Origin of the sequence: Plantactinospora sp. KLBMP9567 (genome assembly GCF_033446045.1) — a bacterium.
Lineage (GTDB): Bacteria > Actinomycetota > Actinomycetes > Mycobacteriales > Micromonosporaceae > Plantactinospora.
Genome location: NZ_JAWQRR010000006.1, coordinates 457,596 through 563,518, shown reverse-complemented (window position 1 = coordinate 563,518; position 105,923 = coordinate 457,596). Strand labels below are relative to the sequence as shown.

The window sequence follows — 105,923 nt, the reverse complement described above, 5'->3', positions numbered from 1 at the left end:
GTTGCCCCGGCCCGTCCCGGCACCCCGTGACCGCGATCCGCGTCCACCGGGTGGTGCCGGCCGGCCGCCCCAGCCCGCCGGCGCCACCCGGTCACCCCCCGACCCCCCCGCCACCGCACTGTCAGCCCTGGACCGTCGAGGCGAGTCGGCGGCGTACGCCCAGCAGGACGAGGCCGCCGAAGATCATCCCGAAGCCCACCGTGCCCACCAGTGCGAACGACTCGCCCGGCAGCAGCCCGCCAACCGACCGGGCCAGGATGCCGAGCACCATGTAGAGCCCGGCCCAGAGCACCGCGCCGACCGCCGCGAAGCTCAGGAACCGCCGGTACGACATCCGCAGCCCGCCCGCGGCGAGCGGCAGCAGCGCGTTCAGTACCGGCAGGAAGGGTGCCACCATCACCATCCGGCCCCCGCCACTGCTGAGAATCCGCTCGGCCGCCGACCAGCGCGCCTCCCCGATCCACGCCCCGGTACGGCTGCGCCGTAGCCGGGCGCCGAACCGCCGACCGGCGAAGAAGGTGAGCGACCAGCCGCCGAGGCAGCCGCCGATCACCGCCAGGAACGCCCCCACACTGGCCGGCCGACCGACCCCCACCGCGGCCAGTACCGCGACGTCGCCGGGCACGAGTACGCCGAGCAGTGGAATCGCGTCCAGCATCATGACACCGCCGAGCACCGCCAGAAAGACTCCCGACGGCAGTTCCCCCACCTGAACCAGCCAGTCCGCCACGTCAGGAACGTTACGGACGGAACGGCATCCGGACATCCGGGTCGAGCCCTGGTAACCGAGGCGGGCAACCCTGACTCGATCTAGGGGTGACTCCGCCGTCCGGCCTACGCCGAGGTTTGTACGACTCCCGACTTCCGCCCGCACCAAGTACGCAGGGAGGCTACTGTCGGTGACGTACAGGGCACGCCACGCACCGGGCGCGCCGCTAAGGAGACACCCATGGCAACCGGAACCGTCAAGTGGTTCAACTCGGAAAAGGGCTTCGGCTTCATCGAGCAGGACGGCGGAGGGCCGGACGTGTTCGTCCACTACTCCGCGATCGCCTCGTCCGGCTACCGCGAGCTCAACGAGGGGCAGAAGGTCGAGTTCGACGTCACCCAGGGCGAGAAGGGCCCGCAGGCGGCTAACGTGCAGCCGCGCTGACCAGTTCGCTACCCGCCGGGCGGGCCGGTGCCGCCGGCTCCGTGTCGTGCCGCGGTTCGGGTAGGTCGCGGCGCTTCCGCAGCGGGCCGATCAGCAGGATCAGCCCGCTCAGCGCCAGCCCGGCGGTGATCACCCACATCGCCGGGCGGAGGCCGAGCGCCATACCGAGCGCGCCGCCGAGCACGGCACCCAGCGGCATGGTGCCGAGGTTGACCACCTGCATGGTCACGCGGACCCGGCCGAGCAGCCGGTGCGGCACGTACGCCTGGCGGAAGCCTGCCTTGATCACGTTGCCGGCGACCACTCCGGCGCCGATCACCGTGCCGGCCAGCACCAGCAGGCCGAGCCGGGCGCCGGGAGCGGTCAGCGGGGATCAGCAACCCGAACGGTTCGGCGCCGAGGGCGCAGAGCAGCAGCGCGCGGGCGCTGCCGAGGTGCCGGGACAGCCTGGTGGCGATGGCAGCGCCGAGGCTCATCACGGCGACCAGGCCGCCGACCGTACCCGGACCGACCCCGACCTCGCGGACCAGGAAGACGACCAGGATCGCCTGGTAGCCGACCAGGCCGAGGTTGCTGACCGCGCCCCAGACGGTGAGCACCCGCAGGCAGGGATCGCGGGCGGTGAACCGTACCCCCTCGGCGATCTGCCGGCCGAGACCCGCCGCCGGATCGGCGGTGCGGCGTGGCTCCTGGCGACGGATCGACAGCAGGCAGGCGGCCGAGCCGAGGAAGCCGAGCACGTCCGCCAACAGCGCTGTCGCGGCGCCGACCAGGCTGGCCAGCAGGCCGGCCGCGCCCGGGCCGGCCACCTGGCCACCGCCTCGGTGCCCTGGAGCTTCGCGTTTCCCTCGGCCAGGTCGGCCCGGTCCAGCAGGGTGGGCAGGTAGACCTGGTACGCGGTCTTGAAGAAGACGCTCACGGTGCCGCCGCCCAGCGCAACGGCCAGCAGGTGCCCGATGGTGAGTACGCCGAGCCAGCCGGCGACCGGCACGCTGGCGAAGAGCAGCGCGGCGACCAGGTCGCAGGTCACCATCACCGGCCGGCAGCGCAGCCGATCCACCAGGGCGCCGGCCGGCAGACCGACCAGCAGCCAGGGCAGCCATGCGGCGGCGGTCAGCAGCGCCACCTGGAAGGTGCTGGCGTCGAGGGTGGCAACCGCCACCAGCGGCAGCGCCACGCTGGTGCCGAAGGTGCTGCTGGCCTGGCCGATCCAGAGCAGCCGGAAGTCCCGTTGCCGGAGCAGGCTCATTTCGTCTCCTCCCGCTCGCCGGCCTCGCGGCGGGGAGACCCGCGCCGTCCGACGCCGACGCCTCGGCGCGGGCACGTCCCACCAGTGGCGACGTTGTTCGGTCGGCATCGACGGGCGGCGGGTTCGGCTGAGAGCCGAAGGGCTCGCCAGCCTCCGCGCGGAGATCTAGCGTGACGCTATGGAGAAGCTCGCTCTGGTCGTCGGCGCCACCGGCCAGGTCGGCCGGGCCGCGGTCCGCGCCCTGGTCGCCGACGGCTGGCACGTCCGGGCCGCCGCCCGGGGCCTGCGGGCCGGGGCACCCTGGCCGCCGCACTGGAACGTCGAGCTGGTGCCGCTGGACCGCGAGGACGACGCCGGGCTGGCGGTCGCGGTCGGCGACGGCTGCGACGTACTGGTCGACACCGTCGCGTACGACGCCCGGCACGCCCGCCAACTGCTCCGGCTCGCCGACCGGATCGGTTCGGCCGTGATCGTCTCCACCGCCGGGGTCTACCTGGACGACGCCGGCCGGGGGTTCGGCGCCGAAGGGGTCCGGTTCCCGGTGCCGATCGCCGAGACCCAGCAGACCGTCGTACCGCTCGACCCGGACGCGGCGCCGGACGCGGAGACGTACGCGGCCGGCAAGGCGGCCCTGGAACGCGAACTGCTCGCCGCCGGGGCGGTCCTGCCGACCACGCTATTGCGGGCCGGTGCGATCCACGGGCCGCACACCGTGCACCCGCGCGAGTGGCACTTCGTCAAACGCGCCCTGGACCACCGGCCGGTACGGGTGCTGGCGTACGCCGGACAGAGCCGGTTCCATCCGGTCTCCACGGCCAACCTCGCCGAGCTGATCCGGCTCTCCGCCGCCGAGCCCGGGGCCCGGGTGCTCAACGCCGGCGACCCGGAGCCACCGACCGTACGCGAGATCGGCGCCGCCGTGCACGCGGTGCTGGACCACGGTGCGGAGGACGTGCTGATCGACGGCCCCTCGCCGGCACCACCGGTCGGCGAGACACCGTGGTCCACGCCGTGCCCGGTGGTGCTGGACATGAGCCTGGCGGAACGCCAGCTCGGCTACCGCCCGGTGACCAACTATCTCGACTCGCTGCCGGAGACCGTACGGTGGCTGGTGGACGCCGCGCACGGCCGGGACTGGCGGACCGTCTTCCCCGATCTCGCGCAGAACTACCGCACCGACTACTTCGACTACCTCGCCGAGGACGCCTGGCTGCGCCGCCGCACGACCGGCTGACTGACCAGGCCACACGACCGGCTGACCCGGCCGCCGAGCCGCCGGGTGCTCAGGTCGCAGCAGTGAGTTTGGCGGCCAGCTCCCCGATCCGGTCGCCGAACGCCGCCCGCAGCGCGGCCGCCGCGTCGTCGAGGTCCTTCGAGCCCAGCCCGTTGAGCACGCCGTCGATGATCTGCTGCTCGTTGACCCAGTCCTTGCCGAGCATGTTCATCTGGTTGGCCTTGACCTCGGTCAGCATCCCCTCGATGGTGTAGAAGTGCTGCCGGATATCGGTACGGCCGCTTCCGTCAGGCTTCTGCGCGCCCTGCCACAGAAGGTAGTTGTTGTCCTTGGCGAACTTGAGCAGTTGTTCCTGCTCCTGATCGGACAGTGCCGGCATGATGTTCTCCCCTCCGGACGATGCGGCGACGTCGCGCCGGAACTGGTTCATGTTGAAACTCGGGTCCGTCTTGACACTCGGGTGTCCGTAGCCGGCCGGTTGGTGCTCCTTGTGGCCGGCGATCCCCCAGCCGGTACGGTCGCGCAGCGCCCGTACGCCGCGCACGTAGGAGTCGTACTGCCGGTCGGTCCACGGCTCGCCGAGGGCGTGCTGCGCCTCGATGCCGATCAGGCCGGAGTTGCCGACCCCCTTGAACGGCCCGGCCCAGCCGACCCGGACGTGGTTGCACCGGCCGGAGGCGATCACGTGCCAGTGCCCGGTGCGCGAAAGGTAGAGCTGGGCTATCGGCGGTGGCGCCGTCGCGGAACCGTTGAGCAGGACGTAGATCTCGCCGGCGTCGGTGGAGCGCAGCGAACCGCGGGTCTCGTGGCACATGATCCCGTGTGGATCGAAGGATGTGGACCCGCGACTCCGCCAACCGCCGACCTCGTGCACGGTGAGACCGGCGGACCGGAGCACGTCGGCGAGCCAGAGCAGTCGCATCGATCAGCCCTCCTTACTCGGAGGTAGGGGTTCACTACTGACCGTATCTGCGACGATGGCCCGAGTCCAGTCGTCCAAGCTGCCAATATGAGCAAAAGCAATGGTCAACCGACCCGAGGTCGGGATAGGACGACTAGCCGGCCACCGGCCTCAGAAGGCCAGGCACTCACACTCCGTCATCAGCGCGCGGACGTTACGCACGTACTGCGGGTTGGGGATCTTCAGCCCGTCGTCGGTCACCACCGCCCCCGGCCCGAAGTTGTACGCCGAGATCACCGCGTTCAGCAGACAGGAGTTGAGTTCGGTGCCGCAGTCCTCGGCGGACACCCCGTAGTCGCTCTCGAAGAAGGCGTCACCGATGTACTTGATCAGCCAGGCCAGGTAGTTCGCCCCGAGCGTGGCGTTGTCCCGGTAGGCGTCGATGTCGTACGACTGGTCGAAGCGCTGGTTGACGAAGGCCGCAGTGTCCGGCATGACCTGCATCAGCCCGACCCCGCCGTCGCAGGCGATGATGTTCGACTGCCAGCCGCTCTCCTGCCAGGCGGTGGCCTTGACCAGGTCGACCGGCACCCGGATGCTCGGCGCCGAACTCGGCCAGTAGGTCCGGCCGGCCGCCTCGGTCAGCGCCTGCTTGACCTGGGCCCGGCTGGCCTGGGTGCCCTCGTAGCGCGGCTTGGTGCAGCCGGTCTCGGGCTTGGGCGGCGGCGGGGGCAGCTTCGTCTCGGTCGGCGGCTTGGGGACCTTGCGCGGACCCGGCTTCTTGCTGGCGGTGCGGCTCGGGGTCGCCGACGGGGTCGGCCGGGCGCCGAGCCCCGCCACGGCCGGCGGCTCGGTCGTCGGCTCGCCGGCCGCGACCGGGTCGGCGGCGACGGAGGGGGCGGAGGGGTCGGTCTCCGCCGCGACCGTGGTCGTGCCACCCTCGCCCCCCGGCTCGCCGTTGGCGCAGGCGACCACGCTGGCGAGCGCCAGGACCACCGCCCCCGACACCAGCCCGGTCCTGCGTAGCCACTCAGTCATTCGAGTCCCCCCAGATCTCCCGGCGCACCATAACAGGCACGCCGACAGCTCAGGGTGCCTCGACCCTCCGGCTGGCCGGGGCCGTCTCCTCGACGGCCGGGGTGCCGGCCCGCTCCGCCGACGGCCGCTCCTCACCTGCGGGCGGTCGGGCCTCACCTGCGGGCGGCACGGCCTCGCTTTCCGACGGCTGCCGGGCCTCGGCTGCCGAAGGCCGTGGCGGGTTCGCCGTGGACGGCGCGGCCGAAGCCCCGGCCGCGCGTACCGCGCGGTCCCGGGTCGCCCAGGCGACCATGAAGACCGCGGTCCAGAGCACCCCGAGCAGCATGGAGGTGACCGTCTCGCTGGCCGAACTCCAGCCGACGTAGAGCCGGGCCGCGCCGATCATCACCACCCCGACCGCCGCCACCGTCCAGGCCGCCACCGCCATCGGCCAGCGGCTCTGCCGGGCCAGCAGCCAGGCCAGCGTGCAGAGGCTGGCCGCGACCACGGCGTTCTGGGCCGGCAGCAGCCGTACCGGTGTGCCGCTGGTCGGCCCGGTGACGTCGGTCACCAGGACCAGCACCAGCAGCGGTACGAAGGCGCCGACCGTGCCGAGCACGCTGAGCAGGTCGACCCGCCACGGTCGGGTACGCCAGCCGACCACCGCGGCGACCAGCGCCACCACCAGGATCAGCACCGGACCGCGCAGCGCACCGATCGCGCCGTGCGCCAACTCGGCCACCCCCTCGGTACGCCGGGAGGCGAACCACTCCGCTATCGCGCTGTCGACCACCGACAGCCCGCTGTGCGTGACCACCAGGTCGAGCAGCCAGGCCAGGGTGAGCCCGGTCACGAAGAGCAGCGCCAACCCGGCGACCAGATTGGCCAGCAGCGTCCAGCCCGGCCCGATGTGCATCGACAGCACGAAGAACAGCACCCCGTACCGCCGGGCGAGCCAGCGCAACGGCGGCCGGGCGACGGCCCGGGTCAGCAGCGACCGCACCGGGTCGGGGTTCCGGCCGAGCCAGCGGCCGACCAGCACGATGGCCACGATGAAGACGATCAGCAGCAGTACGGCACCGGTCGCCTTGCCGAGGTAGTGGGAGACCGTCTCGTACGACTCCCCGGCCAGATAGCCGGCCAGCACCGAACCGCCGACCCAGGTCACCACCCCGGCCAGGTTCCACGGCGCGAACCGCCGGTACGGCATCCCGGCGCTGCCGGCCAGCCGGGGCACCAGGGTCCGGGCGAAGGCCACCCAGCGGGCCGCGAAGACCCCGCGCCCGCCCAGCCGGGCCAGCATCGCGTCGGCCTTCGCCCAGCGCTGCGCCCCGACGCGGCTCCCCCAGCGGCCGGCCCGCAGCCGGGTGCCGTGCCGCCGGCCGCTGCGGAAGGCCAGCGCGTCGCCGAGCACCGCTGCGACAATCATCACCACCAGCGCCGGCCCGAGCCGCAGCATCCCGGTGTAGGCGAGGAAGCCGACCAGCAGCAGGGTCGCCTCCGCCGGCATCACCAGGCCGACGATCACCGCCGTCTCGGTGGCCACCAGCAGCGCGGCGACCAGGTAGACCAGCACCGGTGGCAACTCCCGCACCACCGTCAACACATCCTGCACGGCGACCCCCCGAACACCCCGGCCAGCATGCCAGCCGTGTGGTGTGATGGCACAGCGATTCCCGCCGAGAGCGGGGTTACCTCAGGGGGAACCCGGACGCCGGCCCGGATCGCGCAGGCGAGAGGATGGAGGGCATGCAGACCCGCGGGGACCTTCGTAACGTCGCAATCATCGCCCACGTCGACCACGGCAAGACCACCCTGGTCGACGCCATGCTGCGGCAGTCCGGAGCGTTCTCCGCCCGGGCCGAGCCGGCTGACCGGGTGATGGACTCCATGGACCTGGAGCGGGAGAAGGGCATCACCATCCTGGCCAAGAACACCGCCGTGCGCTACCTGCCGGCGGACGGTTCCGACCCGGTCACCATCAACATCATCGACACCCCTGGGCACGCGGACTTCGGCGGCGAGGTGGAACGCGGGCTGACCATGGTCGACGGGGTACTGCTGCTGGTGGACGCCAGCGAGGGCCCGCTGCCGCAGACCCGGTTCGTGCTCCGCAAGGCGCTGCAGGCCCGGCTGCCGATCATCCTCGTGATCAACAAGGTGGACCGGCCGGACGCCCGGATCAAGGAGGTGGTCGACGACACGTACGAACTCTTCCTGGACCTGGACGCGGACGCCGAGCAGATCGACTTCCCGATCATCTACGCCTGCGCCCGGGACGGCATCGCCTCGCTGACCCAACCCCCCGGCGGCACCGTGCCGGCCGACAGCAGCTCGCTGGAGCCGCTCTTCCGCAGCCTGCTCGACACCATCCCGCCGCCGGCCTACGACGAGGCCGCGCCGTTGCAGGCGCACGTGACCAACCTGGACGCCTCGCCGTTCCTCGGCCGGCTGGCGCTGTGCCGGGTCCGCCAGGGCACCGTCACCAAGGGCGAGACGGTGGCCTGGTGCCGCACCGACGGCACCGTGGAGCGGGTCCGGGTCTCCGAACTGCTGATCACCGAGGGCCTGGAGCGCAAGTCGGCCACCTCGGCCGGGCCGGGCGACATCATCGCGGTCGCCGGCATCCCGGAGATCATGATCGGCGAGACCCTGGCCGACCTGGAGGACCCCCGGCCGCTGCCGCTGATCACCGTCGACGAGCCGGCGATCTCGATGACCATCGGCACCAACACCTCGCCGCTGGTCGGCCGGGTCAAGGGCGCCAAGGTCACCGCCCGGATGGTCAAGGACCGGCTGGACCGGGAGCTGATCGGCAACGTCTCGCTCCGGGTGCTCCCCACCGACCGGCCGGACGCCTGGGAGGTGCAGGGCCGGGGCGAGCTGGCGCTGGCCATCCTGGTCGAGCAGATGCGCCGCGAGTCGTACGAGCTGACCGTCGGCAAGCCGCAGGTGGTGACCCGGGAGATCGACGGCAAGACGTGTGAGCCGGTCGAGCGGCTCACCATCGACGCCCCGGAGGAATACCTCGGCGCCATCACCCAGTTGCTGGCCACCCGCAAGGGCCGGATGGAGCAGCTCGTCAACCACGGCACCGGCTGGATCCGGATGGAGTGGCTGGTGCCGGCCCGGGGACTGATCGGCTTCCGGACCGAGTTCCTCACCGACACCCGGGGTACCGGCATCCTGCACCACGTCTTCGAGTCGTACGAGCCGTGGTTCGGCGAGCTGCGGACCAGGAACACCGGATCGCTGGTCGCCGACCGGTCCGGGGTGGCGACCGCGTTCGCGATGCTCAACCTCCAGGAGCGCGGCACCCTCTTCGTCGAGCCGTCCACCGAGGTCTACGAGGGCATGCTGGTCGGCGAGAACTCCCGCTCCGACGACATGGACGTCAACATCACCAAGGAGAAGAAGCTCACCAACATGCGCTCCTCGACCAGCGAGGAGACCGAGAAGCTGATCCCGCCGCGCAAGCTCTCCCTGGAACAGGCCCTGGAGTTCTGCCGCGAGGACGAGTGCGTCGAGGTCACCCCGGTGGCGATCCGGCTGCGCAAGGTCATGCTGGACGCACCGTCCCGGGCCCGGGCCACCGCCCGGCGCAAGCACGCCGGCTGAGTCCGGTCGTACGCTGCGCAGATGCCCTGGGACGCACTCGAGGTCGAACTGGCGGCGGTACCCGGAACAGTCTCGGTCTACGTGGGTCGGCTCGGCCGCCGGCCCGCGTACACCCGGCTGCCGGACACCCCGCACTACGCGGCCAGCACCATGAAGGTGGCGGTGCTGGCCGCCCTGCACCGGGCCGCCGAGGCCGGTGAGCTGGAGCTGGCCGCGCCGGTGCCGGTGCTCAACGAGTTCGACTCGGCCCGGCCGGGCGCGGGCCGGTTCTGCTGCGCGGCCGACTACGACAACGACGAGGCGGTCTGGGCCCGGCTCGGCGGCACCGCACCGCTGGGCTGGCTCGCCGAACGGATGATCGTCCGGTCCAGCAACCTCGCCACCAACCTGGTGCTCGGGCACGTCGGGCTGCCCGCCGTCGCCCAGGTGTGGGCCGACAGTGGTGCCCGGCACAGCCGTACCCAGCGGGGCATCGAGGACTTCGCCGCCCGGGACGCCGGACTCGACAACCAGGTCACCGCCGCCGACCTGGCCGGGCTGCTCGGCGCGATCGCCCGATCCCGACTGGCCTCCCCCGGCACCTGTGCCGCGATGTTGGACGTGCTGTTCGCGCAGGAGCGCGGCGAGGACCTGGCCGCCGGGCTGCCGCCGGGCACCCGGATCGCACACAAGAACGGCTGGGTACGCGGCGTCCGGCACGGTGCCGGCGTGGTCTTCCCGGACGACGCGCCCCCGTACGCCGTGGTGGTCTGCACCAGCGTGCCGCCGGACGGCGACGCCGACCACTCCGGCGACGACCGGGACGAGTGGGCCCGTCGGCTCATCGCCCGGGTCTCGGCGCTGCTCTGGGCCGCCCGGCACCGTCTGGGGACCGTCGGCTGACCCGACGGTCGATATGGTGCCTGCATGTCGATCGCCTCGGTTCGCACCCACCGGCTCTCCGCTCCGCTGCACACCCCGTTCGTGACCGCACTGCGCCGTACCTCCACAGTAGAGACCCTGGTGGTGGAGGTGGTCGACGCCGACGGGCGGTCCGGATTCGGCGAGGCACCCCAGGTGTGGCGGGTGACCGGGGCGTCGATCGGCGGCGCACAGGCCTGTGTCGAGGAGGTGTTCGCCCCGCTGCTGGTCCGACGTGACCCGGACGACCTGGTGGCCCGGTGCGCGGAGGTACGGCGCGCGGTGGTCGGCAACGAGGCGGCGAAGGCTGCGGTGGACGTGGCACTGCACGACCTGGCGGCCCGGCGGCTCGGCGTACCGCTGGTGCGGCTGCTCGGCGGGACGTCCCGGCGGGTCGCCACCGACGTCACACTGTCGGCCGGGGACGCGGTCGAGTTGGCCGGGGCGGCGAAGCAGCGGGTCGCCGACGGTTTCGACGTACTCAAGGTGAAGGTCGGCACGGACGCGGCCGGTGACCTGGCCCGGATCCGGGCGGTACGCGCCGCCGCCGGCCCGCAGGCCCGGATCCGGCTCGACGCCAACCAGGGCTGGACGCCCCGGGAGGCGGTCCGGGTGATCCGCGGTGTCGAGGACGCCGGCCTCGACGTGGAACTGGTGGAGCAGCCGGTGCACGCCCGGGACATCGCCGGGCTGGCCTGGGTGGCCGAGCGGGTGGACGTGCCGATCCTGGCCGACGAGTCGGTCTACGGACTGCGCGACCTGGTCGAGGTGATCCAGCGGCGGGCCGCGGACATGGTGAACGTGAAACTGGCCAAGTGCGGTGGGCTGGGCCCGGCCCGGACGCTGCTGGAGCTGGCCGCCGAGCACGGCCTCGGCACCCTGGTCGGCTCGATGATGGAGAGTCAGATCGGGCTCGGCGCGGCTGCCAGCCTGGTGGCCGCGTACGGCACCAGCGCCGTGTCGGACCTGGACGCCGCCTGGTGGCTGGCCTGGTCGCCGGTGCAGGGCGGCATCCGGTACGAGAACGCCACCGTCGTGTTGCCCGACGCTCCCGGTCTCGGCATCGCCGGCCTGCACCGGACGCCGCCGCCGACGCCCTGACGCCGCCCCGCCGGTCCCGGCCGCGCTGCAGCCCATGAAGGCAACATTCAGTCGCATGTTGCAGTGCGGCGCTAATTTTCATAGGGTTTCGGGCGAGAGCGGGCGAGGACGGGTGGTACTGACATGGTGCTGCGCTCGGGGCGCGAAGCCGTTGTCCGGGTCGGCGTCGCCACCCTGTGGGCCGGTCCCGAGGCCGTCCGCCCGGTGGACGCACCGGCCCTGTCCCGCCGGACCGACATCGCCGGCTGGATCTCCGGGATGACCGTCGACCAGCGGGACGGCGACTGCGTGCTCAGTCAGCTCCTGCTCGGCGAGCGGGTGCTGGTCGAGGAGGTCCGCCCGGACGGCTGGGTCCGGGTCGTCGCGGTGGAACAGCCGGCGGCCAGACTCGACCCCCGGGGCTATCCGGGCTGGCTCCCGCGCGAACAGCTCGTCGAGCCCGCCGATCCGGTACCGGCCCCGCCGGATCTGGTCGTCGCGGCGACGGTCACCCGGTTGCACGACGCCCCGTCCGGCGCGGTGGTGCTGCCCGGCGTCATCCTGGGCACCCGGCTGACCGGCGCGGGTCCGACCCACGCCGGCTGGCGCCCGGTCCGGGTCCCCGACCACAGGCTGCCGCTCTGGGCACCCGACAGCCATCTCGCCCCGGCACCGACCCGGCCGCCCAGCCCGACCGAGGTACTCGCGGTGGCCAGCCGGCTGCGGGACGTGGTCTATCTCTGGGGCGGCGTCTCGGCGTACGGCATCGACTGCTCCGGCCTGGTGCACCTGGCCTGGCGGCGCTTCGGCATACGCCTGCCCAGGGACGCCGACGACCAGGCGGCGGCGACGGTCCCGGTGCCGCTCGGCGCGGAACGACCCGGCGACCTCTACTTCTTCGCCCGGCCGGGCCGGCCGGTCCACCACATCGGTATCGTCACCGCGCCCCCCGGGCCGGACGGCGACCGGCGGATGCTGCACGCCTGCTACACCAAGCGGCGGGTCCTGGAGGAACCGATGCCCGCCGACCGGGCCGCGACCCTGGTCGGCGCGCACCGGGTCACCGAACCCTTTCCTGGCTGAGACACCTCAGCCCCGCCCTTCGTCCGGGCCACCCCGGACGGTAAGGGGAGGTGGAGAAGATTCGCTCCCTGACCCGCCGCTCCGGCGCTTATTTCAGGCGACCGGCACCTTCTCGGCTGACCGGCGGTCCCGGCTGGACTTGATCAGGCTGGCCACGGTGGCGATCGCCAGCGTGCCCAGGATGATGGTGAGGGAGAGCCAGATCGGGATGTGCGGCGCCCAAGCGACCGGCGCGCCACCGTTGAGGAACGGCAGGTTGTTGCCGGCCAGCGCCTCCAGCACCAGCTTGACGCCGATGAAGCCGAGCACCACGGCGAGCCCGATGTTGAGGTAGACCAGCCGGTCGAGCAGCCCGCCGAGCAGGAAGTAGAGCTGCCGCAGCCCCATCAGCGCGAAGACGTTGGCGGTGAAGACGAGGTAGGGCTCCTGGGTGATCCCGAAGATCGCCGGGATGGAGTCGAGCGCGAAGACCAGGTCGGTGGTGCCGATCGCGATCAGCACGATCAGCATCGGGGTGAAGAGCCGGCGGCCGTTCTCCTGGATGGTGATCCGGGCGCCGGAGAAGTCCCGGGATACCGGCAGGGCCCGCCGGCTCCATCGGATCAGGATGTTCTCCTTGAAGTCGTCCTCGGTCGGCTCACCCTGGCGGAAGAAGTTGATCGCCGTGTAGATGAGGAAGGCGCCGAAGATGTAGAAGACCCAGGAGAACTGGTTGATCAGCGCCGCGCCGGCCGCGATGAAGCCGCCGCGCATCACCAGCGCCAGCACGATGCCGATCAGCAGTACCTTCTGCTGGTACTGCCGGGGCACGCCGAATCTGGACATAATGATCACGAACACGAAGAGGTTGTCCACCGAGAGGCTGTACTCGGTGAGCCAGCCGGTGAAGAACTCCCCGGCCACGGTGGCGTCGGTGGTCAGGAACAGGCCGACCCCGAAGACGATCGCGAGGCCGACGTAGAAGCTGACCCAGAGGCCAGACTCCCTCAGACTCGGCTCGTGCGGTCGTCGACCGATGATCACGAGATCAAGTAGCAGGATCGCCGTCAGCACAACTAGCGAGACGACCCACACCCAGGTGGACACGTTCAAGGCACTCCTCCGGCAGGCACGCGGCACCGCCGTCAGCACGCGGATGACGCGCGTCAGGCGGTGTAGACGGTGGTGACTGTCGGAGGTCTCTTCCGCCATCGCCACGCGGAGACGCCGCGGCGACAACCTACGGTGCCGGGTCCTCGTACCGGTCTACCGGCCGACGACCGTGTTGACGACACCGTCGCGAAGGAATACTCCCCTCCTACAGCGCCATTGTTCACCATTCCCCGCCCGTCGCGCATCTCCCCCTGTGGGGGCGCCTGACTCACCACCGGTAAATCATCCTAGGAACCTAGGTGCACTACCGAGGTAACAACGGGTCGGCGAGGGACCAACCCGCCGCCAGCATCGCGTCGCAGGCCAGGATCGCCGCGCCCAACCGGTCCGGAAGCGGACCGGTGAGTTCGATCACGGGTACCCCGGATTCGGCCAACACCACCCGAAACCGCTCGGTCATCCAGCCGCGCAGGTGCGCACCGTCCCGCAGGCCGTCGTCGGTGAACGGCACCCCGTGGTGGTCGGTCAGCAGATAGAGATCGGGTCGACGGGCGGCGGCCCGGACCCGGGGTGAGGTCGAGCCGAGGTACCGCTCCTCCCAGACCGCGGTGGCCCGGGCGTCGGTGTCGCAGAACAGCAGCGGCCCGCTGCGCCGGGCGGCGGCGTCCTCGGCGGCCTGCTGCTCCCGGACCACCGTCTCGAAGTCGGCCCGGTCCCAGACCACGTCGAAGATCGTCGCGTCGGGTTCGGTGCCCCGCAACCGGGCCAACTTGGCGGCGGTGAGTTCCCGGCCGTACTCCGGTACCCAGCAGGTGCCGTAGTGCTCGGCCAGCGCCTCGGCGACCGTGGTGGTCCCGGTGGACTCGGCGCCCACCACCACGATCCGGCGGACGAACCAGGCCCGGACCGGCGCGCTGAGCATCGCCCAGTGCGCCACCGGATCCGCCCGGACCGCCGTGCCGGAGACCGGTACGGCGGCCCGGGCCGGATCGACGGGTACGTCCACCGCGTCGAACCGGCGGGCCAGCTCCGCGCCGTACGCCTCCGAGGAGAAGACCGCGTCGACCCGGGCCGGTCCGACCGCCGCCCGGAACACCGCGCAGTGCGCGTCCCAGGCGGCCGGGTCGGCGTAGTCGACCGGATGGTCGTCGTACCGGCCGACGAACCGGACGTGCCGGTCGGCGGCGTGCACCTCACGCAACCAGTCCAGCCGCAGCTCCAGCGGGATCGACTCCCGCCGGGACGGCGCCACCACCACGGTGACGGCGGCGCAGCGGCGGGCCGCCTCGGCGATCAGCGCGTGGTGCCCGGCGTGCGGCGGATAGAACTTCCCCACCACCAGCCCGTGCCCGAACTCCGGTCGGCCCGCCGCCTCCGGCACCGGGTCCGCGGCCTCCACCGGATCCGCCGCCTGGGCCGCTCGCCCGGGCCGGGCGGCTGCCGGAAAGCTGCCGGTGTTCCGCGCGGTCGCCCGGGCCGTCCGGCCGGGCCACGGTGCGGCGGAGGGGTTGTCGGTGTCCCGCACGGTCACGGGGTGGCGGGGGCCGGGCCGGGCGCCACCGGCCGGGCCGCCGCGGCCGAGAGCCGGCGCAGGTCGGCCCGCCAGTTCCGCAACCCGAGTACGCAGAGCCCGAGGAAGACCACGTACAGCCCGGCGGTGAGGTAGAGCCCCTTGTAGGCGTAGAGCGGGATGTAGACGAGATCGGCGGTGATCCAGATCCACCAGCTCTCCACCCGCTTGCGGCACTGGCCGTACGTCGCCATCAGGGAGAGCGCGGTGGTCAACGCGTCCGGCAGCGGCACGGTCGAGTCGGTCGCCCGGTCCAGCAGCAGCCAGAGCAGCAGCGTCAGAACCGCGCCGGCACCGACCAGCACTGTCCACTCCCGACGATCGGTCCGACCGACCACCAGCCGGCTCCGCTCGGCACCGCCGAACAGCCACGCCCACCAGCCGTACAGGCCGAGTCCGACGTAGACGATCTGGAGCCCGGCGTCGGCGTACAGGCCGGCGGTCCAGAAGAGCACCATCAGCAGCAGCACGTTGGCGATGCCGACGGGCCAGTTCCACGTCTTCTGCCGGGCCAGCAGCCAGACGTTGAGCACCCCGGTCGCGAAGCCGAGCAGTTCGGCCCGGCTGGTCGGGGTACCCGCCACGGTGAACGCCGTACCGGTCAGCCAGTCGAGCATGGCGCACCTCCCGCAAGATCCTCCGGAGTTCCTACCGTAGGTACCGTCGGGCGGAACGGGTATACCCCGATCGACCAGCCCGGGCCCGTCCGTGCCATGCTGCGATCATGGTGCTGGAGGTTGCGCTGATCGACGTGCTGGCCGGTCAGGAGGAGGCGTTCGCCGAGGCGTACGCCAAGGGTCACGCGACACTCGCCGGCACCCCCGGATGTCGGTCCATCCGGATGACCCGGGGGATCGAGTCGCCGTCCCGGTTCGTGCTGCTGGTCGAGTGGGACTCGGTCGAGGCACACCTGGAGAACTTCCGGGCTACCGACCGGTTCAGCACCTGGCGCTCGCTGATCGGCCCCTATTTCGCCGCCCCGCCGGTCGTCGAGCACTTCACCGACGTACCGCCGCCGGCCTGACCGCCGACTCGGCGAAACTGTCGTACGCCGTCGCTAGTGTGCCGGGGAGACAACGGTTCCTCGGAGGCGGCGGATGTATCGACAGGGCGACGTGCTGGTCGAGGCGATCGACCCGGCGACGATGCCCGGCGGGCTCGTCCCGGCCGGGCGTGACGGCCGGGGCCGGCTGGTCCTGGCCCGCGGCGAGGCGACCGGGCACGCCCACGTGGTGACCGGATCCAGGCTCACCGCCTGGGCCCTGCCCGACCAGGTCGAGCCGGCGTTCCTGGTGATCGAGGGCTACGGCCGGCTCGGCCACGAGGAGCACGGTCCGATCGCCCTGCCGGCCGGCACCTACCGGGTGGTGCGGCAGCGGGAATACCTGCCCGGCAGCTGGCGACCGGTGGCGGACTGATGGACACCGACGCCCTGCGCCGGGACCGACCTGCTGCCACCGTCTCCACGCCGATCGCGGCCGGCGCCGACGAGCGGGCCGATGGGGAGGCGGCCCGGCTCGCGCGGGTCGCCGACACCTGGCTCGCCCACGGGCTGGCCACCGGGCCGGCCGATCGCCCGGTGGCCGAGGCCGCCGTCCGACGGGCCTATGCGGCGGCCGGACTGGCACCGCCCCGGCAGGTGTTCTGGCTCCCGTCGCCGCGCGCCGGCGCGCTGGCCGCCGCCCTGTTGACCGGGGCGGCCCCGTCGACCGATCCGAATACCGGCACCGCCGGCCCCGGCGGGTTCGGGGCCGCCGGGTCCGGCGGGTCCGGCGGGTCTGGGTCCGGCGGGTCCGGGGGGTTCGGGGCCGGCGGGTCGGCGTCGGCAACCTCTCCGGTGCCCGGCGGCGACCCGGCCGGCTACGACCAGGGCGGCGGTGGGCTGGCCGAGGCGGTCGCCGAGGTGTTGGCGGCGCTGCGGACCCAGGGCGGCGAGCCCGGGGTGACCGATCCCGGCCAGCCGCTCCGGCCCGCCCTGCGCACCGCGCCGTGGGCAACGGCGCGGGCCGCCGCCGTCGAGCGGCTCGGCCCGGCCGGCTGGGCCGCGCATTGGGCGGCCGGCGGGCGCCGCACCTGGCACCTGCTCACCGATCGCATCTTCACCCCGCTGCGCAACCAGCTCGGCGCCGACCTGACGGCACAGGTCGACGACGCGTTCACCCGGCGGGCCCGGGCCGGGCTGCTCGACGCGGTGCCGGGCCAGCACGACGCGGCCTGGCTGGCCGCCTTCGACGGCGAGCCGGGGCTGGCCGGTCTCGCCGGGGTCACCGCCGCCGCCGGCTGGTGGTGGCCGTACGAGCGGCTGGTCATCCTCACCGAGCGGCCGACCCGGCTGCACCGGGACAACCTCGGTCGGCTGCATCACGACGACGGTCCGGCACTGGCCTATCCGGACGGGTTCGGGCTGCACGCCTGGCGAGGGATGCCGATCCCGGCCGGCGTCGCCGCCGAGCTGCCGACGCTGACCGTGGAACGGATCCGGGCGGAGCGCAACGCCGAGGTCCGCCGGGTGATGCTGGAGCACTTCGGCTACGACCGCTACCTGCGGGAGAGCCGGACGACGGCGGTGCACCGCGACGAGTACGGCGTGCTCTGGCGGCTCAACCTGCCGCAGGACGAGCCACTGGTGATGGTGGAGGTGGTCAATGCCACCCCGGAGCCGGACGGCACCCGGCGCACGTACTGGCTGCGGGTGCCGCCGGACACGCGTACCGCGCGGGCGGGTGTCGCCTGGACGTTCGGGGTGGAGCCGGAGCGGTATGCGCCGCTGGTGCAGACCTGACCGCGGCCCGGCCGCCCCGGGTTCAGCCCAGCGCCACGGACGGTACGCCCCAGCGGGCCGGGATCCGTTCCAGCACTCCTGAAGCGAAGACCTCGTACAGCGGCAGGGTTCGCAGGTGGACATAGCCGATGTGGCAGTCGCAGGCGGTGTTCGGGCACGGCCGGGGCCGCAACGCGACACGGTACGACCCGTCGTAGAGGTTGCCCAACGGTGTCTCCACGAAGTGGCAGCGCCGCACCGAGCCGTCGCCACGCACCGAGATCACGGTCTCGCCGGCCCGGCAGGGCACACCGGCCGACGGATGCGGCCGCACGCTGTAGCCGAAGAGCGGGTCGAGCCCGGTCCAGGCCGCCTCCTCGGCGGCGGTGTAGGAGTAGCCCTCGGCCGCGTTCACCCAGAGGTAGACGTCGGCGGGGAGCGCCGCCCGGACCGCCTCCGCCTCGGCGAGCTGCTCCGGCAGCCCGACCACGCCGACCGAGTACCGCACCCCCAGCTCGCTGAGCCGGGCGCAGCGGTCGAGGAAGGTCTCCCGGCGTACCTGTCCGGGATGGTAGGTGGCCCAGAGCGCGAGCGTACGCCGGTCGGCGGCGGCCAGCCAGTCCAGCCGGCAGGCCAGGTTGGTCTGGATCGCCACCCGGTCCAGGTGCGGCAGCCGGGAGAGCGTCACCAGCGCCTCCCGGTACCAGGACCGGGACAGTCCCTCGCCCCACGGCGTGAAGAGCACCGACAGGCGGTCGTCGTCAGGGTTGCGGGTCGCCCAGTCGACGAACCGGCCCAGCGCGGCCCGGTCGGCGGCGAGTTCGGCCCGGCTGTCGCGGCGCTTCGCGAACGGACAGTAGGGGCAGTCGTAGTTGCAGCTCGCCAGCGGGCCGCGGTAGAGCACCGAGAGGTTCATCGGAGCGGGTACTCGGCCATCGCCCGGCGGACCGGGCCGGAGACCAGCCACGGCCCGATCGCGTCGGAGCGTTCCAGCCCGGCCTCGGTCAGCGCGGTCCGGCCGTGCACCGAGGTCAGCCAGCCACGCTCGGCGAGCCGGTCGAGCTGCGGAAAATCGTCGTCAACCCGGCTGCCGAACCGGTCGAGATAGCCGGCCGGATCGAACCCCTCCGCCCGGAGCAGTGACTTGACCAGCCAGCGGCGCCGCTGTTCGACCGGGTCGAGCCGGAAGCCGACCTCGGCGACGTCGAAGTCGACGGCAGGCCGGCGCAGGTAGTCCTCGATGATGCCCCGGACGTGCCGGACCCCGACCGCGTAGTCGAACGAGTAGTGCAGGTCGGTGGTGTATGACCGGGCCCCGCACCCCAGCCCCACCATTCCGTCGTCCTGGCAGCAGTAGTCCGGCCCGGCCCGCCCCGGATCGTCGGCGGTCAGCCTGGGCCCCTCGGAGGTCCACTCGGACCCGCCGAAGGTCCGCACTGGGTCGTCGGAGGCCCGGCCTGGGTCGTCGGCGGTCAGGTCGGCGTGGCGGAAGTGCCGCAGCGAGAGCTGCCGGTAACCGGCGGCCCGCAGCGCGTCCCGGCCCTGCCGGTACAGCGCCAGCCGCTGCGCGTCCCAGGCCGGGTCGGCGCCGTCCGCTGTGGCGGGAATCCGGCCGAGGCCGGTGAGCGGGCGGACGTAGAGCGGATAGAGGAACACCTCCTCCGGCCGCCAGCGCAGTGCGGACGAGATCGACTCGGCCCAGGTCGCCGAGGTCTGACCGGGGATCCCATAGATCAGGTCGAGGTTCAGCTCCGGGATGTCGTATGCCCGGATGGTGTCCAGGGCCCGTTCGACCTCGGCGCGGCGCTGTGGTCGCCCGGCCGCCCGCGCCTCGCTGTCCAGGAAGCTCTGCACCCCGATGCTGACCCGGGTGGTGCCGCGCTCGGCCAGCACTGCGATCCGGTCGGCGGTGGCGGTGGCCGGGGAGGTCTCCACCGCCATCGGCACCGACCCGAGCCGGGCGCCGAAGCCGGCGAGCAGGTCGAACATCGCGGTCAACTCGGCCGCGTCCAGATAGGTCGGAGTGCCGCCGCCGACCGCCACCCGGGCGTACCCGACGCCGTCGCCGAGCGCCTCCCGGACCCGGTCGGCCTGCCGGGCCAACTGGTCGAGATAGCCGCGCACCTGCTCGGCGGGCGGGTTCGAGCGGGTGAACAGGTTGCAGAAGCCGCAGCGCATCTCGCAGAACGGCACATGCAGGTAGAGGAAGAGTGCGTCCCGCCGCTCACCCGCCCAGACCTCACGCAGCGCCGGGCGCGGTCGCAGCGGCCGGTACGCCGTCTTGTGCGGGTACGCGTACAGGTAACCCTGGTACGGCGACCCGTCCAGCGAGTTGGCGACCCCGACTGAACCTTTTTCAACCTCCCCCTGCGGTCCGTCCTGGCCGCAGGTGGACGTCGGAGCGCGACCGCCGCGCGGTGCGGGTCGAGAAGGGTTCACTGTTCCGGCCCGGGCCAGTCGCCGGGCTTGCCCCAGTCACCCGGTTCGAGGACGAACTGCCCGTACGGGACCGTCCACACCACCTCGTGACCGAGCCGGTGACCGCTGTGCCCCTCCTCGCCGTACGCCGTGCCGTGATCGGAGCAGAGCAGCACCAGGCAGGGCCGGTCCCGGGAGGTGGCGAGGGCGAAGAGCCGCCCGATGTGCCGGTCGACGTACTCCAGCGCGGCGGCGTGACTCTCCCGGCTGTCCCGATCGGCGCCGGGCAGGTAGTGCCGGTTCGGCTGGTGGATCGCGGCGACGTTGACGAAGAGGAAGAGCGGCCGGTCCTCCGGCACCGTGGGCAGCACGGTGGCGATCCGGTCGAGCTGCGCCTCGAAACAACGCGGTGCGGAGACGCCGAACTCGGGCTCCCAGTGCGCCTCCGCGAAGAGGGCCGGCAGCACGCCGCCCAGCGGCGACTTGCCGTTGAAGAAGCCGACCCCGCCGACGCAGACGGTGTGGTAGCCGGCCCCGGCGAGGCCCCGGACCACGTCCGGGGCGTCGAAGGTCCAGGTCTGCTCACCGGTGGTCTCGCTGCCTGGAAAGGCCGCCGCGAAGAGCCGGCTGTGCGGGCCGGGTGTGGTCGGCGTGGGCAGGAAGCCGGCAAAGAACGCCTGGTGCGCCGCGTAGGTGAAGCTGGCCGGACTGTGCCGCCGCTCCCAGACCCCGCCGGGCAGCGCGCGGACCAGGTTCGGCGTACGCCCGGCCGCGGCCAGCTCCTCGGCCACGTCGTGGCGGAGTGTGTCCAGGGTGACGAACAACAGGTCGTGGCTGCCGATCAGCTCCTTCATGCCGCCCTCCCCACCTTTCTGTCACGTCCCGGGTTCTCATGCTGCCCAATGCCGCCGTCGCCCGCGCGCCGGGGCCCCCACCCGTCCGCCCCGGCCGCCGACTCCAGCCGCGCCGTCGATGCCGGCTCGGCCGTCGTTCCAGTCCCTGTGGTCGGCTCCGGCTCGGCGGTCGACTCCAGCATGGTCGGCCCCAGCAGGGTCGACTCCAGCAGGGTCGACTCCAGCAGGGTCGACTCCAGCAGGGTCGACTCCAGCAGGGTCGACTCCAGCAGGGTCGGCGCGGTGGCCCGCCACCGGTCGAACCGGCCGGTCCGCAGCGCGTGCAGTTCTGCCGCGTAACTGTCCCGGCCGGCGGGGTCGGAGAGCCCCGGCAGCAGGTCGCCGAAGGCGTTCACCTCGGCCACCGCGTGCCGCTGCCAGCCCGTACCTATCAGCAGGTCCACCCCGACGTGCAGGCTGCCCGGGAAACAGGCGGCGGCACGGACGCAGTTCTGCAGCGCGGCGGCGTATGCCGACTCGCCCATCGCCGCCCGCAGTGCGGACAGGTCTGCCCGGGCGTTGCCGAGGTGCAGGTTGGTCAGCGGGCCGGGGCTGGCCCGGACCACGACGTGCTCCGGGCGACCGGCGACCACCAGCACCCGCAGGTCGATCGTCCGATCGCCCAGCCCGGCCTTGGGAAACCAGCGCTCGACGTGCAGGCCGTCCGGGGCCAGCCGGTCGACGATCGCCGCGATCTGCCGCTCGTCGGTGTAGTCGCGGACCCGCAACGAGTTGTAGAGCTTGCCGCCGGCGGTCAGCTCGACCGAGGTGGTGGCCCGGATCCGGCCCGGCGCCACCTGAAGGGCGAGCACCCCGGACGCGGACGAGCCGTGCGCCGGCTTGACGAAGACCCGGGACCAGCCGGCGGCCCGCATCGCCGCGCGCAGCTCCGGGTAACCCCCGGTCGAACCGGCCTGCCCGGCCGATCCGACCGAAGTGGACGGTGACGGCGACGCGGACGGCACCGTGGGCCCGGGTGACCCCGTGAGCCCAGGTGACGCCGTGGGCGGCGCGGATGGTGCCGTGCGCAGCGCTGGCGGCACCGGCACCCGGGCGGCGGTCAGCCGGGCGTGACAGGTCCGCTTGTCGAACATCGCGAGCACGTCGTCCGGGTCGTTGAGCAGGGTCGCTCCGGCGGACCGGGCCGCCTCGCCGAGCCGGCCCAGGGCAGCGCGGAATCCGGCGTACCAGGCGGCGAGGCCGACGATCTCGCCGTGCTCGGCGGGCCGGTCGGCACCGCGCAGCAACCGGTCGACCTCGGCATCCTCGCCGGGCGAGTCGATCCGCACCACGGCCGCCCGGGGCAGCCAGACCGGACCGGTCGCCAGCCGCCGCCAGGGCAGCACCACCACCGGTACGCCCGCCTCGGTAGCGGCGGCCCGGAACAGCGTCACCCGGCGGTTCTCCGGGTTGCCGACGACCACCAGCGGCACCCTGCCAGTCATCCGTCGATCATGCCAGTCACTCCCCGACGGCCACGTACCGGTCGCCGTACCCGTCGGGCAACGCCGCCTCGGTGAGCTCGACCTCCACCCCGGGCAGCGCCGCGACCAGCCGATCGGCCAGTTCGGCGCCGATGTAGTGGTGGTGCAGGTCGAGCCGACGCAGATGCGTCAACGGCTGCCCCGCCAGCAACGCCGCCGCACCCTCGTCGGAAAGAATCCCCAACGACAGATCCAACTCCCGCAACCGCGCCACCACCGGCGCACCCGCCACCGCCGCCGCCACCCGATCGGCGATCTCCGCATTACGCAACCCCAACGACCGCAACGACGGCAACCGCGCCCCACCCAGAATCGGCCCGAGATCCTCCACAGTGGCATCCCCGCCCCAACGGTCGGTGCCGAGCCAGAGCTCCAGGTGCGCCAACGCGGGCAGATCGGAGTCGGCGATCCCCCGCACCACCCCGGCCGGCAGACCCGCCGACTCGACCACCAGCTTCCGCAGCGCGCCGTGCCGGACGGCACCGAACTCCAGGCCGGTACGGTGCTCGGCGTCGGTGTCGCCGCTCCGGATCTGCAGGACCTCCAGCCCCGGGTACGCGGCCAGCAGCGGCGCGACGTCGCCCTGGCAGATCCAGGACAGCTCACACTCCTCGGCCGGGATGTCGCCGAGGAAGAGCGCCCGCAACCCGGTCAGCCGGTCGGCGGCGGCACAGAGCTGTTCGATCGGTGCGGCGTTCATCGCCGCGTAGCCCCAGGTACCGATCACCAGGGCGCGTACCCCGGCCGGATCGACCAGGTCGAGGAACTGCTCGAACGCGTGCCGGAACATCCGGGAAGGACCGTAGTCCCAGCCCTCGTCCTCCTCCCACGCCTCGATCCGCCAGGCCACCGAGCCGGGGTCGGCCGGCAGTTCCGCCTCGGGAACCAGGCGCGGCGGCTCGTCCTCCCAGTTCTGACTCAGCCGGAAGACCGGCACCCCGGCGAACTCGGTGGCGTGCCCGGTGAAGCTGGTCCTCACTCCGACACCGCGATGTACCGGTCACCGCCCCGGTCGGGGCGCTGCACGTCGGAGAGGTCCACCTCGACGCCCGGCAGCTCGGCCACCAGCCGGCCGGCCAGCTCGCCGCTGAGGTAGTGGTGGTGCAGGTCGAGCCGACGCAGATGCGTCAACGGCTGCCCCGCCAGCAACGCCGCCGCACCCTCGTCGGAAAGAATCCCCAACGACAGATCCAACTCCCGCAACCGCGCCACCACCGGCGCACCCGCCACCGCCGCCGCCACCCGATCGGCGATCTCCGCATTACGCAACCCCAACGACCGCAACGACGGCAACCGCGCCCCACCCAGAATCGGCGCCAGATCCTCCACAGTGGCATCGCCGCCGTACTGGTCGGTGCCGAGCCACAGCTCCAGGTGTTCCAGCGCCGGCAGATCGCACTCGGCGATCGCCCGGACCACGTGCCCGGGCAGGCCGCCGGCCTCGATCGCCAGCTCGCGCAGCGCGGTGTGCCGGGTCGGGGTGAGAGTCAGCCCCTCGGTCGCGCCGCGAAGGCGGAGGATCTCCAGTCCCGGGTACGCCGCCAGCAGCGGGGCCGGATCGGCCTGGGTGATCCAGGAGATCTCCGACTGCTCCATCACCATCTCGCCCATGAACAGCGCCGTCAACCCGGTCAGTCGCGGCGCCAGTCGGGCCAGCAGATCGACGGGGGCGGCTTCCTCGTACGCCTCACCCCAGTCGCCGACGATAAGTGCGAAGACCTTGCCGGGGTCGACAGCGGTCAGGAACCGCTCGGTCAGTTCGGCGAAGTCTCCGTCGCTCTGCGGAAAGTCGGTCAGGCTGAGCCGCCAGGCGACCGTGTCGGGCGCCACGTCCGGCAGCCGGGCCGGCTGGAAGTCGACCACCGGCAGGCCGGCGAATTCGGTGATGTGCGAATTGATCGTCATTGGGGGGCTCCGGTAGGGCTCGGGGGCGGCAGAACCCTAACAAGACGGCCCGACATCCGTCCCGCCCGTAGCGGCACCGACATGCGGCAGTTCCCCGGGCAGCCCGCTCGGGCTCGGCTGGACCGACGGCCGCGACCGGGCGCACGCCGTTTCCGGACCGCCCGGCAGGCCGGCCGTCGAGCACGCGGTGTGCTGGCCGGGCGGTTCACCGGGCGCCGTACCGTCCAGGTAGCCGGGCGTTGCGCCGGCAATTCCCGCTGGCCGGGATCGGCCGGATCGGCTTGACTCTGCGGCATGGCGGAACGGGTCGCGTTGATAACCGGGGTCAGCCGCCGGGTGGGGATCGCCGCCGCGGTCGCCCGGCGGTTCGCCGCCGCCGGCTACCGCCTGCAACTGACCGGCCTGCCGGGGTACGACGAGGCGCAGCCGTACGGCGGCGACCCCGAGGGCGTCCCGGGGCTGCTCACCGAGCTGGAACAGGTGACCGGCGACCCCGACGTGGCCCGGTACCGGACCGCCGACCTGACCACGCCGAGCGCCCCCGCCGAACTGGTCGAGACCGCGGTACGCACGCACGGCCGGCTCGACGTGCTGGTCGCGGTGCACGCCTACTCGACACACACCCCGCTCGGCAAGCTCGACGCGGACGAGATCGACGGGCACCTGGTGGTCAACGTGCGGGCCACCCTGCTGCTGGCCGAGGCGTTCGCCGCGGCCTTCGACGCCGGCTCCGGAGGGCGGCTGGTGCTCTTCTCCAGCGGCCAGCGCCTCGGCCCGATGCCCGGCGAGCTGGCGTACGCGAGTGGGGACGACCGGACGACGCCGCCCGGCTCGTCGAGTGGCTCTGCTCGCCGGACGGCCGCTGGATCACCGGACAGGTGATCGACTCCGAGGGCGGCTTCAACCGGTACGGCTGACGGCGCGCACGCGGCCGGTGCTCAGTTGACCCCGGCCGCGTCCATGCCGCGCAGTTCCTTCTTCAGCTCGGCCACCTCGTCGCGGATCCGGGCGGCCAGCTCGAACTGGAGCTCCCGGGCCGCGGCGAGCATCTGGTCGTTGAGCTCCTGGATCAGCTGGGCCAGCTCGGCCCGGGCCATCCCCTCCCGGGCCGGCGCGGCACCGACCCGGCCCCGGCTGCGGGTCTCCGGCGTCGGCGCCTTGCCCCGGGACATCTGCCGCACCGCACCGCCGACCCGGGTGGTGGCCCCCTCGGTGTCCTCGGCCTCCCGGTAGATGTCGTCCAGGATGTCGTGGATCTTCTTGCGCAGCGGCTCCGGGCTGATCCCGTTCGCCTCGTTGTGCGCGACCTGCTTGGCCCGGCGCCGGTTGGTCTCCTCGATCGCCTCGGCCATCGACGGGGTCATCTTGTCCGCGTACATGTGCACCTGGCCGGAGACGTTCCGGGCGGCCCGGCCGATGGTCTGGATCAGCGACCGGCCGCTGCGCAGGAAGCCCTCCTTGTCGGCGTCGAGGATCGCCACCAGCGACACCTCGGGCAGGTCCAACCCCTCCCGGAGCAGGTTGATCCCGACCAGTACGTCGTAGTCGCCCTTACGCAGCTCCCGCAGCAGCTCCACCCGGCGCAGCGTGTCGACCTCGGAGTGCAGGTAGCGGACCCGGATGCCGTGCTCCAGCAGGTAGTCGGAGAGGTCCTCGGCCATCTTCTTGGTCAGCGTGGTGACCAGCACCCGCTCGTCCCGCTCGGTACGCAGCTTGATCTCGTGCATCAGGTCGTCGATCTGCCCCTTGGTGGGCTTGACCACCACCTCGGGGTCGACCAGCCCGGTCGGCCGGATCACCTGCTCGACCACCTCGCCCTGGGCCCGCTCCAGCTCCCACGGACCGGGCGTGGCGGAGAGGAAGACCATCTGGCCGACCCGGTCCAGGAACTCGTCGAAGCGGAGCGGCCGGTTGTCGGCGGCGCTGGGCAGCCGGAAGCCGTGGTCGATCAACATCCGCTTGCGGGAGGCGTCGCCCTCGTACATGCCGCCGATCTGCGGGATGGTGACGTGCGACTCGTCGACCACGGTCAGGTAGTCGTCGGGGAAGTAGTCCAGCAGACAGTGCGGCGCGCTGCCCGGCGACCGGCCGTCGATGTGCATCGAGTAGTTCTCGATGCCGGAGCAGAAGCCGACCTGGCGCATCATCTCCACGTCGTAGCTGGTGCGCATCCGCAGCCGCTGCGCCTCCAGCAGCTTGCCCTGCCGCTCCAGCTCGGCCAGCCGCTCGGCCAGCTCGGTCTCGATGCCGGCAAGCGCCCGCTCCATCCGCTCCGGGCCGGCGGTGTAGTGGGTGGCCGGGAAGATCAGCAGGTGGTCGACCTCCCGGACCACCTCGCCGGTCAGCGGGTGCAGGTAGTAGAGCTTCTCCACCTCGTCGCCGAAGAACTCGATCCGGAGCGCCAGCTCCTCGTACGCCGGAATGATTTCCAGCGTGTCGCCCCGGACCCGGAAGGTGCCCCGGTTGAAGGCCATGTCGTTGCGGGTGTATTGCACGTCGACCAGCCGGCGGAGCAGCTTGTCCCGCTCGACCTCCTGGCCGACCTGGATCCGCACCGACCGGTCCAGGTATTCCTGCGGGGTGCCCAGGCCGTAGATCGCCGACACGGTGGCGACCACCACCACGTCCCGGCGGGTCAGCAGGGACATCGTGGTCGCGTGCCGCAGCCGCTCGACCTCCTCGTTGATCGAGGAGTCCTTCTCGATGTAGGTGTCGGTCTGCGGGATGTAGGCCTCGGGCTGGTAGTAGTCGTAGTACGAGACGAAGTACTCGACGGCGTTGTTCGGCAGCAGCTCGCTGAACTCCTTGGCGAGCTGGGCACAGAGGGTCTTGTTGGGTGCCAGCACCAGGGTGGGACGCTGCAACCGCTCGATCAGCCAGGCGGCGGTCGCACTCTTGCCGGTGCCGGTCGCGCCGAGCAGCACGGTGTGCCGCTCGCCCCGACGCACCCTGCGCTCCAGGTCGTCGATGGCGGTCGGCTGGTCACCCGAGGGCTGGAACTCGGAGATCACCTGGAAGCGGCCGTCGAGCCGCGGAATGTCGAGCGCCATGACCTCAACCGTACGCCGACGGTGTGACAGGCCGCCGGGCCACGGTGGGTACACGATCGGCTTCGATATCGTCATTGTGTGTGAAAGATCACCGCGCTACCGTTCTAGGGTAGGCCGCTCGCGGCGGCCGCCCGGGTCTGCGACACCAGCCGCCACACCGGCTGGGTCGCATCCGGCGCAGGGGTTGCAGCCCCGGCCCAGGCCGGCGAGCGCACCGACGCGGTCGCGCGAGAGCGCAGACCGGCCGCCGCGAGCGCCCTTTACGTACCTCTCCCTCCCCCGGCCGTTGCGCGGCCTGCGCGAGGACACGGCTATCCACCGGCTCCGCTGCCTCTCAGGAGCCCTCCGGCGGCGCCGGCCGCCAACCAGCGGCCGCCGCCCACTCCTCGGCATACCCGTGCTCCAGGTCGAACCACGGCTCTTTCGCCTCGGCGTAGACGTCGAGATCCGGACCGGCCGCCGCGAGCCGCCGCTTCACGGCCAGATAGTCGGCCCGGCGCTCCGGGTCGGCCCGCAGGTGGTCGCGCATCAGCAGGGCGAACCGCCAGCCCGGCGAGCCGATCTCCCGGACGTGCAGGTTGACCAGCCGGCCCGGGTCCGCGCCGCCGTGCAGCCGCTTCTCCCACCGGGAGGTGCCGCCCGGCTGGCGCGGGTTGTCCCACCACTGCCCGGGACAGCGCGGGAAGCCGGCGTCGGCGAGCCGGTCGGCCAACGCGTCGGCCTCGGCGAGCGAGGCGACGCCCAACTGGATGTCGACGACGTCCTTGGCCGCCAGCCCGGGCACCGAGGTCGAGCCGATGTGGTCGACGCGTACCTCGGCCGGGGCGACGGCGTGCCGGATCCGGGCGGCGAGCCGCCGGTACTGGGCCGGCCAGCTCGGGTCGGGCTCCACCAGCCGCGCCTCGGTCGCCCGTACCGGCCGGCGCTCCCGGACGTTGCGTTCGTACGGCGTCAGCCGGTCCCGCCACAACACGTCCACGCTGGCGTGCAGCTCGGCCAGCTCACCGTCGTTGTCCAGCAGTACGTCGGCGGCGACCGCCCGCCGCTCGTCGCCGGCCTGGGCCCGGATCCGCTGCGCCGCCTGCTCGGCGGTCATGCCCCGGTCCCGGACCAGCCGCTCGACCCGGGTCGACTCGGCGGCCCGCACCACCAGCACCAGGTGGTACGTCGGGGCGAGCCCCACCTCGACCAGCAGCGGTACGTCGTTGACCACGATGGCGTCCGGAGCCGCACCGTGGATCAGTTCGGCGCTGCGTCGGCGTACCCGGGGATGGATGATCGCCTCCAGCCTGGCCCGCGACGACGGGTCGGCGAAGACGATCTCGCCGAGCGCCGCCCGGTCCAGGCTGCCGTCCTCCGCGCACACCCGGGCGCCGAACGCGGCCACCACCTCCCGCAGCCCGTCGGTACCGGGCGCCACCACCTCGCGGGCGATCCGGTCGGAGTCGACCACCACCGCACCGAGGTCGGCCAGCCGGGCCGCGACGACGCTCTTTCCCGATCCGATCCCACCGGTGAGTCCGACCTTCAGCACCGGTCCAGTCAACCCGATCGGCGGCCCCCCGCCAAGATCTTCGGATTCCGCGACCCGTTCCGGGCCCGCGCCACCGGCGAGCCGGCCGGGAAACGAGCCGGCCGGGAGACCGGCCCGGGAAAGGGGAAGGCCCGCTTCCCCGGCCGGTCGAGCCGGTCGGTGGAAGCGGGCCTCCGCCGCGTGTACTACGCGTCGACTACTTACCGCCGGCGAGCTTCTCCCGCAGTGCGGCGAGAGCCTCGTCGGTGGCCAGCGTGCCGGCCGGCTCCTCCGCCTGGCGGGCCGGAGCGGTGCTGGTGGACGAGGTGCCGCCACCGCCACCGCCACCACCGCCGGTGCCACCGGTCGCGGCGGCCGGGTTGGCCGCAGCCTCGGCGTCGGCCGCCCGGGAGTTCTGCACCTGCTTGGTGTGCGCCTCCCAGCGGTTGCGGGCCTCGGCGTACTGCTGCTCCCACGCCTCCCGCTGCTTGTCGAAGCCCTCGAGCCACTCCCCGGTCTCCGGGTCGAAGCCCTCCGGGTAGATGTAGTTGCCCTCGTTGTCGTAGGTCGCGGTCATGCCGTAGAGGGTCGGGTCGAAGTGCTCCTCGCCCTCGACGAAGCCCTCGTTGGCCTGCTTGAGCGAGAGCGAGATCCGCCGCCGCTCCAGGTCGATGTCGATGACCTTGACCATGACGTCCGAGCCGACCTGGACGACCTGCTCCGGGATCTCCACGTGACGCTCGGCCAGCTCGGAGATGTGCACGAGGCCCTCGATGCCGTCGTCCACCCGGACGAACGCACCGAACGGCACCAGCTTGGTGACCTTACCCGGCACGATCTGCTGGATCGCGTGGGTACGGGCGAACTGGCGCCACGGATCCTCCTGGGTCGCCTTCAGCGACAGCGAGACCCGCTCGCGGTCAAGGTCGACGTCCAGCACCTCGACCTCGACCTCCTGGCCGACCTCGACGACCTCGGACGGGTGGTCGATGTGCTTCCAGGAGAGCTCGGAGACGTGCACCAGACCGTCCACGCCGCCAAGGTCGACGAACGCGCCGAAGTTGACGATCGAGGAGACGACGCCCTTGCGGACCTGGCCCTTCTGCAGCTTGTTGAGGAACTCGGTGCGCACCTCGGACTGGGTCTGCTCCAGCCAGGCCCGGCGGGACAGCACCACGTTGTTGCGGTTCTTGTCCAGCTCAATGATCTTGGCTTCGAGCTCACGGCCGACGTACGGCTGGAGGTCCCGCACCCGACGCATTTCGACCAGGGAGGCGGGCAGGAAGCCGCGCAGCCCGATGTCCAGGATGAGGCCGCCCTTGACCACCTCGATGACGGAGCCGCGGACGACACCGTCCTCGTCCTTGATCTTCTCGATCGTGCCCCAGGCGCGCTCGTACTGGGCTCGCTTCTTCGAGAGGATCAGCCGCCCCTCCTTGTCCTCCTTCTGGAGGACGAGGGCCTCGATGTGATCACCGACCGACACCACCTCGGCGGGGTCGACGTCGTGCTTGATCGACAACTCGCGCGAGGGGATGACGCCCTCGGTCTTGTAGCCGATGTCGAGCAGGACCTCGTCCCGATCGACCTTGACGACGGTGCCTTCGACAATGTCGCCGTCGTTGAAGTACTTGATGGTCTCGTCGATCGCGGCGAGGAAAGCTTCCTCGGAACCGAGGTCGTCGACGGTGACCTTGGTGGCGCTCGAGGGGGCCTCGATGCTGCTCGTCATGTGGGCGGTTGCTCCGGTCGGATGGATGTCACAGCAGGTTTGTGTCGCGGTGACCCTTTACGCCTGCGGATCCGTCGTCAGGTGCACCGGGCGATCGCTGCTCCGACCGCGGGGATTATCCGACGACCGCGGACCTGCTCCCTGCCGAGGCACACGATCCGCGAGCGCATCGAACAGCTTACCGTGCGCATTACCACAGCATGCAAGCCCTCCCCGCACGTGATGAGATCCGCTGTCCACTGCTCGGGAAGAGGTCGCCGCGGCGCCGTGGTCTGCGCCCGGAGGGCACCTTACCCCGGCCCGGTACCGGCAAACGGCAACCGAACCGCGCCGAAATGGTCGGTGGCGCCGGCGTGGCCGGGACCCGACCTGCGCCCGCGCCACCCCCGGGCACTAGCGTGGCGGAATGCCCGAGAACACCCTGGCCGAGCTGCCCGAGGACGACCTGCCCGGAGTGCTCCGGCGCCCGGTCACCGACGGCGAGAGCCGGCGGGCAAACCGCCGATGGTGGGACGCGGACGCCGACGACTACCAGGCCGAGCACGGGGCGTTCCTGGGCCAGGTGGACTTCGTCTGGTGCCCGGAGGGGCTGCGCGAGGCCGATGCCCGGCTGCTCGGCGAGCTGACCGACCGGCGGGTGCTCGAACTCGGCTGCGGCGCGGCCTCGGCGGCCCGCTGGCTGGCCCGCGAGGGCGCCCGGCCGGTCGGGCTGGACCTCTCCGCCGGCATGTTGCGGCACGCCGCGCTCGGGGCCACCGCCTCCGGGGTACGCGTGCCGCTGGTCCAGGCCGACGCCCTCGCGCTGCCGTTCCGGGCGGCCAGCTTCGACATCGTCTGTACCGCGTTCGGCGCGATCCCGTTCGTGGCCGACTCGGCGGCGACGCTGCGCGAGGTGTACCGGGTGCTCCGGCCCGGCGGCCGGTGGGTGTTCTCGGTCACCCACCCGATGCGGTGGATCTTCCTCGACGACCCGGGCGAGGGCGGGCTGGTCGCCACGCACTCCTACTTCGACCGCCGCCCCTACGTCGAGCAGGACGCCACCGGCACCCCGAGCTACGTCGAACAGCACCGTACCCTCGGCGACCGGGTACGCGAGATCGTCGGCGCCGGCTTCGTACTGCGCGACCTGGTGGAGCCGGAGTGGCCGGCCGGCCACGAGCAGATCTGGGGGCAGTGGAGCCCGCTGCGCGGCCGGCTCTTCCCCGGCACCGCCATCTTCGTCTGCGACAAACCCGCCGGCACGGCCGCCTGACATCGGGCCGGCTCAGTATGCTGGTCCGATGAGCGCCGAGCCGGTCGCGGACATGCCCGGGCCCTGGCAGCCGGATCCGGTCCGGCAGCGCCAGGCCGGCTTCCGGCTGGAAGACCTGCTGCACCTGCCGCCGGACGCCCCCCGGGTCGAACTCGTCGACGGACTCATCCACGTGGTCCCCTCCCCCACCCTGGGCCATCAACACATCTCGTACCTGCTCCGGCGGTGGCTGGGCGACCATGCACCCGACCACCTGCGGGTGGCGCAGGCCGTCGGGTGGCGCTGGGCGCCGACTACACCCGGGAACCGGACGTCCTCGTCTACCGGGCCGACGTCGCGTCGGACCGGCACTTCCTGCTGCCGCACGAGGTGCTACTCGCGGTCGAGATCGTCTCGCCCGGCACCCGGCGCACCGACCGGTTCAGCAAGCCGGCCGAGTACGCCGCCGCCGGCATCGCCGGCTACTGGCGGGTGGAGCAGGACCCGGTCCGGGTGTACGCCTACCGGCTGGCCGACCGGCCCGGGCGCAGCGGCAACCGGGAGTACGAGCTGCTCGCCGAAGCCGACGACGTGCTGGAACTGACCCAGCCGTTCCCGATCAAGCTGCCGATCGGCGACATCACCCCGTAAGTCCCTTTCCCACTCCCGGCGGCGCACCGGTTACCGCTCCGAGCCGCCGGGTAGACCCTGGTATGCCGGAGCGAAGGAAGCTGCACAAGGGCGACCGGGTGAGTTGGCGCAGCCATGGCTCCAGTGCGCACGGCACCGTCCAGGAGGAGATCACCGAACGGACGTACGCCGGGAAGCGCACCGTCGCCGCCTCGAAGGAGAACCCGCAGTACCGGGTCCGCACCGACGAGGGGCGGGACGCGGTACACAAGCCGGAGGCGCTGTTCGATGAGTAGCCGGGACGCCGACGGCCGGGACACCGTCCGGGAGTTCCGCGACGCCGTGAACATGAACCCGGGCGAGCTGGGCCAGTGGCTGGCCACCGACGAGGCGAAGGCGGTGGGTTGGCGCAGGCGCGGCAGCGGCGGCGAGTCGGTCGGACACGAGTCGGGCCGGCGCATCATCGAGTTGCTGCGCAAGCGCGCGAACCAGTTCACCGACCGCGACTTCGCGCACATGCGCAAGGTCGTCGGGTACGTCCGGCGGCACATGGCCCAGCGCCCGGCCGGGGACGTACGCAACACGAAGTGGCGCTACTCCCTGATGAACTGGGGCCACGATCCGCTCAAGGCGCCGCTGCCGGCGGTGGGCGGACCGTCCCGGAAGGCGCTGCAACGGCACCGGGAGGCCGAACGCTCGTCGGGCCGGAACCGGCGCCCCTGACGCTGCCCGGCCGACGCGTCAGTGGTCGGCGCTGTTCCAGTCCGAACCGACACCGACGGAGACCTCGAGTGGCACGGCCAGCGGATAGGCGCCACCCATCTCGCGCCGGACCAGCGCCTCCAGGCCGTCCCGCTCGCCGGGCGCCACCTCGAAGACGAGTTCGTCGTGCACCTGGAGCAGCATCCGGGAGCGCAGTTCGGCGGCGCGCAGCGCGGTGTCGACGTGCAGCATCGCCACCTTGATGATGTCGGCGGCCGAGCCCTGGATCGGGGCGTTCAGCGCCATGCGCTCGGCCATCTCCCGGCGCTGCCGGTTGTCGCTGACCAGGTCGGGCAGGTAGCGCCGACGGCCGAGGATGGTCTCGGTGTAGCCGTCCTTGACCGCCTTCTTCACCACGGTCTGGAGGTAGTCCCGGACTCCGCCGAAGCGGCTGAAGTATTCCTCCATCAGGGCACGGGCCTCGTCGGCGGCGATCCCGAGCTGCTGGCCGAGGCCGAACGCGCTCAGCCCGTACGCCAGGCCGTAGTTCATCGCCTTGATCTTGCGCCGCTGGTCCGGGGTGACCTCGGCCACCGACACCCCGAAGACGGAGGACGCGGTCGCGGCGTGGAAGTCGGCGCCGGAGTTGAACGCCTCGATCAGCGCGGCGTCGCCGGAGAGGTGCGCCATGATCCGCATCTCGATCTGGCTGTAGTCGGCGGTGAGCAGGCAGTCGTAGCCCGGCCCCACCACGAAGGCCCGGCGGATCCGCCGACCCTCCTCGGTGCGGATCGGGATGTTCTGCAGGTTGGGGTCGGTGGAGGAGAGCCGGCCGGTCGCCGCCACCGTCTGGTGGAACGTGGTGTGGATCCGGCCGTCGTCGGAGACCGACTTGAGCAGGCCGTCCACCGTGGACTTGAGCCGGGCCACGTCGCGGTGCCGGAGCAGGTGCTCCAGCAGCGGATGCGGCTGCTGCGCGTAGAGCCACTGCAGGGCGTCGGCGTCGGTGGTGTAGCCGGTCTTGATCTTCTTGGTCTTGGGCAGGCCGAGCTCGGTGAAGAGGATCTCCTGCAACTGCTTGGGCGAGCCGAGGTTGAACTCCCGCCCGATCACCCCGTACGCCGCCTGGGCCACCGCCTTCACCTCGCCGGCGAAGTGCGCCTCCAGCTCCGACAGGTAGTCGGTGTCGGCGGCGATGCCGGTGCGCTCCATCGCGGCGAGCACCTCGATCAGGGGCTGCTCCACCTCGCCGAGGAGTCGGGCGGACTGCTCACCGTCCCGGGACAGCTCGGCGCCGATGGCATCGGCCAGGTCCAGGGTGGCCCGGGCCCGGAGCATCAGGTTCTGCTCGACCTCGCCGTCGTTGCCGAGGCCGTCGAAGGCGAGCTGGCCGGTCTCCGGCGCGTCGACCTTCAACTCCCGGTGCAGGTAGCGCAGCGCCAAGTCGGTGAGGTCGTAGGAGCGCTGGTCGGGACGGGCCAGGTAGGCGGCGAGCGCGGTGTCCCGGGCCACCCCGCGCAGCGTCCAGCCGTGCGCGGCGAAGGCCAGCAGCGCCGGCTTGCCCTCGTGCAGCACCTTGGGCCGTTCCGGGTCGGCCAGCCAATCGGCCACCGCCGCCTCGTCGGCCTCGGTCAGCCCGGCCGGGTCGAACCAGCCCCCCACCCCGGTCGCGGTGGCCAGCGCGACGCCGGTCAGCGCGCCGGTACCCCGGCCGAACGAGCCGGCGACGGCGATCCCGACCGGAGTGCCGGGCAGCACGTGCTCGGCGAGCCAGCCGGCCACCTCACCGGTCGGCAGGACCTTGCCGGCCAGGTCGAAGCCGGCCTCGGCCTCCGGCTCCACCGCGTCCAGATATTGGTAGAGCCGGTCCCGCAGGATGCGGAACTCCAGGGTGTCGAAGACCTGGTGCACCGCCTCCCGGTCCCAGCCCGGCCAGCGGGTGTCCTCGGCGCGCAGCGGCAACTCCAGGTCGGAGACCAGGCAGTTGATCTCGTAGTTCCGGATCACGTCGGCGAGCCGTTCGCGCAGGTTGTCGCCGGCCTTGCCCTTGATCTCGTCGGCCCGGGCGACCACACCCTCGACACCGCCGTATTGCAGGATCCACTTCGCGGCCGTCTTCGGGCCCACTCCCGGCACGCCGGGGAGGTTGTCGCTGGTCTCGCCGACCAGCGCCGCCAGGTCCCGGTATTGCTCCGGGCCGACGCCGTAGCGCTCGGTGACCGCCGCCCGGTCGATCCGGGCCAGGTCGGAGACGCCCTTGCGGGGGTAGAGCACGGTGATCCGGTCATCGACGAGTTGGAAGGCGTCCCGGTCACCGGTGCAGATCAGCACCTCCATGCCGGCGTCCCGGCCCTGACAGGCGAGGGTGGCGAGCACGTCGTCGGCCTCGTAGCCCGGCATCTCCACCGTCGGCACCCGGAGCGCGGCCAGCACCTCCTTGACCAGACTGACCTGGCCGGCGAACTCGCCCGGTGTCTCCGCGCGGCCGGCCTTGTATTCGGCGTAGCGCTCGGTGCGGAAGGACCGCCGGGAGACGTCGAAGGCCACCACGATGTGCGTGGGGCGCTCGTCGCGGAGCACGTTGATCAGCATCGAGGTGAAGCCGTAGACCGCGTTGGTCGGCTGCCCGGTTGTGGTGGAGAAGTTTTCCACCGGCAGGGCGAAGAACGCCCGGTATGCGAGCGAATGACCGTCGAGCAGCAGCAGGCGCGGCGTGGAGGCTGTCACGATAGGCGACTCTAGTCCGCACCCCCGACAGCGCACCCACCGCCGGGCCGCCCGCGGACGCGGTGGCACGCCCGGTCCAGCGGCACCGACCAGCGACGGCCCGGCGGTGCGGCGGCCCGACCTGGAACGCGCCGCAGGCGCAGACGCGGAAGCCCCGGTCCGGAACCACCGGACCGGGGCTTGCCGGGTACGGGATCAGGCGACCCCGAGATAGGCCTCCTTGACCGCCGGGTCGTGCAGCAGCTCCTGGCCGGTACCCTCCTTGACGATCCGGCCGGTCTCCAGCACGTAACCCCGGTGCGCCCGGGAAAGCGCCTGCTGGGCGTTCTGCTCCACCAGCAGCACCGTGGTGCCCTGCTGGTTGATCTCCGTCACGATGTCGAAGATCTGCTTGATCACCAGCGGGGCCAGCCCCATCGACGGCTCGTCCAGCAGCAGCAGCTTCGGCCGGCTCATCAGGGCCCGGCCCACCGCCAGCATCTGCTGCTCGCCACCGGAGAGCGTGCCGCCGGCCTGCTTGCGCCGCTCGGCCAGCCGGGGGAAGAGCCCGAACACCCGCTCCAGGTCGGCGGCGATCCCGGCGGAATCCCGCCGGGTGTACGCCCCCATGTCCAGGTTCTCCAGGACCGTCATGCCGGGGAAAATCTGCCGGCCCTCCGGGGACTGGCAGAGCCCCCGGCCCACCCGCAGGTCGGCCCGGAGCCGGCTGATGTCCTCACCGGCGAACCGGATCGCACCGCCGGCCAGCCCCCGGATGCCGGAGATGGCCCGCATCGTGGTGGTCTTGCCGGCACCGTTGGCGCCGATCAGGGCCACGATCTCGCCCTCGTCGACGTGCAGGCTGATCCCGTGCAGGGCTTCGATCCGCCCGTACGCCACCGTGACGTTGTCGAGTTCAAGCAGCATCGACGGACTCCCCCAGGTACGCGGCGATCACCCGCGGGTCTCGGCTGACCTCTTCGGGCGTACCCTCGGCGATCTTGGTGCCGAACTCCAGCACCACGACCCGGTCGGTGACGCCCATGACCAGGCGCATGTCGTGCTCGATCAGCAGCACGGTGTGGCCCCGGTCGCGGATCTGCCGGATCAGCGTGAGCAACTGCTCCTTCTCCGCCGGGTTGAACCCGGCGGCCGGCTCGTCCAGGCAGAGCAGCTTCGGCTCGGTGGCGAGCGCCCGGGCGATCTCCAGCCGGCGCTGGTCCCCGTAGGAGAGGTTGCGGGCCACCTCGTTCGCCCGGCCCTCGATGCCGACGAAGCGGAGCAGTTCGAGCGACTTCTTCTCCGCTGCCCGCTCCTCCAGGGTGTGCCGGGAGATGCCGAAGATCTTGGCGCAGGTCAGGCGCACCTGCTGCCAGGTCCGGTAGAGCGGGACCTCCGAGTCCACCACCGGCAACTCCTCCGGCTTGGGCTTCATCCGGTAGGACCGGAAGAGCGCCCCGATCACGCTGGTCTTGTGTCGGGAGTCCGTCCCGACCATGACGTTCTCCAGCGCGGTCATCTCGGGGAAGAGCCGGATGTTCTGGAAGGTACGCGAGATGCCCAGCCGGCTGATCTCCGGCGGCTTCCGGCCACTGACCCGGGCGCCGGCGAAGCGCACCTGGCCCGACGTCGGCTTGAACACTCCGGTCATCACGTTGAAGCAGGTGGTCTTACCCGCACCGTTCGGACCGATCAGCCCGAGGATCTCGCCCTCGTGGATCTGGAAGCTGACCTCGTTGAGCGCGACCACGCCGCCGAAGCGGAGCACGACCTGGTCGATCTCGAGCAGCAACCGGCGTGGCCCGGGTTGGCTGGGGATCACCGGCTCCCGGTCCTGGGTTGAGGTCGTCTCAGACACTGACCTTCGCCTCCTTCGCCCGGTCCTGCAGTTCACGGGCGCGCCGCCGGCTCGGGATCAGACCCTGCGGCCGCAGGACCATCACCACCACCATCGCGAAGCCGAACGCCACCCACCGGTAGTCGCTGACGAACCGGAACCGCTCCGGCAGGTACGCCAGCAGCACCGCGCCGAACGCGACCCCGACCATGTTGCCCGAACCGCCGACCACCACCATCGCGACGAAGAGGATCGAGAGGGTGGCGTTGAACTGGCTCGGGTCGATGAAGGCGTTCCGGCTGGCGAAGAGGAACCCGGAGAGGCCGCCGAGCGCCGCGCCGATCGCGAAGGCCCAGAGCTTGAACTTGAAGCCGTTCACGCCCATCACCGCCGCCGCGTCCTCGTCCTCGCGGATCGCCAGCCAGGAACGGCCGACCCGGCTGTTCTCCAGCCGGCGGACGGCGAAGACCATCAGCAGCACGACCGTCAGCGCCAGCCAGTACCAGGGCTTGAGATCCTGGAGACCGAAGATCTGGTTGTCCGCGGACGGCGCCCCCTCCGGCCCGGGGATCGCGGAGATCCCGGCGGCGCCGTTGGTGACCCCGGTGAGGTTACGGGCGACGATCCGGATGATCTCGCCGAAGCCGAGCGTGACGATGGCCAGGTAGTCACCGCGCAGCCGCAGCGTCGGCCAGCCCAGGATCACCCCGGAGGTGAGGCTGAGTGCGATCGCCAGCGGAATGCAGATCGCCCATGCCACCGCCCAGGTGGGTTCGAGGTCGAAGGTCCGCTGCATCCACTTGACCACCGGTGAGTTCGTCGAACCGAACAGCGCCACGCTGTAGGCGCCGATCGCGAAGAACCCGATGTAGCCCAGGTCGAGCAGGCCGGCGAGCCCCACCACCACGTTCAGGCCGATCGCGACCAGGACGTAGATGGCGCAGGTGAAGAGCACGCCCGCCCAGCTGTTGCCACCGTCGATCGAGTCGGTACGCAGCCAGGTCAGGCCGGGGATGCCCAGCAGGGGAAGGTAGTAGAGGAAGGCGATGAACGCCGCCACCCCGACGAGCCGCTGCCAGGGCGGCAGCGCGGTCCAGCGGTCGGCGATTCCGGAGAGCGTGGCACGGCGGCGGGCCTCGGTGGCCCGGAGCTTGTCCATCATGCGCGGGCCCTCCCCAGCGACTCGCCGAGCAGACCGGTCGGCCGGAACATCAGCACGACGATGAGCACCACGAACGCCACCACGTCCTCCCAGGCCGAGGTGTAGAGCGTGGCGGCGTAGACCTCGACCAGGCCGAGGAAGAGGCCACCGAGCAGCGCGCCCCGCAGGTTGCCGATCCCGCCGAGCACCGCGGCGGTGAACGCCTTGAGACCGAGAACGAAGCCGAGACTGCTCTGGGTGAAGCCGAAGCGGACGCTCCAGAGCAGCGCCGCGGCGCCGGCCATCACCCCGCCCAGCACGAAGATGAGCATGATGACCCGGTCCTGGTTGACCCCCATCAGGGCGGCCGTCTCGGGATTCTGGGCCACCGCCCGCACGCCGCGACCGTATCTGGTCCGGTTGATGAACCAGTCCAGCATCGCCATCATCAGCAGCGCGGAGAAGAAGACGATCGCCTGCACGTTGGTGATTGCTGTGTCACCGAGGGTAATCAGTGGCTTCTGCTCGATGAGCGTCGGCATACCGACGATCTGGCGCTCCCGGCCGAACAGTGTGGGGAAGACACCACCGACGAGGCGCGGCAGCAGCAGGCCGAGGATCTCCACCAGCACCAGCGAGAGTCCGATCGCGGTGATGAGGAAGACCAGTGGTGGCGCGTTGCGCTTACGCAGCGGTCGGTACGCGATGCGTTCCAGCGCCAGCGCGGTGCCGCCGGAGGCGACCGCGGCGGCGACCAGGCCGATGAGCAGGAAGAGGATCGCCTGCCCAGCGCCGGGGTTGTCCTGCATCCCGAACGCGGTCCACGCGCCGAGGACCGCGAAGGTACCCACCACGAAGACCTCGGAGTGGGCAAAGTTGATCAGCCGGAGTACGCCGTAGACCAGGGTGTAACCGAGGGCGATCAACGCGTAGATCGCGCCCTTGGAGAGACCGTCGACGGTGTGCTGGCCGAAGTGGCCGAATAGTTCGTCGAAGTTCACAAAAGCTCCTTGCATCGAGCGCGGCCGGGGGGTTCTCCCCCGGCCGCCCTCAAAAAGAACCCGGTCAGCTGATCTTGAGTTCCTGCAGCGCGGTGATCTGCTTGTTCTTCACCTCGTACGCCCAGATCACGACCTTGGTCGGGTCCACGTCGCCCTTGTCGTCGAACTTGATGTACTTCGACACACCCTGCTTGTCGTAGGCCTTGACGAAGTCAAGGATGTCCTTCCGGGTCTGCTTGCCCGCGTCGAACGCGTCCAGGAAGACCTTGGCACCGTCGTAGCCCTCCGCGCCGTACGAACCCGGCGCGATGTTGTACTCCTTCTGGTAGTCCGCCGAGAAGGTGCCGCCGGCCTTGTCTGCGGGCAGGCACGGGCAGGTGATGACGGCACCCTCGGCACCGCCGGCCGCGCCCTCGGGGAACGCCGGGTCGTAGAGACCGTCCGGACCGATGAACTTCGCGTTCACACCCGCGGCGCGCATCTGGCGGACCAGCGGAGCGGCCTCGCGGGTGTAGCCGCCGTAGAACAGGTAGTCCGCACCGGCACTCCTGATCTTGGAAACGGTGGCGTCGAACTGCGACTGCCGCTCCTGGATCTTGTCGGTGGCCACCACCAGCGGGCCGAGCGCCTTGCCGAGCTCGGCGGTGATGCCCGCGCCGTACGCGCTGCCGTCGTCGACGACGAAGACCTTCTGCGCGTTCTGGCCCTTGAGGTAGGTCGCCACCGCGGCGGCCTGGGTGCCGTCGTGACCGACCACCCGGAAGAACGAGGTGTTGCCCTTCTGGGTCAGGTCGATCCGGGTGGCCGACGGGCTCACCATCGCCAGGCCGGCGGCCTGGTAGACCGGCATCGTCGCGTCGCTCTCACCGGAGAAGTGCCCGCCGATCACGCCGAGGAACGACGCGTCGCCGGCGATCTGGCTCGCGAACGGGGTGGCAACGGCAGGGTCGCCCTGGGTGTCGAACTCCTGCAGGGTGACCTGGCAGTCCGGCTTCGCCGCGTTGTGCTGCTTCACGGCGAGCTTGGCGCCATTCAGCGACGGGATGACCAGACCCGCGTTGTCACCGGTGAACGCACCGAAGATCGCGATCTTGCCGCCACAGGCCTCAGCCTCGGTGCTGCCGCCGCCCGAGTCCTGGCAGCCGGCCGCGGCCACCATAACCGCCGCCAGGGCGGTGGTGCTCAGCGCCCGTACATACTTACGCCTCACGGCTCCTTGACCTCCTCAAGATGCAGGCGACGACGGCCTGGTGGCGGGTAGTGCCGGAATCGGTCCACCCACCGCCGGACGATTGACGTCCACCTGCGTTACGGCTCGTGATGGCGGAGCGTACCGAGGCTTATTCGGTCAAGGAAAGGCCTGGGGGCCGGGCTTGCCAAACCGTTACGAACACGTGCACGCCCGTGACCACACCCGTAACAACCGAGTCCGGCTACGCCCCTTATCCGACCTGCTGTCCGATCCTCGCCCGCACCCGTCACGAGTGCCCGCCCCACGCCCGTTCCGGGTCACGTTCCGAGGGTCAGCCGGGTGGTCCAGAGCGCTGCCTCCCGGCCGTCGTCCACGGCCAGCAGCACCTGGTCGGCGACGGCGAATACGCTGACGTCCCGGTCCGCGCCGGCCGGCATCGGCACCGGCCCGGTCACCGGCCGCCAGGCGCGGCCCTCGTCCCCGCCGGACCAGAGCGAGTACGACGTCCCGTCGGAGACGGCGGCAAGCAGCCCGTCCCCGGTCACGGCCAACGCGCCCACCGCCGGAGCCCCGGCGGAACCGTGCGTGCCGAACGCGCCGGCCGACTCCCAGCCCTGCGGGCCGCGCCGCCAGACACCGAACTCCCTGCCCCGCAGTCCCACCGTCACCGGTGTCCCCGCCAGCACCACGACCCGCTGCAGTTCCTCGTACGCCTCGGTCGCCGGCACCGGATCCCGCTGCCAGGTCCGGCCGTCCGAAGAGGTCCAGCCGAGCGGATCCCGGTCGATCCGGCCGCCGGGCGGCAGGATGCCGCCGACCATCAGCCAGCCCTGCGCGGTCGCCACCGCGTCGAAGCCCCAGGTCGTGCCCCGTCCGTCGGTGGCCAGCTCCGGCACGCCCTCCATGATCTCGAACTCGCCCGCGTCGGCGGAGACCCAGGAGGCCACCCCGCTGGACCGGTTACCGGCGATCAGGTAGCCCCTCGGACCCGCGACCAGCCGGGCGACGTTGACCGCGGTCGGACCGCCGTACAGCTCGAACCGGGCCTCGACCTCCACCAGGGAACCGTCGGGGAGCTGCCGCCAACTGCTCGCCCGGGGATTGCCGTGCGCGCCGCCCGGCTTGTCGCCGAGGATCGCGACCCGGCCGTCGCGGCAGGCCGCCGAGTAGAGCACGCTGCGCCGCCCGTAGTAGCCCTTCGGCTCCAGCCTCATCGCCGCCCAGGTCACGCCGTCGGTGCTGGTCCAGGCCGCCGGCCGGGTCTCTCCGGCGGCGCCGCCGACCCCGCCGACCGCATACCACCGGTCGGCGCAGCCGGTGACGTCCCGCACCATCGGTCGGCCGGCGGTCCCGGCCGGTGCGGGCAGGGTCAGCCGCTGCCACTGCGGCCGGACCGGCTCGGGTGGCGGCTCCGGCGCGGGCTCCGCGCAGCCGGCGCCGAACAGCACGGCCGAGAGGACCATGGCGCCGATGCCACGCCGTCCGGGGAACATCGCCCGAGTGTAAGCCCGGAGTACGACGCCGAGTGCCCCTCGACCGGCTCCGGAACGCCCCCTCGACCCGACTCCCCGAACGACCCCTCGGCGGAGGACTCAGCCTGCCTCGGCCGGCTCCGCGCCGGTGCCCTCGGCCAGAATCCGCTCGGCCACCTCGCGCATCGTCATCCGGTGGTCCATGGCGGTGCGCTGGATCCACTTGAACGCCTGCGGCTCGGTCATCCCGTAGGTCGTCATCAGCGCACCCTTGGCCCGCTCCACCGTCTTACGGATCTCCAGGCGGTCGGTCAGGCCGGCCACCTCGGCCTCCAGGGCGGCGATCTCCGAGTAGCGAGACAGCGCGATCTCGATCGCCGGCACCAGGTCGCTCTTCTGGAACGGCTTGACCAGGTACGCCATCGCGCCGGCCGCCCGAGCCCGCTCCACCAGGTCCCGCTGGCTGAACGCGGTGAGGATGACCACCGGGGCGATCCGGCCACCGGCGATCCGCTCCGCCGCAGCCAGCCCATCCATGATGGGCATCTTGATGTCGAGGATGACGAGGTCGGGCTTCAACTCCTCGGCGAGGCGCACCGCAGTCTCGCCGTCGCCCGCCTCCCCCACCACGTCGTAGCCCTCCTCGACCAGCATCTCGGCCAGGTCCAGCCGGATGAGCGCCTCGTCCTCGGCGATCAACACCCGCCTACGCTCGGTACCAGCCTGAATGTCGGCCACGAGCCCCTACCCCCAACTACGTTTCCGACACCTGCCCAGCCGGGTGTCGCCGCCCTCAGCGTAGTGGGTAGTCTTATCGACGCCAGGCCCCTGTAGCCCAACGGCAGAGGCGCGATTCTCAAAAGATCGACAGTGTGGGTTCGAATCCCACCGGGGGCACCGCATACATACGCGTTTTGCCTGGCCACAGGCTTGATCAAGATGGCAGCTATCACCCGGCGGTCGGGGTGAGCGTCGTAGCGCGCTGTCGACCCGCTGCTGGGTGAACAGGTCGCGGATCGCGTTGACGATGGTCGTCACCGGCTGGTGCTCGACGAAGGCGTCGCCTGGCTCGAACGGTTCCACGAGGCGGGCGCCAGCAAGTGCCCGATGCGGGCAACATCCCGGTCAGCGAGCCGACCCAGGTCCTGACCTTCGGCCCGGTCGCCTTCGACGTGCCGGGCCGCCTCGTGCCGCTGGAAATCAAGGTCAACGTTCCCGCGGTCGGCGAGCATCTGCCGATCATCTTGTTGTACCACGGTCACGGCGGCTCGAACTTCCTGTCGTCACTGCGCGGCTACGGCCCGCTGGTCGACTTCTGGGCCGCACACGGTTTCGTGGTCATTCAGCCCACCCACCTCGACTCCACCGTCCTGAGGCTGCGCGAGACCGGCCACCCCGAGGCGCCACTGTTCTGGAAGACCCGGGTCCAGGACATGAGCTTCATCCTCGATCACCTCGACGAGATCGAGGCCGCCGTTCCCGGCCTGGCCGGGCGCCTCGACGGGAGCGGGTTGCGGTCGCCGGACATTCGCTGGGCGGCCACACCGCCGCGATGCTGCTCGGTATGCAGACCGCCGACCCGGCCGACGGCAGCCGTGTACGTCTGCAGGATGCCCGGATCAAGGCCGGTGTCATCCTCGCCGCGCCCGGCCTCGCCGACGAGTACGTCAACCAGGCGATGATCGACCGCTACCCGGTCAACAGGTACACCGATTTCAGCACGATGACCGCCTCGGCGCTGGTGGTCGCCGGGGACAAGGACCTCAACCCGATGTTCTCCGACCGGCTCAGCTACCGCTGGGACGCGTACACGTCAGCCCCCGCCCCGAAGACCCTGCTGATGATGCACGGCGCGGAACACCTCTTCGGCGGCATCTCCGGCTACGACGCGGCGGAGACCTCCGACGAGAACTTGGCCCGGGTCGCCGTGCTCCGCGCGATGGTCTGGGCGTACCTGCGCTCGCAGCTCTACCCGGCCGACCCGACCTGGCAGCACGCGGTCACCGCCTTCGATGCCGGCTCCGTCGAATCCAAGTAGTCCCGCCGCGGCAAGGACCTCGCCGGACGGCCACGGCGGCCCGCCCTGCTCGAGCCGGAGGTAGTACTCCGTGGAGATGTGCGCGAGGACCGCGGGCCTCCTCGCGGCGCAGACCCGGTGTCCGGCGTTCGGCGCCGGCGGCCGAGAAGGAGAGCCCGGGCGGTGGTCTCACTGCTCGGCTTGACGCACCGGCCGACCGGGACCGCCCGTGGGCGGCTCCCAGAACACGTCGTTGTCGTCGGCTACCCGGGCGCGGGCCTGCTGGGCCTGCCGTTTCGCCCGGCGGCGGGCCACCACCTGGGTCAGGATGCGCGCCGAACGCTGAAACAGGAAAGGCAGTAGCAGCAGTAGGGCCAGGCCGACCGCGATTCCGTACAGCACCTGGCTCAGCGTCACCAGGCTGCCGGACGGTTCCGTGACCGCGGCGTTCGTCCTGCCGCCCGCCGGCAGCGGCGCGGTGACCGCGGCGACCGGGCTGACCACCCCTTCCGCGACCGTTGTGAGCACCTGCCGGGTCACCTCGGCGGCGCGCAACCCGGGATGGGCCGAGCGGACCAGAGCGACCGTGCCGGCAACGAACGCGGCCGCGTACTCGGCTCCGCTGCCGGACCGGCCGATGCTCGCCACGCCGACACCCGGGGCCAGCAGGTCCACCGCGTCATCCGGGTAGTCGTCGGCCGGCTGCCGGTCCTCTCGGATCGCGCCGACGCGGAGCAGGCCATCTGCCGGATCGGCCGCAGCGGACGCGGGCAGCACGACCACCACATCCTGCGAGATCGCGTCGCTGATGGCGGCACGCACCACGGGTTCCGCGGCGTCGACACCGGCGCCGACCAGGACGACCCGGGCGCCGGAGGCGACAGCGACGTCGATGCCGGTCGCCGCGAGGCGCGCCGAGAGCTTGGCGGTGCCCGCGTTGACGGGTACGACCCGAGCCCCGGGCGCCACACCGAAGATCTCGCCCCCCGTACCGTCGGCACCGGCGACGATGCCGGCCAGGGCAGTCCCGGAGCCCTCGCAGCCGGTGTCGGCACGGCCTGTGCCGGTGGCGACGTCGGTGCCCGCGGCGACCCGGCCGGACAGTTCGGTAGCAGCGCCGTCCACACCGGAGCCAACGACCGCCACCTTGACACCCGAGCCATCCGTCACAGACCAGACCCGGCTCGGCGTCAGCAGAGTCTGCCCCCATGAAGCCGCCGCCGGGACGGCCGTCTCCCGTGCGCAGCCCGAGGACGGCTCGGCACTCGCAGGCGGCGAGCCATGGCGCAACTCGGTGCCGATCGCGTCCCACGGCAGGACGAGGTGCCAGCCCGCGCGCAGGCGGCCCGGATCCGAGAGCCGGCCGCCGTCAGGCTGCACCCGCCCCGAGTTCAGGTCGAGGATCTCGCCAGCCCGGCCCGCATCGCCGAGAAAGCGGTCCGCCACCTCCCACAGGTTCTCCGGCGCGCCCTGATAGGAGTCCGTCACCGTGTAATACAACTGGTTCACGACAACGTCCGTAGGTGGCACGGCCTGACCGGGAAGCGGGGACACACCAGTCATCGCGGCCGCCAGCACGGTCGCCACCAGCACGCCGCGGAACGTCATTGTCGCCATCCCCATCACCACTCGGACTTCTCGACGAGGGCCCACTCGTGGTCGTCGTTCGAGTGGCAGGGGAAGAGAGTCAGCCGGGCAGCGTCGCCGCCGCTGCCCACGCCGAGCACGTCGAGGCACATCTCGGCGGCCGTGTTGCGCAGCCAGTAGTAAGCGAGCCCGCCCGAGGTCTTCTTCGGCTCCAGCCGGAAGTACTGGTTGTCCCGGTCGGAACAGCCCGTTTCGTTCAGCGTGGTTGCCGGCTGCACCGTCTCGAGGCCGGGCGGGTCGACGCAGAACCCGTCGTCCGCGTTGCGGATCCAGTAGAGCTGGTATCCCTCGCCGTCAACGGCCCGCGGCTCGAACGTCCACTCCTGGTTGTCGTCGCCGGTCTTGTTGCACGTGAACTGGTTCACCGGCCCGTCCCGCCTGCCCTCGCCGAGACCGGGCAGGTCGACACACTTCCCCGTGGCGAGATTGCGGATGAAGTACGGCCCGTAGCTGCGACCTGTTGCGCCGGCCGCCTTGACCGTCGGCTGGTTGTCACGGGCCCGTCGTGTCGGCTTCGCAGTCGCCTTCGTCTCTTCCGGCTTCGGCGAGGCGGGGAGTGTCCTGGGCGCCTGCAGCCGGCTGTCCTTGGCGTACTCGGCCTCCGCCTTGGTCACCGCCTCGGCCAATGTGCCGACCACGGCCGTCTCGTCGCCGCGGGCGAAGGCGGCCAGAGCCGGGGCGTACTGGCCGCCGGCCTGCTTGATCAGCTTGCACATGGTGCGGCCGAGCGCCGGGATCGCCACCGACGGACTCCACGGTGACCTGTTAGCGGACGACTGCACGTTGGCCGCCCAGACGTTCGGCAGAAACTGCGCGATGCCCTGCTCACCGGCCGAACCCAGCCGGTTCGGGTCGAAGCCGGAGGTCACCGTGATCTGTGCCGCGATGCGGGCGGGCGGCATCTCGGGGCAGATCCTTCCGGCGGCGACGACCGCGTTCACGTACGCGTCGGGCACGGAGGCCACCGAGCCGCCGGACGTGGCGGCGGTGGCTGCCGGTGTTGCCGAGGCGTCGCCGAGCGCCGGCTGCAGGGCGTACCACCTGGCGTACCGCTCTACGGTGTCCACATAGTCCTTGGCGTCACCGGGAATGCCCCCGGCCGTGATCACCTGCTCCAGGCCGACCCGGTACGCCGCCAACGCGACCCGCCAGGGCTCCTCCTTGATGTTCACGGCCCGGGACTGCCCGACGAGCCGACACGTGAGACGCGCGAGAGCCGTGATGGCGGCCTCGCGATCGGTGGGCTGAGCACCGGTCCACGGCACGTTCTCCTCCCACTGCTCAGGAGTCAGCGCGGCAGTCCCCGTCGCACCACGCTCGCGCATCTCGGCGACCGGCCGGCTGCCGAAGTTGGAGGCGACCATCACCTGCCCAGCCAGCCGGGCCGGGGTGAGCGCGGCGCAGGAGGACCCGGCGCTGACGAGAATCCGCACGTCCTGCGCGGAGAGCGAGGTGCCCGCCAGGGGTTCGGCGGCGCTCGCCACCTGCCGTGCCGCGAAGCCGCCGGCGCCGGTCAGGACGGCAAGCGCCAGGACGACGCCCGAAGCCACCGGACGGCTCAGTCTCGGTAAGCGGACCACTGTTGACCCTGTTCCTTCCGTCAGTTGCCGGACAACTGCCCGAGCAGCTCGTCCTCGGTAGGGACTCCGGCATGATCGACCCAGCGCAGGGTGCAGACGACCATGTCGAACAGCAGGACGATGGCCTGCACCGGTTCGGCGTCGACGTCACCGTCGCTCAGCACGGTGAAGGTCAGGGCCCCCCAGACACCGGGCGCGTCAGGGGTCGCCACGAGGTAGTTGACCCGTACTGCCGGTGCCTTGCGTTGGATGGGACCGCTGTCGACGACCTGGCGGACCCGGGCGGCCGGGCAGCCGCCGATCTCCAGCGCCATCCCGTCGGAGCCGGCGTCGGCGAGGACCGAGTCCAGCACCAGCTTCGGATCCTGCGGCGGGGCGGCGTCCTCGATCACGGAGAGCACGAGCGTGCCGGGCAGCCGCATGCCGTGCATCTCCTGTACCGGCAACACCACCGCCCGGGCACCGTGTCGCTCGGCCTCGTCGGTCGCCTCGGTGAGGTCCCGGCGCAGCATGCGCCGCCACGGTCCGGCCTTGTCCCGCGGCAGCGTGTCGGGCAGGGCGTGCCGGACGATGGCGTTGATGGTCCGTTCCCGGACCCGGCTGAATTCGGGTGTGGTGGGTATGTGTACCCAGCCCTCGGGGATGATGAGCTCGAAATCGATCATGAGTGATCCTGCTCGGCGTCGAGCACGAATCGCAGTGCCGACACCCCGTTCTCGGGCGGCGCGGCAAACTGCGTGGCGATCATGTGCATCACCGCTTCCACTCCGGTGCCGATCACCGCCATCTGACTCAGCGCGGCGACCCGGGTCGTCAGCAGGACGTCAACGTCCATCGCCGGCGGTCCAGAGGTGGGACGGCCCTCCAGGCGCAGCGCCGCGTTGACCCGGCTGTGCAGCCCTTCACCCTCGGAACGGGCCAGCGCGAGTACCCGGACGCCGTCGCCGTGCTCGGTGGTCACGTACTCGATGTTCGGTGGCCGTATGTCATCCTCGAAGCCCTCCGCACCCACCATGGCCATCAGATAGGCCGGGTCCTCGGGGCGTGCCTGGCGGAACTCGGCCAGGACGAGCAGCGGCAGCCAGCGCGCCTCGTCGCCGAGGAACCCCGCACCCCAGATCAGGCGGCAGTTCCGGGGCAGGTCGTCGGCACGCTCCAGCAGGCTCCGTGCCACCGCTGACCCCATGTCATCGACGGTGAACGGGAATTCCTCCGGATCGTCGGCGGGCCAGGCGGCCCGGGCCGCAGCCACCTTCTCGCCCACCCAGCCGTCGAGGAGGCTTCTCAGCGACTCGGTCCAGGCGGTCCGTTTCGCGACATCGCTCCCGGCTGCCGGCACCCAGTCCCAGTACCAGGACACCTCAAAGCTCGTCGTCGGCTCGTCGCCGAGCTGTGTCCTCATCACTTCCCCTCGACCGTCGGATGCTTGCTCAGCTGCATACCCGCGATGATCAGGCCCGCGATGAGGTTGAACACCTGGTGTATTCCGCTGAAGAGCCCGAATACCCACTTGAGGCCGTTCGCCAAGCCGAAGAACGGCAGCTGACCCAGGAACGACAGATCCTTGAACGCCCGCCCGTTGAACAGGGTGGTGAACCAATTCTTCAGGACATCGAAGAAGCCGGTCTTGGCTCCGACGGTCGCAGGGGGGCTGCCGATTGTGACCAACGGGATGACCTCGCCGTTCGGACCGATGACTGGCTTGAACTTCCAGTTCCCGAGTCCCCTGATGAGCTTGGTAAAGGCTTCGATCTGCTTACCGAAGAGAACGACGGCCGCACCCAGACCGGCGAACACAAGCGCGAAGACGTCGAGAACGACGCTGAGCACACTGCCAACGCCGCCCGCCAACAGCACGCTGTCGGCTATCAGCAGGCCGGCAGTGGCAACAGCACCGGCTACCGCGATATAAGGGAGGGCCGCAGCGGCAATGGGGCCGACCACCGCGAGAGCAGCGATCATCGGGACCAGGACGGCCAGTCCGGTGAGAATTATGGCGATGATCCCAAATATCCTGCTGATCCACTTGAAGATGCCCACGACCCGCCAGTTGATCTTGTCGGTCAGCCCGTCGTCGTAGTTCTTGCAGTTCACCTTGTCGCCGAAACTCTTACCGGCCACGTCCAGGTCGTTCAGGGCGCTGGTCAGCCGGTCCTTCGCCGCCTCGATCTCCCGGTCCGCCTCCTCCTGCGCGCCTTTCTTCTCATCCGCCTTCCGCTGCTCCTCCGGTGGGATCGTGCCGTCCGGGTGCGGCTGCGGGTCCGGCATCGCGTTCGCCTTGTCTAACGAGGCGCTCCACTCCTCCTCGGCCGCGGTGGCGGCGTCGACCTTGGTAATCGCATGCCGCAGTTCCTCCTCGTACCTGTCGATCTCGATGGCGACGTCGTGGTATCGCACCGCAGCTTTGCTGAGGCTGCTCTTGAGGGACTCCGCGTCCTTCCTGAGCGGCTCGACCCACTGTCCCCGCAGGCCTTCCCCGCCGGTATCGACGATCTTCTGCAGCTTGGTCACCGCGTCGTCGATCGTGGTGGAGATGTGCTGATAGCGTTTCTGCGCGGCCTGGATCTGAGTGGGGTCGGCAGCCTTGAGAGTCTTCAGGCGGGGGTCGCTCACTTCTTCTCCTCGAGGCTGTCCACCATCTTCTGTTCCGCATCGCCCCAGGCCTGCTCAGCGCCCTCCACGGACTCGCGGAACTTCTTCATCGCCTCGACCATCTTGTCGCGGCTGACCGTCCAGTTGTCGGCGAAGTCACCCATTGACAGGTTCGCGTTGAGCTGCCCCCAGTGGCCCTTGTACTCGTTCTGGAAGTCCAGCGCGCCCTCGAACTGGCTGATCAGCTCGTTGAGGTGCGCGGTCAGGTCCCCCAGGTCCTTGACCACGATGTCGGCCATCACATCACCGCTTCCACTGTCGTTGTGTTCATCCGCCGGCCCCCACCGGTTCCAGCAGAGGTATCTGAACGGTCTGCAAGGTGCCGTCGCCCAGGTGCACCCGGGCAACCCCGGGCACGACCTTCTCGGCTACGGCGGCCCGGGACAACCGGGCACCGACCAGGTCTCCGGCACCCACGGTCGGCGGGGAGAGCAGCGCGCCACGCCGGTTCTTCTTCACCTCCACCTGCCAGCCGGAGAAGCCCATCGCCACCGAGGAGACCTCGCCAGCGATGATCACGGCACGCCCGGTCCCGGAAGCCTGTCGAATCAGTTCGCGCATCCAGTCCCGGGCGGGGAAGTCACGCCACCCCTCGGCATCGTCGATCAGCAGGGCCACCGGTCCGTCACCCGGATCCACGAGGGCGGCGAAAACCTCCGCCTCCGGGTTGGCGTCGGTGATGATCCCGCGTACCCCGGTCCGCCCGGCCAGATTCCGCAGCGGCGATCGCAGCGGGGCGCCGATGACCAGCTCCGTCCCGCCGCGCAGCAGCGACTCCGCCATCACCGCGAGCGCGGTGCTGCGACCGGAGCGGGACGGACCGGCGACCAGGAAGGTCGGCTGATCGGTGAGCAGATCGATGCCGAACGTCGCCAACTCGTCGCCACCCACGCCGATCAGCGCCCAGCCCGGTCGCGGCTCGTCGACGGATTCCCAGGCCTGGTCGAAGGTCAGCTCGGTCGGCATGACGGCGATCCTGCCGGGGCGCAGCGCCTTCGGGACAGCCGCCTCGCGTTCGGTCAGCCGGGCCGCCAGCGCGTGCATCGCGGCGACCTGCGCCGGACCACTCGGGTCCGCGCCCACCAGGGCGACCTGCACCTCGACAGCACTGATCGCACGGTAGCCACGACCGGGCGGCATGTTCTCCGGGATCTTCCGCGGGTTGAGCCCGGCCAGCGTGGCGTCGCTGCGGTCGGAGAGCCGCAGCACCAACTTCTCCTCGCAGAGCGAGGCCATCCGGCCGCTCAGCAGGCTGTGGTCACCCGCCACGATCAGGTGGACGCCCGCGCTGGCGCCCTCCCGCAGCAGGGTGTGCACGATGTCGGTCAGCGCTCCGCCGTCGTGCTCGCTGAGGGTTCCCATGAAACCCTCCCAGCGGTCGAGCAGCAGCAGGATGTGCGGCAGCCGCCCGGTAGCGGGACCGGCCGCGCGTTGCTCGGTCAGGTCGGCGAACCCACCCTCGCCGAACACCTTCTGGCGGCGCTGCACCTCCTCGTGCAGGCGGCGCAGCAGGCGGCCGGCCCGTTCCACATCGGTACGCTGCACGACCGCGCCGCAGTGCGGGAACCGGGTGATCGGCAGCAGCGCGCCATTGCCGCAGTCCAGCCCGTACAGGTGCAGGTCGGCCACGCTCGTGGCGAAGGCAGCCGCGGTGGCGATCGTGCGCAGGGCCTGCGACCGGCCCGACCGGGGAGCGCCGACGATGTGCAGGTGGCCGAACGTGGACAGGTCGATCGTCATCGGCACCTGCCGCTGCGTCTTCGGTAGGTCCTGCACCGCCCAGGCGAACGACGGCTCGCCCCGGTCGTCACGGAGCGGCTCGACGGGCAGGTCCACCACCGACACCGTCGGCAGCGGCGGCAGCCAGGGACGGCGCTGGGCGGGCACGCCGAGCATGTCGTTCGCCTGCCGGATCGTCGACACCAGCACCGACAGGTCGGTGGCCTCGTCGCTCTCGACCGCGCCCCGGGGCCGCTGCGGCACCGGCCGGCCCAGGTCCAGCCAGCCCACCGGATGCAGGAACGGCGCGGCCACGGCGTCCGGCCGGTTCTGTTGCGGTCGGCGGCCACCGATCCGACCGGACTGGAACGGGATGAGCGAGCTGTGCCCGAGCCGGGCGTACGCGCGCCCCGGGTTCGTAGCGGAGATGCTCGCCGCCTCCCGGGCATCGATCACGTCGGCGCTCTCCCCGGCGTCGGTCACCCGCAGCGCCACCCGCAGGTTGGTGTTGGCGCGGATCTCCGCGGACACCACACCGTTCGGGCGCTGGGTGGCCAGGATCAGGTGAATGCCGAGCGACCGGCCGCGCTGGGCGATGTTGACCAGTCCGGTGACGAAGTCCGGCAGCTCCCGGGCCATGGAGGCGAACTCGTCGATGACGATCAGCAGCCGCGGGATCGGCTCCGGCACCGGGCGCCGGGTGGAGTAGTCGACGTAGTCCTCGAGGTCCTTGGCGCCGACCGCGGCAAGCAGGTGCTCCCGGTGCGTCAGCTCCGCGCCGAGCGAGGCGAGGGCCCGCTCGACCAGGTGAGCGTCGAGGTCGGTGACCATGCCGACGGTGTGCGGAAGGTCAACGCAGTCCTTGAACGCGGCACCGCCCTTGTAGTCGACGAGGACGAAGTTCATCGCGTCGGGTCGGTTCACCACGGCGAGCGACGCCACCACCGTCTGCAGGAACTCCGACTTGCCGGAACCGGTCGTACCCGCGACCAGGCCGTGCGGACCGTGCTGGACCAGGTCGAGCGCGAACGGGCCGTCCAGGCTGTAGCCGACCAACGCCCGCGTGCTACGGGGGGAGGCGGCCCACCGGGCGTTGACCGCGGCCACCGACGGGTTCTCCATGCCCAGCACCTCGAGCAGGCGTGCGGAGGCCGGCAGCGCCGCATCGCCGTAGGTGTCGCTGACGTCGCGGACCGGGGCTAGCCGCCGTCCCGTGAGCGGGAACCAGTCGTCGATCACTTCGTCGACCCGGATGCCCTCGATCGTCGCGGCCCGTTGCTGCCGCAGCGTCGTGGGCAGGCCGTCGCCGCCGACGACCACGGTCGTGCACTCCTCCGGAAGGGTGCGCTCGTCGCTGTCCACGCAAATGAAGTAGACGCCGACGGCGGGGCCGCCCAGCAGGATGGAGACCACGCCGGGCAGGGCGCGCAGCCGCCGGGCGCCGTCCAGCACGACGACCACGTCGGGGTCGCTGGTCAGCACGCCGGACCCGGCGTTCAGGCGGGCCTGCCGCCGGGCCTCGATCAGCTCGATCAGCTCGGCGATCCGGCGGGCGATCGTCTCGGCGTCCGTGCCGAGCAGCGTCAGGGTCTGCTGCCCCAGCAGCGGACGGGTGTGCGGCAGCCAGGCGGCCCATTCCCACAGCGCACCGCCGTCGGGATCGGTGAGCAGGTAGAGCTGCACGTCACGGGGGCTCTGTGCGACTGCCAGCTGCCCGGCCATCCAGCGCGCGAGCCGGCGCGGCCACTCGCCGCGCCCCGCGACACCGACGACACCGGCCCGCACTATGGAGAAGGCGACCGGTACGTCGTTCAGGTAACGAGGTTCGGTACGTCGGTCCAGGCCTGCCGCCTCGACGGTGATCATGCTGGGCAGGTCGGCGATGCCGATCCGGACCACGAGGTGGTCCGGATCGGTGCGGCGGCGCTCCCACAGCCGCGCCCGCGGCCCGGTGGCCACGATCAGCAGTTCGGCCGGATCGGGAGTGGCGACCCGGCGATCGTGGCGCTCCAGGACGATCGTCTCGGCGATGTCGGCCTCGATCGCGGCGACGCGCGCCCGATGCTCGGCGATCTGGCTTCGGTGGCTGCGGTTGCCCTGGCGGCGCGAGGTCAACCAGTTGGCGATCACCATGATCGGCGACATCGCCGCGAACATCAGGTAGATCGGGTTGCGCAGCACCAGGGCCATGACGCCGCCGAACGCGGCCGGCAACGCGGCGGCCAGCCACGGCAGGGCGTTCGGCGTCCCCGGTTTCGGCTCGGCCGGCAGCTTGAACTTGTCGGGCCGGGTCGGCGGCAGCAGCCGCGGCGGACGGTTGTAGTCGAGGTACTCGCTCTCCGGCGAGGGCTCGATCACCGCGTCCGGGCAGAGGACCGGGTGCGCCTCCAGGGCGGTGCTGCCGGCGGTCAACTGCGCGGTCTCCCGCCAGCCGACCTCGCCGGCGGCCAGCTCCCCCCGGTCCAGCAGCAGGCCGCCGCTGACAGCCCGGACGTGAACCTCGGCGTCGAAGGTAACCCGGGCGACGGCAGCCACCTCCGGCACGTCGTCGGCCAGCCGGACGGCACAGTGCGGAGCCGAGCCGATCCGGTGCTCGCCCGGACCAAGCGACCAGATCCGCCCGGCACCGGCGCCCGTCACGGCTCGGATGGTGACAAGGCCGCCGGTGGCGTACGGGGCCGGACCGGGGCCACCGACCCACAACACCGAGCCGTCGTGCACGCCGCTGGTGGACAGCGGCAGGTCGAGTTCGAGCGGCCGGTCGTCGAGGTAGACCAGGCCCGGGAACGGGCCGTGCGGGGCGTACGACGGATCGAGACTGTCCAGCAGGTTCTTGACGATGTCCCGCACCGGGGTGGCAGGATCGGCGTCCACGACCACGTCGGCCGACCACGCCTGGGGCGACGCGAGGGTGATCAGCATGCGCACGGCGTACCCCTTTGTTGCTAATTCAGCGAGCCGGCGATTTTGTTATTTGTTCAGCGAGCCGGCGAGCTCGGTGTCCATGGTGCGCAGCGCCTCAACCGCCTTGTCGAGCCACTCGGAGAGCAGGGTGAGGCTCTCCATCACCTCGGTCGCCGAAGTGACGAACTCGGTGTGGACCTCGTCGAATCTGCCGGACGCCTGGTCGGTGACGAAGCCGGAAGTGGTCAGGTTGTTCACGATGGACTTGCACTCGTTCAGCCGAGCGTCGATCTCGTCCTTGTTGTTGCGCATCCGGGTCGCGCTGTCCGACATCTCCGCGTAGGTGATGTTGAGATTCGCCATCGGGTCGTCCCTTCGAATGGTACGAGCCACGCTATGTAGCCGGCCCGGTGATAAGCAACGCGGATCAATATAGAAAAGCCTGCGATCGCGGTCCAGTCGGAGTACACGATTGTGGGCCCCTAGGCCCACAACCATTGTTGACAGCCGGCACCGCACCACTGACGATTAACGTTCCGACGAACCGAGCGTTTCGAGGAGTGGACGATGAGTTACGAACGGTCCGGCGCCTGGACCGTCGACCATGCGGTACGCGTCCTCGCCGCCGGATGCGCCCAGCGGCACCGGCCCGTACCCGCCGTTGGCGCCGTGGTCCTGGGCCCGGAGTCCGTGATGTTGCGCCTGGCCACCCCGGACGAGGCGGCACCACCCGGCTGGACCGTGGCGCAGTGCGGCCGTACCTGGCTGTCGTCCCTGCACTGGCTGCGAACTGCGGCGGTGGACGACCGGATTCCGGAGCCCTATCCGCTGCTGGTCTCGGCCGGTGTGATCGACGGCGGCCGGCTGCTGCTCAACCTCGCTCAGGCGAACGGCCTCACCAGCATCGAGGGCGATCTTGGGCTCGCCCGGAGCCTGGCCCGGTCCTGGTCACGCCGGCTCGCCATCAGCCCCTGGGCAGCCGAGGCCCGGGTGATCCGGGTGCGCTTCCCGCACGACCCCGACTTCGCCGGGTGGAACGTGTCCCGACTGGCGGAGGCGGCCTCCGTGCTGGACGAGCCGGAGGGCGGGATCCTGTTCTTCGCCGACCGGCCCCTGGGACGCGACCTCTATCAGGTCGACCGGCTACTCAGCGAGCCGGCGCGGCGCTGGTCGGTGGTGGCCGTCGGTGCCGACGACGCGACCTGGCGGTTCACCGTGGGCATGGACGGCACCGTCGATACGGGACTACTGGCGGAGCCCGTACGTCTTCGCACGTAAAGCCGTATGAAGCGTTCGTGAAACGGGCCGCACCAGACTGGCCGGCATGACCACGGTTCCTGGCACACCGGGCGAGCCCGGCAACCGGGTGCGCATCGCGATCTCCAGCCCGGAGATCCTCGCCCACATCCGCCACGAGTTCGCCAGCAAAGGCTTGGAGGTACAGATCGACGGCCTGCCCGCGGTCGACGTGGTGGTCACCCCGGTCGCCGGCACCGCACCCGGCGCGGGCACCCGCGGCAAGGCCCTCAGCCGACTGGTAAGCCCGCAGACCCGGCACCGGGATCCGGCCACCGCCCGCTACCGGCTGGTGCTGATCCCGGCTGGCCGGCTGGGGCCCACGGCCGGCAACCTCGCTGGCAGGACCGGAGGAGCGTGCCGACCGCTGTCGCCGCGCGAGGCTGAGGTCATGGACTCGATCAGCCAGGGTATGCGCAACGCCGACATCGCCGCCCTACTCCGGGTCCAGCAGAAGACCGTGAAGAACCACGTGAACCGCATCTTCACCAAGCTCGGCGCCCGCAGCAGGGTCGAGGCGGTGCTGATCTGGCAGCGTACCCGGGTGCCCAGCGGTCGTTCGTCGAGTCCATGACCTCGACCTCTCCAGCGTAGGCAATCACAGGTCGGCGAAGAGGATGGGAGGGATTCGCTGTCCCAGCGGCTCGATCGACGTGGCGCGGCCCACCATGCCGTCGCCGATCCTGGAGAGCGCAATGCGATGCCGGGAGAGGACCCGTGCCAGGGCGTCCAGCCGTTCGTCTGGCGCAAGCTCACCGGCAAGCTCCAGGGCGTACACCCGGACGAGGGCGTGCATCGTGAACCGGTCGTCGTTCCGCTCCAGCAGGGACACCGCGTACAGCTTGTTCAGCAGGACCGACGCCTGCTGGAGGCCGAGACCGAACAGCGCCGCCGCGGTGTGCCGGGTCAGGTTGGGCCCGGGGAAGACCCCCAGGAGCCGGAACGCCCGGGCTGCGTCCTCGCCGAGCGCCGCGAACGACCAGGACAGAACAGCGCGCACGGAGCAGAACGCGTCATCGGCCAGTTGCAGCGTGTCCAGCCGGTGCCGGACGTTCTCCAACTTCGCGACGAGATCTCCGATACCTGCGCCCACGGTCGACACGACCTGCTCGGCCGCGATCTGCAGAGCCAACGGTGACCGGTCGCACAACGCCGTGATCAGGCGGGCGGACTCCGGCTCCGCCCGTACCCGGTCCTCCCCGACCAACGTGTTGAGTAGGGTCAATGACTCTTTCTCGCTCAGCGCACCGAGCGAGATCCGGCGGGCGGCGTGCCGGACGGCCAGTCCCGAGAGCCGGTCGCGGCTGGTCACAATGACGAAGCAGGTGTCGCCGCCGGGCAGCAGGTCCTCGACCTGGTCGGCGGATGCGGCGTTGTCGAGGACCAGCAGCATACGCTTGTCGGCCAGCATGCTGCGCCACAGCGCGACCCGCTCCTCGTGCCCGTCTGGGGCGTGCCGGGCACCGATGGAGGTCAGCAGCTGGTGCAGGGCGGCCCTAGGAGTCGGTGCGGGATGCGACGGATCGAATCCGCGGAGATTGATGTAGACCTGCCCGTCAGGATAACTGTCGCGCAGCATGTGCCCGCCGCGCACGGCGAGCGCGGTCTTCCCGATCCCGCCGACCCCCACGATCATGACGATCCGCCGTCGCGGCGCCGGCCTGCCGGCCGAACTTCGCATCAGGGTGAGCAGCTCGGCGGTCCGTCCGACGAAAGCGTCATTGTCGTGCGGGAGCTGGGCCGGCCGAATCGTCCCGCCGGGCGGCCAGACGCTCCCGTGATGGTCGTCGGCCAGGATCTCGGCATAGCTGGCCTGGGTGGCCTGTGAGGGGCTGATACCCAGGTCGATGGCGAGCCTGCGGCGCAAATCCTCGTACTGGGTCAGGGCCTCGGCGGTGCGGCCAATGCGGTGCAGCGCGGTCATCAGCACACCGCAGAGCCGCTCGTCGAACGGATGGGCCGGAACCTCGACGAGCAGCCGGCCGATCACCTCGGGGAGCATGCCGGGACGGGCCCGTTCGGCGTACTCGACCAGCAGCCGCAACCGCAGCTCGTCCAGCCGGACACGGGCCTGCGCGACGAATGGCCCCGGCACCCCGGCGAAGGGAACACCGCCCGTCCACGGCGCAAGCGCGCGCTCGTACCCCACCAGCGTACCGCTCGCCCGCGCCCGCCCGGCCAGATCCTCGGCCACGGTGACGTCGAACATCTCCCGCTCGAGCAGCAGGGAGTAACCGGCCGGACTGCTGACCAACCGGTCCTGCACCGGTCCCAGGGCGCGGCGGAGCCCGGAGAGATAGGTGTGCGCACTCCCCGCGGCCGTGGCGGGCGCCGACTCGCCCCAGACCCGGTCGACCAGCTGTCCCCGGGAGACGGTCGCGCCGGCGCACAGGGCCAGTACGACGAAAACGGCGCGCTGCTTGGGCGGGCCGAGGTCGATCTCGTCGCCGTCGACGAATGCGCTGAGCGGTCCGAGCCCTTCGGCCCGCAAGCGGCCGTCCACCGCACTCGCTGCCACTAGTACCCGTCCCTCGCGGTCACACCCGAAGTGGCACCGCGCTGGAAATTGGTGTCCGCTCGACCGGCCGTAGCCAGCACCGCGTCGTCGCGGCCGGCCGGCCGGCCGGCGTCCTCGTACACCTGGTCCTGGCCGCGCAAGGTGAACCGGCCCAGCACGTCCCCGTGGCGGTGCAGGTAGTTCAGCGCCATCCGGCTGGGCAAGGCATCCGCGCCGACGGCATGCTCGATGAAGTAGGAACGCACCTGCACGGGCATCGGGTGATGCTCCTTCACATCGCGGTAGCAGTGATAGCACCGTATTGCGTAAAGGCGATGTCTTCAAGGCGTTACCAAACCAATGTTACTTGCGCTACCAAACGGTCGCGGTCAGGGACGGCGTGGACCGGACTCATCGACGGCGGACGGCGTGCCGGCCGGTACCCCCCCCACCGGTCCTTTCCAGGCGTCCGGTGGCGGCAATTCTGGCGGAGGCGTGGGCACCCGGCTTGGGAATCCGCGCCAGGTCGTTGGTGTGGTCAACTCCCCCATCGGCGTCATGCCGCCCGGGTTGGCGGTGGTGGACTCCGTGAAGAAGCCGTAGCTGGGTTGCTCGTCCTCCTGCAGCAGGTCCCACAGCACGTCGTCGCGTCCCGCCGCCGCCGGCGCCCGCACGCTGGGCGCCATACCGATGGTGCCGCCACTGAAGTGCGGGCCGTCGCCGGTGGGGTGGTAGGCGTGGACGAGTTCGACCAGCGCGTCCAGGACGGCGCCGCGTTCGCCGTCCGGCGCCAGCCCGGCGTCGAGGGCGAGGGCCTGCGCCCGTCTGGGTGGCGCCGGTCGTACCGGCGTTGCCGTCCGCGGTGTAGCGGCGCGGCGTGGTGTTGTAGAAGTGGAGGGTGCCCTCCCAACCCACCCCTACACCCGGGGCGTCTCCCAATCAGGGGGATGCCACACGGAGCGCCCGATCCGGTTTGCTTCGCCAAGAATCCGCTTTCCGTGCGCCTTCCAGAGGCCACGAAGGCGCGAAGTGATGACAACCCGGTCGACTGACACGCCGGGCAGCGGTGTCCTGATTCCGAGCGCTCGCCGAACGGGATACCCAGATGGACGCCCGCTATTTTTTGCGTGGTGGTCGACGTAGAAGTCGTCGAAGTCGAACGCATGATGCGGGTGCGCCGGATCCGGCCGCCATCGGCCACACCCGAGGATCGCAGCGACATGCCCGGCCGGAAGGTCCCGCAGTGCGGAGTCGACCTCCTCGTCGACCGACAGGTCTCGGCTCGCATCCGCCCATTCGTGCACGGCGAGCCACTCGTCATCGAGCGACCAGGTGTAGTCGTCGAGCGCCCAAGCCCAGTAGAGCTCAAGCACCGGATCCCGGTGCTTGGTCAGGAACCTGCGGATGTTGCGCTCGTTGCTGGCCCGGTTGGCTGCGCTGCTCCGCTCGTGCGGTGTCTCGATCGCCCACGCTAGCCTGCTCATCCGCAGCGACGTGCCCCGATGATGCAGCCGATAGCCGAGCTCCAGGTCTTCCATCCCCCAGCCGCAGAACTCCTCGTCGAACCCGCCCACCGACCAGAAGTCCGCCGCGAACACGGCGAAGTTCAGCGACCAGAGCCGCGTCCACGGCAGCGCATATCGGCCGAGGTCGGCGTCAGCTTCGGCCGGCAGTGTCTCCCGGGCATCCTGGAACGACGCCTCCGCGCTGTACCGATCGCGCACGTCTTGCGCGGACATAGTGCGGACCGCCTGCGCGAGCCCGGGCGTCGACGCCTCCGAAGCAGAACCGTGGGTGTAGCCAAGAACGCATCGCCCGGGTGCGGTGCTGCGGCGGTAGCTGTGCACCAGCTCCGGGCCGGCCAGCACACCGGTGTCCAGGAACGCGAGCACCGGCGCGTCGGCATGGGCCGCACCGGCATTGCGTGCAGCTGCGGCCCGGAAGCCCAGATCCTCCTGGAAGGTGTACTTGAGACGCAGCCGAGTCCGGAATGACCGTACCAACTCGGCCGTGCCATCGTCGGAACCGTCATCGGACACGATGACCTCGAAGTCATCCCGCGGCGCGGTCTGCGCCACCAGGCTCTCGAGCGTCAGCCGCAACAGGTCGGCCCGGTTGTAAGTCGGGATGACGACGGAGACAACCGGCTGCATGACTAGCACCCCACCGCCGGGCGCTTCTCGTCCGGCGGCTCCTGCTGCGCCTGCGCCGCAGTGCCCACCAGGCCCGGTTGGACTACCCCGACCACCAGCCCAGCAGCCAGCCAGGCCGAAGCACGGCTACGGATCAACGACGGGATGGACAAGGTACTACCTCACAAGCCAACGGACCGGCGGTTACGTCGTGGCGGTGAGAACCGCCGTATCGCCCACACGGTACGGCAGTGGGGCTTGAACGATGCTTGAACGATGCTTGAAGCCGCAGCTCGGCGAGGCGGCGTTGCGCGCTTTCCTGTGACAGCGAAGCGGTCGGACGCGAAGATCAGATGCGGCGACGACCGACCACCCAACGCGACACGCGTTGTTCACGCCGCGAAGCCGAGATGGCCGCGCCGGGGTGGTGGTGCCTGATCGCGGGCCATGGCGGACGACTGCGGCCTTCATCGGACCTCCCCGAGAAGCTTGACCAGGTCGGCCGCGGTGACCGGGCGTCCCGGGGCGGTGAACATGCCGACCGGGTCGAGATGGGCCAGTTGGGCGGGCGTGCCCGGCGCGAATCGGCGGCTCTCGGCGAGCAACCCCACGTCGTACGTGTCGTAGCCGAGCGAGTCGATCAGGGCGGCGGCGCTCCGCTTGGCGGCGGTATCGTTGCCGGCGATCGGCAGACAGCTGCGGTCGGGGGCGCCTGCGGGGCGGCCGAGGGTGGCCAGGTGCCTGAAGAACACGGTGCTGAACGCTTTGACGACGTGCGACTCCGGTAGGTGGGTCTGCAGCAGCTCGTGGGGCGGGGTGTTGCCGGCCTCGATCTCGGGAACACTGCCCTGGCGGGCGGGGTCGTAGTTGAGCGTGTCGATGACGATCTTGCCGCGGAGCGGCTGGGCGGGTACCTGCCGGTAGGCCCGGATCGGGATGGCCACCAGGATGATGTCGCCGTCAGCCGCAGCCTGGTCCGTGGTCGCGGCGCGGGCGCGCGGTCCCAACCCCGCGACCAGATCTTGGAGACTTTGCGGGCTGCGGCTGTTGCTCAGTACGACGTCGTGGCCCGCGTTGACCGCGAGGCGCGCGAGCGTGCCGCCGATCTTCCCGCTGCCGATGAAGCCGATGGTGGCCATGTCCGGAGTCCTTTGCGCGATGGCCAGCTGCAGTCGTCTGACACCTGGCAGGATAAAGTGAAGGCAGCCCTGCGCATTACCGCAGGATCCCCTTGACTTTAGTGAAGAGGGGCCTGCGTTTGTCAAGGTCGGTGTCCACGAGAGGGAGACGATGGACGCGAACGAACCCGTGATGCAGACGAAGGGACGACACGGAAGCATGGCCACGAGCACGGCCGAGTCGCGCTACCAGGTGCGCCGTCCGCAGCGCGCCGACGCCCGGCGCAACTTCGACGCCTTGCTCGATGCCGCCCGGCAGGCGTTCGCCGACGACGGCGCCAACGCCTCACTGGAGGGCATCGCCCGGCAAGCCGGAGTCAACATCGCCACGCTCTATCGCAACTTCCCCACCCGAGGGCACCTGTTCGAGGCGGTCTACCTCGACGAGGTCGAGGCATTGGCGAAGATGGCCGCCGAGCTCGGCGACCGCGACCCGTGGGACGCCCTGGTGACCTGGCTGACCCAATTCGTCAGTTACGCCACCACGAAGAAGGCTGTCTACGACGCGATCGCCCATAACGAGGCCATGTTCGTCACCTGCCGCGACATCATCCACACCGCAGGCCGACCTCTGCTCGAACGCGCCCAGGCAGCCGGCCTCGCCCGCACCGACGTGACCTTCGACGACGTTCTCTTCCTGGTCAACGGCATCAGTGGAACGAACTTCGTGCTGGAGGCCCAACGTGAGCGCGTGCTCACGATGGCACTGGACGGGATCAGAACCCCGCACAGCACTCCCACCGACTGACTACCGCACGAAGTCACGGCCATGATCGAGCGCACGACTTTCGGCATGATCGGGAGCCGCGCCGAACGTACGTCGCCACGCTCTGTGACCCGCGCGCAGCCCGCCGCCACGCGTGCTCTGCGGCAGATCAACGCTCTTGATCTATGCGTTTAATGCCGGCCTGGCCGGGCCGAAGGTACTCGAAGCTCAAGGTCAGTCGCCCGGGGTGGCGCCGATCAGCCTGGCTAAGGCGTCTCGTCGAGCGCTGGACGGTGCCGCGATCGCGCTCCACAAAGCCGTACTCCCTGTGACGGCGACGGCGATCTTTGCGGCGGGGCCGCTGAATCGGTACACCGCGTCGCAACCCTGGTTCGTGGCCCATCCGTGGGTGGTCGGGAGTGCGGTGAGCCGGAGCCTGAGCGTGTCGAGGGCATCGGGCGGAAGGGGATGGTCGAAGTCGGCCGACAGCTCCCCCTTCCAGAGCGTCGCGTCCCAGGACGCCGTGAAGGCGTAGCCGGAGAACGTATCGGCGTAGCGGCTTCGCGTTGCGCAGGTGTCGTCGTCTGGGTCGATCAGATACACCGGTGGGTCGCCGTGAGCTGCCGAGACCGCCACGACCCATCGGCAGCAGTGCTGGCTGTCGGTCTGCAGTAGGAGATATCCGTTGTCGAGGAAGCGACTGACCGTCGGGCTCGTGAAGTCCCGCGTCTGGGTGACCAGGTTCGAGCTGATCGGGGCCAGACGTCGATCACCGCCGAGCAGGTACCACTCGCGGACGGACTCCGGGAGTGCTCCTCCGATCCGTCCTTCAAGTACGGCAAGCTCGTCACGTGCTTCCGCTGACTCGTCGCAGCCGCCGAGAATCCCATCCGCCGCCTCGTTCCACCCCACGAAGCGATAACACCATACGAGCGCACCACGCCCTCAAACGGTGACCGCTCATCGGAAGCGGAGGCCGAGCCACGAGTCGCTGGATGGTCGCTCGTTACGCATCGTTATCAACCGGAACGATCGGCCGGCGACGGCGTCAGGCAGCCGACTGGCGGGAGACCCGGCTGACCCCCGAGTCCAAGAGCTTTGTACGTCAAGCCGTGCCGGTCTCTGCGCCGGAGCCAGTACGCGGGCTCGGCAGATGGCACTACAGGCGTGCACGGTTGTCAGGTCGGTGCGGACCGGAGTGTGTCCACGACCGGGCGCCGGGTGGCAACCATCGCGGGGATGGCGGTGAGCGCGGCGATGGCGAGCAGGACTCCGAGTGCGGTGGCGAGCAGCCAGGAACCGGGTGGGTACCGGACCTCGCCGAGGCTGACGAAGGTCACAAGCCCGATGCCGGCCGGGATCCCCACGGCGACGCCGGGTATGGCGGGAAGCAGTTGCGCTACCGCCAGGCCCACGCCGGCCTGCGCGGGCGTGGCACCGAGCGTCCGCGCGACGGCCAGCGGCTGCCGGGCGTCGAGGACAGCGGTCCAGGTGCTCACGACGGCGTTGATGAGCGCAAGAGTGCACAGCACGACGGTGAGCAGGAGCGTGGCCTGCTCGCCCCGTTCCCACCGGGGATTGGCGAGTTCCGTGTAGCCGAGGTCGAAGTGCGACACACGGGTGTTGACGATGAGAATGGCGACGAGTGCGGTCGTGGTGATCAGGGTGTTCACGGTGACCAGCCGGGCCCGGCGCGGTCGGCGCGCGTTGATCCGCACCCCGATCAGCAGGGCGGTGGGCAGTTGCCGCGACAGCCGGATACGCCACCATCGGCGCCGCGGTGGCGTTGCGGCGTCGGCCAGTGCATGGACGGTGCTGGTGGCGGCGGCGACAAGCCCGATCACGAGATACTCGGCGAGGTGGACGGCGGCGATCACGGCCGGTCCGGCCCCGACGGCCTTCAGCAGCCCGACCCGGCGGCGCTGGCCGATGATCCGGCCCGCGACGATCCCGGCGACGCCGGCCAGCGCAAGGCCGCTGAGCAGCCAACTGCCGACGAGCAGCGCTATCCGCGCGTCGCTGTACAGCCGACCGTTGAGGTGGCCGATCGCCTGCCAGGTGGTGAGTTGGTCTCCGACCGGGTACGTGGTGCTGGCCGCCGGGTCGGCGAGTTTGAGGTTGAGGGTGTACGACAGCGGCTGGCCGCCCGCGAGCCTGGCTATGTCGCTGCGCTCGACCCAGACCAGGCCGCCGCGCTCGACCAGGACACTGCCCGAGTAGTGCCACCCGGCGTACGGATACGTCGCTCTCGCGGCGGTGACCGCGGTCCCGGTCACGCGCAGCGGGTGGCCGTCGACGCTGACCGTGTCGCCGACGCGGATGCCGAGGGCGTCGGCGAAGGCACGCTCGACGACCACGCCGCCGGGGCCCACCCAGGTGCCGTCGGTCACAGCGGGCCGGTCGATCGACACGGGCGCGGTGTCCCGGCCCTCGACGACGGCGTGCGCGGACTTGCCGCCGGCCGTCATCGTCAGGTAGGCGATCGGGAACGGGCCGCTGTGGTCGGTGACGCCGGCCGCGGTGGTCAGCGATGCGAGCTCGTCCAACGCGGCCTGACCGGTGGCCCGGGGGGTCACGATCACGTCCGGGCCGGCGGTGGCGGTCCGGGTCTGCTGGTACGGCCGGTCGGCGATTTCGTTCAGGGTGAGGCCGAGGGTCAGCGTGGCGGTGGCGGCGGTGATGGCGACCAGGAGCAGGACGGTTTCGGTCCGGCGGCGGCGCAGGCCCCGGATCAGCAGCCGGCACACGAGCAGGAGGCGGCCGGACATGTCAGCGCCGCCCGTCGTAGACGGTGCCGGTAGCGGTGCTGGCGAATCGGTTGTCGTCGGCGAACGCCCCGTCGCGCATCGAGATCACCCGGTCGGCGACCGCGCTGATGCGGGCGTCGTGGGTGACCACCACGAGGGTCTGTCCCGCGGCGTGCAACGCCTCGAACAGCCGCAGTACCTCCAGGGTGGCGGCGCTGTCCAGGTTGCCGGTGGGTTCGTCGGCCAACACGACCAGCGGCTCGTTGCTCAACGCGCGGGCGATGGCGACCCGCTGGCGCTGCCCACCGGACAGCGCCGAGGGCAGGTGCGCGGCCCGGTCGGCCAGCCCGACCCGGTCCAGCAGGTACATCGCCCGCCTGCGGGCCCGCCCCGGTGACTGGCCGCTCTGATCCTCGCCTGCGGCGACCGGACCACGTCTCACAACCTCGCCCACCACAGGTCCGGACACGGAAACCGACGCCCTTCCGGCCGGTCGCCGGGAAGTTGAAGGCATGAAGTAGTTATGAGGCCGCTGATTGCTTCAATGGGTGCGACCAGGGACACAAACACGCTGCGGGACAGCGTTGATAAGCCAGCATTCTGATTGCGATGATGGCAATCGTCGCCGTGAGCGCGCCTGGTGCCCCCGGCGCATGCGTCGCCGGCTGCGGCACACGGCACCGTGCGGGTACTCGCCGGGCTGGAGGAGGCCGACTCCGGTGGCGCCCGCGCCGAGCCACCGGGCCCGCCCCGGGTCGGCTACCGACGGCGGGCGACCAGTACCGCGTCGGAGATGGTGATCTCGCGACCCTCCGGGTCCACCGCCGGCCGGGACCGGGTCTCGGCGGCCAGCACCGTCCAGGCGGTCGGGTCCAGCCCGGACGCGACCTCCTCGGCGGTGTACATCATGTCCGGGAAGTGCATCCGGTGTGCCGAGGTACGCAGGTCGGACGGGTGGTGCCCGACGATCAGCAGGGTGCCGCCGGGAGCCACCGCGGCGGCGAGCCGGTCGAAGACCTCCCGTCGGGTCTCGCCGGGCAGGTGCATGAACTGCGCGGAGACCAGGTCGTACCGGCCCTCGGCCGGCGGCTGCTCGCGCAGGTCCGCGTGCCGCCACTCGATCCGGCCGGCGATCTCGGCACCGGCCGCCTCGGCGTGCGCGGCGGCCCGGCCGAGTGCCGTGGTCGAGATGTCCACCCCGGTCACCTGCCAGCCCCGCTCGGCGAGCCAGATGGCGTCGGCGCCCTCGCCGCTGCCGACGTCGAGCGCCCGGCCCGGCGCCAGCCCGGCCGCCTCGGCCACGAGTTGCGGGTTGGGGCGGCCGCTCCAGATCGCCGGGCGGGCCCGGTACCGCTCCTCCCAGCCCTCCTGCTCGAACATCGTCCGCACCTGGTGCCGGTACGACTCGACGGCGTCGCGGGTCTCCTCGGCGACCAGATCGATGTTGATCTGCGCACCGGCCATCAGGCCGGACGCGGCGGACGAGATCACCTGGGCGCGTACGTCCGCCACGTTGCCCGCCACCCAGACCCCGGCAACCGCCAGCCCGGTCGGGTCGGCCGGGATCTGGCTGCCGACGACGTGCCCGCCCAGCTCCACGTCGACCGGCTTGACCCCGAGCGATTCCAGCAGGCCGGACCGCGCGGTGAACCGGGGCGCGACCACGAGCGCGTCGAGCGCGACGACCTCGCCCGAGGCCAGGCGTACTCCGGTGAGCTGGTCGTCAGTGATCTCCAACCCGGCGACCGGACCGGGGACCACGGGGATCGCGCGCGCGGCGAGCTGTTCGGCGTCGGCGGGCTCCAGCGCCGGGGCCTCGTGCGTCAGCAACATCACCTGCGGGCTCCACTGCCGCCACAGGTTCACCTGGTGCGTCGCCATCGCGGTCGGCCCGGTCACCAGTACGCCGATACGCCGGTCACGCACCTCCCAGCCGTGGCAGTACGGGCAGTGCAGCACGTCGCGGCCCCACCGCTGCGCCAGCCCGGGCAGTTCGGGCAGTTCGTCGACCAGGCCGGTCGTCACCAGCAGCCGCCGGGCCCGCAGTTCGGCGCCGCCGTCCAGGGTCAGCCGGAACCCGTCGCCGTCCCGGGTGGCCGTCTCGACCCGACCGGTGCGGATCTCGCCGCCGTATCGGGCCACCTCGGCACGCCCGTCCGCCACCAGTTCCGCCGGTGGTGTGCTCTCCCGGCCCAGGTAGTTGTGCACCCGGTCGGCCGGTGCGTTGCGCGGCTGTCCGGCGTCCACCACCAGCACCGACCGCCGGGCCCGGGCCAGCGCCAGTGCTCCGGCCAGCCCGGCCGCGCCGCCACCGACCACCACCACGTCGTATGTCTTCTCCACGCTGCGCTCCCCTTCCTCGGACGGTACGCGTCCACGGTGCGTCACCTCGGGACGGTCAGCAACTATCCTTGCCGCTATGGCAAAGGACGAATTCGCGCTGACCTCGGTCGGCCCCCGGCTGCGGGAGCTGCGCAGGCAGCGGGGCAGCACGCTCACCCAGCTCGCCGAGTTCACCGGCATCTCGGTGAGTACCCTCTCCCGGCTGGAGTCCGGCGGCCGCAAGCCGACCCTGGAGCTGCTGCTGCCGCTCGCCCGGGCCTTCCAGGTCTCCCTCGACGAGCTGGTCGACGCGCCCGCCACCGCAGACCCCCGGGTACATCCCCGGCCCATCGTCCGGCACGGCGTCACGTTCCTCCCGCTCACCCGCCGGCCGGGCGGTTTGCAGGCGTTCAAGCAGATCCTCCCGCCGAACACCCCGGGCGGCGAGCCGGAGCAGCAGACCCACGAGGGCTACGAGTGGCTCTACGTGCTCTCCGGGCGGCTACGCCTGCTGCTTGGCGAGCACGACCTGATCCTGACCCCGGGCGAGGTCGCCGAGTTCGACACCCGGGTCCCGCACCACATCTCCAACCCCGGCCCCGGGGTCACCGAGGTGCTCTCCCTCTTCGGACCGCAGGGCGAACGCCTGCACGTCCGGGCCCGCCCTGCGGCACGCTGACCCCGGGACCGCCCACCCGGTCGACCACCGGTTCGGGTACGGCGACCCGGACGAGGCGACCCGGCGGGGGCGAGCCCGGCCCGGACCCGGCGGGCGGTGCTCGGCCGGGTCAGAGTGGCGAGGCGGGGGGTTTCGGCCGGCGGCCCCGGACCCGGACCAGGTCGTGCAGGGCGATGGCCAGCAGGATCGTGCTCGCGGTGCCTGCCACGGCCAGCGGTGGCACGAAGAGCATGCCCGGCGTCACCGCCACCAGCGCGACGATGCCGATCAGTCGGGACCGGAGCAGCGTGCCGAAGACCTCGTACCCGAACCGGGCCCGGCCGGCCAGGAAGAGCAACGGGCCGCCGATGATGACCCCGACCCAGGCGCCGTCGGTGTGCCCGAGCGGCCGGGCCACCACGAGTTCGTACCCGACCGCAGTGGTGACCACGCCGGCCACGATCATCAGGTGGGTGTAGGTGGCCGACCAGGCGAACCTGCTCGGGTCCCGGGCGGTGTGGAACGCCTCGGCCAGCAGGAACCCGGCCTGGAAGAAGTAGACCCGCCAGAGCAGCACGGTGGTGGTGAAGGCGATCAGGAACGCGGCCGACTGGGCGGCGGTGAAGTCGCCGCCGCTGAACGCGAATCCGGTGACCAGGATCGACTCGCCGAGCGCGATCAGGAAGAACTGCTGGTAGCGCTCGGCGATGTGCTCGCCCGCGAAGGCCCACTCCGCGCTCGTCGACGAGCCCAGCCCCGGGGTGGGCCAGCGCAGCAGGTGCCCCAGGTAGTCGGCGACCAGGGCCAGGCCCCAGAGCAGTAGCCGGAGGTCGCCGGTGACGAGCGCGCCGACGATCCAGAGCGGGGCGGTGCAGAGTACCCAGAAGACCAGCCGGACGGAGATCCGCTGCCGGGGGTCGCCGCGCAGGGTCAGCCCCAGCACGAACGGCCGGACGAACTGGAGCACCACGTAGGCGAGCGCGAACATCAGCCCGTGCTGGCCGAACGCCTGGGGTACGGCGACCGCCATCACCATCGAGCCGAACATGGTGACCACCACGACGGCCTGGACCAGCGGCCGTTCCGGGTCGAAGCGGCTGGTCATCAGGGTGGTCATCGACCAGAGCAGCCAGAGGGTCAGCAGCAGTACCAGCGCGCGCAGCGCCTCGAGGAAGACCTCCTGGTCGAGTTGGGTGAGGTCGTGCACCAGCCGCTGCGAGACCCGGGTCAGGGCGAAGACGTAGACCAGGTCCAGGAAGAGTTCCAGGAAGGTCGCCCGTGGCGAGCTTTCCTCTCTGCGCAGCAGTTCCGCCCCGCCACCGAGTACCATCCGCTGCCTGTTTCCCCGCTCCGGAACACTGCTGTCGACGACTCCCGCCTCCTGCCAGAGGACTACCACGGGCGGCCGGACCCGGGAGCGGGGCCGGGCAAAGCCGTCCGGCGGGACGCGGGAAATCCGCCGGTGGAGGCGCCGCCCGGAAGAAATCCGGTCCGTCGCCGGTTGCCGCTACGTGTGATCGACGTACCGTTGTCTGTCCTTGACCTCGCACCGGTCGCCGCCGGCACCACCGCCGGCGCGGCCCTGCGGCACACCACTGACCTCGCCCGGCGCACCGAGGAACTCGGCTATCACCGGTTCTGGGTAGCCGAACACCACAACATGCCGGCGATCGCCAGCTCCGCCCCGGCGGTGTTGATCGCGCACGTGGCGGCGGCCACCTCGACCATCCGGGTCGGGTCCGGCGGGGTGATGCTGCCCAACCACGCGCCGCTGGTGGTGGCCGAGCAGTTCGGCACGCTGGAGGCGCTGCACCCGGGCCGGATCGACCTCGGCATCGGCCGGGCGCCCGGCACCGACCAGCCGACCGCGCTGGCGCTGCGCCGGACCATGGCGGGGCTGTCGGCCGAGAACTTCCCGGAGGAGCTGGACGACCTGGTCAACTACTTCACCGGGGAGCGGCCGGGCCCGATCACCGCCACCCCTGGCCAGGGTGACCGGCCGGAGATCTGGTTGCTCGGCTCCAGCGGGTTCAGCGCCCGACTCGCCGGACTGCTCGGCCTGCCGTTCTCCTTCGCGCACCACTTCAGCGCGGCGAACACCCTGCCGGCGCTGGCTCTCTACCGGCAGAGCTTCCGACCGTCGCGCTGGCTGGACCGGCCGTACGCGATGGTGGCGGTCAACGCGGTCTGCGCCGAGGACGACGAGCGGGCGGAGTGGCTCTCCGGCCCGGCCTCGCTGTCCTTCCTGCGGCTGCGTACCGGCCGGCCGGCCCCGCTGGCCACCCCGGAGGAGGCGGCGGCGTACCCGTACACCGAGCTGGAACGGCAGTTCGTGCTGGAACGGCGGGAGGGGCAGGCGCTCGGTTCACCGGAGACGGTACGCCGGCAGCTCACCGACCTGCTGGCCCGGACCCAGGCCGACGAGTTGATGATCACCACCTTGGTCTACGACATCGCCGACCGGGTGCGCTCGTACGAACTAGTTGCGGAGAAGGTTGCCGGCGGGCTCCGCCGGCAGGGCTGACCGGCCCGGCGACCTCCCCGGCGACGCCGGTCGCGATCTCCATGGCGACGCCGGTCGCGGCGGTGGCCGTGACCGGCGTCACGTCGTCCGGAGGTCGCGAAACACACTCTTCACCGTGCCGTCATCGGCGCGCACCGGAAGCGGCCTAATGTTCTTGCCGGTGGTGGTTCGACAAGCGCGATCGGGACGGGTCGCGTGATGTCGCGGTGTGTGCCGCACCGGCACGCGGGGAGATGAGCGACCCCGCGGGCCGGTGCGGCTTCGCGTTTCCCGGATCCTGTCGTCTCCGGATCCCGATCCGGGCTACCGAAGATAGATGGACGGTGCCGGCGGGGTGGACATGCCGTTCCCGATGAAGAAGCTCGGATGCGGCGGCTGGTTGTAGGCGGTGTTCTGCCAGGCGATCGCCACCCGGTACATCGGGTCGTGCATCAGGGTGTGAATCCGGGTGCTGGTCTGGGTCGGCGTGCTGTAGATCCGCAGCGCGCCGTTGTCGCTGGTCCGCCAGATCACCTCCTCGCGCCAGTCGCCGAGGATGTCCGCCGATAGCGCCGGGGTGGCCTTGGTGCCGTTGTTCGACGCCACCCCGCTGCCGGTGAGCAGCCGGGTGTCGGAGCCGGTGCCGTACTTGTCGATCCGGGTCTGGTCCAGCAGCTCCCGGACCGGGTCGCCGTCCCACCAGATCAGGAAGTTCGCCGATGACGGCTTGCGGCCGACGTTCGACCCGCTCGGGCTGCGCAGCCCGTCCGCCGCCGACGACCAGGACTCCGCCCCGGCGCTGCCGGCGTGGACATCCCCGGCCACGCCCCGGCCGTTGTCCCCGGCCGGCGAGGTGGACCAGTAGATCTGCCCGGTACGCGCGTTGGCGAACCAGGACGACGGACTGGACGAGTTCTCGCTGACCTTGAAGTACTCCAACCCGGAGCGGCTCGGGTCGAGGTCGCCGAGGTGCCCCGCGTCGCCGTGCCCGTGCCCGGTGTTCCAGAGCGGGGAGCCGTTGTCGTTGATCGCCATCGCCCCGTACAGAATCTCGTCCCGGCCGTCGGCGTCCACGTCGCCGACGGTCAGCGAGTGGTTGCCCTGACCGGCGTACTGCGAGCCGGCCGAGTTGGAGTCGAAGGTCCAGCGCCGGGTCAGCGAGCCGTTGCGGAAGTCCCAGGCGACGACGACGCTGCGGGTGTAGTAGCCGCGCGCCATGATCAGTGAGGGTCGCTGCCCGTCCAGGTACGCCGTGCCGGCGAGGAATCGGTCCACCCGGTTGCCGTAGTCGTCGCCCCAGGACGAGACGCTGCCCCGGGCCGGCTCGTAGTTGACCGTCGAGCGCACCGCGCCGGTCTGCCCGTCGAACATGGTCAGGAACTCCGGCCCGGCCAGCACGTAGCCGCTGGAGTTGCGGTGGTCCGCCGAGGACGAGCCGATCACCTGGCCGGTGCCGGAACGGGTGCCGTCGGCGGTCTTCATCGCCACCTCCGCCCGGCCGTCGCCGTCGTAGTCGTAGACCTGGAACTGGGTGTAGTGCGCGCCGGCCCGGATGTTGCGCCCCAGGTCGATCCGCCACAGCCTGGTCCCGGTCAGGGTGTACGCGTCGACGTAGACGTTGCCGGTGTAGCCGGACTGCGAGTTGTCCTTGGCGTTGCTCGGATCCCACTTGAGCACGATCTCGTACCGGCCGTCGCCGTCCAGGTCACCGACGGAGGCGTCGTTCGCCGCGTAGGTGTACGCCTCGCCGGAGGGTGTCGTGCCACCGGGCGGCACCTGGAGCCGTACGTCGAGATAGCCGCTGCCGAACTGGAGAGCCGGCGCCGACTCCGCCTGCTCGGTCCCGTTCACCACCGCCCGCACCGTGTACGCCGAACCGGCGGCGGCACCCGAGTCGAGATAGTTGGTGGCGCCGGTGATCGGGGTGGAGTTGACCCGGGTCGAACCCCGGTAGAGGTTGAACGACACCCCGGAGGTCTCGGTGCCGAGCAGCCGCCAGGAAACCAGGTTGGCGCTGCCGGAGCGGACGCTGACCAGGCCCCGGTCGAGGTTCTCGACCTGCTTCGCTCCGCCCGGCGGGTCGGTCGGCGGCGGGGTGGTCACCGGTGGGGTGGGTGGCGGGGTGGTCGCCGGAGGGGTGCCGGTGGGCGGGCCGCCCGGCGTGGTCGCGCTCGGTGCCACCGCACCGGTGCAGGTGGTGCCGTTCATCGCGAAGCTCGCCGGCACCGGATTGCTGCCGTTCCACGAGCCGTTGAAGCCGAACGCGGCGCTGGCGCCGGTGGCGAGTGCGCCGTTGTAGCTGACGTTGCCGGCCGTCACCTGGCTGCCGCTCTGGCTGACCGTGGCGTTCCAGGCCTGGGTGATCTGCTGGCCGGCGCCGTACGACCAGGTCAGGCTCCAGCCGGTGACCGGGTCGCCGAGGTTGGTGAGGCTGACGCTGGCGCCGAAGCCGCCCTGCCATTGGTTCGTCACCTGGTAGTCGACCCGGCAACCGGCGGCGGCGGCCGAGGCGACCACCGCGAAGGTGCCGGTCGCGGCGAGCGCGGCGGCTGCGGTGGCGGCGAGCAGGGTATGGCGACGTGCTGAGATGCGCATGATCAACTCCGTTGGGGGCGGGGCGCGGTACCGGGTTTCGCCAGCCCGACCGGGGATGGCCATGCCGTACCGACCCTGCCCTGGGGCCGGCCGGACCCGAACCGCGGGAGGGCGACCGAAGTGGAACAATTCAACGGCAACCCGACAACGGGGGTACGGCTTCCTGCGCACCTGAATGCTAGGGCAACCGCTTTCCGGTACACAACATCGAACCCGGTCGGTTTAAAGGTTTCAGCTCGCCCGGCGCCGCCACCGGAGCTTCCCGCCGACCCGGCCGTGGCCGGCACCCGGCGGCGAACTCGCTCGCGACGGTCGAGGCGGGCTGGCTAGGCTCGGTCGGTGCCCACCCTCATCCGGCAGCTCGAAGCCGACGACCTGGCCGCGGCCGGCGAGTTGGCTCGGCTGGCCTTCGGCTCCGCCCCGTCCACCGCACCACCGTCGACCGATCCCCGACCGGGCATCACCGGCTACGGCGCGTTCGACCCGGACGGCCGGCTGGTCGGCAAGGCGGTCGACCTGCACCACGAGCAGTGGTGGGCCGGGCGCCGGGTCTCCGCGTCGGACGTCGGCGGAGTCGCGGTGCTGCCCGAGGCGCGCGGCCGGGGAGTGGCCCTGGCGCTGCTCCGCGAGCTGCTCCGGGGTGCCCGCGAGCGGGGTGCCGCGATCAGCGCGCTCTATCCGACGGTGACCGGGCCGTACCGGCGGGCCGGCTGGGAGGTGACCGGCGCCCTGCGCGCCGTCGACCTGCCCACCGTGGCGCTGCCCCGGCACCGGCCGGCACCCGGGTTGACGGTCCGGCCCGGCGGTCCCGCCGATCTCGGCGCAACCGCCGACCTGTACGAGCGGATCGCCCGGCATCGCTGCGGCCTGCTCACCCGCCGCGGCGGGGTCTTCGACCGGGACCAGCCTCCGACGGCGCTGCCGGACGGGGTGGACGGGCTCACCCTGGTCGAGCGGGACGGCCGGCTGGTCGGGTACGCGAGTTGGCAGCGCGGGCGCGGCTACGACCAGCACGCCGTACTGACCGTCGAGGAGGTGCTGGCCAGCACGCCCGAGGCAGCCCGGGAACTGGTCGGCGTACTCGCAAGCTGGCAGAGCGTCACCCCGACCGTCCGGCTGTGGTCGCTGGGCACCGACGCGGTCGCCACACACCTGCCGCTGGAGCAGGTCCGGCAGCACGAGCAGCGGATCTGGATGCACCGGCCGGTCGACGTGGTCCGGGCGGTACGCAGCCGGGGCTGGCCGGCACACGTGCGCGGTCTGGTCGACTTCGCACTGACCGACGAGATCGCTCCGTGGAACTCCGGCAGTTGGCGGCTGGAGGTCGACGGCGGCGCCGCGGAACTGCACCGGATCCCCGATGAGCCCCCGACCCAGCTCTCGGTACGCGGCTTCGCGCTGCTCTACACCGGTGCCGCCGACGGGTACGCGGTCGCCGAGGCCGGCCTGCTGCACTGCCCCGCCGGCACCGACCCGGGCGCGCTCGACCTGCTCGGCGCCGGCCCCCGGGCGGAGCTGCTCGACTACTTCTGAGCGCCCACCCGCCACTCCGGGCCGTACGGGTGGGTCAGCTCCCGCCCCCACCGGTCAGCATCGGGACCAGCACCAGCCCGCCGCAGCAGATCAGGCCGACCACGCCGAAGCTGATCAGGGCGATGCTGTAGTTCGACCACATGCCGAACTTCGTCACGTCGGTGCCCAGCCCGTCGTGCACCCGGTTGCGCCACCCGCCGAACCGGAACGAGAGCTGATGCCCGGCACCCGGCTGTACGACCACCCTCGTGCTCATCACCGGAATGCCGAACAGGTCGGTGTACTTGACCTCGTGCTCCCCGGCCGGCACCGCAATGTGGAAGGTGCCCTCCGCCATCCCGGAGACCTCACGCCCGTCGATCTTCAACTTGCAGGTGCTCGGCGCGGGCACGAGGTAGGGCCCCCGGTTCGCCGAGACGATCAGCGCGCCCCAGCCCGGCGGCAGCGGGACCGGGTACGGGTAGGCGGCCAGGGCCATGCCCGGCGGTGGGACAGAGGGATATGCCATCGGTGCATAGTGGCATACCCGGCGGCGGATGCTGGCCGAGCATACCCGCGGGTGAAATGCCCGGACCGGGGCCGCCCGAGTGCGGGAGGCAACTGAGCGGCCCCACCCGATTCCGCTTCCTACTGCGACTGCCGGCCTCCGCCCCGCCGCTCGACACGGGCGCGCCAGGTGGGCCAGCCTGCCGAGACCGACGAAAGTTCATTGGGGTCGAGCTGGGGCTCGATGAAGTGCTTCTCAATGAACTTGTACAGCAGCCCACCCAGGTCGTCCCGAGCCTGATCGCTGATGTCGGTCGTCGTGTACGACTCGATGGCGGCCATCCGAAGATAGATACGCTTGCGATCGAGTTCGGCGCGTCGATGGTTATGTGACTCGATTGACGCATAGGTGAACAGGAGCGCCAGTGGAAGCATCGGCACCGCGACCTGATACCACGCCAGGTCAGGCAACGCGACGACGAAATAGACCGCCAGGCCCACCGCCATGACGAGGATCGCGACGGCGAACCGTCGCCATCGATTCGCTTGGCGGCGATGGTGGTCCGCGTCGTCGGCGTACCGGCCGAACAGGGTTGCGCTGCGGACCAACTTGACGAGACTCTCCGCCTCCTGCCGTAGTTGGCGTATCAACTCCACATCGGCGTCCGCGCCGTCCCGCACGGAAGCGCCGGCCAGCACGTACTCGTGCCTGAGGTTCGTCAACCACTCCCGGAGTTCCGCGACCTCTACCTTCATCGCGAGCACCTCGTCGATTCCCGGCCCGTGGTCGCTCACTGCTGTCGAGGCGTTCGCCGTCTCCGTCTCCGCACTGCTCACCTGTCCCTCCTCAATCCCGAGGCGATGTTCCTGCCGACGTACACGAGCGTCACCCCGAGTAGGGCCACACCCGCCACCAACGCGGGCCAGGTGGCCGCCAGGCTCTGCGATTCCAGCACGAACCAGCACAGCGAGGCGGTCGTGAGAATGCTGGCGAATGCCACAGAGGCGAGTGTGACGACCTCGAACTGGAGGAGACTCTGCGGAGTCCTGAAGGATCGGTTTCTGTCGTCCAGTTCCTGGTAGATCCAGGCGACAGGTCGCCGGACGACAAAAGCGGCAACCGGGCACCAGGCCGCGTAGACCCCGAGGACACCGAGCCACAGCACCGTCCCGGGTACCACCTCCGCGGCCGCGTCACCCACCAGTTCGACCCTGCGCGCCGGTGCGGCGAGGTCGAGGAAGACCAGGGTGGTGATGGTGATCCCGGTGGTGAGGATGGTCAGAAGGAACGCCTTGGCGTACCGGAGAACGAGAACCCTGAGCAACAGGTTGTGACGCGCCAGCGACGCCTCCATCTTGGCGGATTCCTGAGCCAGCGTCCGCTGGACCGACGCGGTGTACTTGAACATGAACTCGCGCAGCTTGTTCTGCACGACGGTCATGTTGGAGGTGACTTCAAGGCCCCGACACTCACCGATGAGATGGGCTTCTCTGAGCAGTCGCTGCCGGGCTGCGGCCGACACCGGGACGAGCAATTCGGTCACCCCGAGTTCCTGACGCGCCTGACGTATCGGTTCCGGATCGGAGAGGGACTTGTCGGAAACACGGATCCCGGACAGTATGAACCTCGGATACGAAACGCCGGGGTACTGGGCGCCGAAGTGGTGGCTCGTGAAATAGAAGCGGACCAGGTCACGTAAGAGGGCATAGAGTGCCCACAGAGGTAGCACCAGGGAGACAGCGACCGGGAACATCATTAGCCACCGCTGCGGCGCGCTGGCGGGCGGAAAAGAAGGATAGGGCAGGAACAGCAACTCGGAGAACAACTCCGAGAAGGTGTCGCGGAACAGCACCGGAAGCAGGGTGAGCAGGCCGGCCCCGCCGAGAAAGGCACCTGCCACCCGGTGTAGAGTCGACAGACGCGTTTCTCCCCGCTGAAGATATGCCCGGTACTCCTGAAGATCAGCGGCATTGACCGGCGTTTCCACTGTAGCCGTCACCACGCTCCACCCTCCGCGTCACGGTTCTCGTGGTCGTCCCACGCACACCCCGGCCATATGTGTCTCATGAGCATGCCGAGCCGGAATCATCCGACATAAGCTCGGACCGCCAGCGTAGCGGCAGGGGCGGCGGGCACCGGTCCACCTTCCGGTGGACATCCCTGACGATCAGCTAATGGACCCGATACAAGCCGCAGTGACTCACTCGCTCCGTATGACGCGGATCGCGCTGAACATTTGTGCTTACTATCGTTTTCACGACACCGGCAACCGCCATTCCCGTCCACCGAGGAACTCGCCGGAACTCTCAGGTCTCGCGGAGCACCGCACAACCTCCGGCGGGCAGCACCACCCGGTCGACGTGTACCCCGGTGAACAGGTCCACTCCGGACACCGGGACGGTCTGCGGCGCGTCGGTGTGGTTGAGCAGGAAGAGCCAGCTCGCCTCGGCGGTGCACCGCCGGACCGCCTCCACCCCGGCCTGCGCCGCCGGGCAGGTCGGTGCCGCGCCGGCCGCCTCGGCCACCCGGGCCAGCAGGTCGCGGTACGGATCGTCGTCGAGCCGGGTCGAGAGGTACCAGGCCACCCCGTCGCCGTACCCGTGCCGGGTCAGCGCGGGCTGGCCGTCGAGGAGTCCACCGAGGTAACCGACCGACGGCGTTGCGCCGGTCAGGCGTACGGTCTCGGCCCAGAGCCGGCCGGTGCTGCCGTCCGAGAGCGGCAGCCGGATGGTCGGGTCGAGCGGGTGGAACTCCTCCACCCGGATGCCGAGCAGGTCGCGCAGGGCTCCCGGATAGCCGCCGACCCGGACCCGGGCATGCTCGTCGGCGATCCCGCTGAAGTAGCTGACCAGCAGATGACCGCCGGCCGCCACGTAGTCGCGGATCCGCGACGCGTACCGGTCGGAGACCAGGTAGAGCGCCGGAAGCACCAGCAGGGCGTACCCGAAGAGGTCGTCGCCGTCGGTGACGAAGTCGGTCGGGTGGCCGGCCCGGTACAGCGCCCGGTGTGCCGCCGACACCTCGGCGGCGTAGTCGAGCTGTGCCGAGGGCAGCACGGTGGCCTGCAACGCCCACCAGCTCGCGGCGTCCCAGGCGATCGCCACCCGCGCCCGTACCGTGCCGGCGTCCACCTCGGAGAGCCGGGCGAGCAGGGCGCCGAGCGACACCGCCTCCCGGAACGCCCGGCTGTCCGGGCCGGCGTGCGGGACCAGTGCGGAGTGGAAGACTTCGGCACCGCCCCGGGAGGCCCGCCACTGGAAGAACATCGCGCCCCGGGATCCCCGGGCGACGTGGGCCAGGCTGTGCCGGGTCATCCGGCCCGGCTCCTTGGCGTGCATCCGGTCCGGAGTGATGATCAGGTTCGGCGCGCTCTCCATCAGCAGCCAGGCCGGGCCGCCGGGCGGGTTCCGACCCTCCGGCGGTCCGGCGGTCCGGCCGGCCCGTCCGGTCCGCTGCCCGTGCCGAGCCCAGGACCGGGCCAGGTCGGCGGCGAACGCGGTCTGCTCCTCGGCCCCCGGCCCGATCTCCGCCGGATAGTGGTCGATCGCCACCAGGTCCACCTCGGCGGACCACCGCGCGTGGTCCACCGGTACCCAGCCGCCGAGCACGTAGTTGGTGGTCACCGGTACGTCCGGGGTGGCGGCCCGGAGCAGGTCCCGCTGCTCGACGTACGCCGCCAGCAGCTCGTCGGAGACGAACCGGCGGAAGTCCAGCAGCTGGCTCGGGTTGCCGAGGTACTGGGTGGCCCGGGGCGGCCGGATCTGCTCCCAGCCCGAGTAGTGCTGGCTCCAGAAGCTGCCGGTCCACGCGTCGTTGACGCTGTCGAGGTCGCCGTAGCGGGCCCGCAGCCAGGCCCGGAAGGCGACGGCGACATGCTCGCAGTGGCAGGTGGTGCCGTACTCGTTGTGCACGTGCCAGAGCGCCAGCGCCGGATGGTCCCGGTAGCGCTCGGCGAGCGCGACGGCGATCTCCCGGGCCGCCGCCCGGTACGCCGGGGCGCTGGCACAGTAGGTGTCCCGGCTGCCGTGGCTGAGCCGTACCCCGTCGGCGGTGACCGGCAGCGCGTCCGGGTGCCGGAGCGAGAACCACGGCGGCGGGGACGCGGTCGGGGTGGCCAGCGCCACCCGGATGCCGCCGTCGTGCAGCAGGTCGAGCACCCGGTCCAGCCAGTCGAAGTCGTACCGGCCGGGCTGCGGCTCCAGCCGGGACCAGGCGAAGACCCCGACGGTGACCAGGTTGACCCGGGCCCGCCGCATCAGCTCGACGTCGGTCGGCCAGACCTCCGCCGGCCATTGCTCGGGGTTGTAGTCACCGCCGTAGCAGAGCCCGGTCAGACCCTTCGGCCAGCGCACCCGCCCCGCCTCTCCCGGCGTACCCGCAACCGTCGCCGTTGACCTTTGTTTGGGATCCAGCCAAAGTAGGCGGGGTGCATCGCCCTGTCAACGGCCTCGTCTCCACCATCCGGACCGAGAACTGGGAGGCGGGGTGGTGAGCGTCGGCCTGCCCGGAGCGGCGCCACTCACGGTCGAGCTGGCGGCCGGCCGGACGCATCGACTGCGATCGCGCCGTTGACAGTTTGTTGGGTTACCAAAGAAACTAAAGGAAGTCCATGCGCCGGCCGGCACCGTCGGCGGTGCGGGACCCGCGTCCCGGGAGCCGAGGAGACCGCATGCCGTACCGCCCGCCCCTGGTGCCGCACGAGACGTTCGTCGCCGACCCGCCCGACCTGCCGGTCCGGGCTCCGGGCGAGCACGGGCTCTCCGCGCTTCACCGGGCCGAGGTGCTGAGCACGGACGGCCAGGGCGTGACCCTCAAGGCGGCCACCTCGGACGGCGGCTCGCTCGCGGTCCGGATCACCGCCGCCGCCGAGGGCGTCATCCGGGTACGCCTCAGTGAGGACCCGCTCGCCCGGGGCCGGGCCAGCCGGGCGCTGCCCCTGGTGCACCCCCAGCCGCACGAGGCCGAGGTACGCGTCGACGGCGACCGGGTCCGCGTCGACGCCGGAGCGGTGGTCGCCGAGCTGAGCCTCGACCCGTGGCACCTGCGCTTCGTCGACCCGACCGGGGCGGTGCTGGTCAGCCAGAGCCGGGGCGAGCAGGACATCAGCGGCCGGTTGCGTACCCTGCCGTTCGGGCGCTCGCTGGTCGACGGCGCGGTCGCCGCGTACCACGAGAGCTTCGTGACCCCCGGCGACGAGCGGTTCGTCGGACTCGGCGAGAAGTTCACCCCGCTGGACAAGCGCGGCCAGCGGGCGCTGATGTGGAACTTCGACGCCTTCGGCAGCGAGTCGGACCGCTCGCACAAGAACATCCCGCTCTACCTCTCCGACCGGGGCTACGGGGTGCTGGTGGACAGCGGCATGCCGGTCGAGTTCGACATGTGCCAGTCCACGCACAGTTGCGTGCAGATCCTGGTGCCGGACGACCTGATCGACTACTACGTGATCGCCGGGCCCACCCCGACACAGATCCTGGACCGGTACGACCGGCTGACCAGCCGGCCGGCGCTGCCGCCGAAGTGGGCCTTCGGTGCCTGGATCTCCTCCGGCTTCTTCCGGGACAGCCAGCAGCGGGTGCTGGACCGGGCGCGGCAGATCCGCGAGCGCGGCATCCCCTGCGACGTGCTGCACCTGGACTGCTACTGGCAGGTCGCCGGCGCCTGGTCGGATCTGCGCTGGGACGCCGAGCAGTTCCCCGACCCGGCCGGCATGCTGGCCGAGCTGGCCGGACAGGGCTTCAAGGTCAGTCTCTGGATGAACCCGTACGTGATGACCGGCAGCCCGCTGTACGCCGAGGCGGCCGAGGCCGGCTACTTCCTGCGCCGGGCCGACGGCTCGGTCTACGTCGCCGACACCTGGCACGGCAGCCACCCGGCCGGCGGGATCGTGGACTTCACCCACCCGGCCGCGGTCGACTGGTTCACCGGGCTGCTCCGGCCGCTGCTGGAGCAGGGCGTCAGCGTGTTCAAGACCGACTTCGCCGAGGGAGTGCCGGCGGACGCGGTGGCGCACAACGGGATGACCGGCGTCGAGCTGCACAACGTCTACGCGCTGCTCTTCAACGATGTCGTGGTGAAGGTCACCCGTGAGGTGGCCGGGCACGGCACGGTGTGGGCCCGGTCGTCGTACCTGGGCGGGCAGCGGCACGCGGCACAGTGGAGCGGTGACGTGAACGCGACGTACCCGGCACTGGCGAGCACGCTGCGCGGCGGGCTGAGCCACGGGCTGTCCGGGGTGCCGTTCTGGAGCCACGACAGCGGTGGGTTCCACGGCACTCCGACGCCGGACCTCTACGTACGCTGGGCGCAGTTCGGGGCACTCTCCCCGCTGGTCCGGTTCCACGGCACCACCAGCCGGCTGCCCTGGGACTTCCCGGCCGAGGCCGAACGGCTCACGGTCGAGGCGCTGCGGCTGCGCTACCGGCTGATGCCGTACCTCTACTCGGCGGCGGTGACCTCGGCCCGGACCGGTGCCCCGATGATGCGGGCCCTTCTGGTGGACTCCCCCGACGACCCGGCCGCCTGGACCGCGGAGCTGGAATACCGGCTCGGCCCGGACCTGCTGGTGGCGCCGATGACCAGTCCGGAGAACCGACGGCACCTCTATCTGCCGGCCGGCGACTGGGTGGACTTCTGGACCGGCGAGGTGCACGCCGGTGGCCGGCACCTGCGGGTGCACCGGCCGCTCGGGCAGATCCCGCTCTTCGTCCGGTACGGCGCGCTGATCCCGGTGATGCCGCCGGCCGACCGGGTCGGCGACGGAGCGTTCTCCGACGTCACCGTGCTGAGCTTCGGCGCCACCGACGCCAGCACGGTGGTGCACGACGTCGACGGCGACACCACGATCCGGGCCAGCCGCTCCGGTGACGAGTTCCGGGTGGAGGTCGACGGACCGCTCCCGGTCAGCAGCGTCGCCCTCGCCCCGGTCGACGGCGCCCGGCCGCCCGGGCGGCTACTGCTGGGCGGCACCGCGACGAGCGCCGTGCCGCTGGACGGACTACCCACCGTGCGGGGTTGAAGGTCGGGGCGGGGTGCCCAGGTGGGGGGCGCCCCGTCCCCCTTCAGGTAACCGCCGCAGGTCAGCGCCGGACGGGCTGGCGCAGCACCGTGAACGCGACGGCGAACGCGGCGACCAGCAGCCCGGTGGCGACCGCGAAGGCCAGCCGGAACCCGGCAGTCAGCGCGGCCGGTCGGCTCGCGCCGGCCGCCAGCAATCCTTCGGTACGCCCGGCGGCCAGCGTGGCGAGCACCGCGACCCCGACCGCCATCCCGAGTTGCTGGGTGGTGTTGAAGAGTCCGGAGGCGAGACCGGCGTCGTCGGACCGGGCGCCGGACATGCCGAGGCTGGTCAGCGCCGGCAGGGCGAGCCCGAAGCCGGCGGTCAGCAGCATCACCGGCAGTCAGCCCTTCACCGCCCCGATGATCACGCCCTTGACGAAGTGCCGCTGCACGAACGGATAGACCAGGACGATCGGCGAGACCGTGACCACCACCACGGCCATCTTGATCGCCAGCGTCGGCGGCATCGAGACGCCGAGCGTGCCGGCGTTGTTCGGCGACTGGCCGGCCAGGATGAAGCTCTGCAACACCCGCTGGATCGGGAACTTCGAGTTGTCGTCGATGTAGAGCAGGGCGTTGAACCAGACGTTCCAGTAGCCGACCGCGTAGAAGAGCCCGACCACCGCGATCACCGCCCGGGAGAGCGGGAGCACGATCCGGGCCAGGATCCGGAACTCGCCGGCCCCGTCGATCCGGGCGCTGTCCAGCAGTTCGGCCGGGATGTTCTGGAAGAACGCCCGCACCACCACCAGGTTGAAGACGCTGATCGCGGTGGGCAGCACCAGCGCCCAGATCTGGTCCTTCAGCCCGAGCGCGGTCACCACCAGATAGCTCGGCACCATGCCGGGATAGATCAGGAACGTCAGCAGGAAGTAGAAGAGCAGCCCCCGGTGCCCGACCGACCCGGGCCGGGACAACCCGTACGCGGCCAGCACGGTCAGCACCAGGCTCACCGCCGTACCGGCGACGGTGACCAGCGTGCTGATCCAGAGCGCCTGGGTGACCAGCCCACCGGAGAAGATCGCCCGGTACGCCGAGAAGTCGATCTCCCTCGGCACCACCACCAACCCGCCCGCCTCGTTGATCGTCTCCCGGGACGCCAGGCTCGTCACCAGCACCACCCAGAGCGGGATCAGCACCGCCAGCACCACACCGGTGAGCACGCCGCCCCGGAAGACCTGGCCGACCGCGCTCGGCTTCTCCTCCCAGGCCGGTCGTTGGTTCCGCCCCCGGTGCCGGTGCGGTGGAGCCGTCCGCAGGGGATCTGTCACAGTCATGAGCGCGAGTACACTCCCCGCTCGCCGAGGGCGTGGGCGAACCGGTTGGCCGCCAGGATCAGTACCAGCCCGACCACGGCCTTGAAGAGCCCCGCCGCCGCTCCGTAGCCGTAATTGCCGGTGGTGATGGAGTTGAAGTAGACGAAGGTGTCCAGCACCTCGGCGGCCTGCCGCCCCACCGCGTCGCGTTGCAGCATGAACTGCTCGAAGCCGACCGAGAGCGCGTCACCGAGCCGCAGGATCAGCAGCAGTACGATCACCGGCCGCAACCCGGGCAGCGTCACGTGCCAGAGCCGCTTCCACCGGCTCGCACCGTCGACCGCGGACGCCTCGTAGAGGTGCGGATCGATGGTGGAGAGCGCGGCGAGGAAGACGATGGTGCCCCAACCGACGTCCTTCCACACCGTCTCGGCGGTGACCAGCACGATGAAGGTGTCCGGATTGGACATGATGTTCCAGGGTTCGAGCCCGACGTCACGCATCTCCTGGGCGAGCAGCCCGGCCCCGCCGAACATCTGCACGAAGAACGTGACCACCAGCACCCAGCTGAAGAAGTGCGGCAGATAGACGACGGTCTGCACGAAACCCCGCAGCCTCGAGGAGAGGATGTTGTGCAGCATGATCGCCAGCATGATCGGCAGCGGGAAGTAGAAGACGAGCTGGAACGCGGTGATCGCCAGGGTGTTACGCAGCGCGTCCCAGAACGCCGGGTCGCCGAAGAGCGTCTCAAAGTGGGTAGTCCCGATCCACGGACTGTGCAGGAACGCCTGCAACGGGCTGTCCCCGGCGTACGGGTTGTAGTCCTGGAACGCGACGACGTTGCCGAGCGTCGGCAGGTAGTGGAAGACCAGCAGTAGCAGGGCGGCCGGGGCGACCATCACCAGCAGCGGCCAGTCCCGGCGCAGCCGGGCCCGCAGCGGCGCCCGTTCGCGACGCCGCTTCCGCCCGTGCCGCACCGGCCCGCGACCCGTCCGACCCGGACCGCGGGAGCCGGGCGCGCCTGCTGCGGAGCTGTCCCGAGGGCGCTCCGGCCCGCTCCGCGGACCCTCGCCGGGCCGGGGCCGTACGACGGTGGGTTCCGGTTCCGGCTCGCCCGCCTGCGGAACCACCGGATCGTAACCGCCGGGCGGGCGGCTCCGGTCCTCGCCGGTGCCACCCGGCCGGGCCGTTTCACGGGTACTCATCGTCCGGCGTCGGCCAACGCCTTGGCGCGGAACTCGCGGGCCTCCTCGCCGCCACCGTTGCGCCACTCCGCGATGATCGTCTCCAGGTCGCTGATCGGCCGGCGGCCGCGCAGCAGGTCGGTCACCTTGTCGTCGGTCGGGGTGAGGCTCGCCTTGAACCGGGCCGGCATCTCCAGCTTCAGCCCCGACCAGGGGTCCTTCTCCAGGTACTTCACCATCTCGTTGGAGTAGGTGAGCATGTCCCGGACGAAGTTCGGGGTCTGCGGGAACGGCTGCACCACGGGGCTGCGCCCGCTGATGAAGAAGTACTGGTTCTGGATCTCCTTGAAGCCGAGGTCGGTCTTGACCGGACCGGTCGCGCTCCGGTTGTGGTGCTTGCCCTCCACCCCGTACTCGCGCAGGTCGAACTCCTTGGTGCCGAACGGCGCCGAGCACCAGTTGATCACCCGCAGCAGCTCCTCCACCCGGGCCTTGCCCAGCCCCTTCTTGATGAAGGTGTACGAGATCGGGTTGTCGTCACCCCAGACCAGCGGGTCGCCGCCGGTGGCCGAGAAGATCGGCACGGGCTGGATGTTGAAGGCGGGGGTGATCCGCTGCTGCTCGGCCTGCATCGCCTGCCAGGCACCCGGACCGTCCTGGAAGAACAGGATCTTGCCGCCCGCGATCAACTGCTTGGAGTCGGCGCCCTTGGTGGCCACCAGGTCCGGGTGGACCAGGCCGGCCTGGTAGACCTTGGCCATGAACTCGACGGACTGCTTGTATTCCGGCGTCTCGTACTTGAACTCCGGCGTGCCGTCCGGCTTCAGCCGCCAGCCGTCGTCGGTGCCCGGCACCTTGTGGAACATCTGGACCATCGCGAAGATGTCGTTGAACGCCCAGACCCCCTTGCGGGGGTCGGTCACCTTCTTGCCGACCTCGAAGAGTTCCTCGATCGTCTTCGGATAGCCGAGACCGGCCGCGTCGAGCAGATCCTTGCGGTAGAAGAGCGCCCACGGGAACGGACCGTCCTTGGGGCAGGGCACCGCCATCAGCCGCTCGTTCCAGAACGCGTGCCGCCAGGCCCCGGCCGGGAAGGTGGCCAGCATCGGGTACGGGTCGATCCCGGCTCCCTTGAGGTGGTCGGTGAGGTCCTCGAAGAGCGCGGCGGTCGCGTCGGCGAACCGCGGCAGCTTGGATACCTCCCACTCCGGTACGCAGAGCACGTCCGGCACGTCCCGGGCGCCGAGCATGGCGTTGAGCTTGTCGGCGTAGAGGTTGCCGTCCTGGACGCTGAAGTTGACCTCGACGCCCAGTTCCGCGTTCACCGCCGCCAGGTACTGGCTCTGGCCGAGCCCGGGTGGAGCCGGCCCCCAGGCCGGGGTCATCGCGTTGATCCGCTGGCCGCTCGTGCCGGGCTTGTCGGTGATGGCGTCGACCAGGGTGCTCGGGAACTCGGTGTAGCCGTCCGGCACCGGGCGGGTGCCGACGATGCTCGGCTTGGGGATGCCGGGCGGCAGGTCCTTCTGGTTGGGCAGCAGGCCGGCGAGCTTGTCGAGGTTCTGCGCGTCGCTGGTGGAGGCGACCTCGCCGCCGCAGCCGGCGAGCAGGCCACTGCCGACGGTCGCCGCGGCACCGAGGCCCACCAGGCTCAGGAAGTTCCTACGGTTGGTGGCGCTGCCCGGGCCGGATGGTTCCACGGAGGGCGCTCCCTTCGATATCACCGTCCGGGTCGGCGACCCGCGTGGCACGCGGCGGACGAACCCGTTCGGTTGCTGGGTGGTATGGGGTAGAGTTAGTTAGTCGGGTGACTAAACAAAAGTAATCGACGGTGACCGGTGCCACAAGACACCGGAATCATGGCGCGACGGGCGAGCGTGGCCCGCGCGTGGCGGTGCGACATGATGGGCGCGCCGTCGGCAACCGGCGCGACACCGGGCCCGGAGACCGACGCGAGGAGCGGGGCTGATCTTGTTCACGACGCAGACCGGGCCACAGCCAGCCGATCTCGCCGACGTACGGGCCACGAACCTCGCCGTCGTGCTGCGCTTCGTCCGGGCGCACGCACCCTGTTCCCGCGCCGACATCGCCGCCTCGACCGGGCTGAACAAGGCGACCGTCTCCAGTCTGGTCGCCGAACTGCTCGACCGGCGCCTGGTCCGGGAGACCGGCCTGGCCGAGAACCGGATCGGCCGCCCGGCGACCATGCTGGTGGTCGACGGCGCCCCGTACGCGGCGATCGGCCTCGAGGTGAGCATCGACGAGCTGACCGTGGTCGCCGTCGACCTGGCCGGCGCCGAACTCCTCTCCTGGCGGCGCGCCTTCGACGGCTCGTCCGCCTCCCCCGGCCGGGCGGTCAGCGCCATCGCGGCGCTCGCCGGCCGGGCCGTCAACCGGGTCGGCAACCACGGGCGCGAGGTGCTCGGCCTCACCGTCGCCGTCCCCGGCCTGGTGGACCCCAGCGGTACCGTCCGGCTTGCCACCACGCTCGGCTGGCGCGACCTCCCGCTCGGCGCCGACCTGCGGCGCGCCCTGCGCGATCCCGGCTACGAGGTGGTGGTGGACAACGACGCCAACCTCGCCGCCCTCGCCGAATACCGGCACGGCCCGTACGCCGGCACCGCCAACCTGGTGCACCTGACCGGCGGCGCCGGGCTCGGCGCGGGCGTGGTGGCCGACGGCCGGCTGCTGCGCGGCGGGCGCGGGTTCGCCGGCGAGCTGGGACACGTGCCGGTCGTCGCGGACGGTCCACTCTGCCCGTGCGGCCGACGCGGCTGCCTGGAGGTGGTGGCCGGGATCCCGGCGTTGATCCGGCGGGCGCTGCCGGACGCGGCCGAGGACGGCCCGGTCACCGACTTCGCCCCCGAGGTGGACCGGATCCGGACGAAGGCCCGCCGGGGTGACCGGGCCACCCTCGACGCGCTCGCCGAGACCGGCCGGCACCTGGGCCGGGCCGTTGCCCTGCTGGCCAACCTGGTCAACCCCGAGGTCGTGCTACTCGGCGGCTACTTCGCGACGCTGGCGCCGTGGCTGCTCCCCGCTGCCGAGGCCGAACTGCACGCCCACACGCTGGCTGCGGAGGCCGGCGGGGCCCGGCTGCTCGCCTCGGCCCTCGGCACCGGCGCGGCGGCGGCCGGCGGGGCGGCCCGGACCCTGGAGACCGTCGACGCCGGCCGGCTACCGCTGCGCGACCCGGCCCGGGGCACCGCCCGGGATCCCGGCCCGGCCGCCCGGGTCTCCCGGAAGACGCCCACCCGATCCAGCAGCACGCCCGGCGATCCGGAGCCGGAGGCGAGCGCCGAGACGGCCACGTCCGGCCCGCAGGTGTCCGCTCCGCCGGATCCACGGCCCTCCGACGCGTCCCGGCAACCGGCCGGGCAGCGCTGACCGGACCGACCACATCGGACGGCTCCGCCACGGGCGGCACGCCACTCCAGGCGCGACACGGCGGCGCGGCACGCCACTCCAGGTCGGTCAGCGGACGGGACCGCGCCGACCCGTACCGTACCGTACCGTACCGAGCAGGCACGACCGCGTGACCGGCCGGTCCGGCAGGACCGATGGAAACCGATACCCACCAATCCGTTCGGCGCACCCCCTTGACCGGTACGGCGGCTGGTGGAAGCCTCGAAATGCTCCCTCGTGACCAGCGGGAAACCGCTATCCACGGTGGAGTACTTTTCCCCGGTCGTCGAAGCGCTTCGAGCTTCCCGGGCTGACGGCCGGGCACCCGCCGCTCCATCCCGTCCCGCTTGCTCGAAGCGCTTCGACTGTCGCCACCACCCCGGCCTCCACCGCCGCAGCGCTAGTCGAAGATCATGGAAGGTGATCGACCATGACCGACACGACGTTCCGCGACCCTGACCAGCCGCTCGACGTACGGGTCGCCGACCTGCTCGGCCGACTCAGCCGGGCGGAGAAGATCGCGTTGCTGCACCAGCACCAGGCTCCGGTGCCCCGGCTCGGGCTGCCGGCGTTCCGCACCGGCACCGAGGCGCTGCACGGGCTGGCCTGGCTCGGCCCGGCCACCGTCTTCCCGCAGGCACTCGGTCTGGGCAGCACCTGGAACCCCGGACTGATCCGGGCCGTCGGCGCGGCGGTCGGCGACGAGGTGCGGGGCCTGCACCACAAGGACCCGACCCGGGTCGGGCTGAACGTCTGGGCGCCGGTGGTCAACCCGCTCCGCGACCCCCGGTGGGGCCGCAACGAGGAGGGCTACGCCGAGGATCCGTGGCTGACCAGTTGGCTCGGCACCGCGTACGCCCGGGGGTTGCGCGGCGACCACCCCGACTACCTGAAGACCGCGCCGACGTTGAAGCACTTCCTCGGCTACAACAACGAGACCGACCGGTGCACCACGTCGAGCAACCTGCCGCCCCGGGTGCTGTACGAATACGAGCTGCCCGCGTTCCGGGCCCCCATCGCCACCGGCGCGGCGGTGGCCGTGATGGCGTCGTACAACCTGGTCAACGGTCGGCCGGCGCACCTGAGCCCGCTGATCGGCAGCGAACTGCGCCGCTGGACCAGCGACGAGATCCTGGTGGTCAGCGACGCCGGTGCCATCTCCAACATCGCCGGCGCCCAGGGCTACCACCCCGACCACCCCAGCGGTTACGCCGCCGCACTGCGAGCCGGCATCGACAGCTTCACCGAGGACACCGAGGACACCGAGCCGACGATCGAGCGGCTCACCGAGGCGCTGCGACGCGGGCTGCTCGACGAGTCCGACCTGGACACGGCGGTTCGGCGGATCCTCACCATCCGGTTCCGGCTCGGCGACTTCGACCCGCCCGAGCGGAACCCGTACACCGCGATCACCTCGGACGTGATCAACTGCTCGGCACACCAGGAGCTGGCCCGGGAGGCCGCCCGGCAGGCACTGGTGCTCCTCCGCAACGTGGCCCGGCCCGGCACCGGGGCACTGCTGCCGCTGGACCCGGGCCGGATCGGCCGGCTGGCCGTACTCGGGCCGCTGGCCGACGCGCTCTACGAGGACTGGTACAGCGGCACCCTGCCGTACGCGATCACCGCCCGCGACGGCCTGGCCGCCCGGTTCGCCCCGGCGAGCACGACGCAGCACAGCGGTGCGGACCGGATCGCGCTGCGGACGGCCGACGGCTACGTCCGGGCCGCCGGTGATCCGGAGGGCGGCGCCCTGCGGGTCGACCAGGTCCGCCCGCGGACGGTGCTGCCGGACGGCGCCGCCTCGGACGACGGAGTCGGGCCGGTGGACGGCGACGGCGGGGCGGCGCCGGGTGGGGCCGGGACGGTGCCAGGAGACGGCTGGTTCGAGGTCTTCGACTGGGGCCAGGACGTCGTCGCGCTGCGCAGCGTGGCCAACGGCCGGCACGTCGGCGCCGGCGAGGAGGGTGGTCCGCTGGTCAACGACCGCCCGGGCCCGGGCGGCTGGGTGGTCCGGGAGACGTTCCGGCTGGTCCACCGGGAGACCGGCGACCGGGTGCTGCTCCACCTGGCCAGCCGGCGGTACGTCCGGGTCGGCCCGGACGGCGTGCTCCGGGCCGACGCGGTGGACGCCGCCGACGGCACCGGCTTCACCGTCGAGCTGGTCGCCGACGGTGCGGCCGAGGCGGCAGCGCTGGCCCGGGACGCCGACGTCGCCGTGGTGGTGCTCGGTAACCACCCGATGGTCTGCGGCCGGGAGACCGAGGACCGGGCCGACCTGGCGCTGCCGAGCGCTCAGGAGGCACTGCTCCGGGCGGTGTACGCGGCCAACCCGCGTACCGTGCTGGTGGTCAGCAGCAGCTATCCGTACGCGTTGAACTGGGCCGACGAGCACCTGCCGGCGATCCTGTGGTCGGCGCACGGCGGCCAGGAGTACGGCACCGCGCTGGCGGCCGTACTCGCCGGGGATGCCGATCCGGGTGGCCGGTTGACCCAGACCTGGTACCACGACGCGGCCGAGCTGCCCGACCTGTTCGACTACGACGTGATAGCCACCGACACCACGTACCTCTACCATCGGGGCACTCCGCTCTACCCGTTCGGCCACGGGCTGAGCTACGCCGAATTCGCCTACTCTGACCTGCGGCTGAGCGCGGACGAGGTGGACGCGGCCGGAGAGATCGAGGTCAGCGTGCGAGTGGCCAACGTCGGTTCGCGACCGGGCGACGAGGTGGTCCAGCTCTACACCCGGCAGCGGCGGTCCCGGGTGAAGCAGCCGCTGCGCCAGCTCCGCGGCTTCGCCCGGGTGAGCCTGGCCCCGGGCGCGCAGACCACGGTACGGCTCCGGTTGCGTGCCAGCGAGTTGGCGCACTGGGACGTGACCCGGGGCCGGTACGTGGTGGAGGACGCCCGGCACACCGTCGCGGTCGGCCGGTCCAGTGCCGACCTGGTGCTGACCACCACCCTGGCGGTGCACGGCGAGCCGGTGCGCCCCCGCCAACCGCTGGACGGTCCACTGTGGGCGACTGACCACGACGAGTACGCCGGCACCGAGCCGCTGCCCGACGGACCGGACGGTGCCGCCGTGGTCGCCCGGGAGGCCGGCGGCTGGATCCGGTTTTCCCGGGTCGACTTCGGTGCCGGGGTACCCGGCGTGGCCGCCCGGGTGGGTGGCCGGCGACCGCTGCCGGACGGCGCCGAACTCGTGCTCCGGCTGGACGATCCGGTCCGGGGCCCGGTCGCCGGCACCATCCCCGTCCCACCCATCGGCGCAGGCGGCGCGGGCGCCGGTGTGCCGCCGGACGGGGATGCCGCACCGGACCGGCAGCCGGCCCGGGAGGTGACCGGCCACTGGCACGGTGCGGCGACCGGGGTACGGGACCTGTATGTGCTGTTCGACGCCCCCGGCGCTACGGTGAGTTGGTTGACCTTCACGGCCGGCGTCGACGGCGACCGGACCGGGACGGGAACTGGAGGCGCCTAGTGTCCGAATCGTCGCGCCCCACCTCGCGACCGACGCCCGGGCAGTCCGCCGGAGGCTCCGCCAAGCGTGCGGACATGGTGACCATCGCCGACGTGGCCCGGCACGCCGGGGTCGCGGTCAGCACCGTGTCGTACGTGCTCAGCGGCAAGCGCGCCATCTCGGCGTCCACCCGGGAGCGGGTACTCGCCAGCGTGCGCGGCCTGGGCTACCACCCGAACGCCGGGGCCCGGGCGCTGGCCAGCAAGCGGGCCAACGTGATCGCCCTGGTGCTGCCGCTGCGCTCCGGCATGCACCTGCCGGTGCTCATGCAGTTCGCCACCGCCGTGGTGACCACGGCCCGGCAGTTCGGCCACGACGTACTGCTGATGACCGCCGACGAGGGCCCGGCCGGGCTGCGCCGGATCGCCGCCAGCGCGATGGTCGACGGCATCGTGCTGATGGACGTCGAGATGCACGACCCCCGGGTGCCGCTGCTGCGCGACCTGGAACGACCCAGCGTGCTGATCGGCTTTCCGGCCGACCCGTCCGGACTCACCTGCGTGGACCTGGACTTCTATCGGGCCGGTCAGGTCTGTGTCGAGCACCTGGCCGGGCTTGGCCATCGCACGATCGCGCTGCTCGGCGCCCCGGCGGTGGTCTACGACCGGGACACCGGTTTCGCCCACCGCACCCGGGCCGGGTTCGCCGAGACCGCGCAGCGGCACGGGATCGCGGCGATCGCCCAGCCGGGTGAGGAGAACTTCGAGGCGGTCGTCCAGGAGGTGGCCGGGCTGCTGGCCCGAGCGCCGGACCTGTCGGCGCTGGTGGTGCACAACGAGGCGGCGGTCGGCCAGGTGCTCGCCGCGCTGCCGACGCTGGGCCGGCGGGTGCCCGAGGAGATTTCGGTGGTGGCGATCTGCCCGGACGAGGTCGCCGAACGGGCCAGTCCGGCGCTGACCTCGGTGCTGATCCCGGCTGAGGAGGTGGGCCGGCAGGCGGTGTCGCTGCTGATGCGCAAGCTGGAGGGCGAGCCGGTCCCGGAGGGCACCCTGCTGCCACCCCGGCTGACCGTCCGGGCCAGCACGGCGGCCGCGCCGCCGCCGGACCAGGTCCGGTCCCGTCGGGTACCCACCGGCTCGCCGGCCGCCTGACCACATCCAGCGGCTTCCCGGCCGCACGGCTTCTTGATCGGCAACGTCCGGGCTGGTCGACTCGGGGACATGGCCAACCACATGACCCCGGACGAGTTCCGGCGGCACGGGCACCAGGTCGTCGACTGGATCGCCGACTACTGGTCCACACTGGACCAGCGGCCGGTCACCTCGGCCGATCCACCCGGCACGGTCGCCGCCCGGCTGCCGGCCGGTGCGCCCGAGCGGGGTGAGCCGTTCGACCGGCTCATCGCCGACCTGGACACGGTGATCGCGCCCGGCCTCACCCACTGGCAGCATCCGCGGTTCTTCGGCTACTTCCCGGCGAACACCTCCGGGCCGAGCGTGCTGGGCGACCTGGTCGGCGCCGGCCTCGGCGTGCAGGGCATGCTCTGGTCCACCAGCCCGGCCTGCACCGAGGTCGAGACGGTGGTGCTGGACTGGCTGGCGGAACTGCTCGACCTGCCCGCGCGGTTCCGCTCCGGCGGCTCCGGCGGCTCCGGCGGCGGCGTGATCCAGGACTCCGCCTCCTCGGCGATCCTGATCGCCGTACTGGCCGCGCTGCACAGGGCCGGTGCCGGGCGCTGGCGGGGGCACGGGGTGGAGCGGGCGTACCGGATCTACACCTCCACGCAGGGACACTCGGCGATCGAGAAGGCGGCCCGGATCGCCGGGCTCGGCGACGCGGGGCTGCGTACGGTCGGGGTCGATCCGGAGACCCTGGCGATGGATCCGGCGGCGCTGCGTACCGCGATCGAGGCGGATCTGGCGACCGGGCTGGTCCCGGCGGCGGTGGTGGCGACGATCGGCACCACCTCCACCAACGCGGTCGACCCGATCCAGGCGATCGGCGAGCTGTGCCGGGAGTACGGCCTCTGGCTGCACGTCGACGCCGCGTACGCCGGGGCCGCGGCGGTCTGCCCGGAACTGCGGCACACCCACGCCGGGCTGGAATACGCCGACTCGTACTGCTTCGACCCGCACAAGTGGCTGCTCACCGGCTTCGACTGCGACGCGTTCTGGGTGGCGGACCGGGCGGAACTGGTCGAGGCGCTGACCGTGCTGCCGGAGTACCTGCGCAACGCGGCGACCGACTCCGGCGAGGTGCTCGACTACCGTGACTGGCAGGTGCCGCTCGGGCGGCGGTTCCGGGCCCTGAAACTCTGGTTCGTGCTCCGCTGGTACGGCGCCGAGGGGCTGCGCGCACACATCCGGGACACCGTAGCGCTGGCCGAGCGGTTCGCCGACCGGGTCCGGGCCGACCAGCGGTTCGAGCTGGTCGCGCCGAGCCCGTTCGCGCTGGTCTGCTTCCGGCTGCGGTCCACCTCCGACGGTGCCGCCGACGACGGGGCGAACGCCGAACTGCTGGACCGGGTGAACGCCACCGGCCGGGCGTACCTGACGCACACCCGGGTGGGCGGCCGCTACACGCTGCGGCTGGTGCCGGGTTCGCCGTACACCCGGGAGGAGCACGTGGCGCAGACCTGGCGGCTGATCAGCGAGATCGCGGCGGCGCTGCCGGACCGGCGGGACTGAGCCCGGGGCGGGAAGGGCGGCCGGCCGGCCCGCGCTGTTCAGGTCGAAAGGGTTCAGTCCCGACGCGCCGGCACCGAGGGCGGCTGGCGCTACGACCCGGCCGGGTCAGGTCCAGCCGGCCGGGTCAGGTCCAGGCCGCCGGGTCGGCGACGAGCTCTCGGACCCGGTCCGGCAGCTTGCCGTTCGCCACGTCGGCGATGGTGACCAACTCCAGGATCTCCCGCTCGCTGGCCCGCAGCGCGATCCAGACCTCCTGGAGAGCCCGCGCCGCACCGGCGTAGCCGAGGTCCTCCGGGCGCTGCCCCCGGATGTTGGCCAGCGGACCGTCGATCACCCGGATGATCTCGGCCAGGGAGATCTCGGGGGCCGGGCGGGCCAGCCAGTAGCCACCCTCGGGGCCACGCTGGGCGTGCACGATGCCGCCCCGGCGCAGTTGCAGCAGGATGCTCTCCAGGAACTTCGGCGGGATGTCCTGGGCCCGGGCGATCTGCTCGGCGGTCAGCGGTGCCGGACGCCGGTTCGGCCCGGCGTCGGCGGCCCGGGCGGGGCGGGACCGGCCGGCGGCCACCGGACGTGGTTCCAGCCCGCCCTCCTCCGCGCGTGCGGCGATTTCGGCAACGGCGCGCAGCGCGTAGTCGACCCGGGCAGAGAGACGCATGTCGGAAAGGTTAACCGGCCCGGTCAGGCGCCGACCCGGCGGAGCAGCCCTTCCTGTACCGCGCTGGCGATCTGCCGGCCGTCGACCGTGAACATCCGGCCGGTGGCGAGCCCCCGACCGCCCGAGGCGGACGGACTCCAGCAGTCGTAGAGGAACCACTCGTCGGCCCGGAACCGGCGGTGGAACCAGAGCGCGTGGTCGAGGCTGGCTCCCACCAGGCCACCCGGCCCCCACACCTCGCCGTGCACCGAGAGGACCGAGTCGAGCAGCGTCATGTCGGAGGCGAAGGTGAGCGCGCAGGCGTGCAGCAGCGGGTCGTCCGGCAGCTTGCCGTCGATCCGCATCCAGACCCGCTGGTGCGGGTCGGCGGGCCGGTCGCCGGGGCGTACCCAGCCGGGCTCGCCGACGTAGCGGACGTCGATCGGGCGGGGGATCATCGCCCAGATGCCGAGCCGCTCCGGATAGCGGGCCAGCCGGTCGGCCATGGTCGGCAGCGCCTCCGGGGCCGGCACGTCGACCGGCGCCGGAGCGTGGTGGTCGAGCCCCTCCTCCTCGCGGTGGAAGGAGGCCGACATGAAGAAGATCGGCTTGCCGTGCTGGAGCGCGACCGAGCGGCGTACCGAGAAGGAGCGGCCGTCCCGGATGTTCTCCACCTGGTATTCGATCGGCTCGGCCGGGTCGCCGGGCCGGACGAAATAGCCGTGCAGGGAGTGCACGAACCGGCCCGGGTCGACCGTCCGGCCGGCCGCGACCAGGGCCTGGCCGGCGACCTGGCCGCCGTAGACCCGTTGCGGGCCGACCGGGGGACTCATCCCCCGGAAGGTCATCTCGTCGAGCTGGCGGAGATCGAGTACCTCCAGTAGCTGGTCGACCGCCGCCTGCCCGACGACGACCTCGCCGGGGCCGTCCGGACTCACTGCCCGGTCCGCGCCACCGTCGCCGGGTCGACCAGCGAACCGAGCTGGTGCACCCGCAGCGTGTTGGTCGAGCCGGGGGTGCCGGACGGGGTACCGGCGACGATCACCACGTAGTCGCCCGGGTTGGCGTGGCTGAGCCCGATCAGCGCCTGGTCGACCTGCCGGAACATGTCGTCGGTGTGCTGCACGAACGGCATCAGGAAGGTCTGCACGCCCCAGGAGAGGGCGAGCAGGTCGCGGACCTCGGGGACCGGGGTGAAGGCGAGCAGCGGCAGGTCGCAGTGCAGCCGGGAGAGCCGCCGCACGGTGTCACCGGTCTGTGAGAAGGCGACCAGCGCCTTCGCGCCGATCGCCTTGGCGATCTGCGAGGCGGCGACGGTCAGCGCCCCACCGTGGGTACGCGGGTCGTGCTGGAGCCGGGGCACACCGATCGACCCGGACTCGGTGGTGGTGACGATCTTGGCCATCGTGCTGACCGTGAGCACCGGGTACTTACCGACGCTGGTCTCGCCGGAGAGCATCACCGCGTCGGCGCCGTCCAGCACCGCGTTGGCGACGTCCGACGCCTCGGCGCGGGTCGGCCGGGAATTCTCGATCATGGAGTCGAGCATCTGGGTGGCCACGATGACCGGCTTGGCGTTCTCCCGGCAGAGCTGCACGGCCCGCTTCTGCACCAGCGGCACCTGGTCGAGCGGCAGCTCCACGCCGAGGTCGCCGCGGGCCACCATGATGCCGTCGAAGGCGTTGACGATCGCCTCCAGGTGGGTCACCGCTTCCGGCTTCTCCACCTTCGCCATCACCGGCCGGTGCACCCCGACCTCGTGCATGATGTTGTGCGCCAGCTTGATGTCGTCGGGCGAGCGGACGAAGGACATCGCCACCATGTCGACACCGAGCCCGAGCGCGAAGCGCAGGTCCTCGGCGTCCTTGTCCGACATCGCCGGCACGCTGACCGCGACGTTGGGCAGCGAGACGCCCTTGTTGTTGGAGACGGCGCCGCCCTCGGTGACCAGCACCCGGATGTCGTTGCCGTGCACCTCACTGACCTCGACCGCCACCCGACCGTCGTCGATCAACAGCCGGTCACCCGGCTTCACCTCGGCCGGCAGCTTCTCGTAGGTGCAGGAGACCCGGTCGCGGGTGCCGAGGACGACGTCACCGGTGATCACCACCGAGTCGCCGGTACGCCACTCGTGCGGGCCGTCGGCGAACCGGCCGAGCCGGATCTTGGGGCCCTGGAGGTCGGCGAGGACCGCGACGGCCCGACCGGTGGTCCGGGCGGCCTCGCGGACCAGGTGGTAGACCTGCTCGTGGTCGGCATGGCTGCCGTGGCTGAAGTTCAGCCGGGCTACGTCCATGCCCGCCTCGACGAGTCCGCGGATGCGCTCCGGTGAGGAGGTCGCGGGACCAAGCGTGCAGACGATCTTCGCGCGGCGTGTCACGGCCATCAGGCTAGTCTCTCTCTCGGATCGGCCCGCCGGACCCTCGGGATGCCGAAGTCTTGACCAACGTCACGCGGCTGTCAGGTGACCGGCGGGTCGTCACACCGGGACGTCGTTGGCGGGCGTCAGCGACCGCGCGGCGCCGAGCCTACTCCCGCCGCGCCACCGCCGTGCTCCCGGCTCGCGTTGGTCCGGGTCCGCGCGCGGGCGACCTGCGGCGCCCGAGCAGAGAGTCTACGCCGCCGGCGGCCAGTTCACCGTGACGTGATCTTGCCGTTATCACCCCGATACCGTCCGGCCGGACAGTCAGGCTCGATGTAGTTGATCAAGATCCGGCACCGCTGGCGGTCGACCGCTCCGGGACTCCCGGTCGGAACACCGACGACCAGCACCGGACCGCCCGGTCGACGCAGCACCGTCCGAGTCGCACCGATCGTCGCGAGGAGCGCCATGGCACCGACCCCGCCCACCGACGCCGAACTCAACACCCTGATCCGGGCCCGGCTGGCCAGCCTGGGCATCGACCTCGATCAACTGCCAGCCGGCACCGCCGCCGACCCGGAAACCGGATCGCCCGGTCGGGACTCCGTACTCGCCTCGCTGCGCTCGTTCGTCCGGGGCACCGTGGCGGACCTGGCCGCGTACCAGTTGCCGGCCCCGGCCGGGACCGACCCGGCGCACGCCAAGGCACTGTCCCAGCAGGCGGCCCCGATGCTCTACCCCTCGATCAGCACGGAATGGCGGCGCTGATGACCGAGAACTTCGCGCCTCAGGACCGGGCCGTCGACCGGCGCGCCTTCCTGGCCCGGGCCGCCGCGCTGGCCGCCGCCGGAACGGTCGGCGGTGCCGTCGCGCTGCCCCGGGTGGCCGGCGCCTTCCCCCCCGGTGCCACCGGCCCGGCCGGGCACGGCGGCGGCAGGCCGAACCCGGCGCTGGACCGGCCGGAGGCGTACCGGCGGCCCCGGCCGGAGGCGCTGGCCGACCCGACCGAGCTGACCGTCGCCGAGGCGGCCTGGCTGATCCGGGCCGGCCGGCTCAGCCCCGAGGAGCTGGTCGAGGCGTACCTGGCGCGGATCGGGGCGTACGACCGGACGTACCAGGCGTTCAACCTGGTGCTCGCGGACGCGGCGCTGGCCGCCGCCCGGGCCGCCGCCCGGCAGCGGCGCTCCGGTGCCCTGCACGGCATCCCGCTGGCGATCAAGGACAACTACTACACCGCCGGGGTGCCGACCACCGCCAACTCCTACCTGTTCCAGGACTTCGTGCCGCCGTTCGACGCGACGGCGGTGGCCCGGCTCAAGGCGGGCGGGGCGATCGTGCTCGGCAAGACCCAGATGGGCCCGCTGGCCACCACTCGCGCCACCACGCCGGCCGGAATCGTCACCACGGTCAACGCCTGGACCCCGACCAACCCGGGCACCGACCCGGGCGGCTCGTCGACCGGTACCGCCACGGCGGTCGCCGGGCGGCTGGCCACCGCCGGCACCGGGACCCAGACCGGCGGCTCGATCACCGCGCCGTCGAACGCGCAGAACCTGACCGGTCTCAAGCCGACCATGGGCCGGGTCTCGGGCAACGGCATCATCCCGCTCAGCTACACCCGGGACCATCCCGGCCCGCTGGCCCGGGACGCCAGGGACGCCGCGATCATGCTGACCGCGATGGCCGGCGAGGACCCGGCCGACCCGCGCAGCCAGGGCCTGCCACCGGTCCCCCGGCTGATCGAGGCGGCCACGCCGGTGTACGTCGGCAAGCGGGTCAAGCTGCGCTGGAAGACCCGGATCGGGGTACTTCCCGGCTACGCCACCGGCGCGTCCGCAACCGCACTGGCCCGGCAGGCGTTCCTGGCCGAGCTGGCGAAGATCTCCGGCGTGACCCTGGTGGACGTGACCCTGCCGGAGGACTGGAACCTGCTCACCGGTGGCAGCTTCAACAACATCCGGCTGCCGGAGCGCAGCGAGCCGTTCATGCCGTACCTCCGGACCGACCTGCGCGGCTTCGGCGTCTCGGTGACCAGTTGGTTGCAGGGGGCGCTGCTCGGCGGCAACGAGTTCCTCACCGGGCAGCGGGCCAAGCTGCTCTTCCTGGAGCGGGTGCTGGACCAGCTCTTCGACGTCTGCGACGTGGTGGTGCAGACCGGTCCGGTGCCGTTCGACATCCTCGGGCTGCCGGAGATCGGCTTCCCGATCGGGTTCACCTCGGCCGGGGTACCGATCGGCACCATCCTCGGCGGCCTGCCGTACGGGGAGGAGCGGTTGTTGTCGGTAGTGGCCGCGTACCAGGAGGTCACCGACTGGCACTGGCGCCGGCCGGCCGATCCGCCGGCCGCGGCGGCGGACGCCCGGGCCGCCCGGGGCACGCGCGCGGCGCCGGAGCCGGACGAGTCCCGGGGCCGGCTCACCGCCGAGCAGGTCGCCGAGCTGACCCAGTAGACAATCGGGTACGCGAACGCGAAGAGGGGCCCTCAGCAATGGTGCTGAGGGCCCCTCTTCCGGTGGTCGTGGGGTCGCGGCCGGCCGGCTCGCCCAGCCGCGCCTCACCGGTTCCCGTCACCGGCCCGCCGGGTGCTCGTCCTGGACGAACAGTCCAGGACCGTACGGGTGCCCCGACTTGGGTAAGGTCGCCGGGTGCCAGTCGACGTGAGCATCTCCACCGACCTCGCCGACCGGGCCCGATCCGCCCTCGCACGCTTCGAAGCAGTGCCGTCGGAGTGGAGGGTGGACCCGGCTGACCGGGTCGGGTGGGCGGTGGCCCGGTTCGACGGCGGCGACCACGCCGGTGCCGCCGAGGAACTGGCGGCGTGCCTGGACGGCTGGCTACCGAAGGAGTTCGCCGAGGCGGCACCCCGAGTCCTCACCGGCGAGCAGGCCGCGCAGGTGGTGGCCGCCGCACTCGACGGCGAGCACCCGTACCGTCTGTTCGAGAGTGGACGCAGCGGTCCCGAGCAAGCGGTCGCCGGGACGCTCGCCCGCCTGGTGGCTGGCAACCCCGACGCGGAGGCGGCGCTGCTTCGGGCCGTGCTGGTGATCCGGCCGGACGAGGACCGTAGGTGGGCCCACTTCCGGGCGGCGCGAATCTCGGCGGTGTTCGCGGCGCTGGCCGAGGCGTACGTCGGCGAGCCCGAGCATCTCGACCGCTGGTCGGCGCTGCTGGACGGGGACGACCGGCCCTGCCTCGCTGCGGCAGCCGTCCTGTGGGGGCCGCTCGGCCTCGCCGAGGTTGACCGGCGCTGTGGAGCCGTCCGGGAAATCGACGGTGAGCGACTCGTCGCCGCGTTCGTCGCGGCGGACCGGTTCGACGACGCACTCACGCTGGCTACCCGGCTCGACCCGAGTCAGCAGCAGCGCGCGCTGCTGACGCTGGTGACGCCCGGGCTCACCCCGGCGCGGGCGAAGGCGCTGGTGGCCGCGTTCCGGAAGTGCCCGAAGGGAGGCCGCGAGCGCGACGTACAGATGATCTACCAGCACCGATTCGCCCGGCTGTTCCTGGCACTGGAGCGAGTCGACGACGCGCTTGCCGTGCTGAGCCGGATGCGGGACTGCCGGGTGTCGGGATACGGGCCGGGCCCGCTTGCCCTTGAGGTGTTGCGCTGGCTCGACGGCCGGCGCGCGGCGACAACCCCGGAGCGGCTCCGCGCCGTACTGGACGTGCTGGCCGGTCCCGGGGTCATCCCCCAGGAGTTGGCCGCCGTCGTCGCGGACGTCGTACCGCTCGCGCATGCCCTGGCCGACGAGCCGCTGCGCACCGAGATCGTCGACGTGCACGTACCGCGGCTGCGGGCCCGCCTGCGGAACATGTCGTGGGCGCTGCTGGCCGACGCCGGGCTCGGCGCCGCGCTTGTCGAAACGGGCGACACCACCGCGCTCGACCCGGTGTACGCGCAGGCTGCCGGCGGCCGACCCGACTCACGGTTGAGCCTGGTGCTGGCCCGGCTGGCCAGCCGCACGGGACTGCTGGCGCGGGATCGCGAGCTGTTCACCCGTCTGGTGGCCGGCGCGTTGCGGGAAGGCTACTGGTCGCTCGCCGAGGCGTTGCTGCCAGCCCTCGACGCCGAGGCTCGGACTGTCGTGCCGGATGCGCTGGCAGCCGTGCCCACCAGCAGCCGCCGCCAGGTCGTCGCCATTGCGCGCTTCGCCGAGCAGGTCGGCGACTCCGGCCTACTCGCCGCCATGCTCGACGCGGCACCAGACGCCGAAAGTACGCGGCGGGCGGCCGGCCGCGCCGCGATGCTGCTGGCCCGGCACGGCGAACTGCCCGACGCGCTGGACCTCGCGCACCGCTGCGGTCTGGTCAGGGGAGAGTCGAGGTAAGTCGGCCCCCGGGGCCAGGACCCGCCTGAGGCCGGTCTGAGAGCCGCCGGCTGACAGCGGATCGAGGCCACCCCGCAACCCCGGTCGGTACGGGCGACCGAGGAGCCGGACGGGCACGTCGTGGTCACGGCCCGGGTGGTCGACACGACGCCGGCCTGCCTGACCCCGGCCCACCCTCGACGCGGCCCCGCCGCCCCGGTACGTCGGCTGACCCTGTCGTTCGGTACCGGCACCGACCTCGTGCGGGGCGTGCGGCGGTCGCGGCGGCCCGGCCCGACCGTAGTGGTCGTTCCGGGCCACCGCACGGTCAGCGTCCCCAGGGCTCGGCGGGGACGCATTCGGCCGGGTCCACCGGCGACGGCTCGTTCTTGGCGTGTCGCGGCTGGTAGACGACCTTCCCGGCCGGGTCGACGTAACAGCCGACCTCCCCGGTGCCGTACAGCGGCGACCGGCCGAGTTCGTCGCCGTCCTCGTCGTAGCTGACCAGCTGCGCATCCGGGTGGACCGCCCCACCGGTACTGACCAGCCCGAACGTCCCGCGTTCCAGCCGGGCCGTCGTGGTGCGCCTGTCCCCGTGCTCGAGCACCAACCGTTGCACCCGGGCGCTGACCCGCCCGGTGACCGTCACGTCGCCGCCGTCGAACTCGCTGGAGGACATGCCGAGGATCTCGACGGGTCCGGGCAGCCAGTCCCGGCGGCCCTTCCACTCGTCAGAGCCAATGCTACCGGTGAACCCCCTGCCTAGCCGCTTGGCTTGGAGTTCGCAGGTCACGTAGCCGGCGTCGTTCAGAAAGAGCATGACCGAGTCGTCACCGTGCTGCGTGGCCACGGCCAGATTGTCCAGCGTGACCTCCTGTACTCGGGGGTCGGCGTCGGTCGGAGTCCACCGGGTCTGGTTCCAGGCCAGGCAGTGCTCGGCCGCATCGCGCAGCGAGGGTGACAGCTCGGCGGCGGACATCGCGAGCGTTTGATGGTTCCCGCCGAACGGCCACCACGCGGCCCCGACCGCACCGGCCGCGACGGTGGTCACCACGGCGGCGAGGACCGCGACGCGCCGGCCTGGGTGCTGCGGCTCGGGCTCCTGTAGTGCGGCGAGGACGCTGGCCTGCATCCGTTCGGCGCGTCCGGCTGGCAGGTCCCGCTCGGCGGGGGGCTGCAGGATGTCGTTCATCGCTCCTCCTGTCTGCGGGTGGCCACCATGCGGGCCAGGCGGGCTCGTGCCCGGCTGACCCGGGAACGGACGGCGCCCTCGGTGACGCCGAGAATCGTGGCGGCCTGGGCATACGGCACACCGGACCAGACGCAGAGCGCGATCGCCTCGCGTTCCGCGCGGGGCAGCTTGCGTACCAGGGCCAGCAGGTCCCGCATGCGCTGCTCGTCGTGCAGCCGGTCGGCCACCTCGTCGGCGGGGTCCGACGTGCCTTCGGGCTCCGGCGGTATCCGGCGGAGCAGGGCGTGCCAGCGTCGCCGGGACCGGTGCTCGGTGCGGGTCGCGTTCGTGGCCACGACCAGCAGCCACGGCAGCACCGAGCCATCCACCAGCCGGGCCTCACCCCGGCGCCGCCACGCGGTCACGAACGTGGTCTGCGTGGCGTCCTCGGCGACACTCCACGAGCCGGACAGCCGGAACGCGTGGTTGTACACCGCCCGGGCGTGGCGCTCGAACAGCTGCCCGAACGCCGTCTCGTCGCCATCGGTGCCGGCCGTCCAGAGCTGGGTGTCGCTCGGCGGTATGTCAGTCCTCACACCTCTATATGGCCGGCCGGCGTCGTCGCGTCGCATCCGGACCGCCGCAGCTGAGGATCGGCCGGACCGATGGCCGGGTGAGGGGCACATCCACAGCTGCGGATGGGGCGGTCACCCGGCTCGCTGATCACTTCGCGTCTCGTCGGGTCGTCCGGCGGGATCTGGTCGGCGGCGACGCGGTCGAGGACGTGCTGGTGACGGTCGAGGACGTGCTGGTGGCGGCGGTCGCGGTCGGTGGCGGCGGCGCGGCTGCGTCGGCGAGTGCCGCCAGTCCGGACGACCAGCTCGTCCGTCCCCGGGCGTCTACTTCGACATGCGAGGGTCCTCGATCGCGCGGTCAGTCGAGGCCCAGGAACTGCACCCCGACGTGACGCCGAAGTTCTGGCGGGCGCTCGCCGAGCGGGCGCGTCAGACGGCGCGAAGGGTGCCCGTCCGCAGAAGGATGTCAGTCCGCGGCGGACGACCCAAAAAGCAAGGCAAGGAGGTCTGACTCCTTGCCACTTTTAACATATAGCAGGCTGGGGGGCTTGCCGCAAGACCCGGGTCGGGTTGCAGAATCGTCGGCCTGACCAGGAACTGACGAAGACACGGGGGCACGACGTGCGTGTGTTGTGGTCGACCAGTGGACGCCGTGACGTCGGACCGCTGGCGGGACTGGCGGTGCGGTTGCGGGCGCCCGGCGCGGAGGTGCGGGTCTGCGCGCCGCCCGACCAGGCGGAGTGGCCGGCCGACTCGTCAGCGGGAAGGCAACGAGAGCTGGGGACGTGCGCGGCACGAGGTTCGACAGAGCTGGAGGCGCCGGTGATTCGACCGGCCGGTGCAGGGCAACGGAGCACGGCTGCCCCGGAGGTGTCACGATGAGTGAGCCCTACGTGTTGGGCCTTCAAGAGCTTGACGAGACGCAGGTCGCGGTCGCTGGCGGCAAGGGCGCCCACCTGGGCGGGCTGTCGCGGATCGACGGCATCCGCGTGCCGGCTGGCTTCTGCCTGACGACGGAGGCCTACCGGCGAGTCATGGCGGAAGCGCCCTCGATCGACGACCGGCTCGATCAACTGTCGCGACTGAACCCGGACGACCGGGAGGCGATCCGCATGCTCAGCGCGGAGATCCGCCGGACCGTCGAAGGGATCGCCATCCCGGACGATCTGGCGGCGGCGATCGCTCGCGCGCTCGCCCAGCTCGGCGAGGAAGCCGCCTACGCCGTCCGATCCAGCGCGACGGCAGAGGACCTGCCGACGGCCTCCTTCGCCGGCCAGCAGGACACGTACCTGAACGTCGTGGGCCGGGCCGCGATCCTCCAGCACATCAGCCGGTGCTGGGCCTCGCTGTTCACCGAGCGGGCCGTGACCTACCGCCAGCGCAACGGCATCGACCACCGTACGGTCCAGATGGCCGTGATCGTGCAGCAGATGGTCTTCCCGCGGGCGGCCGGCATCCTGTTCACCGCCGACCCCGTCACGGGCAACCGGAAGGTCGCCTCCGTGGAGGCCAGCTTCGGCCTCGGCGAGGCCCTGGTCTCCGGCCTGGTGAACCCGGACGTCTACAAGGTGCGCGACGGCGAGATCGTCGCCAAGGCGATCGGCGCCAAGCAGCTCGCCGTGCACGCCTCGCCAGCGGGCGGTACGCAGGAACAGGCGATCGACCCGGAGCGGCAGGAGCAGCCGGCACTGACGGATACGCAGGTCGTGCGGCTCGTGCAGCTCGGCCGGCGGATCGAGGCGCACTTCGGACGTCCGCAGGACATCGAATGGTGCCTGGTCGACGACGACTTCCGGATCGTCCAGAGCCGGCCGGTCACCACGCTGTTCCCCATCCCCGAGTCCGCCGACCGGGAGAACCACGTCTATCTCTCCGTCGGCCATCAGCAGATGATGACCGACCCCATGAAGCCCCTCGGGCTCTCCTTCTGGCAGTTGACGACCCCCGCTCCGATGGCCGAGGCCGGCGGCCGCCTGTTCGTCGACGTGACCCAGAGGCTGGCCTCGCCGACGAGCCGCGCCGGCCTCCTGGAGCTGGCGGGAAGATCCGATCCACTGATCGGCGACGCGCTGCGGACCATCCTGGAGC

The 105,923-nt window shown here is 71.5% G+C and carries 84 protein-coding genes, 1 tRNA gene and 6 pseudogenes (1 of these 91 only partly in view); 31 read left to right on the top strand and 60 right to left on the bottom strand.

The genetic code is table 11. The annotated features are described in order from the left end of the window. Nucleotides 1-121: 121 nt before the first annotated feature. Nucleotides 122-730 (bottom strand): DedA family protein, encoded by a 609-nt coding sequence (locus R6Y94_RS05275; protein WP_318394589.1) that lies wholly within the window; start codon nt 728-730, stop codon nt 122-124. 219 nt (nt 731-949) lie between these two features. On the opposite strand from R6Y94_RS05275, the gene R6Y94_RS05270 reads away from it, so the two are divergent. After that, a complete protein-coding gene (locus R6Y94_RS05270; protein ID WP_278063023.1) occupies nt 950-1,153 on the top strand; it encodes a cold-shock protein in 204 nt (67 codons plus the stop codon). On the opposite strand, the gene R6Y94_RS05265 is transcribed toward R6Y94_RS05270, so the two are convergent. The 3 genes and pseudogenes from R6Y94_RS05265 to R6Y94_RS05255 form a co-directional block, all read right to left on the bottom strand. Then, nucleotides 1,134-1,487, bottom strand: a complete 354-nt coding sequence (locus R6Y94_RS05265; RefSeq protein WP_318394625.1) for a hypothetical protein — start codon at nt 1,485-1,487, stop codon at nt 1,134-1,136. The two genes, R6Y94_RS05270 and R6Y94_RS05265, sit on opposite strands and share 20 nt — an antisense overlap. A 139-nt stretch (nt 1,488-1,626) precedes the next feature. After that, nucleotides 1,627-1,962 (bottom strand): annotated as a pseudogene (locus R6Y94_RS05260) (MFS transporter); the annotation flags it as partial. A gap of 50 nt (nt 1,963-2,012) precedes the next feature. Next, nucleotides 2,013-2,402 (bottom strand): annotated as a pseudogene (locus tag R6Y94_RS05255) (MFS transporter); the annotation flags it as partial. A gap of 178 nt (nt 2,403-2,580) precedes the next feature. Here R6Y94_RS05255 and R6Y94_RS05250 point away from each other — a divergent pair. Then, on the top strand, nt 2,581-3,636 hold the full coding sequence (locus R6Y94_RS05250) for an NAD(P)-dependent oxidoreductase (protein ID WP_318394588.1): 1,056 nt from the start codon (nt 2,581-2,583) through the stop codon (nt 3,634-3,636). Between the two features lie 49 nt (nt 3,637-3,685). On the opposite strand, the gene R6Y94_RS05245 is transcribed toward R6Y94_RS05250, so the two are convergent. The 3 genes and pseudogenes from R6Y94_RS05245 to R6Y94_RS05235 all read right to left on the bottom strand — a co-directional run. Continuing rightward, entirely contained in the window at nt 3,686-4,558 is an 873-nt protein-coding gene (locus tag R6Y94_RS05245; protein ID WP_318394587.1) for an N-acetylmuramoyl-L-alanine amidase, read from the bottom strand. Between the two features lie 150 nt (nt 4,559-4,708). Continuing rightward, nucleotides 4,709-5,575, bottom strand: a complete 867-nt coding sequence (locus tag R6Y94_RS05240) for a lytic transglycosylase domain-containing protein (protein WP_318394586.1) — start codon at nt 5,573-5,575, stop codon at nt 4,709-4,711. Between the two features lie 184 nt (nt 5,576-5,759). Continuing rightward, nucleotides 5,760-7,169, bottom strand: a pseudogene (locus R6Y94_RS05235) (DedA family protein); the annotation flags it as partial. A 134-nt stretch (nt 7,170-7,303) separates the two neighbouring features. Here R6Y94_RS05235 and typA point away from each other — a divergent pair. From typA to R6Y94_RS05215, 4 genes are all read left to right on the top strand, one after another. Beyond that, on the top strand, nt 7,304-9,172 hold the full coding sequence (gene typA / locus R6Y94_RS05230; RefSeq protein WP_318394585.1) for a translational GTPase TypA: 1,869 nt from the start codon (nt 7,304-7,306) through the stop codon (nt 9,170-9,172). A gap of 21 nt (nt 9,173-9,193) precedes the next feature. Beyond that, nucleotides 9,194-10,054 carry a serine hydrolase gene (locus R6Y94_RS05225; RefSeq protein WP_318394584.1) on the top strand — a complete coding sequence of 287 codons (861 nt, stop codon included), beginning with the start codon at nt 9,194-9,196 and terminating at the stop codon, nt 10,052-10,054. 24 nt (nt 10,055-10,078) lie between these two features. Then, complete coding sequence (locus R6Y94_RS05220; RefSeq protein ID WP_318394583.1) at nt 10,079-11,173, top strand: dipeptide epimerase; 1,095 nt, start codon at nt 10,079-10,081, stop codon at nt 11,171-11,173. A 123-nt stretch (nt 11,174-11,296) separates the two neighbouring features. Beyond that, nucleotides 11,297-12,235, top strand: coding sequence for an NlpC/P60 family protein (locus R6Y94_RS05215; RefSeq protein WP_318394582.1), 939 nt, complete (start codon nt 11,297-11,299; stop codon nt 12,233-12,235). A gap of 93 nt (nt 12,236-12,328) precedes the next feature. Here the strand turns inward: R6Y94_RS05215 and R6Y94_RS05210 are convergent, their stop codons facing one another. The 3 genes from R6Y94_RS05210 to pnuC form a co-directional block, all read right to left on the bottom strand. Then, nucleotides 12,329-13,327: a TerC family protein gene (locus tag R6Y94_RS05210; protein ID WP_318394581.1), complete on the bottom strand. Its 999-nt coding sequence runs from the start codon at nt 13,325-13,327 to the stop codon at nt 12,329-12,331. A gap of 304 nt (nt 13,328-13,631) precedes the next feature. Beyond that, nucleotides 13,632-14,852: an AAA family ATPase gene (locus R6Y94_RS05205; protein ID WP_318394580.1), complete on the bottom strand. Its 1,221-nt coding sequence runs from the start codon at nt 14,850-14,852 to the stop codon at nt 13,632-13,634. 2 nt (nt 14,853-14,854) lie between these two features. Continuing rightward, a complete protein-coding gene (gene pnuC, locus R6Y94_RS05200) occupies nt 14,855-15,514 on the bottom strand; it encodes a nicotinamide riboside transporter PnuC (RefSeq protein ID WP_318394579.1) in 660 nt (219 codons plus the stop codon). 107 nt (nt 15,515-15,621) lie between these two features. Here pnuC and R6Y94_RS05195 point away from each other — a divergent pair, with 107 nt between their 5' ends. From R6Y94_RS05195 to R6Y94_RS05185, 3 genes are all read left to right on the top strand, one after another. Then, nucleotides 15,622-15,921 (top strand): antibiotic biosynthesis monooxygenase family protein, encoded by a 300-nt coding sequence (locus R6Y94_RS05195; RefSeq protein ID WP_318394578.1) that lies wholly within the window; start codon nt 15,622-15,624, stop codon nt 15,919-15,921. A 73-nt stretch (nt 15,922-15,994) separates the two neighbouring features. After that, complete coding sequence (locus tag R6Y94_RS05190; RefSeq protein WP_318394577.1) at nt 15,995-16,315, top strand: hypothetical protein; 321 nt, start codon at nt 15,995-15,997, stop codon at nt 16,313-16,315. Then, the gene (locus R6Y94_RS05185; protein ID WP_318394576.1) at nt 16,315-17,679 is read left to right on the top strand and encodes a DUF6745 domain-containing protein; all 1,365 of its coding nucleotides are present in this window, start codon (nt 16,315-16,317) and stop codon (nt 17,677-17,679) included. Before R6Y94_RS05190 ends, R6Y94_RS05185 begins: the two co-directional genes overlap by 1 nt. 22 nt (nt 17,680-17,701) lie before the next feature. Here the strand turns inward: R6Y94_RS05185 and R6Y94_RS05180 are convergent, their stop codons facing one another. From R6Y94_RS05180 to R6Y94_RS05155, 6 genes are read right to left on the bottom strand one after another with little or no spacing between them, the layout of a single operon-like run. Further along, complete coding sequence (locus R6Y94_RS05180; RefSeq protein ID WP_318394575.1) at nt 17,702-18,574, bottom strand: STM4011 family radical SAM protein; 873 nt, start codon at nt 18,572-18,574, stop codon at nt 17,702-17,704. Then, nucleotides 18,571-20,097 carry an STM4012 family radical SAM protein gene (locus tag R6Y94_RS05175; protein WP_318394574.1) on the bottom strand — a complete coding sequence of 509 codons (1,527 nt, stop codon included), beginning with the start codon at nt 20,095-20,097 and terminating at the stop codon, nt 18,571-18,573. Before R6Y94_RS05175 ends, R6Y94_RS05180 begins: the two co-directional genes overlap by 4 nt. Beyond that, nucleotides 20,094-20,930, bottom strand: coding sequence for an STM4013/SEN3800 family hydrolase (locus R6Y94_RS05170; protein WP_318394573.1), 837 nt, complete (start codon nt 20,928-20,930; stop codon nt 20,094-20,096). Before R6Y94_RS05170 ends, R6Y94_RS05175 begins: the two co-directional genes overlap by 4 nt. Next, on the bottom strand, nt 20,927-22,414 hold the full coding sequence (locus R6Y94_RS05165) for an STM4014 family protein (protein ID WP_318394572.1): 1,488 nt from the start codon (nt 22,412-22,414) through the stop codon (nt 20,927-20,929). Before R6Y94_RS05165 ends, R6Y94_RS05170 begins: the two co-directional genes overlap by 4 nt. Nucleotides 22,415-22,430: 16 nt before the next feature. Beyond that, nucleotides 22,431-23,432 (bottom strand): STM4015 family protein, encoded by a 1,002-nt coding sequence (locus R6Y94_RS05160; RefSeq protein WP_318394571.1) that lies wholly within the window; start codon nt 23,430-23,432, stop codon nt 22,431-22,433. Further along, nucleotides 23,429-24,358 carry an STM4015 family protein gene (locus R6Y94_RS05155; protein WP_318394570.1) on the bottom strand — a complete coding sequence of 310 codons (930 nt, stop codon included), beginning with the start codon at nt 24,356-24,358 and terminating at the stop codon, nt 23,429-23,431. Before R6Y94_RS05155 ends, R6Y94_RS05160 begins: the two co-directional genes overlap by 4 nt. A 294-nt stretch (nt 24,359-24,652) precedes the next feature. Here R6Y94_RS05155 and R6Y94_RS05150 point away from each other — a divergent pair, with 294 nt between their 5' ends. Beyond that, entirely contained in the window at nt 24,653-25,240 is a 588-nt protein-coding gene (locus R6Y94_RS05150; RefSeq protein ID WP_318394569.1) for an SDR family NAD(P)-dependent oxidoreductase, read from the top strand. A gap of 56 nt (nt 25,241-25,296) precedes the next feature. Here the strand turns inward: R6Y94_RS05150 and uvrB are convergent, their stop codons facing one another. The 3 genes from uvrB to rpsA all read right to left on the bottom strand — a co-directional run bounded on the left by uvrB (nt 25,297) and on the right by rpsA (nt 30,653). After that, nucleotides 25,297-27,408, bottom strand: a complete 2,112-nt coding sequence (uvrB, locus tag R6Y94_RS05145) for an excinuclease ABC subunit UvrB (RefSeq protein WP_318394568.1) — start codon at nt 27,406-27,408, stop codon at nt 25,297-25,299. Between the two features lie 334 nt (nt 27,409-27,742). Continuing rightward, nucleotides 27,743-28,942: a dephospho-CoA kinase gene (gene coaE, locus R6Y94_RS05140; RefSeq protein ID WP_318394567.1), complete on the bottom strand. Its 1,200-nt coding sequence runs from the start codon at nt 28,940-28,942 to the stop codon at nt 27,743-27,745. Between the two features lie 196 nt (nt 28,943-29,138). Next, the gene (gene rpsA / locus R6Y94_RS05135) at nt 29,139-30,653 is read right to left on the bottom strand and encodes a 30S ribosomal protein S1 (RefSeq protein WP_318394566.1); all 1,515 of its coding nucleotides are present in this window, start codon (nt 30,651-30,653) and stop codon (nt 29,139-29,141) included. A gap of 406 nt (nt 30,654-31,059) precedes the next feature. Between rpsA and R6Y94_RS05130 the strand changes: the two genes are divergently transcribed. From R6Y94_RS05130 to R6Y94_RS05115, 4 genes and pseudogenes are all read left to right on the top strand, one after another. After that, nucleotides 31,060-31,905 (top strand): class I SAM-dependent methyltransferase, encoded by an 846-nt coding sequence (locus R6Y94_RS05130; protein ID WP_318394565.1) that lies wholly within the window; start codon nt 31,060-31,062, stop codon nt 31,903-31,905. A gap of 276 nt (nt 31,906-32,181) precedes the next feature. Next, nucleotides 32,182-32,535, top strand: coding sequence for a Uma2 family endonuclease (locus R6Y94_RS05125; RefSeq protein WP_318394564.1), 354 nt, complete (start codon nt 32,182-32,184; stop codon nt 32,533-32,535). A 62-nt stretch (nt 32,536-32,597) separates the two neighbouring features. Next, nucleotides 32,598-32,810: a DUF2945 domain-containing protein gene (locus R6Y94_RS05120; RefSeq protein WP_107263450.1), complete on the top strand. Its 213-nt coding sequence runs from the start codon at nt 32,598-32,600 to the stop codon at nt 32,808-32,810. After that, nucleotides 32,803-33,229, top strand: a pseudogene (locus R6Y94_RS05115) (DUF3140 domain-containing protein); the annotation flags it as partial. The gene R6Y94_RS05120 and the pseudogene R6Y94_RS05115, both read left to right, overlap by 8 nt. A gap of 26 nt (nt 33,230-33,255) precedes the next feature. Here R6Y94_RS05115 and polA read toward each other — a convergent pair. The 8 genes from polA to R6Y94_RS05075 all read right to left on the bottom strand — a co-directional run bounded on the left by polA (nt 33,256) and on the right by R6Y94_RS05075 (nt 43,303). Next, nucleotides 33,256-35,943 (bottom strand): DNA polymerase I, encoded by a 2,688-nt coding sequence (gene polA / locus R6Y94_RS05110; protein ID WP_318394562.1) that lies wholly within the window; start codon nt 35,941-35,943, stop codon nt 33,256-33,258. Nucleotides 35,944-36,138: 195 nt separating this feature from the next. Further along, a complete protein-coding gene (locus tag R6Y94_RS05105) occupies nt 36,139-36,849 on the bottom strand; it encodes an ABC transporter ATP-binding protein (protein WP_318394561.1) in 711 nt (236 codons plus the stop codon). Further along, nucleotides 36,839-37,744, bottom strand: a complete 906-nt coding sequence (locus tag R6Y94_RS05100) for an ABC transporter ATP-binding protein (protein ID WP_318394622.1) — start codon at nt 37,742-37,744, stop codon at nt 36,839-36,841. The genes R6Y94_RS05105 and R6Y94_RS05100 overlap by 11 nt, the downstream gene beginning before the upstream one ends. Nucleotides 37,745-37,772: 28 nt before the next feature. Next, nucleotides 37,773-38,921 (bottom strand): ABC transporter permease subunit, encoded by a 1,149-nt coding sequence (locus R6Y94_RS05095; RefSeq protein ID WP_318394560.1) that lies wholly within the window; start codon nt 38,919-38,921, stop codon nt 37,773-37,775. Beyond that, entirely contained in the window at nt 38,918-39,901 is a 984-nt protein-coding gene (locus R6Y94_RS05090) for a branched-chain amino acid ABC transporter permease (protein WP_318394559.1), read from the bottom strand. Before R6Y94_RS05090 ends, R6Y94_RS05095 begins: the two co-directional genes overlap by 4 nt. Nucleotides 39,902-39,965: 64 nt before the next feature. Next, nucleotides 39,966-41,111, bottom strand: coding sequence for a branched-chain amino acid ABC transporter substrate-binding protein (locus R6Y94_RS05085; RefSeq protein ID WP_318394558.1), 1,146 nt, complete (start codon nt 41,109-41,111; stop codon nt 39,966-39,968). Nucleotides 41,112-41,410: 299 nt separating this feature from the next. Next, nucleotides 41,411-42,586 (bottom strand): hypothetical protein, encoded by a 1,176-nt coding sequence (locus R6Y94_RS05080; protein WP_318394557.1) that lies wholly within the window; start codon nt 42,584-42,586, stop codon nt 41,411-41,413. Nucleotides 42,587-42,685: 99 nt separating this feature from the next. Continuing rightward, nucleotides 42,686-43,303 carry an ANTAR domain-containing response regulator gene (locus tag R6Y94_RS05075; protein WP_203862146.1) on the bottom strand — a complete coding sequence of 206 codons (618 nt, stop codon included), beginning with the start codon at nt 43,301-43,303 and terminating at the stop codon, nt 42,686-42,688. 86 nt (nt 43,304-43,389) lie between these two features. On the opposite strand from R6Y94_RS05075, the gene R6Y94_RS05070 reads away from it, so the two are divergent. After that, nucleotides 43,390-43,462, top strand: a tRNA-Leu gene (locus R6Y94_RS05070). A 137-nt stretch (nt 43,463-43,599) separates the two neighbouring features. On the opposite strand, the gene R6Y94_RS05065 is transcribed toward R6Y94_RS05070, so the two are convergent. Beyond that, complete coding sequence (locus tag R6Y94_RS05065) at nt 43,600-43,797, bottom strand: hypothetical protein (RefSeq protein ID WP_318394556.1); 198 nt, start codon at nt 43,795-43,797, stop codon at nt 43,600-43,602. On the opposite strand from R6Y94_RS05065, the pseudogene R6Y94_RS45015 reads away from it, so the two are divergent. Then, nucleotides 43,711-44,603 (top strand): annotated as a pseudogene (locus tag R6Y94_RS45015) (alpha/beta hydrolase family protein). The gene R6Y94_RS05065 and the pseudogene R6Y94_RS45015 overlap by 87 nt on opposite strands. A gap of 168 nt (nt 44,604-44,771) precedes the next feature. Here the strand turns inward: R6Y94_RS45015 and R6Y94_RS05055 are convergent. Genes R6Y94_RS05055 through R6Y94_RS05020 form a run of 8 tightly spaced genes read right to left on the bottom strand, consistent with a single transcriptional unit; the run spans nt 44,772 to nt 55,447 of the window. Next, the gene (locus R6Y94_RS05055; RefSeq protein WP_318394554.1) at nt 44,772-46,190 is read right to left on the bottom strand and encodes a S8 family serine peptidase; all 1,419 of its coding nucleotides are present in this window, start codon (nt 46,188-46,190) and stop codon (nt 44,772-44,774) included. Between the two features lie 14 nt (nt 46,191-46,204). Next, nucleotides 46,205-47,779 (bottom strand): RICIN domain-containing protein, encoded by a 1,575-nt coding sequence (locus R6Y94_RS05050; RefSeq protein ID WP_318394553.1) that lies wholly within the window; start codon nt 47,777-47,779, stop codon nt 46,205-46,207. 50 nt (nt 47,780-47,829) lie between these two features. Next, the gene (locus R6Y94_RS05045; RefSeq protein WP_318394552.1) at nt 47,830-48,474 is read right to left on the bottom strand and encodes a hypothetical protein; all 645 of its coding nucleotides are present in this window, start codon (nt 48,472-48,474) and stop codon (nt 47,830-47,832) included. Next, the gene (locus tag R6Y94_RS05040; protein WP_318394551.1) at nt 48,471-49,211 is read right to left on the bottom strand and encodes a hypothetical protein; all 741 of its coding nucleotides are present in this window, start codon (nt 49,209-49,211) and stop codon (nt 48,471-48,473) included. The genes R6Y94_RS05045 and R6Y94_RS05040 overlap by 4 nt, the downstream gene beginning before the upstream one ends. Beyond that, the gene (locus R6Y94_RS05035; protein ID WP_318394550.1) at nt 49,211-50,422 is read right to left on the bottom strand and encodes a hypothetical protein; all 1,212 of its coding nucleotides are present in this window, start codon (nt 50,420-50,422) and stop codon (nt 49,211-49,213) included. The genes R6Y94_RS05040 and R6Y94_RS05035 overlap by 1 nt, the downstream gene beginning before the upstream one ends. Continuing rightward, on the bottom strand, nt 50,419-50,700 hold the full coding sequence (locus R6Y94_RS05030) for a hypothetical protein (protein WP_318394549.1): 282 nt from the start codon (nt 50,698-50,700) through the stop codon (nt 50,419-50,421). Before R6Y94_RS05030 ends, R6Y94_RS05035 begins: the two co-directional genes overlap by 4 nt. 28 nt (nt 50,701-50,728) lie before the next feature. Beyond that, a complete protein-coding gene (locus R6Y94_RS05025) occupies nt 50,729-55,102 on the bottom strand; it encodes an FtsK/SpoIIIE domain-containing protein (RefSeq protein ID WP_318394548.1) in 4,374 nt (1,457 codons plus the stop codon). Nucleotides 55,103-55,150: 48 nt separating this feature from the next. Continuing rightward, on the bottom strand, nt 55,151-55,447 hold the full coding sequence (locus R6Y94_RS05020; RefSeq protein WP_318394547.1) for a WXG100 family type VII secretion target: 297 nt from the start codon (nt 55,445-55,447) through the stop codon (nt 55,151-55,153). A 204-nt stretch (nt 55,448-55,651) separates the two neighbouring features. Here R6Y94_RS05020 and R6Y94_RS05015 point away from each other — a divergent pair, with 204 nt between their 5' ends. Further along, nucleotides 55,652-56,362: a hypothetical protein gene (locus R6Y94_RS05015; protein WP_318394546.1), complete on the top strand. Its 711-nt coding sequence runs from the start codon at nt 55,652-55,654 to the stop codon at nt 56,360-56,362. 46 nt (nt 56,363-56,408) lie between these two features. Continuing rightward, on the top strand, nt 56,409-56,954 hold the full coding sequence (locus R6Y94_RS05010; RefSeq protein WP_318394545.1) for a helix-turn-helix transcriptional regulator: 546 nt from the start codon (nt 56,409-56,411) through the stop codon (nt 56,952-56,954). Between the two features lie 24 nt (nt 56,955-56,978). Here R6Y94_RS05010 and R6Y94_RS05005 read toward each other — a convergent pair whose 3' ends face one another. From R6Y94_RS05005 to R6Y94_RS04985, 5 genes and pseudogenes are all read right to left on the bottom strand, one after another. Continuing rightward, the gene (locus R6Y94_RS05005) at nt 56,979-58,883 is read right to left on the bottom strand and encodes a BTAD domain-containing putative transcriptional regulator (RefSeq protein ID WP_318394544.1); all 1,905 of its coding nucleotides are present in this window, start codon (nt 58,881-58,883) and stop codon (nt 56,979-56,981) included. Nucleotides 58,884-58,897: 14 nt separating this feature from the next. Beyond that, nucleotides 58,898-59,155 (bottom strand): hypothetical protein, encoded by a 258-nt coding sequence (locus R6Y94_RS05000; RefSeq protein ID WP_318394543.1) that lies wholly within the window; start codon nt 59,153-59,155, stop codon nt 58,898-58,900. Between the two features lie 111 nt (nt 59,156-59,266). Beyond that, nucleotides 59,267-59,689, bottom strand: a pseudogene (locus tag R6Y94_RS04995) (hypothetical protein); the annotation flags it as partial. 105 nt (nt 59,690-59,794) lie between these two features. Continuing rightward, on the bottom strand, nt 59,795-61,030 hold the full coding sequence (locus R6Y94_RS04990; RefSeq protein WP_318394542.1) for a glycosyltransferase: 1,236 nt from the start codon (nt 61,028-61,030) through the stop codon (nt 59,795-59,797). A 446-nt stretch (nt 61,031-61,476) separates the two neighbouring features. Next, a complete protein-coding gene (locus R6Y94_RS04985; protein WP_318394541.1) occupies nt 61,477-62,148 on the bottom strand; it encodes an NADPH-dependent F420 reductase in 672 nt (223 codons plus the stop codon). 151 nt (nt 62,149-62,299) lie between these two features. Here R6Y94_RS04985 and R6Y94_RS04980 point away from each other — a divergent pair, with 151 nt between their 5' ends. Next, nucleotides 62,300-62,935 (top strand): helix-turn-helix domain-containing protein, encoded by a 636-nt coding sequence (locus R6Y94_RS04980; protein WP_318394540.1) that lies wholly within the window; start codon nt 62,300-62,302, stop codon nt 62,933-62,935. A gap of 192 nt (nt 62,936-63,127) precedes the next feature. Here the strand turns inward: R6Y94_RS04980 and R6Y94_RS04975 are convergent, their stop codons facing one another. The 4 genes from R6Y94_RS04975 to R6Y94_RS04960 form a co-directional block, all read right to left on the bottom strand. Then, nucleotides 63,128-63,805: a hypothetical protein gene (locus R6Y94_RS04975; protein WP_318394539.1), complete on the bottom strand. Its 678-nt coding sequence runs from the start codon at nt 63,803-63,805 to the stop codon at nt 63,128-63,130. A 266-nt stretch (nt 63,806-64,071) separates the two neighbouring features. Beyond that, nucleotides 64,072-65,661: an FtsX-like permease family protein gene (locus tag R6Y94_RS04970; protein WP_318394538.1), complete on the bottom strand. Its 1,590-nt coding sequence runs from the start codon at nt 65,659-65,661 to the stop codon at nt 64,072-64,074. Between the two features lies 1 nt (nt 65,662). Further along, the gene (locus tag R6Y94_RS04965; protein WP_318394537.1) at nt 65,663-66,082 is read right to left on the bottom strand and encodes an ABC transporter ATP-binding protein; all 420 of its coding nucleotides are present in this window, start codon (nt 66,080-66,082) and stop codon (nt 65,663-65,665) included. A gap of 317 nt (nt 66,083-66,399) precedes the next feature. After that, on the bottom strand, nt 66,400-67,983 hold the full coding sequence (locus tag R6Y94_RS04960) for a bifunctional NAD(P)/FAD-dependent oxidoreductase/class I SAM-dependent methyltransferase (RefSeq protein WP_318394536.1): 1,584 nt from the start codon (nt 67,981-67,983) through the stop codon (nt 66,400-66,402). 76 nt (nt 67,984-68,059) lie between these two features. On the opposite strand from R6Y94_RS04960, the gene R6Y94_RS04955 reads away from it, so the two are divergent. Then, nucleotides 68,060-68,641: a helix-turn-helix domain-containing protein gene (locus R6Y94_RS04955; RefSeq protein WP_318394535.1), complete on the top strand. Its 582-nt coding sequence runs from the start codon at nt 68,060-68,062 to the stop codon at nt 68,639-68,641. A 109-nt stretch (nt 68,642-68,750) separates the two neighbouring features. On the opposite strand, the gene R6Y94_RS04950 is transcribed toward R6Y94_RS04955, so the two are convergent. After that, the gene (locus R6Y94_RS04950; RefSeq protein WP_318394534.1) at nt 68,751-69,950 is read right to left on the bottom strand and encodes a low temperature requirement protein A; all 1,200 of its coding nucleotides are present in this window, start codon (nt 69,948-69,950) and stop codon (nt 68,751-68,753) included. Nucleotides 69,951-70,121: 171 nt separating this feature from the next. Between R6Y94_RS04950 and R6Y94_RS04945 the strand changes: the two genes are divergently transcribed. Next, nucleotides 70,122-71,144 carry an LLM class flavin-dependent oxidoreductase gene (locus tag R6Y94_RS04945; protein WP_318394533.1) on the top strand — a complete coding sequence of 341 codons (1,023 nt, stop codon included), beginning with the start codon at nt 70,122-70,124 and terminating at the stop codon, nt 71,142-71,144. Nucleotides 71,145-71,447: 303 nt separating this feature from the next. On the opposite strand, the gene R6Y94_RS04940 is transcribed toward R6Y94_RS04945, so the two are convergent. Continuing rightward, nucleotides 71,448-73,718 carry a cellulose binding domain-containing protein gene (locus R6Y94_RS04940; protein ID WP_318394532.1) on the bottom strand — a complete coding sequence of 757 codons (2,271 nt, stop codon included), beginning with the start codon at nt 73,716-73,718 and terminating at the stop codon, nt 71,448-71,450. 339 nt (nt 73,719-74,057) lie between these two features. Between R6Y94_RS04940 and eis the strand changes: the two genes are divergently transcribed. Next, nucleotides 74,058-75,251, top strand: coding sequence for an enhanced intracellular survival protein Eis (gene eis / locus R6Y94_RS04935; RefSeq protein ID WP_318394531.1), 1,194 nt, complete (start codon nt 74,058-74,060; stop codon nt 75,249-75,251). Nucleotides 75,252-75,285: 34 nt separating this feature from the next. On the opposite strand, the gene R6Y94_RS04930 is transcribed toward eis, so the two are convergent. From R6Y94_RS04930 to R6Y94_RS04915, 4 genes are all read right to left on the bottom strand, one after another. Beyond that, nucleotides 75,286-75,759, bottom strand: coding sequence for a hypothetical protein (locus R6Y94_RS04930; protein ID WP_318394530.1), 474 nt, complete (start codon nt 75,757-75,759; stop codon nt 75,286-75,288). A gap of 119 nt (nt 75,760-75,878) precedes the next feature. Beyond that, the gene (locus R6Y94_RS04925) at nt 75,879-76,574 is read right to left on the bottom strand and encodes a hypothetical protein (protein ID WP_318394529.1); all 696 of its coding nucleotides are present in this window, start codon (nt 76,572-76,574) and stop codon (nt 75,879-75,881) included. Beyond that, nucleotides 76,571-77,737: a hypothetical protein gene (locus R6Y94_RS04920; RefSeq protein ID WP_318394528.1), complete on the bottom strand. Its 1,167-nt coding sequence runs from the start codon at nt 77,735-77,737 to the stop codon at nt 76,571-76,573. Before R6Y94_RS04920 ends, R6Y94_RS04925 begins: the two co-directional genes overlap by 4 nt. Before the next feature lie 307 nt (nt 77,738-78,044). Beyond that, complete coding sequence (locus R6Y94_RS04915) at nt 78,045-80,090, bottom strand: beta-galactosidase (protein WP_318394527.1); 2,046 nt, start codon at nt 80,088-80,090, stop codon at nt 78,045-78,047. Nucleotides 80,091-80,407: 317 nt separating this feature from the next. On the opposite strand from R6Y94_RS04915, the gene R6Y94_RS04910 reads away from it, so the two are divergent. Then, nucleotides 80,408-82,753, top strand: a complete 2,346-nt coding sequence (locus R6Y94_RS04910; RefSeq protein WP_318394526.1) for a TIM-barrel domain-containing protein — start codon at nt 80,408-80,410, stop codon at nt 82,751-82,753. A gap of 61 nt (nt 82,754-82,814) precedes the next feature. Here R6Y94_RS04910 and R6Y94_RS04905 read toward each other — a convergent pair whose 3' ends face one another. The 4 genes from R6Y94_RS04905 to R6Y94_RS04890 form a co-directional block, all read right to left on the bottom strand. Further along, entirely contained in the window at nt 82,815-83,126 is a 312-nt protein-coding gene (locus tag R6Y94_RS04905) for a hypothetical protein (RefSeq protein ID WP_318394525.1), read from the bottom strand. Nucleotides 83,127-83,135: 9 nt separating this feature from the next. Next, the gene (locus R6Y94_RS04900; protein ID WP_318394524.1) at nt 83,136-84,071 is read right to left on the bottom strand and encodes a carbohydrate ABC transporter permease; all 936 of its coding nucleotides are present in this window, start codon (nt 84,069-84,071) and stop codon (nt 83,136-83,138) included. Then, nucleotides 84,068-85,027: an ABC transporter permease gene (locus R6Y94_RS04895; protein WP_318394523.1), complete on the bottom strand. Its 960-nt coding sequence runs from the start codon at nt 85,025-85,027 to the stop codon at nt 84,068-84,070. Before R6Y94_RS04895 ends, R6Y94_RS04900 begins: the two co-directional genes overlap by 4 nt. Before the next feature lie 224 nt (nt 85,028-85,251). Continuing rightward, complete coding sequence (locus tag R6Y94_RS04890; RefSeq protein WP_318394522.1) at nt 85,252-86,931, bottom strand: extracellular solute-binding protein; 1,680 nt, start codon at nt 86,929-86,931, stop codon at nt 85,252-85,254. 271 nt (nt 86,932-87,202) lie between these two features. Between R6Y94_RS04890 and R6Y94_RS04885 the strand changes: the two genes are divergently transcribed. The 4 genes from R6Y94_RS04885 (at nt 87,203) to R6Y94_RS04870 (ending at nt 94,783) form a co-directional block, all read left to right on the top strand. After that, nucleotides 87,203-88,618 (top strand): ROK family transcriptional regulator, encoded by a 1,416-nt coding sequence (locus tag R6Y94_RS04885; RefSeq protein WP_318394521.1) that lies wholly within the window; start codon nt 87,203-87,205, stop codon nt 88,616-88,618. A 448-nt stretch (nt 88,619-89,066) separates the two neighbouring features. Beyond that, complete coding sequence (locus R6Y94_RS04880) at nt 89,067-92,117, top strand: glycoside hydrolase family 3 C-terminal domain-containing protein (protein ID WP_318394520.1); 3,051 nt, start codon at nt 89,067-89,069, stop codon at nt 92,115-92,117. 74 nt (nt 92,118-92,191) lie between these two features. Beyond that, nucleotides 92,192-93,247 (top strand): LacI family DNA-binding transcriptional regulator, encoded by a 1,056-nt coding sequence (locus tag R6Y94_RS04875; RefSeq protein ID WP_318394519.1) that lies wholly within the window; start codon nt 92,192-92,194, stop codon nt 93,245-93,247. A 69-nt stretch (nt 93,248-93,316) separates the two neighbouring features. Further along, nucleotides 93,317-94,783, top strand: a complete 1,467-nt coding sequence (locus tag R6Y94_RS04870; protein ID WP_318394518.1) for a pyridoxal phosphate-dependent decarboxylase family protein — start codon at nt 93,317-93,319, stop codon at nt 94,781-94,783. Nucleotides 94,784-94,907: 124 nt separating this feature from the next. Here the strand turns inward: R6Y94_RS04870 and R6Y94_RS04865 are convergent, their stop codons facing one another. The 3 genes from R6Y94_RS04865 to pyk are packed head-to-tail and all read right to left on the bottom strand — an operon-like array spanning nt 94,908 to nt 97,806. Next, nucleotides 94,908-95,441 (bottom strand): Rrf2 family transcriptional regulator, encoded by a 534-nt coding sequence (locus tag R6Y94_RS04865; RefSeq protein ID WP_318394517.1) that lies wholly within the window; start codon nt 95,439-95,441, stop codon nt 94,908-94,910. Between the two features lie 23 nt (nt 95,442-95,464). Further along, entirely contained in the window at nt 95,465-96,358 is an 894-nt protein-coding gene (locus R6Y94_RS04860; RefSeq protein WP_318394516.1) for an acyl-CoA thioesterase II, read from the bottom strand. Beyond that, nucleotides 96,355-97,806, bottom strand: coding sequence for a pyruvate kinase (gene pyk, locus R6Y94_RS04855; RefSeq protein ID WP_318394515.1), 1,452 nt, complete (start codon nt 97,804-97,806; stop codon nt 96,355-96,357). The genes R6Y94_RS04860 and pyk overlap by 4 nt, the downstream gene beginning before the upstream one ends. 444 nt (nt 97,807-98,250) lie before the next feature. On the opposite strand from pyk, the gene R6Y94_RS04850 reads away from it, so the two are divergent. From R6Y94_RS04850 to R6Y94_RS04840, 3 genes are all read left to right on the top strand, one after another. Continuing rightward, nucleotides 98,251-98,550, top strand: coding sequence for a hypothetical protein (locus R6Y94_RS04850; RefSeq protein ID WP_318394514.1), 300 nt, complete (start codon nt 98,251-98,253; stop codon nt 98,548-98,550). Further along, nucleotides 98,550-100,232 carry an amidase gene (locus tag R6Y94_RS04845; RefSeq protein ID WP_318394513.1) on the top strand — a complete coding sequence of 561 codons (1,683 nt, stop codon included), beginning with the start codon at nt 98,550-98,552 and terminating at the stop codon, nt 100,230-100,232. The genes R6Y94_RS04850 and R6Y94_RS04845 overlap by 1 nt, the downstream gene beginning before the upstream one ends. Nucleotides 100,233-100,427: 195 nt before the next feature. After that, nucleotides 100,428-102,110 (top strand): hypothetical protein, encoded by a 1,683-nt coding sequence (locus R6Y94_RS04840; RefSeq protein WP_318394512.1) that lies wholly within the window; start codon nt 100,428-100,430, stop codon nt 102,108-102,110. Nucleotides 102,111-102,417: 307 nt separating this feature from the next. Here the strand turns inward: R6Y94_RS04840 and R6Y94_RS04835 are convergent, their stop codons facing one another. Together R6Y94_RS04835 and R6Y94_RS04830 are read right to left on the bottom strand one after the other, a co-directional pair. Then, the gene (locus R6Y94_RS04835; RefSeq protein ID WP_318394511.1) at nt 102,418-103,281 is read right to left on the bottom strand and encodes a hypothetical protein; all 864 of its coding nucleotides are present in this window, start codon (nt 103,279-103,281) and stop codon (nt 102,418-102,420) included. Then, the gene (locus R6Y94_RS04830) at nt 103,278-103,856 is read right to left on the bottom strand and encodes an RNA polymerase sigma factor (protein WP_318394510.1); all 579 of its coding nucleotides are present in this window, start codon (nt 103,854-103,856) and stop codon (nt 103,278-103,280) included. Before R6Y94_RS04830 ends, R6Y94_RS04835 begins: the two co-directional genes overlap by 4 nt. A gap of 857 nt (nt 103,857-104,713) precedes the next feature. Here R6Y94_RS04830 and rph point away from each other — a divergent pair. Further along, nucleotides 104,714-105,923 carry the 5' portion of a rifamycin-inactivating phosphotransferase gene (gene rph / locus R6Y94_RS04825; RefSeq protein ID WP_318394509.1) on the top strand. 1,388 nt of this gene lie beyond the right edge of the window, so 1,210 of the gene's 2,598 nt are visible here — the first part of the coding sequence; the start codon lies at nt 104,714-104,716; its stop codon lies off the right edge, out of view.

Bases quoted from the DNA above. Each gene is read 5' to 3' on its own strand.
- R6Y94_RS05270 (WP_278063023.1), top strand. From the start codon at position 950: ATGGCAACCGGAACCGTCAAGTGGTTCAACTCGGAAAAGGGCTTCGGC.
- R6Y94_RS05250 (WP_318394588.1), top strand. From the start codon at position 2,581: ATGGAGAAGCTCGCTCTGGTCGTCGGCGCCACCGGCCAGGTCGGCCGG.
- R6Y94_RS05245 (WP_318394587.1), bottom strand. From the start codon at position 4,558: ATGCGACTGCTCTGGCTCGCCGACGTGCTCCGGTCCGCCGGTCTCACC.
- R6Y94_RS05240 (WP_318394586.1), bottom strand. From the start codon at position 5,575: ATGACTGAGTGGCTACGCAGGACCGGGCTGGTGTCGGGGGCGGTGGTC.
- typA (WP_318394585.1), top strand. From the start codon at position 7,304: ATGCAGACCCGCGGGGACCTTCGTAACGTCGCAATCATCGCCCACGTC.
- R6Y94_RS05225 (WP_318394584.1), top strand. From the start codon at position 9,194: ATGCCCTGGGACGCACTCGAGGTCGAACTGGCGGCGGTACCCGGAACA.
- R6Y94_RS05220 (WP_318394583.1), top strand. From the start codon at position 10,079: ATGTCGATCGCCTCGGTTCGCACCCACCGGCTCTCCGCTCCGCTGCAC.
- R6Y94_RS05215 (WP_318394582.1), top strand. From the start codon at position 11,297: ATGGTGCTGCGCTCGGGGCGCGAAGCCGTTGTCCGGGTCGGCGTCGCC.
- pnuC (WP_318394579.1), bottom strand. From the start codon at position 15,514: ATGCTCGACTGGCTGACCGGTACGGCGTTCACCGTGGCGGGTACCCCG.
- R6Y94_RS05195 (WP_318394578.1), top strand. From the start codon at position 15,622: ATGGTGCTGGAGGTTGCGCTGATCGACGTGCTGGCCGGTCAGGAGGAG.
- R6Y94_RS05190 (WP_318394577.1), top strand. From the start codon at position 15,995: ATGTATCGACAGGGCGACGTGCTGGTCGAGGCGATCGACCCGGCGACG.
- R6Y94_RS05185 (WP_318394576.1), top strand. From the start codon at position 16,315: ATGGACACCGACGCCCTGCGCCGGGACCGACCTGCTGCCACCGTCTCC.
- R6Y94_RS05180 (WP_318394575.1), bottom strand. From the start codon at position 18,574: ATGAACCTCTCGGTGCTCTACCGCGGCCCGCTGGCGAGCTGCAACTAC.
- R6Y94_RS05170 (WP_318394573.1), bottom strand. From the start codon at position 20,930: ATGAAGGAGCTGATCGGCAGCCACGACCTGTTGTTCGTCACCCTGGAC.
- R6Y94_RS05165 (WP_318394572.1), bottom strand. From the start codon at position 22,414: ATGACTGGCAGGGTGCCGCTGGTGGTCGTCGGCAACCCGGAGAACCGC.
- R6Y94_RS05155 (WP_318394570.1), bottom strand. From the start codon at position 24,358: ATGACGATCAATTCGCACATCACCGAATTCGCCGGCCTGCCGGTGGTC.
- R6Y94_RS05150 (WP_318394569.1), top strand. From the start codon at position 24,653: ATGGCGGAACGGGTCGCGTTGATAACCGGGGTCAGCCGCCGGGTGGGG.
- uvrB (WP_318394568.1), bottom strand. From the start codon at position 27,408: ATGGCGCTCGACATTCCGCGGCTCGACGGCCGCTTCCAGGTGATCTCC.
- rpsA (WP_318394566.1), bottom strand. From the start codon at position 30,653: ATGACGAGCAGCATCGAGGCCCCCTCGAGCGCCACCAAGGTCACCGTC.
- R6Y94_RS05130 (WP_318394565.1), top strand. From the start codon at position 31,060: ATGCCCGAGAACACCCTGGCCGAGCTGCCCGAGGACGACCTGCCCGGA.
- R6Y94_RS05120 (WP_107263450.1), top strand. From the start codon at position 32,598: ATGCCGGAGCGAAGGAAGCTGCACAAGGGCGACCGGGTGAGTTGGCGC.
- R6Y94_RS05105 (WP_318394561.1), bottom strand. From the start codon at position 36,849: ATGCTGCTTGAACTCGACAACGTCACGGTGGCGTACGGGCGGATCGAA.
- R6Y94_RS05095 (WP_318394560.1), bottom strand. From the start codon at position 38,921: ATGATGGACAAGCTCCGGGCCACCGAGGCCCGCCGCCGTGCCACGCTC.
- R6Y94_RS05080 (WP_318394557.1), bottom strand. From the start codon at position 42,586: ATGTTCCCCGGACGGCGTGGCATCGGCGCCATGGTCCTCTCGGCCGTG.
- R6Y94_RS05065 (WP_318394556.1), bottom strand. From the start codon at position 43,797: ATGCTCGCCGACCGCGGGAACGTTGACCTTGATTTCCAGCGGCACGAG.
- R6Y94_RS05055 (WP_318394554.1), bottom strand. From the start codon at position 46,190: ATGACGTTCCGCGGCGTGCTGGTGGCGACCGTGCTGGCGGCCGCGATG.
- R6Y94_RS05045 (WP_318394552.1), bottom strand. From the start codon at position 48,474: ATGATCGATTTCGAGCTCATCATCCCCGAGGGCTGGGTACACATACCC.
- R6Y94_RS05040 (WP_318394551.1), bottom strand. From the start codon at position 49,211: ATGAGGACACAGCTCGGCGACGAGCCGACGACGAGCTTTGAGGTGTCC.
- R6Y94_RS05030 (WP_318394549.1), bottom strand. From the start codon at position 50,700: ATGGCCGACATCGTGGTCAAGGACCTGGGGGACCTGACCGCGCACCTC.
- R6Y94_RS05025 (WP_318394548.1), bottom strand. From the start codon at position 55,102: ATGCTGATCACCCTCGCGTCGCCCCAGGCGTGGTCGGCCGACGTGGTC.
- R6Y94_RS05020 (WP_318394547.1), bottom strand. From the start codon at position 55,447: ATGGCGAATCTCAACATCACCTACGCGGAGATGTCGGACAGCGCGACC.
- R6Y94_RS05015 (WP_318394546.1), top strand. From the start codon at position 55,652: ATGAGTTACGAACGGTCCGGCGCCTGGACCGTCGACCATGCGGTACGC.
- R6Y94_RS05010 (WP_318394545.1), top strand. From the start codon at position 56,409: ATGACCACGGTTCCTGGCACACCGGGCGAGCCCGGCAACCGGGTGCGC.
- R6Y94_RS05000 (WP_318394543.1), bottom strand. From the start codon at position 59,155: ATGCCCGTGCAGGTGCGTTCCTACTTCATCGAGCATGCCGTCGGCGCG.
- R6Y94_RS04990 (WP_318394542.1), bottom strand. From the start codon at position 61,030: ATGCAGCCGGTTGTCTCCGTCGTCATCCCGACTTACAACCGGGCCGAC.
- R6Y94_RS04985 (WP_318394541.1), bottom strand. From the start codon at position 62,148: ATGGCCACCATCGGCTTCATCGGCAGCGGGAAGATCGGCGGCACGCTC.
- R6Y94_RS04980 (WP_318394540.1), top strand. From the start codon at position 62,300: ATGGACGCGAACGAACCCGTGATGCAGACGAAGGGACGACACGGAAGC.
- R6Y94_RS04970 (WP_318394538.1), bottom strand. From the start codon at position 65,661: ATGTCCGGCCGCCTCCTGCTCGTGTGCCGGCTGCTGATCCGGGGCCTG.
- R6Y94_RS04955 (WP_318394535.1), top strand. From the start codon at position 68,060: ATGGCAAAGGACGAATTCGCGCTGACCTCGGTCGGCCCCCGGCTGCGG.
- R6Y94_RS04950 (WP_318394534.1), bottom strand. From the start codon at position 69,950: ATGGTACTCGGTGGCGGGGCGGAACTGCTGCGCAGAGAGGAAAGCTCG.
- R6Y94_RS04940 (WP_318394532.1), bottom strand. From the start codon at position 73,718: ATGCGCATCTCAGCACGTCGCCATACCCTGCTCGCCGCCACCGCAGCC.
- R6Y94_RS04930 (WP_318394530.1), bottom strand. From the start codon at position 75,759: ATGGCATATCCCTCTGTCCCACCGCCGGGCATGGCCCTGGCCGCCTAC.
- R6Y94_RS04910 (WP_318394526.1), top strand. From the start codon at position 80,408: ATGCCGTACCGCCCGCCCCTGGTGCCGCACGAGACGTTCGTCGCCGAC.
- R6Y94_RS04905 (WP_318394525.1), bottom strand. From the start codon at position 83,126: ATGCTGCTGACCGCCGGCTTCGGGCTCGCCCTGCCGGCGCTGACCAGC.
- R6Y94_RS04900 (WP_318394524.1), bottom strand. From the start codon at position 84,071: ATGACTGTGACAGATCCCCTGCGGACGGCTCCACCGCACCGGCACCGG.
- R6Y94_RS04880 (WP_318394520.1), top strand. From the start codon at position 89,067: ATGACCGACACGACGTTCCGCGACCCTGACCAGCCGCTCGACGTACGG.
- R6Y94_RS04875 (WP_318394519.1), top strand. From the start codon at position 92,192: ATGGTGACCATCGCCGACGTGGCCCGGCACGCCGGGGTCGCGGTCAGC.
- R6Y94_RS04870 (WP_318394518.1), top strand. From the start codon at position 93,317: ATGGCCAACCACATGACCCCGGACGAGTTCCGGCGGCACGGGCACCAG.
- R6Y94_RS04865 (WP_318394517.1), bottom strand. From the start codon at position 95,441: ATGCGTCTCTCTGCCCGGGTCGACTACGCGCTGCGCGCCGTTGCCGAA.
- pyk (WP_318394515.1), bottom strand. From the start codon at position 97,806: ATGGCCGTGACACGCCGCGCGAAGATCGTCTGCACGCTTGGTCCCGCG.
- R6Y94_RS04850 (WP_318394514.1), top strand. From the start codon at position 98,251: ATGGCACCGACCCCGCCCACCGACGCCGAACTCAACACCCTGATCCGG.
- R6Y94_RS04845 (WP_318394513.1), top strand. From the start codon at position 98,550: ATGACCGAGAACTTCGCGCCTCAGGACCGGGCCGTCGACCGGCGCGCC.
- R6Y94_RS04835 (WP_318394511.1), bottom strand. From the start codon at position 103,281: ATGAACGACATCCTGCAGCCCCCCGCCGAGCGGGACCTGCCAGCCGGA.